Genomic DNA, 112,037 nt, shown 5'->3' with positions numbered 1-112,037 from the left:
CAGTCGTCCCGCCGGTTCATCGCGGCGCGCACGTGGGCGTGCACGAGCCGGACCCGCAACGCGGAGGCGTAGCCCTTGCCGCCGTGCGCGAGGGCACCGGGGGTGGTGACGTCGATCCACCAGGTGGCGGTCTCGACGAGCCGCCGCGGCGCCTTGTACTCGATCTCCCCGGTCCCGACCAGGGCTTTCGTGGCGCGGGAGGCGAGGTAGCCGCCCATGAGCGACATGTCACCGAGCGGGAAGAGGCCCAGCAACCCGGCCCGGGTGATGGCCCGCGCCCCGCGGTCGAGCCGCTCGTCGTCGACCCAGTAGGGCTTGGCGTTCACCTGCTCGAAGAAGGCTTGAAGCGGCCCCGGCGCGGCGACGCCGGTGTTCAGGGCTTGTTCGAAGAGCTCGCGCCCCCGGCCTTTCGGCTGCTGCGCCATCCAGGCGACGACGTCGTCCGCGAGCTGGTCCTGGACCTGCGCGAACTCCCGGAGCCGGGCGACCTGCCGCTCGTCACCCCGGATGTCACCCTCGATGAAGAGGCGTTGGGCCAGCCGGAATCCGCCTTGCCGGAACAGCTCGGGCTCGTCCATGAGCGCTCACCTCCGAAGTCGACAACAAGTGTTGTCACTTGAGGCGCGGACGTCAAGGAGGAGGGGTCTGGACAAGGGGATCACGCCGCCGTGTATGCTGACGACGCACTGCGGATGTAGTTCAATGGTAGAACATCAGCTTCCCAAGCTGAATACGCGGGTTCGATTCCCGTCATCCGCTCTCACCGAAACCCCGGGCATTTCGCCCGGGGTTTTCGTTATTCCATTCTGTTGCGCAAATGCGCCAAGTGCGGCGCCGGAAGTCCCGTTTCCTCCGCACGGGCCAAAGCCCCGAGAGCCGACGGCGAACCCAAGCGGTGCAACAACTCCGCCCGCGACGCGTGCCACCACGGGTAATCCGCCAGCCCCGGCAACGCGTCCACCAACGCCAGTCCCGCGGCCGGGCCGTCGCGTTCTGCCACCGCCGCCGCTCGGTTCAGACGGACCACCGGGGTGTCCTGGACCGTCAACAGCACGTCGTACCAGGAAATCACCGCGTCCCAGTTCGTCTCCGCGTACGTCGGGGCCAGGTCGTGGCAGGCCGCGATCGCCGCCTGGACCACGTACGGGTTCGGCTTCGACGGGGTGCGGCGCAGGCCGCGGCCGACCAGCTCGACGCCCTCCTTGATCAGCGCGAAGTCCCACCGCGAACGGTCCTGCTCGGCCAGCAGCACCGGCAACCCCGACGAGAACCGGGCCGCGCGGCGGGCGTCCTGCAGCAGCACCAACGCCAGCAACCCCAGCGCTGTCGGCTCATCCGGCATCAGCGAAACCAGCAACCGGGCCAGGCGGACTCCCTCGGACAGCAGCGAGTCACGGCCCGTGTAGCCCTCGTTGAAGATCAGGTACACCGTCGACGCCACCCCGGCCAGCCGCGCGGGCAGTTCCTCCGCCGACGGCACCCGGTACGGGATCCGTGCCTGGGCGATCTTCTGCTTCGCGCGCGTCAGGCGCTTCGCCATCGTCGCCTCGGGGACCAGCAGGCCGCGGGCGACCTCCGCGGTCGACAAACCGCCCAAGGTCCGGAGCGCCAAGGCGACTTGGGCGTCCAGCGACAACGCCGGGTGGCAGCACGTGAACACCAGGCGCAGCAGGTCGTCGCGGACGGAGACCGGGTCCGGGTGCGGGTGCGGGTCGACCGCCGGCATCGCGTCCGCCTCCTTCCCGAGCCTCTTCGCCTCGCGGCGGACCACGTCCACGGCGCGGCGGCGGGCCGCCACCAGCAGCCAGCCACGCGGGTTGTCCGGGACGCCGTCGCGCGGCCACGTCTCCAACGCGCGCACGACGGCGTCCTGGACCGCGTCCTCGGCCAGGTCGACGCTGCCGGTGACGCGGACCAGCGTGGCCAGTACCCGGGTGCCCTCGTCCCGGACCAGCCGCGCGACCGCGTCCCCGGCGCCGGTCACTTGCCGAAGTCGACGACCGGCCGGACCTCGATCGCGCCGTCCCACGCGCCCGGGATGCGCGACGCGACCTTGACGGCTTCGTCGAGGTCGGCGCACTCCAGCAGGTAGAAGCCGGTCAGCGCTTCCTTCGTCTCCGCGTACGGGCCGTCGGTGGTGACGACGTCGCCGCCCTTGCCGCCGGTGACGCGGACCGTGGTCGCGGTCGCCGTCGGGTACAGCGCCGCGCCGCCGCGGATGACCGCGTGCGCGCCCGCGCCGAACTCGTCGTAGTCCTTCATCATGTCCGCCGCTTCGGGCTGCGTCGGGTCGACGTCGGAGGCGTAGATGATCGCGGCGTACTTGGGCATGGCTGCTCCTCACAGGTCCCGGCCGGCGCCGATCGCCGGCTCTCACTGTAAGGACGAACGGCTCCGGCGTCCCGAGGACAACCGCGCCGAAACTTTTCTCAGCCTTCGACGAGCTCCCACTCGGAGTCCGGCGTCGCGCGGTCGTACACCTGGCCGGGCGCGGCCTTCAGCACCGTGCGGACGTCCGGGTACAGGTTCGCGACGTGCTCCAGCTCCAAGCCCTCGACCTCGAAGTCCTCCGCCTCGGGGACCTCGAAGCCGACGAACAGCCAGGTGCCGTCCTGCTCGCGGACGACCTGCCGGACCGCGCGCACCGGCTGCTCGGGGCCGGTCGGGATTTCGGTGAGGCCGCTGCTGATCTGCGCTTCGTCGTCCGGGGAGCCTTCGAACTCCCACGCCGCGCGCCGCTGGGTGAGCAGCCGGATGTCCTCGTCTTCGTCGTCGGAGCCGGTCACCGACGACAGCAGCCACGTGCGGCGCTCGGGATCCCAGTCGGCGGCCATGCCCGTCGGCAGGTCCTTCAGCGCGGCCAGCTGCGGCAGCAGCTCGACGGCCTCGCGCAGCGACATCTTCCGGAAGCTTTCGCGGTTGACCAGCACGTCGTCGGACAGCTCGGTGCCGTCGCTGATGAACCAGTCGTCCTCGTCGTCCAGGACCACGAACCCCAGCGAGTCGGGGTCGGAAACCAGCGCGTACGCGATGATGACCGGCGCTTCCGGGTCCTGGCGCAGCGGCCATGCGGTCGACATGCGCCATATCCCACCATCGGGTCAACCCGCGGCGGGAGCCGGGGTCACCGCTCGAATAATTCATCGAGCGTTGATATTATCCGCCGATGGTGCTCCCCAAGCGGGTCGCCCGCTTCAACCGCGTGGCGACCAACCAGGTCCTGAAGCACATCGCCGGCTGGGCCCCCGGCTTCGCCATGGTCGTCCACAAGGGACGGAAGTCCGGCCGCGAGTTCCGCACGCCGGTCAACGTCTTCCGCCGGCCGGACGGCTTCGTCGTCGCGCTGACCTACGGGCCGGACGCCGACTGGGTCAAGAACGTGCTGGCCGCCGACGGCTGCACGCTCGTCAGCCGCGGGAAAAACATCGAGGTGCGCGGCGCCGAGCTCGTGCATGATGAGTCGCGGCAGGCCATGCCGGTACCGATCCGGCAGGCGCTCGGCCTGCTGAACGTCCACGACTTCCTGCTGCTCAAGCGGGAGTAGGGAGAGCGATGCTGCTCCAGGGGGAGCTCGTCCGGCTGCGCGCGCTCGAGCCGGAGGACGCGGAGAAGCTCTACGAATGGGTGCACGACCCCGAGGTCGGGCGCTGGATGACCAACGGCCACCCGCGGTCGCTCGCGCAGCTGCGCAAGCGCGCCGAGGAACGCCCGGTCAACACCTACGACTCGGTCGTCCTCGGGATCGAAGCCCGTGGCCAGCGGCTCATCGGCGTCGTCGACCTGCGCGACGCCGAGCCCGAGATCGGCGAGGCCGAGCTCGACATCTACATCGGCGACCCCGAGTTCCGCAACGGCGGCGGCTACGGCACCGAGGCGCTGCGCCTGATGTGCCGCTACGGCTTCAACAACATGCGGCTGCACCAGATCACGCTGTGGGTGGTCGCGGAGAACGAGGTCGCGCGGCACGTCTACCGCAAGGTCGGGTTCGTCGAGGAGGGCCGCCACCGCGAGGCCTTCGTCGCGCAGGACGGAACGCGCCACGACATGATCCTGATGAGCATGCTCAAGGGCGAGCTGAAGTGGTGAGCCGCTTCGGCGCCTTCCGCCGCCACGCCTCTTCGAGCAGCTCACGCAGCTGACCGACGTCGACGCGCTCGAGGTCGACGATGATCGAGCCGTGGCCGTCGTAGTGCGGGGTCGTGAAGAAGGCCGCGTCGCCGGAGTCCAGCAACGCGGCCTTCTCGTCGAGGCCGCACATCACCACCAGGCCACCCTCGGCCTCGGTGCGCAGCCGCGCGAACCCCTTGCCCGCCACCTTCAGCGCGGGCGTGCGGTACCAGGTCGACGCCTCGACCTCCGGTAACCCGGAGGCCAGGCGCACGACGTCTTCCCAGGTCGTCATGGGTCCATTGTCGACCCGGCGTCTTGCAAAAACGGGAACTACGGCAGGCGGGTGATCCGGTCCGCCGCGGGCGGGGCCAGGTTCGGGTGGGCGCCCAGGTACGCGATGAACGCGTCCAGGTCGACCGGCCCGCCCGCCAGGTCCGTGCCCTTCGTGAACTCGGTGAAGCCGTCCCCGCCGGCGGCGAGGAAGTTGTTCACCGACACGCGGTACGACGCGGCCGGGTCGACCGGCGTGCCGTTGATCGTGATGTTCGAGATCCGCGAGCCCTGCGGCGCGGACGCCGAGTAGCTGTAGTGCAGCGAGCTCGAGATCTGCAGGATGCGCGTGGTCGTGCCCTGCCACTGCTGCTCCAGCACGTTCTTCAGGTTCGCGCCGGTCAGCGTGATGGTCTGCATGATGTTCGCGAACGGCTGGACGGTGAACGCCTCGCCGTAGGTGACCACGCCGTCGCCCTCGCCGTTCGCCGAGGACTTGTACGTCAGGTCGGCGCGGATGCCACCCGGGTTGGTGATCGCGACGACCGCGTTGTTCGACTGCGTGCCCGCGAGCTGCGCGTCGGCGATGACGTCGCCGAGCGAGGACTCACCGGCCGCGTTGCCCGCCGCCGGCAGGTCCGCGGTGATGGTGCCGACCTGCTTGTTCGCGATCGGCGCGGCCTTCGTCTTGGCGTCGGCGACCAGCGCGGCCACGGCCGGGTCCGGCGTCACCGTGCGCGTGACGATCTCGTTGTGCGCCTTGGTCTGCGCCCGCACGACGTCGCGCGTCTTCAGGTCGATCTTCAGGTCCACCACGGACAGCAGGCGGCCGAACGACGAGCCCTGGATGACCGTGCGCGGCTGACCCGCCGGGTCGTTGATGACGCAGTTGTACTGCTGATGGCTGTGGCCGGTGAAGATCGCGTCGACCTTCGGGGTCACCGCCTTCGCGATGGCGGTGGCCGGGCCGGGCAGCGTCTTGCAGTCGTTCGGGCCGGTCGCCTCGGTGTTGTCGCCCTGGTGCAGCAGCACGACCTGGGACTTGACGCCGAAGAAGTCGAGCAGGTTCGCGGTGCGGTTGATCGCCTCGACCTCGTCCCCGAACTTCAGGCCCTTGATGGCCTCCGGCGTGACGACGGTCGGCAGGTCCTTCAGCGTGGCGCCGATGACGCCGATCGGGACCCCGCCGGAGAACTTCACGGTGAACGGCAACAACGCGGGCAGGCCGTTGGTGAAGTACACATTGGACCCGAGGAACGGGAAGTCCGCACCCTCGAACGTCTTCTCGAACTGGCAACCGTCGGTCGGGTGGCAGCCGCCGGACTGCATGCGCCGCAGTTCCTGGTACCCCTCGTCGAACTCGTGGTTGCCGACGACGGACGCGCTCACGCCGAGCTGGTTGAGGAAGTCGATGGTCGGCTCGTCGTGGAACAGCGCCGAGATCACCGGCGACGCGCCGACGTTGTCCCCGGCGGAGAAGAGGAGCGAGTTGCGCACCTGCGAACGCAGCTCCTTCACGTGCGTCGCCAGGTACGCGGCGCCGCCGGCGTCCACAGTGGTCCCGTCGGACTGCGTCACGCGACCGCTCGAACCGGACGGCGGCTCGAGGTTGCCGTGGAAGTCGTTGAACGTGATGATCCGGACGTCGGTGGTGGGGTCCGGACGCTGCCCGGCGAACGCGGGGGCGGTGGTCACCGCCGTCGTCGCCAGTGCGGCCGCGGCGCACACCGCGAGCCGGGTTGAAAGCCTCATGCGTGTTCTTCCTCCAGTTCGCGCCCAAGGTCCCCGAACGGGCGCACGGCGGAGGATTCTGCCTCGCGGACGAGTCAGCTGCCAGGGGCAAAAGACGGACGTGAACCGAATGTCACCTAACGGCTGCCGTCGAGCAGCACCCGCGCGACGAGCGCCGGGTCGTCGTTCATCGGCACGTGCCCGCAGCCGGGCAGCAGCCGGAACGTCCCGTCCGGCGCGACCTTCCGCAGGTCGGCCACGCGAGGCCGGGCGAGGATCCGGTCGTGCTCGGCCCACGCGATGGTCACCGGGACGCCGGTGACCGGGCCGGTGAACCGGAAGCCGCCGCGCGACTCGGCGGCGGTGGGCTCGAAGCCCGGCGCGGTCGCGAGCGCGTGGGCGTCCTCGACGACGTCGTCCACGGTCTGCAGGGCGGGCTTGCCGACGATCATCCCGGTCAGCGCCTTGCGCCCGGCGGCCGTCGCGGCGAGGCGGCGCACGACGTGCGGCGGCGTGCGCTGGGCGAGCGCGCGGTGCGCCTTGAGCATGGAGACGGCGTAGATCTTCTGGGTCCGGTTCCACAGCCCGGCCGGCGACAACGCCGTGACGCTGCGGACGAGCCCGGCCTGGCCGAGGGCCAGCGACAGCAGGCCGCCGAGCGAGTTGCCGGCGACGTGCGGCCGGTCGATCCCGAGATCGGTGAAGAGCTCCTTGAACATCACCAGCGCGGGCTCGATGCCGTAGCCGCGCGACGGCTCGGGCGACTCGCCGAAGCCGGGCAGGTCGACGGCGATGACGTCGCGGTGCGGCGTGAGCAGCGGCAACACCGGCGTCCACGCCTGGCGCCGGTGACCGATGCCGTGGATGAGCACCAGCGGCTCACCGGTGCCCGCGCGGTCGTAGACGACATCGTCCATTACCCGAGAGTAACAGTTACTCCCCGTCTGGGAGAATCCGCTTTCCGGTGTCGGCCGACCGCTGGACGGCGTCGAGCACCCGGTGCACCCGCAGGGCGTGCGCGAAGTCCGGCAGGTCGCCCTTGAGGTGCCGCGCGTAGGCGTGCGCGACGTTGTAAGACGGCTCGGCGCTGCGCCCAGCGAGCTGCGGCAGCTCGTAGCGCGCGGGCACGGTGAGCCGTTCGAGGGTGCCGGTCCGGCTGCCGCGCAGGGTCAGCTTCGCGATCCAGAACAGCGGATCCGCGGCGTTGACGACCAGGGTGCCTTCGGTGCCGTTGATCTCCCAGTGGAAGTCGGTCGCGGGCGACGTCCCACCGCGCAGGTGCAGCGACGCGACGGCGCCGCCGGTCAGGACCCCGGTGACGGCGATCTGGTCCGGCGCGGTCATCGCGACGGACTCGCCGCTGACCTCGTCCCGCACCCGCGACCGGACGGTCGCCATCGTCGCCGACAGCTCGGTGAAGCGGCCGAGAACCATGTCGAGCGCGTCGACGGTGTGCGCGAACGGGATGGTGAGCATGGTCGCGCCACCTTCGGGGTGCAGCTGGTAGTCGCGCCCGGCCCGCACGGACGGCCCCCAGTTCGCGCCCGAGGCGATCAGCGACGTCGACAGCACGCGGCCGACATAGCCGTCCTTGATGAGGTCACGCAGGTAGCGCAACGCGGGCGCCGACCGGCCTTGAAGGCCGACGGCGGTCTTGGTGCCCGCGGCGGCCGCGGTCAGCGCTTCGCTTTCGGCGAGGCTGACGCCGAGCGGCCACTCGCTCAGCACCTGCTTGCCCGCGGCCAGCGCGGGCTCGATCAGCGCCCGGTGCTCACTCACCTTCACGGCGACGACGACCAGGTCCACCTCGGGGTGCCGCGCGAGCTCACCCGCGTCGCCGAAGGTCAGCGGCACGCCGTACTTCTCCCCGGCCACCCGCGCCGACTCGGCGCTGCTCCCGCTCAGCGCGCGGAGCTCGTAGCCGTCCACCGCGGCCAGCGCGGGCACGTGCGCGGTGGCGGCCCAGCCGCCGTTCGCGCTGAGCCCGACGATGCCGACCCGGACCGGAGCCATGAGCGTTCCTTTCGTTGCCCTGCACAAGACTTCGACGTGCCGAGCGTCGTGGTCATTCCCGGGTCGGCGCAAGGCGCATCCGGTTACGCCTGCCCTTCCCGGCGATGATTTCCGACTCACCGGTGTGGACGAACCCGAGCCGCTCGTAGACCCGCCGGGCGCGGTCGTTCCCGTCGAAGACGTGCAGGCCGATGGCTTCGGCGCCCGATTCCGCCGCCGCGCCCCGCACGGCGTCGACGAGCCGCGCGGCCAGCCCGCGACCCCGCGCCTGTGGCGCAACCCACATCGAGAAGAGGAGCCATTCCGGCTCACCGGGCAGGCCGCAGACGAGCCCGACGGCGTCGTCCCCGTCGAACGCGGCGAACCAGGCGCGTTCCCGAAGCCACGCCCGCCACTCCTCGTCCGGCTTCGCGCCTTCGACGGCGACGAGCGAGCCGAAGTTCTCCGAGGTGTCCGCGAGCGCGCGAAGCCGGATTTCGCGCAGCACGGGGACGTCGTCGGGGGTCAACCGTCGCACGTGGACCATGTGCGCAGGTTCGCACGCGCGGCGGCTACGTAACACCTGTTAACGCGAGCGCGATAGGCGAACGATCGGCGACTGGGGGAAACATGGGCATCGAGGTCGTACTCGTGGTGCTGGCTGTCGTCGTCCTGCTGATCGGCGGGACCGTGTTCAGCGCCTGGCGAGCCGAGCGGTCCGAGGACAACGAGGACGACTGACCGATCGGCCCGCCCGGGGATCGGCCAAGTGGCCGAGGGGGCGCCCGCCGGTCCGGCTCTTCGACCGAAGCCGCACCCGGGTCAAGATCCATAACGTCGGTGGCATGACGAACGCACAGGTCACCGCCCTGCAGTACGGGTTCATCGCCTTCCTCGCGCTGTGGACGGTCGTGCTCGTCCCGCAGCTCATCACGCAGCTCGCCCGCCACGGCGAACTCCGGCTGCGGAGCATCGCCAGCACGGCGGCGGTGCTGCTCTACGGCTGCATGACCCTCGCGGTCGTCTTCCTGCCGCTGCCCGGGCCGGGCACCCGGCGGCTGAGCCAGACCGTGCAGCTGCACCCGTTCCAGTGGATCACCGACATCCACACGGAGATGCTCAAGCACGGGTCACAGTGGTTCATGACGCAGACGTTCCAGCAGGCGTGCCTGAACGTCCTGCTGTTCGTGCCGCTCGGGGTGTTCGCCCGGATGCTGTGGCGCCGCGGCCTGATCGGCACGACGCTGATCGGCTTCACGGCCTCGTTTTTGATCGAGTTCACCCAGGTCACGGCCAACTTCGGCACGGCGCCGTACGTCTACCGCATCTTCGACGTCGACGACCTCATGAACAACACGTTCGGCGCGGGCGTCGGCTGGGTGTTCGGCGCGCTGCTGCTGGCCCTCCTGCGTTCACCGGTCCACGTGCAGCCGGCTCGGCGCGAGCGGGTCCACCTCGCCCAGACGCGCTAACCGAGCTTTCCGCTGCAGGGCCGCCCGCTTGGCGGCCCGCCGGTCTTCGAGAACGACAACCAACGCGGCGACGGCGACAACCAGCGCGACGAGCCCGAGGACGATCGGAAGCTGCACGAAATCCTCCTCGGTACGGCGCTGTGCGGGAGATCACACAGGGTACGCAGGTCCGTGGCAGGTTCGCTACCCCCCGCGACGGGCTCGGGCGGCGAACCAGGACCGGTCAGCGGAAAGCCAGCCGTCGAAGATCAGGTCGTTCGAGGTCAGGACGTCGTCGAGGATCAGGCGGCGGCAGGTGAATTCTTGGGTCCACCGCCGTCCGCGGGCCGAATACCGCACGGTCGCCGACAGCAGATCCCCGTCCCGGACGACGTCGGCCAGTTCGACCGCCACCTCACCGAGCTGTCCGCCTTGGCCGGACGCGGCGGAATCGAACCACTCCGGCGGGTGCCACTCGACGACGAGCCGCCCGCCGGGCGCGAGGTGACGCCGCGCGGCGGCGAGCATCGCCCGGCGGTCGGGGTCTCGCGCGGTGTTGATCAGATGGCTGCCGAGCAGGACGGCGTCGAACGTCCGGCCGAGGTCCAGTTCCTCGATCCGCGCGCACACGGTCTCGGCGCGCACGTGCGCCAGCATCGCGGGCGAATCGTCCACGGCGACGACGTCGTGGCCCAGGTCCAGCAGCGGGTGCGTGACCCGGCCGGTGCCGCAGCCCAGCTCGAGGATCGACGCTCCTGGCGGGACGGCGGCGTGCACGATCTCCGGCTCCCCGGCGGGCGGCAGGAGCAGGTAGACCTCGACGGAACAACCGTCCGCGGTGACCTCCATGCTCCGAGCGTGCCGGAAACTGAACAGGTGAGCACCCGACCCACCAAGGACCAACTGGCCGCCGCGCACAACAAGACCATCGAGGACGTCATCGCTCCCGACCTCGACGTTCTCTTCTGCGGCATCAACCCCGGCCTCTACTCCGGCGCGCTCGGCCAGCACTTCGCCCGCCCCGGCAACCGTTTCTGGCCCGCCCTCCACGCCGGTGGCTTCACCCCGCGCCTCTACAAACCCAGCGAACAGGAAGACCTGCTCAAGCTCGGCCTGGGCATCACGAACGTCGTCCCCAGAACCACCGCCCGAGCCGACGAACTCACCGACGACGAACTACGCGAAGGCGGCAAACGGCTGGCCGCGAAGGTGCTCGAGTACCACCCGCGATGGCTGGCGGTCGTCGGGATCACCGCGTACCGCACCGCGTTCGGATTTCCGAAGGCCCAAGTCGGCCCTCAAGAACACAAGATCGGCGAGACCCGCGTCTGGGTCCTGCCGAACCCGAGCGGACTCAACGCCCACTGGACGCCAACCGCGCTCGGGCAGGAGTTCGCGAAGCTGCGAGCCGCATCCCGGAGTCGTCGAAATCGTTGAACAGACTGTGGGCCACCCTCAGTAGCGCCGAATGCCCCATCCGGTCTCCGCAGGCCCGGCCGAGCCGCAGCACCATGACCGTTTTCTACCCAGAGTTTGCTGTGACCGCCGGGTTGGGCCATGAGGGGGAATTGGCGTCATGAGCTGCGCAATCGCGACTCGTACCAAGCAGGAGGAGTCACTTTTGGCCGGTCCCGGCAGGGGGGACCGGGTGGTGCCGGACACGCGAACCGAGGGGACGCGCCCGGCGTCCCAAGAGCGACGGCGCAGAGACGGAGGCCCGCGATGCACGGCATCGAGCCCACCCGCAGGCCCGCGGGGCCGATCGGACCCGGCGGGCGCAGTCTCGGCGTGGCGGTCGTCGATCCGGTCCCGATCTACCGCGACGGCCTCGCCGCGCTCGTCCACCGCAGCCAGGGGCTGCACTGGGCCGGGCAGGCGGCCAGTCATCACGCCGCCTTGCAGCTGTGCGAGCAGGTCAAGCCGGACGTCGTCGTGCTCGACTCGGCGCTCGACCCGAACTGCCACCTGACGAAGCTGCTGAACGCGGGCGACCCGGCGCTGATCCTGGTCACGCTCATCCGTGACGCGAATCGCACGCAGCAGTACCTCGCCGCCGCGATCGCCGCCGGCGCGCACGCGATCGTGCCCCGGTCAATCGATTCGCGACGGCTCGCCGAAGCGATCCGGCGAGCCCACACCGAGCGCCGCTACATCGATCCCGCGCTCGCCGCGCTGACCGCCCGGCCGAAGCGGGCGACGGTGCCGAAGGGCGACCTCGCCCACGACAGCCCGCCAGCGCCGCGCGGCGCGATGCCGCTGTCCAGGCGCGAATACCAGGTGCTGCAGCTCGTCGCCGAAGGGCTCGAGAACTCGGCGATCGCGAAGCTGCTGTTCCTGTCCGTGGAGACCGTCCGGACGCACGTGAAGAGCATCCTGCGCAAGCTTTCCGCACGGGACCGGACGCACGCGGTGACGATCGCCTTCCGCGGCGGGATCCTGGTCGCCAGGGCCGAGGACGGCCACGTCCCGGTGACGGCCGACACAACGGCGATCCCGGGCCACCGCTGAGCCTCTTCCCCAGCGAGAACGCCACTTACGCGTGGATTTCCGATACTCGGAAGTGCGGATCCGCTTGCTCCAGTTACCCGCAGGTAATATCCTGAAGTTACCGGCGAGTAAGGCGAACATGTGCCCGGCCGGGGAGCCGAACACATTGGAGTGACGACATGGGCCACTACAAGAGCAACGTCCGAGACCTGGAGTTCAACCTCTTCGAGGTACTCGGCGTGCAGGAGCGCCTCGGCAAGGGCGTGCTCGCCGAATCCGACGAGGAAACCGCGCGTGGCGTGCTGTCCGAGCTGAACAAGCTGGCCGTCGGCCCGCTCGCCGACTCCTACGCCGACGCCGACCGCAACCCGCCGGTCTACGACCCGAAGACGTTCAGCGTCACCATCCCCGAGTCGTTCAAGAAGAGCTACCGCCAGCTCATGGAGGGCGAGTGGTGGCGCCTCGGCCTCACCAACGACCTCGGCGGCTTCGGTCTGCCCCCGACCGTGCAGTGGGCCGCGTCCGAGCTCATCCTCGGCGCCAACGCCCCGCTGTTCATGTACATGGCGGGCCCGAACTTCGCGATGATCGTCGACAAGAACGGCACCGAAGAGCAGAAGCGCTGGGCCCGGCTCATGATCGACAAGGGCTGGGGCGCCACCATGGTGCTCACCGAGCCGGACGCCGGTTCGGACGTCGGCGCCGGCCGCACCAAGGCCACCAAGCAGGAGGACGGCTCCTGGCACATCGATGGCGTGAAGCGGTTCATCACCTCGGCCGAGAACGACATGGTCGAGAACATCATGCACCTGGTGCTGGCCCGTCCCGAGGGTCCCGGCATCGAGACCAAGCCGGGCACCAAGGGCCTGTCGCTGTTCCTCGTGCCGAAGTTCCACTTCGACAGCGAGACCGGTGAGCTGGGCGAGCGCAACGGCGCCTACGTCACCAACGTCGAGCACAAGATGGGCATCAAGGCCTCGACGACGTGCGAGCTGACCTTCGGCCAGCACGGCACCCCGGCCAAGGGCTGGCTGCTCGGCGAGGTGCACGACGGCATCGCGCAGATGTTCCAGGTCATCGAGTACGCCCGGATGATGGTCGGCACGAAGGCCATCGCGACGCTGTCGACGGGTTACCTCAACGCGCTCGAGTACGCCAAGGAGCGCGTCCAGGGCGCCGACCTGCCGAACATGCTGAACAAGACCGCGCCGCGCGTCACCATCACGCACCACCCGGACGTCCGCCGCTCGCTGATGCTCCAGAAGGCCTACGCCGAGGGCCTCCGCGCGGTCTACCTGTACACGGCGTCGTTCCAGGACCAGCTGTGGACCGGCGAGGGCGACCAGAAGGTCGCGCACGGCGTGAACGACCTGCTGCTGCCGATCGTCAAGGGCGTCGGCTCCGAGCGCGCCACCGAGCAGCTCGTGCAGTCGCTGCAGACGCTCGGCGGGTCCGGCTTCCTGCAGGACTACCCGATCGAGCAGTACATCCGCGACGCCAAGATCGACTCGCTGTACGAGGGCACCACGGCGATCCAGTCCCTGGACTTCTTCTTCCGCAAGATCGTCCGCGACAAGGGCCAGTCGCTGGCCTTCGTGGCCGGCGAGATCACGAAGTTCATCGAGTCCGAGGCGGGCAACGGCCGGCTCAAGAACGAGCGCGCGCTGCTCAAGCAGGCCCTCGAGGACACCCAGGGCATGCTGGGCTCGCTGATCGGCTACCTGACCGCGTCGCAGGAGGACCCGCAGAGCATCAACAAGGTCGGCCAGCACACGGTCCGCCTGCTGATGTCGGTCGGCGACCTGCTCATCGGCTGGCAGCTGCTCAAGCACGCCGAGGTCGCCATCGGCAAGCTCGACGCGGGCGCGTCCGCCAAGGACAAGCCGTTCTACGAGGGCAAGATCGCCGTGGCCTCGTTCTTCGCGAAGCAGGTACTGCCGGAGCTGACCGCCCGCCGCGCCATCGTGGAGGCCGCCGACAACGCGCTCATGGAGCTGGACGAAGCCGCTTTCTGATAGGTCACGAAACGGGCTCTCCCCACCCGGGGAGGGCCCGTTTCGCGTTTCAGGGCCGCCCGGGGCGGGCATTCCGCTCACCGAGTCCGACGGACCCGAGTGGCCGGGTTCGCGGATCCTTGAGAGGAGAAGCGATGACTGTAGGCGGCATCATCAGCGCCATCGTCGTCGGGCTGATCATCGGCGTGCTGGGCCGGCTGGTCGCCCCCGGTAAACAGAGCATCCCGATCTGGCTGACGATCCTGATCGGTATCGTCGCCGCCTTCATCGGCACGGCCATCGCCCGCGGCATCGGCTACGCCGACACCGACGGCATCGACTGGCTGGAGATCCTGACCCAGGTCGTCCTGGCCGCCATCGGTGTCAGCATCGCCGCCGGCGCCTACGGACGCCGCGGCATAACGAGGTAGCTGCCTCAACCAGGCCGATCCGGTCCGGTTCGCTGTCGGGGGCGAACCGGGCCGGATCTTTTTCGCCCTCACCCCATCGGGGGTTCGGGCGGGCGGGCCGGCCGGATCGGTGTCACGGTGGCGCTTATTGGCCGATCCGAGGAGGCAGCCGTGCTCGGCGGACTTTGGGGCATCATCTCGACGATCATCGTGGGCCTGATCCTGGGCGTGCTCGGCAGGCTGTTCGCGCCGGGCGACCAGAAGATCCCGATCTGGCTGACCATCGTCGTCGGCATCGTGGCCGCGTTCATCGGCAACTGGCTGGCCGGCGTCTTCGGCGTCCGGCACACGTCCGGGATCGACTGGATCCGGCACATCTTCCAGGTCGTCGCGGCCGTCGTCGGCGTCATCGCGGCGTCGGCGATCTACGCCAAGATCAAGGGCGGCAGCCGCACTACCGCCTGAGCGCCAGGCCTGCGCCGCCGAGCAGCAGCACGGCGGCGCAGGTCATCGCCGTGGTGAGGGCGGTCGCCGACGACGTCACGGCCAGTGTCAGGAACAGGCTGCCGAACGTCGCCACGCCGACGACCTGGCCCAGCTGCAACGTCGTGGTCAGCAGTCCGCTGACGTCCGCCGCGCGCTCGAGCGGGACGTGCGTGAGCGCGTTGACCATCAGCGAGCCGAACGCGGGTCCCATCGACAGGCCGAACAGCACGAGCGCCGCGAAGAACAGCGGCCCGCCGTCGCGACCGAGCCCGAGCAGCGCGTAGGCGATCGCGGACCCCACGTACCCGATCGGCGTCAGCCAAGCGTGCACGCGCTGGGGCAGCCGGTTCCAGAAGAACCCGCACAGGCCGAAGACGACGCCGCCCGGCGCCATCGCCAGACCGGCGGCCATCGCCGTCTTGCCGAGACCCGACTGCAGGTGCAGCGCCACGCAGAAGAGGAACCCGCCGTAGGACGCGACGCCCGCCGCGAGCGTGGCCAGACCGGGCGCGACACCACGGATCTTGAGCACGGCCAGGTCGACGAGCGGGTCCGGCACCCGGCGTTCCACGACCACGAACAGCACGGCGAGCAGCCCGCCCGCGGCGATCGAGGCGAACGTCCACGCGGGCCAGCCGAGCTCGTGCCCGAGAACCAGCGGCAGCACGACGAGCACGACCGCCGCCACGGCGATCGCGAGCCCGGCGAGGTCGAGGCGCCGTCCGGCCTTCGCCACGCCACCCGGCACCAGCTTGACGGCGAGCACCGCCACGAGGACGCCGATCGGGACGTTCACCAGGAAGATCGGCCGCCAGCCCGTCCCGAACAGGTCCGCGCCGACGAGCACCCCGCCGAGCACCTGCCCGGCGACGAACGCGACCGAGATGACGGCGGTGTACGCGCTGAGCGCCTTCGCCCGCGCGGCGCCGGTGAACCGCGCCTGGATGAGGCTGATGACCTGCGGCATCATCAACGCGGCCCCGGCGCCCTGGGCGATCCGCGCGACGATCAGCGTCGTGGGGTTCGGGGCGAGCCCGCACAGCAGCGAGCAGACGGTGAAGGCGACTGTGCCGGTGATGAACAGCCTGCGGCGGCCGTACAGCTCGCCGAGGCGGGCGCCCGTGATCAAGAGCATCGCGTAACCCACGGTGTAGCCGGAGACGACGAGCTGCAGCGCGGCGCCGGACGTGTTCAGGTCGCCGCGGATGTCGGTCATGGCGACGTTCACGACGGTGACGTCGAGCAGCGCCATGAACTGGCCGAGCAGCAGGACGGCCAGCATGAACCACGGCCGCCGGTCCGGCCGGGCTTCCCGGTCCGTGGCCGGGGCAGGGGTGGTCAGAGTCATGGCTCCGACCTTGGGTCTCTTCGGTTTTCGGCGGAGAGAGCCTGGTAGTGCTGGTGCTGGGAGTACCTCCTTCGCCGAAAAATGTCGTACCCCTCGGGCACCATGTCCGCATGACCCAGGTCCACGCGAACCGCCGAGAGGAACTCGGCCTGTTCCTCAAGGCGTGCCGGGCGCGGATCGGCCCGGAAGAGGTCGGGCTCGCGCCCGGTCCCCGCCGTCGGCTGAGCGGGCTGCGGCGGGAGGAGGTCGCGCTGCTCGCCGGGGTCGGCGTCACCTGGTACACGTGGCTGGAGCAGGGCCGGCCGATCAACGCGAGCGCGCAGGTGCTCGACGCCGTGGCCCGCACGCTGCGGATGGACCACCCCGAGCGGGAGCACCTGTACCGGCTGGCGGAGCTGACGCCGTCGCGGCTGCCGTCGTCGGTCGAGGAGGTGCCGGACGCGGTGCGCGAGGTGCTGCGCGCGCTGGATCCGCTGCCCGCCACGGTGGTCAACGGCCGGTTCGACGTGCTGGCGTCGAACGCGGCGCAGGAGGAGCTGTTCTGGGAGTGGCACAGCATGCCCTGCCTGCACAAGAACCTGCTGTGGTGCTGCGTGACCGAGCCGAACGCGCGGCAGTTCCTGCTGAACTACGACGAGGAGGTCCCGCACATGGTCGCCAGGATGCGGGCCGAGTACGGCAGGCACCTCGGCGACGCGGCGTGGGAGGAGGACATCCGGCGGCTTTCGGCGCTGAGCCCGGAGTTCACCGAGCTGTGGGCGCGGCACGAGGTCGCCGAACCGCGCGCACGATTGCGGCGGCTGCACCACCCGCGGGCGGGCCGGATGAACTTCCGGCTCACCGAGCTGGCCGTTTCGGAGGTGCCGGGGCTGCGGATCCAGGTGTCCACTCCGGACGATCCCGCCACCTGGGCCCTGCTGCCTTCGACGCGGCGGTCGTCATGACGTCCATCGAGCTGAGTGGCCAGGGTCTGACGTCGGTGCCTTCGCTGCCTGGCGACGTCACGCACCTGGATCTCTACAAGAACGAACTCACGGCGGTGCCCGCGTCGCTGTGGTCGTTGACCGAGCTGCGGGTGCTCAACCTGGCGGCGAACCGGCTGACCTCCCTGCCGCCGGGGATTTCGGCGCTGACGTCGTTGCACACGCTCGACTTGGGGCACAACGAGTTCGACTCGCTGCCGGACGAGCTGGGTGACCTCGCCGGCCTCACCGAGTACCTGTACGTCAGCGACAACCGGCTGACGGAGTTCCCTCCGGCGTGGTGCCGGTTGGGGCGGTTGCGGTACTTGGGGTGCACGGACAACCGGATCACGGCGTTGCCCGCCGACCTTTCGGGTTTCGCGTCGCTGCGCGAGCTCCGGTTGTACCGCAACGGGTTGACCGCGCTGCCGGAGTCGATCGGTGCGCTCGGCGCGTTGCGGGAGCTGCACTTGCGGGGCAACGCGCTCACTGCGCTGCCGCCGTCGATCGGCTTGCTGAGTGAGCTGCGCCAGCTCGACCTGCGGGAGAACGCGTTGGAGACACTGCCCGCGTCGGTGGCTCAGCTGTCCAAACTGGACAAGCTGGACCTGCGGTGGAACAAGCACTTCCGGGAGCCGTCGTGGTTGCGCGAGTTCGAGGAGGCGGGGTGCATGGTCCTTCGCTGACAACTCAACACAGGATGGTCGGGCGAGGCCCGTACGTCGCGGTGTGCGATGTCCGGCGCACCTCGGCGCCGCTCGCGACGTCGTAGAGGACGCGAGTGTCGGTCACGCTGAAGCCGGGTGACCCGATCGACGGCTGGCACGGCCCGGAGCCACCGGACCCGAACTGGACCGGCGGGGCGGCGCCGGGGGTTTGGGCGCTGGTCTGGCCCTCGACGCGGTAGTGGCGGGTGCCCCAGATCCGCACGGTGACGGAGTCACCGGAAACGGTGGCCTGGATGGCGATCCCGGTCGGCGAGTCGTTGGTCAGCTTCAGCTTCGACGGGGCTGCCGTCGGCGTTGACGGCCTTGGCGTCGCGGCCGGCGGGGTAGCGGTCGAGGTAGTGGTCGTGCTCGAGGTGGCCGCCGTCGGTGAGGCCGGCGAGGTAGCCCGCGTTGTACAAAGTGGACGCGAGCTGCGAGACGCCGCCGCCGACCACGGTGGCGCCGGTGCCGTCTTCGTCGACCGGGGCGGGCACGTAGCCGTTGTCGGTCGTGCGCGGGCCGGAGCGGCCGCCGAGGCTGAAGGTCTCGCCGGGTTTGACGATGGTGCCCGAGACGCGGTCGGCGAGCGTCCGGTTGTTCGTCGCGGCCGGTCCGGCGAGGCCCCCGGTGGTGAACTCGCCGACGACCTCCTTGATGCCGAGCGCCCCGGCGGCTTCGGTCGTCACGGCGGGCTTCGAGGCGTTGTAGACGACGGGCAGGTCGCGGCCGTCGGTCTTCTTGAGGACGTCGATGAGCGGCAGGAAGGTCTTCTCCCAGTCGACCTTCCTGGCGTCTTCGGAGGGTTGGACGGCGGGCTGGTCGCCGGTGAAGACGACTTGGGCGTCCTTGCCGTCGGTCTCGGTGCTGGCGAGCTCGTCCTTGAGCGCGGCCTGCAGCTTGCCTTGGTCGATCCGGACCTCGACGGCCCCGCCTTCGACGGCGGCGAACTGGAACGAGGCGGCGATGGCGACGGGCTTGAGCGGAACGTCCTTGCCCTGTCCGTGCACCAGAACGGGCTTGGCGACGGCGGGCGCGACGATCTGCTGAAGCGCGGCCTGCACCCCGGCGGCGGTGGCTTTCACGGGCGTGATGGCCATGGCGAGCTTGACGCCGCCGGGGTCCAGCCAGTGGTCGGTGACGGCGTGGACGGCCGCGTCGACGTCGGTGAGCTGCTGGCCTTGGCGGGGCAGGACGGGGTAGGGGGTGACACCGCCGTCGCTGCCCGCGACGGGCACGAAGCCGACCGCGCCTTCGGTGGCCGGGTGGTCGAGCTTGCCCGCGGCCAGCTCACGCAGGGCCTGGGAGACCTGCTGGGTGTCGGTCCGCGTGGCGACGCCGACTTCGCGGCTGGTGAAGAAGGACATGATCCGCGTGATCGGACTGAGCGGCTGGTGCCCGGCGAGGCCGAGGGTGCCGGGCCAGTCGAGCCCGAGCCCGGAGCGCGCCGGGACGAGCTGGGCTTGGACATCACCGCCGTGGACGACGACGGGCCGGGTGAGCCGGGGTTCGAGTTCGTGCCGCAGCTTGGCTTCGGCCTCGGCATGGGTGAGGCCACCGACCTCGACACCGGCGACGGTCACCCCGCGCGGAACATCCCCGGCGCTGGCGATGAGGTCGATGGCGTAGAGGATGACGAAGAGCCCGAGCGCGATGCCGATGGCCATCATGGTGCGCGCGACACCCCGGCGCATGCGCTTGGCGGGCGTTTCCGGCGCCGGGGGCGGAGCGGGAGTTTCGAGCAGCTCACCGAGGAGGTCATCGGCGAAGAGATCGGTGGGAGCGGAGTCGGCGGGCGCGGGCGGCGGTTCAGGATCGGCGGCGGGCCAGAGCGGCGGCTCGGGGTCGATTGCGGACTCGGCCGCAGCAGGCGGCTCCTCGGCCGCCGCGCCATCCGCGGGCGCGAGCGGCACGCCGGGCTGCGGCTCCTGCGCCGGGTCTGCAGGCTCGGCCGCGGACTCCTCCGGCGCTTCGGCATCAAACCCGACCGGCGGCTCGGCGGCGAGGTCGCGCCGGTCGGCGGGCTCGTCCGCCTTGTCGTCTGCCACGCGCCGTCCTCCGCGGGTTCTCTACAGGTAGAGCCCCGTTCCGTGCTCCGTGCGCTCCGTTGCCACCGCGTGGATGTCGCGCTCGCGCATCACCAGGTGCCCCTCGCCCTGGATCTCGACCTCGAGCTGGTCCTCCGGGTTGAAGAGCACACGGTCGCCCGTCTTGACGTTGCGCACGCTGTTGCCGACGCCCAGTACATCACCCCAGGCGAGCCTGCGCGCGACCTGCGCCGTCGCGGGGATCACGATGCCGCCGCTGCTGCGGCGCTCGCCCTCTTCCGGGGACAGCCGCACGAGCACCCGGTCGTGCAGCATCTGGATCTCGAGTTTCGGCCCGTCAGACACGGCGTGCATGTTACCCGTCGGTCCGCGGCGCACCCGCCATGACCAGGCTCAGCTCCCGCGCCCCGCCCGGCTCGAGCCGCACCGGGACGCCCCAGTCCTGGCGGGTGATCCGGCACGCCGGGTGCTCGCCGCCGTCGTCGCAGCTCGCGGCCTGGGCCACGACCTGCAGCACACCTTCCGTCACGCCCGGCGCGAGGCGGATCTTGCGCTTCAGGTCCGTGCCGGTGCCGACGCCGTCGACCAGCAGCGACGGCGGCGACGCGCTGATCTCCAGCCGCGTCGACGGGCCGAACCGGTCGTCCAGCTTCTCGCCCGGCGGCGCCGTGAACACCACGGAAAAGTCGATCTCGCCCGGCGCCAGCACGGTCGGCGGGCGGCGGACCGCGTGCGCGTCGCCGGTGACGACCTCCGGCTCGGCCGACGGCAGCGGGCCGACCCGGTTGCCCGCCGACTCGACGACCAGCAGGTCGCCCTCGTGCAGCAGCAGCCCCTGCGGTTCGGCGAGGCCCGTCGCGATCGTCGTCACTTCGCGGGTGAAGACGTCGAAACGGCGGACGGCGCCGTTGTAGGTGTCCGCGATCGCGATCTTGTCGCCCGGCAGCACGGCCAGGCCGAGCGGGTGCTGCAGCAGCGCCTCGTCGGCCGGGCCGTCGGTGTGGCCGAAGGAAAAGAGGTCGACGCCGATCGCCGTGTGGACGGTGAACGACTCGCCGTCGGGCTCGATCCAGCGCAGCGCCGACGTCTCCGCGTCGGCGAGCCACAGCTTGTCGCCGTCCACGGCGAGGCCGGACGTCTGCGCGAAGAACGCTTCGGTGACGTCGCCGTCCCGGAGGCCTTCGACGGTCGTCCCGGCGAAGCAGCGGATGGTGCCGGACACCGGGTCGAACACGCTCAGCGTGTGGTTGCCCGCCATCGCGACGACGATCCCGCCGGCCGGGCCGTACCAGGCGACGTCCCACGGGCTCGTCAGGTCGACCTCGACGCCCTTGCCGGAGTCCGGGCCGCTGCGCCACTGCGCGCCGGTGCCCGCGACGGTGGTCACGTCGCCGGTGATGAGGTCGAGGCCGCGCAGCCGGTGGCCGGCGGTGTCGGCGACGACGGCGTGGTAGCCGGCGCGCTCGGCGACGTCGTACGGCAACAGCGCGATGCCCGACGGCTCGGCGAAGGTCGCGACGTCGAAAGGCCCGTCCTGACCGCCGCGCTCGCCGCTGCCGAAGCGGCGGATGACCGTTTCACCGTCCGAGGCGAACTCGACGATCGCGTGGTGCCCGGTGTCGGCGACGAGGATGCGTCCCTCGGCGGTGGCGACGGCCTTGCTCGGGAAGCGCAGCTCGCTCTGCTGCTCCTCGACCGGCACGTACGGGCTGCCGCCGCGGCGGAGCGTCCCCTTCGCTTCGTGCTTCGTGACGAGGTCGGCGATGACGCGGCGAAGCGCCTCTTCGTGCCCTTCGCCTGCGGCGACGTGCACGACGTAGCCCTCGGGGTCGACGACCACGAGCGTCGGCCACGCGCGCACGGCGTACTGCGACCACAGCTCCATCTTCGGGTCGTTGACCACCGGGTGGTGCACCTCGTACCGGCGCACCGCGGCCTCGATGGACGCGCGCTCGCCCTCGTGCAGAAACTTCGGCGAGTGGACGCCGATCGTGACCAGCACGTCCGCGAACTCGGCTTCCAGCGGGCGCAGCTCGTCGAGGACGTGGAGGCAGTTGATGCAGCCGCTGGTCCAGAAGTCCAGCAGGACGATCCGCCCCCGCAGCTCGGCGAGGGTGAGCGGGCGGCCGCCGGTGTTCAGCCAGACGTCGCCGCGCAGCTCGGGGGCGCGCACGCGGCTCTGCGGTCGTGGGGAAGTCACGGCAAGAGTGAACTACACGCGATCACGCTGTGTTCCACGGCTCAGCCGATGAGAGAACAAACTCACCCCGCGGGGGTCCCCCAGGTCGGCACGAAAAAGGACGCGCGGGCGGGTGAGCCGCCGCTTAGGCTCGGGTCATGACCCCCGTCCAGCCGGCCGGCGCCCTCACCTTGGAGGAGGCGCGGCACCTGCAGGAGAACCTCCGGGAACCCGTGCGTCCCGGGTTGAGCGAAGCCGAGCTCGACGACGTCGAGCGCCGGTTCGGGTTCCGCTTCGCCGCGGACCACCGGACGTTCCTGGCCGCCGGCGTGCCCATCGGCGACCGCTGGCCGGACTGGCGCTGCGGCAACTCCGAGCAGCTGCGCAAACGTTTGGCATGGCCGGTCGACGGGGTGCTGTACGACATCGAGCACAACGGTTTCTGGCTGCCCGACTGGGGCACGCGGCCGGTCGGCCCGGAGGACGCGGTGCGCGAGGCGCGCCGGCGGCTGGCCGACGTGCCGCAACTGGTGCCGGTGTGCGGCCACCGCTACCTGCCGGGCCTCCCGGGCACGGCGGGCTACCCCGTGCTGTCGGTGTACCAGACGGACATCATCGTGTACGGCTGTGACCTGCGCGATTACCTGAACCGCGAGTTCGCGACGGGCGGCATCAGCACGGCCCCGCCGGACGGGCCGCGCTACATCCCGTTCTGGTCCCGCTTCATCGACTAGCTTCGACGGCCCGCTTCAGCCGGGCGAGGGTGGTCGCGATGTTGGCGGCGTTGGCCTCGTCGCGGTTCCAGACCCCGGTGACGGTCGAGGTCGGCACCCGGAACCACGCGGGCCGCCGTTCCCACATGCTTTCGACGACGACGCAGCCGTCCCCGGCGGGCTCGAAGTCGTACTGCCAGCGCGAGACGGGCAGGCCCGCCACCGAGGTCACCTCGAAGCCGAACCGCCGCCCGGGCTCGGCGTCGGTGATCGTGGAGAGGGTGCTCCAGCGCCGGAAGCCCCGCCGGTTGCGGCCTTTGAACTTCGCGCCGACGGCGGGCCCGGACGCCCCGCCGACCCGGCCTGTGGACGCCTTTCGGGTGATGTGGACAAGTCGACCCCGCGCGGCCTTCAGGGCCGGCTTCGTCGCCTGCCGCCGATAGACTGGACTGGGGACGCCCCCCGGGAAGGGAGGGGGCTGGCTGGGGAGTCCGGCCGGGGCAATAGGCGGATCTGGGGCTGTATTGCATCAGCGCTAGAAAGCGCGATAAGTCCTTAGCTCTCCCGCCGCAGCATGCGGCTGACGCCCGCCGCCACCGTTGTCGCCAGGATCCAGCCCGATGCCGTGAAGCCCGCCGCTACCCAGTTGTCCGGGCCATGCATGTACCAGCGCGACTTGTTGCCGAAGTCGACGATCGGGACCAGCAGGTCCGCCGTGTAGATCACCGGGTTCCACTGCAGCCCCGTGTCCTGCTGGTTCACCACGCACCTCGGCCCGCTCGCGATGTAGCGGCCCGTCTTGTCGTTGACGCAGTCGTCCGAGCCCAGGCCGAACCACAGGCTGCCCAGCACCAGCAGCGTGAACAGCCAGCCCAACGCTCGCACCGGGCGGTACCCGTAGCCGACCATCGACCGCTGCAGCCAGCTCCACAGCCGCACTCCGGGGCCGAAGAACTTGAACCCGCGGGCCAGCGCCTCGTAGCGGAACTGCTGTTTGCGCAACGCCACCGTCGACGCGTGCTCTTCGTTTCCCGCCGCGCGCAGCATGTGCGCCAGCTGGTCGTACGGGCCTGGCCGGTAGCCGCGCATCGCCTTGCGCAGCAGTTCTATTCGATGATCCAGCGCTTTGTCGTCGTCGAGGGGGATGCCCTTGCCCAGTGCGTCGTAGCGGAAGTCCTCCAGCTCGATGCCTTCGGACGCCGCCCAGAACGCTTCGTTGTCGGTCAGCGTTCCGCAGTGCGCCCGGCGCAGCACCACGCGGCCCGCCGGGGGGACGCTCGGTGTCAGCGTGAACTCGTCCGCCGCGACGTCGCCCGCGTCGAGCGCCACCACGAACGGGGGCAACGAGCCCAGCTGCGACCCACGCAGGTCCACGCGCCGGGCGACCTGAGCGCCGTCGAGGTTGACGCCGCCCTCCGCGACGAACGGGCGGCCGTTGTTGTCGCGCAACGTCAAGTCCCGGCCGACCCGGCCCGTGCGGACGTCGAGCGAAAAACTGCTCGTCGTGCGGCGGCCCGGGTCCGTGAGGCGCGTTCCGGCCAGGTTGATGCTGCCGCCGACCTCCACGCCCTGCAGGCGCAGCGTGCCGTGGATCGTCGCGTCCGTCAGCTGGAAGTTGCCCGCGATCTTCGACCGCCGCGCCGAGAACACGTCGCGGCCGGGGTGGCGGAACATCGAGTTCCACGCCAGGAAGTTGCCGCCCACCGTCACATCCGCCAGGCGCAGCTGGCCCGCCGGGACGCGCAGGCTCGTCGCCTCGATGTCGCCGCCCACCTCGGTTCCGTCCAGGTGCAGCGCGCGGTCGTAGTACGGCTGGGACTTGCCACGCTCGACCCGCAACTCCGCGCCGGCCAAGCGCAGTGAGCCGCCGATTCGCGCGTTGACCATGCGCAACGTGCCCAGCGCCTGGAGGCCGTCGGACAGCTCGACGTTCCCGTCGACGCGCATCCGGTCGGCGACCAGCGCGGGCCGCGGGTCGATGTACGGGTCGTTCGACTTCCACGCGTCGATCGCGATCGGACCCTGCTGCGAGACCGTCAGCTTCGCCTCGCGAAGGCTGATGTCGCTGTCCACCGACGCACTCGGCAGGTACATGATCCCGGTGGCGGAGAAGCGTTTGCGCTGGCTGGCCGGGCCGTAGTTGTCGACTTCGCAGAGCAGGCTGCCGCCGATGTGCAGGCCGTTGCCGTTCAGCGCGAAGCCGTCCGGGTTGTTCAGCGTGGCGCCGGAGAAGTTGACGTTACCGCCGGTCCGCAGCCCGGGCAGCCGGACTTCGCCGTTCGCGACCATCCGGTACGCCAGCAACGCGCCGGTCAGCACGAGCCGGTCCGCCTGGATCGCCTTGCCGTGCGGGTGCGAGATCACCGTGCGCGTGAGCACCATCGATCCCTCGATCACCGCGTCGGTCAGGTTGACCGCGGCGTTCGGCATCCCGCGTTCGCGGTCGTCGCCGCGCTGGACGGTCGTCTCCTCGATCTCGCGGTCGGCGCCGTCGACCTGGACGACGCTGCGGATCAGCCGGACGTCGTTGCGGCTGCGCATGTTGCGGGCCTTGAGCCCGGGCAGCCAGCACTTGCGGAAGACGAGCCCCAGCAGGTTCGCCTCGCGCACGTCCGGCGGCTGCTCGAACCGGCACCGCTCGAACCGGAAGAGGTACTTGAGGTCCGCGGCCCGCAGGTCCAGCGTCCCGGTGATGTAGGCGTCCTCGACGTAGACGATCGGGGCGTTCGTGGCCTGCCGGCGCCAGCGCAGCAATCCGCCGTCGCCGGGTTTCAGCAGGTCGGACGCCTTGACTTCGTAGTGGCGGTCGGGGATGCCCGCGAAGGGGTCGAGGGGTGGCAGCGCGCTTTCGGTCGTCACGGACTGCCCCTCCCTCTCCCTCCTTCAAACTAGCGAACGCGAACGGATTTCGTCAGGCGTTCGGGTTGAGAACCCGGGCGAGGAACGATTTCGTGCGGTCTTCCCGCGGATTCCCGATGACCTGGTCGGGCGGCCCTTCTTCGACGACGACGCCGCCGTCCATGAACAGGACCTTGTCCGCCACTTCGCGCGCGAACTGCATCTCGTGCGTGACGACGACCATCGTCATGCCGTCCTTCGCGAGCTGCTTCATCACGCCCAGCACGTCGCCGACGAGCTCCGGGTCCAGCGCGGACGTCGGCTCGTCGAACAGCATCAGCTTCGGTTTCATCGCCAGCGCCCGCGCGATGGCGACGCGCTGCTGCTGCCCGCCGGACAGCTGCGCCGGGTAGTTCTTCGCCTTGTCGCCGAGGCCGACGCGGTCCAGCAGCTCGAGCGCGCGCTGGCGCACCTGGGCCTTCGGCTCGCGGCGGACCTGGATCGGCGCCTCCATCACGTTTTCCAGCGCGGTCATGTGCGGGAACAGGTTGAACCGCTGGAACACCATGCCGATGTCCTTGCGCTGGAACGCGACCTCCTTCTCGCGCAGCTCGTGCAGCTTGTCGCCGCGCTCCTTGTAGCCGACGAGCACGCCGTCGACGTAGAGCCGGCCGGCGTCGATCTTCTCGAGGTGGTTGATGCAGCGCAGGAGGGTCGACTTGCCCGAGCCGGACGGCCCGATCAGGCAGAGCACCTCCCGCTCGTGCACCTCGAGGTCGATGCCCTTGAGGACGTCGACGCTGCCGAAGCTCTTGCAGATCTTCTGCGCGGACACCACGGGGGTCATGTGACGTTCCCTCCACCCCGGCTGAACATCCGCGACGCCCAGCCCTGCCGCTGGACCACGTCCCGCGACGTCCCGCGCGAGAAGCGCTTCTCGATCTGGATCTGGACCAGGGTCAGCACCGAGGTCATGAACAGGTACCAGGCCGCGGCCGTGATGAGCAGCGGCACGGTCTTGTAGTTCTGCGCGTAGATGGTCTGCACGGCGACCATCAGCTCGTAGTACCCGATGGCCACGACCAGCGACGTCGTCTTCAGCATGGAGATGGTCTCGTTGCCGGTCGGCGGGATGATCACCCGCATCGCCTGCGGCAGGATGATCCGCCGCAGGGTCTTCGTCCGGCTCATGCCGAGCGCGCTCGCCGCCTCCAGCTGGCCGGAGTCGACCGACTGGATGCCACCCCGGACGATCTCGGCCATGTACGCGGCTTCGTTGAGGCCGAGGCCCAGCAGCGACGCGGTGAACTGCGTGATCAGCTGGTTGGTGTCCCAGCTGACGAACTCCGGCCCGAACGGGATGCCCAGGCCGAGGCGCGGGTAGGCCAGCGCCAGGAAGTTCCAGATCACCAGCTGCGTGATCAGCGGCGTGCCGCGGAACAGCCAGATGTAGATGGCCGCCGCGCCCGAGGTCAGCGGGTTGGGCGACAGCCGCATCACGGCCAGCAGGATCCCGCCGACGATGCCGATCAGCATCGCGATCACGGTCAGGATCAGGGTGTTCTGCAGGCCGCGCAGCACCCGGGCGTCGAAGAGGTAGTCCCCGACGACCGGCCACTGCAGGGCGTCGTTCGTGATCACGCTGCGGATCACGATGAACGCCAGGAACAGGATGATCACGCCGGCGACCCAGCGCCCGTAGTGGCGCACCGGGACGGCCTTGATGCGCTCGGCGTCGATCGGCGCCTCGGTCGGAGGCGCTTCGGAGGAACTCACGAACTACGTCCTTAGCCTCAGGAAGCCGGGTTGATCTCCGACTTGGTGACCGCGCCGGCGGCGTTCAGGCCCCACTTGTCCAGGATCTTCTTGTACGCGCCGCTGTCGATCAGCTTCTGGATCGCGCCCTGGATCGCCTTGCCGTAGTCACCGCTGTTCTTCGGCAGCACGATGCCGTACGGCGCCGTGTCGTAGGGCGCGCCGACCGATTCCAGCTGCCCGTTGGTCTGCTTGACCGCGTAGTCGATGACCGGGGAGTCGGCCAGCTCGCCCTGCACGCGCTTGGCGGTGAGGGCCAGGTTGACGTCGGTCTGGGCCTGCAGCTGGGTGACCTCGATGGCGGGCTTGCCCGCGCTGGTGCAGGCGGCGTTCTTCTTGTCGAGGTCCTCGACCTGGGTGGTGCCCTTCTGCACGGCGACCTTCTTGCCGCACAGGTCGTCGACCTTCAGGCCGTCCGGGTTGCCCTTCAGCACGGCCAGCGAGGTGCCCGCGCTGTAGTAGGAGATCATGTCGACCGACTGCAGGCGCTCGGCGTTGATGCTGAACGACGACATCGCCAGCTCGTACTTCTTGGCGCCGATGCCGGGGATGATGCCGTCGAAGGCGGCGTTCTGGAAGTCCATCTGCAGGCCGAGCACCTGGCCGATGGCGGTGCCGAGGTCGACGTCGAACCCGGCGGGCTTGCCGCCGTCGACGAACTCGTTCGGCGGGTAGCTCTGGTCCTGGCCGACCGCGATCTTGCCGTCGGCCTTGACGTCGGCCGGCACCAGCGCGGCGAGCGCGTCGTCCTTGGCGACCGTGCCCACGTCACCCGATCCAGCGCCCGGCGCGGCCGAGCTGCTGGGGGCGACGTCGCCCGCGCCACTTCCTCCCGCACCACAGGCCACGGTCAGGCCGACCAGGGCAAACGCCGGCAGCAGGGCGAGCGCCTTGAGCTGGGTTCCTCGGGCCACGTCGTCACTCCTCGTAGTTCTCAGTTCGTGAGAGCACGCATATTGCCACTCATCCATACCAAAGCACAGCACCGTGAAGTTACGGCGATGTTTAGCTCGGCGCGCGTCGGCACGGCGGGTATCGCGTCAGGTGACGAGCGTGAGTAAGGATGTCGACCATGAACGCGACCCCGCCCCGGCTGCCCCCGTCCGGTCGACGTGCGCGGAAGGCGACGACCCGCCGGATCACGCGGCCGGGTGCCCGGTTCGAGGGGTACCTCTCGCCGGAGCGGCCGCACGCCGGCGCCTACGACGAGATGTTCGCCGCCGACGGCACGGTCCGCGGCCCGTACCGGGCGCTGTACGAGTCGATCGCCGCGCTCGACGCGCACGACCTGAACTCGCGGTCGCAGGCGCTGGACCGGGCGATGGTCGACCAGGGGATCACGTTCTCGCTGTCCGGGCAGGAGCGGCCGTTCCCGCTGGACCTGGTGCCGCGGGTGATCCAGGCGGCCGAGTGGACGAAGCTCGAGCGCGGCGTGGCCCAGCGCGTCCGGGCGCTCGAGGCGTTCCTCGCCGACATCTACGGCGACCGGCAGATCCTGCGCGACGGCGTGCTGCCGCGCCGGCTGATCACCTCGTGCGAGCACTTCCAGCGGGAGGCGTTCGGCATCAACCCGCCGAACGGCGTGCGCATCCACGTGTCCGGGGTGGACCTGGTGCGCGACGAGGAGGGGACGTTCCGGGTGCTGGAGGACAACCTCCGCAACCCGTCCGGGGTGTCGTACGTGATGGAGAACCGGCGCACGATGGCGCGGGTGTTCCCGGACCTGTTCGCCCAGCACCGGGTGCGCCCGGTCGGCGACTACGCGTCGCACCTGCTGCGTGCCCTGCGCGCGGCGGCCGCGGCGAACGTCGCCGACCCGATGGTCGTCGTGCTCACGCCGGGCGTCTACAACTCGGCGTACTTCGAGCACTCGCTGCTGGCCCGGCTGATGGGCGTGGAGCTGGTCGAGGGCCGGGACATGTTCTGCCGCGACAACGTCGTCTACCTGCGCACGACCGAGGGCGAGCGCCAGGTCGACGTCATCTACCGGCGCATCGACGACGAGTTCCTCGATCCCGTGCACTACCGGCCGGACTCCGTGCTCGGCGTCGCCGGGGTGCTCAACGCGGCGCGCGCGGGCAACGTCGTCGTCGCGAACGCCATCGGCAACGGCGTCGGCGACGACAAGCTCGTCTACACCTACGTACCCGAGATGGTGAAGTACTACCTGAACGAGAAGCCGCTGCTGCCCAACGTCGACACCTTCCGGTGCTGGCTGCCGGACGAGTTCGACCACGTCATGGCGCACCTCGACGAGCTCGTCGTGAAGCCGGTCGAGGGTTCCGGCGGCTACGGGATCGTCTTCGGGCCCGAGGCGTCGAAGAAGGAGCTCGACACGCTGCGGCGCAAGGTGCGCGCGAACCGGCGCGGCTGGATCGCGCAGCCGGTGGTCCAGCTGTCGACGGTGCCGGCCAAGGTGGACGACCGGCTCGCGCCGCGGCACGTCGACCTGCGACCCTTCGCGGTCAACGACGGCAAGGAGATCTTCGTGCTGCCCGGCGGGCTGACGCGGGTGGCGCTGCCGGAGGGCAGCCTGGTCGTGAACTCGTCGCAGGGCGGCGGGTCGAAGGACACGTGGGTGCTCGCGTCGCGGGCGTCCACCGTCGAACGCGAGCTGGAGCAGCCCGCGCTCGGCGCGATGTCCACTGTGGACGGCATGGTCGCCGAGCAGGGACCCGAGCTGTCGACGTCGCAGCAGCAACAGCAGCAACAGCAGAACTAGGGAGGTTCGAATGCTGGCACGCAACGCGGAGTCGCTGTACTGGATCGGCCGGTACGTCGAACGCGCCGACGACACCTCCCGCATCCTCAACGTCTCGGTCCACCAGCTGCTGGAGGACGCGACGGTCGACCCGGACCACGCGAGCCGCCAGCTGCTGGCGGTCCTGGGCATCGACACCCCCGACGGGGAGGCGCTCGACGTCTGGAAGCTGACGGAGCTGGTGGCGTACGCGAAGGACAACCCGGCTTCGATCGTCGGCTCGATCAACTCGGCGCGCGAAAACACGCGGGGTGCGCGCGAAGTCGTCTCGACCGAGCTGTGGGAATGCCTGAACGCGACGTGGAACGCGGTGCCCGACCGCCAGCGGTACGCGCGGCGCGCGGGCCCGCACGCGTTCCTGTCCTTTGTGGAGGAGCGCGCGGCGATGTTCGCGGGGTTGGCCGACTCGACGATGTCGCGCGACGACGGCTGGCTGTTCATGGTGCTGGGCCGCTCGATCGAACGCGCGGACATGGTGGTGCGGCTGCTCCTTTCGCGGGTCGCGGACCGCGCGTCGTCGCCGGGCTGGATCACGGTGCTGCGCTCGGCCGGCGCGCAGGACACCTACCTGCGGACGTATCGGGGCGCGCTGGACGCCGGGCGCGTCGTGCAGTTCCTGTTGCGGGACACGCTGTTCCCGCGGTCGGTGTTCCACGCGCTGCGCCAGGCGGAGGAGTGCCTGCAACGGCTCGACCCGGGCGGCGGCTCGCGCAGCAACGAGAAGTCGGAGGCCCTGCGCCAGCTCGGCCGCGCCCGCAGCGAGCTGGAGTTCCTGCGCCCGGCGGACCTGCTGACCGACCTGCCGCGGCGGCTCGGCGCGTTGCAGACGACGATCAAGGAGATCGGCGAAGCGGTGTCGGTGCAGTACTTCAGCACGTCGCCGTGGGTGGCGTGGAGCGGTGCGGAGGTTTCGCTGTGACGTGGCAGCTGCGGGTGGCCCACCGCACGGGGTACCGGTACGCGACACCGGCGACGCAGTCGTACAACGAGGCGCGCCTGACCCCGCGTTCGGACCGCCGCCAGACGACGGTGGCAACACGCATCGAGACGACCCCGGCGACCCGCGCGTACCGGTACACGGACTACTGGGGCACGGTGGTGACGTCGTTCGACCTCCACGCACCGCACACGGAGTTCACGGTCTTGGCGACGTCGGTGGTCGAGACGGCGGACGAGGCCGAGCCGATCCGCACGGCGTCGTGGAAGGACTTGCGGTCCGAGACAGTCATCGACCACCGCACGGAGTACCTGACGCCGACGCCGTACACACCGCGCGACGTCACGTTGGCGCGCGAGGCCCGCTCGTTGCGGCGCGGGCTCGACCCGGCGGACGCGGTGCTGGCCGTGTGCGAGTGGGTGCACCAGCAGCTCAAGTACCAGCCGGGGACCACCGGCGTTCATTCCACGGCGACTGATGCGTGGAAGGCGCGCGAAGGCGTTTGCCAGGACTTCGCGCACGTGACGCTGGTGATGCTGCGTGCGATCGGTGTTCCTGCGCGGTACGTGTCCGGGTATCTGCACACCAAGCCGGACGCGAAGCTCGGCGAGGTGGTCGAGGGCGAGTCCCACGCTTGGGTCGACGTCTGGACCGGCGGGTGGTGGGCTTACGACCCGACGAACGCGATCCCCGTCGGGCCGCGGCACGTTTGGGTGGCGATGGGGCGGGATTATGCCGATGTCGCGCCGTTGAAGGGGATCTTCACCGGGGGTGGGCAGTCCACATTGGACGTCTCGGTTCACCTGACCCGGCTGGCCTGAGCATCAGCTCGCGTGGGGAACGCCGCTCCGCTCGTCGAGCAGGGCCCGGAGGTGGTCGATCGTCGCGCGGACGTCGTTCTCCCACTGCTGCGCCCGCTCGTCCCCGGCCCGCGCCGCGTCGAGCTGGGCGAGCACCCAGGTCCGGATCAAGGCGGTCGGTTGCACGCCACGGTCGGCGGCGAGCCGTCGCAGCTCCTCGATGCGATCGACCGGGATCCGCACGCTGTAGACCGCGGTCGGGCTCTTCGACGGCTCCCGGTGCGGCACCCAATCGACTTCGGCGTCCGGATCGGCTTCGGCAGCCTCCGCGATCCGGCCGAGCAGTTCCTTGTCCGTCATCACCGCACCTCCCGCAGTCCTCGATACACCTGCCGTGTCGCCCCATGCCGGTCGAGTGACCGACCACCCGGATCGACTCACCCGTCCGCGACGAAGGGTCGCGGCCGATCAGCCGACGAGGATCGAACACGGCCTCCACCGCGTGCTCCGGCTCGATGTCCAGTGCGCCCGGGTAACGCAGTGACCGCCGGAGGTGCAGCGGATCGGGTACGTGCACCTCCTCGAACGGCAGGCGTTCCAGCGGGATGCCGTCGTACAGTTCGCCTTCCACGCGAGAACGTATTACAGCGTATTACGTTTACTCGATCGGGGCAATCCCACCGTTCTTCAGAACACGAAAGTCCCACCCGCCGCCTCTGCGACCTCCACGCCGAGGGCGGCCGCGGGGGTGTACGCCCCGGGCTTGCCCTCGCCGCGGGCCAAGCGCGCCGCAGTCTCGGCCGCGACCGCGTTGGTGAAGTCCATGCCGTCGCCCGCGCGCAGCCAGCCCTCCCGTGTCGTTCCGTCCGGCCAGGTGACGACCGCGTGGCCCCACGAGTGCGTGCGTGGGCGCGGGGCCGCCTTCGCCCGGACTCCCGCCAGCCGCTGGATCGCGAAACAGCGGATGGCCGGGACCGACAGCACCTTCCCGAGTAGGGGCAGGACCGCCCGGACCACGGGTGAGGTGGGCGCGAGTCCCGAATTCACCACGACGGACGGTGCGCCGCTCGCCCGCTGAGCAGCCACCAGCTCACCCGAGGGCACGCCCGCGGACTTCGCTGTCTCGCCGTCGGGGAGGGTCAGCGTCCGCGAGTCCGCGCCGAGCCGCGCGGGGACCAGGCGGCCGCCCTCGTAGCGGCGGCCGCCCGTGGTCAGGACGTCGATGATGCTCGCCGCCAACGCCATCCCCGCCCGTCCTTCCTCGATGGCAACCGACGACAGCGCGTCGACCCGCACCTCACGAGGCGTCGGACGGCCTTCGCACAGCCTGGCCACCACCGCCTCCGTCGCCAGGACGCCGAACCCCGCCCCGGTCACGAACGTGCTTCCTCCCGCCAGCGCCTCTTCGTGCAGGTCCAGCAGCCGCGGGACGGCGACCAGGTCTGCCGCCAAGTCGACATAGTGCCCGCCCGGCAGGCACGCCCGCGCGATCGTCGCCGCCGTCGTGGCGTACGAGCCGATCGTGTTGACGACCACCGCCGGGCGCCCGCGGTGGATCTCGGCCGCTATCGCCTCGACGCCGTCCGCGACGACGTACTTCGTGCCGGTCGCCGCGAGGCGTTCGCGGTCGCGGCCGACCAGGACGACCGGCAACCCCCGGGCCACCAGCTCGGCCGTGATCCCGCGACCCGTCCGGCCCAGCGCGCCCAGCACCCAGATCTCCATGCCTTCCTCCAGTGATGTCTCAGTGTGTCATCACTGACGCTAGCACGTGACGACACACTGAGACATCGCCAAGTAGGCTGGGACCGTGGCCAGATGGGATCCCGGAACCGCGGACCGGCTGCGCAAAGCCGCGCTGGAGCTGTACGCCGAGCACGGGTACGACGCCGTCACCGTGACGCAGATCGCCGAGCGCGCCGGGATCACCCGCCGCTCGTACTTCCGCTACTTCCCCGACAAGCGCGAAGTCCTCTTCGCCGGTTCCGAGCAGCTTCCCGCCGCCGTCGCCGAAGCCCTCGCCAACGCCGATGACGCCGGTTCTCCGCTGCGCACGGCCCTCGTCGCGCTCACGGACATCGGCACGCGCATCACGCGGCTCGTCGACCCGTCGCCCGAACGCCGGGCCGTGATCGCTTCGAGCGCCGAACTCCGCGAACGCGAACGCAGCAAGGCGGCCGGGATCACGACGGCGATCCGCGAGGGACTCGAACGCCGGGGCACCGCGCCCGAGCTGGCAAAACCGGCCGCGCAGGCCGCCACGAACATCTTCGGCAACGCCTTCGACCGGTGGATCGACTCCGGCGGCGCCCAGGACTTCCCGGCCTGCCTCGACGCGGCCGCGACGGCGTTCCGGGAGGCCTGCGGCTGAAGGGGACGTTCATCTCACCAGACGCGCTGAAGGGGACTTTCCTCGCATCCGATGCCAGGAAAGTCCCCTTCAGCCCAGGCGGGTCAGCCGCGGGCGTGCGCGTCCAGGATGTGCGCGACGGCCTCGGTGACCTGCTGCGCGTAGTCCAGGTGCAGCCACTCGTCCGGCACGTGGATGTTCGAGTCGGGCCCGACCGCGCCGGTGACCAGGAACTGCGCCTCCGGGTACTTCCGCGAGAGCAGGCCCATGAACGGGATCGAGCCGCCCATGCCGGTCGCGCGGTGCGGGCGGCCGAACACCTCGTCGCTGACCGTGCGCAGGGCCGTCGTCAGCCACGGCGCCTCGGTCGGCGCGTTCCAGCCGTTCTCCGCCTGCGGCGCGCCGAGGGTGACCTTCGCGCCGTACGGGACGTCGGTGGTCAGCGCCTTCTTCACGGCTTCGAGCGCCTTCTCGGCGTCGGCCGTCGGCGGGAGGCGGAAGCTCAGCGTCAACGTCGTGCTCTCGCGCAGGACGTTCCCGGCGTCGGCGGGCTTCGGGAAGCCGTCGGCGCCGATCACCGACAGCGTCGGGCGCCACGCGTTGTTGAGCATCAGCTCCAGCGCGTCTTCCGTCATCACGCGCCCGCCTTCGACCAGCGGGAACGCCTTCGAGAGCGCCTCGGGGAAGTCCTGCGAGACGGCCTCTAGCTCGGCCAGCCGGTCCGCCGGGACGTCGACCTTCAGCTCGTCCAGCAGCAGTTCGCCGGTCGCGCTGTCCTCGAGCCGTTCGATCAGGTGCCGCAGGATCCGGAACGAGCTGGCGACGACGCCGGACGCGACGCCGGAGTGCTGCGCCGAGCCGAGCAGCTGCACCGTGACGTCGAGGTGCAGCATCCCGCGCAGGCTCGTGACCAGCCACAACCGTTCGTAGTCGCTGCCGCCGGCGTCGAGGCAGACCACCAGCGAGACGTCGCCGATGCGGTCGGCCAGGTGCTCGACGTAGGCGGGCAGGTCGGGGCTGCCGGACTCTTCGCCGGTCTCCAGCAGCAGCACGACGCGGGCGTGCTCGCCGCCGGCCGCGTGGACGGCTTCGATCGCCGTCGTCGCCGCGTAGCCGGAGTAGCCGTCGTCGACGGACCCGCGGCCGTAGAGGCGGCCGTCGCGGATCACCGGGGTCCACGGGCCGAGGCCTTCGGACCAGCCGCCGACCGGGGGCTGCTTGTCGAGGTGGCCGTACATCAGAACGGTGCCCTTGTCCGCCGCGCCCGGGGTCGCCGGGACGTCGACGAGCAGCAAGGGGGTCCGGCCTTCGAGCCGCACGACTTCGAGGGTCGCGCCGGGCAGCTCGCGCCCGGCGATCCACTCGCGGACGTGGTCGACGGCGGCGTCGAGGTGGCCGCTCTTCGCCCACTCGGCGTCGAAGGCCGGCGACAGGGCGGGGATCGCCACCAAACCGGACAAACTCGGGGTGACGTCGTTGATCCAGGCGGAAACGACGGATTCACGGACGGATTTCTGCTCCACGAGCCCATCGTGCCACGCAGCCGACGGCGTGCGTCACATCACAAGGTCGCCTACCCGTCGTGAGTGTTCAGGGCGGTTCTAACCGCCCTGAACACTCACGACCCTGGTGAGCGCTGCGACCGGCGACCGACCCTCGCAGGTCCGATGCTCGGGCTTCCTAACGTTTCCCCTGTTCAGGGCCCCTTTCTCAGCAACAAATCAGCATCCGTGACTCACCAAAGCGCGGGCCTTCGTGCCAGGATGTCCGCGTGAACCGTCAACGCCGACGGTGACTGAGCGCTTCGGAGACCCGATGCGCTGGTCCCCGCCGGTGCAGTCGCTGTGGTCGCCACAAGCGGCCGCCAGAGGCACCGACACCAAGGAGTACAGCGCATGCCGTCCGAACAGTGGACGCACCCGGAGCCTGGAGACGGCCCGGCCGCGGTCGCGGCCCAGCCCTCCCCCGAACAGGTGATCGCCGGATTGCGAGCAACCAGCGAAGGTGGCGCTGAGCTGACTCAGCTGCTCACCCCCGAGGGCGAACGGGTCCCCTCGCCCCAGTTCGACAAGTACGTCGAGGACATCGACGCCGAAGCGCTGCGCGGGTTGTACCGCGACATGGTGCTGGTGCGGCGGGCCGACCGCGAAGCGAACGCCATGCAGCGCCAGGGCCAGCTCGGCATCTGGGTCCCGCTGCTCGGCCAGGAAGCCGCGCAGATCGGCTCGGGCCGCGCCCTGAAGCCTAACGACATGGCGTTCCCCAGCTACCGCGAGCACGGCGTCGCGTACGCGCGCGGGGTCGACATGAAGGACCTGCTGGGCATCTTCCGGTGCACCGACCACAGCGGCTGGGACTACCAGCGCCACGGCTTCCACCCGTACACCATCGTGATCGGCAACCAGGTGCTCAACGCCGCCGGCTACGCGATGGGCCAGAAGTTCGAGGGCAAGGTCGGCGACGACGACGGCGAAGCGACGATCTGCTACTTCGGTGACGGCGCGACCTCGCAGGGCGACGTCCACGAAGGATTCGTCTGGGCCGCCGTCTACGACGCGCCGCTCGTCTTCTTCTGCCAGAACAACCAGTGGGCGATCTCCGAGCCGACCGAGCGCCAGTCGCGCCTGCCGCTGTACCAGCGCGCCCGCGGCTACGGCTTCCCCGGCATCCGCGTCGACGGCAATGACGTCCTCGCCTGCCTCGCGGTGTCCCGCTGGGCGCTCGACGAGTGCCGCCACGGCAACGGGCCCGTCCTGATCGAGGCGTTCACCTACCGGATGGACGCGCACACGACGACCGACGACCCCACCCGCTACCGGCTCTCCGACGAGCTGGAGGAGTGGAAGCTCAAGGACCCGATCGAGCGCGTCCGCGCGTTCCTCGCCCGCGGTGGCTACGCCGACCAGGCGTACTTCGACAGCGTCCAGGCCGACGCCGACGCGTTCGCCGCCGACCTGCGCGAGTACACGTTCAACATGCCGGAGCCGCCGCCGGACCGGATCTTTTCGAACGTCTACGCCGAGGGTAATCCCGTGTTGGAGGCGCAGCGCGAAGAGTTCCTGTCCTACCTCGACGGCTTCGTATCGGCGGGTGAGCACTGATGAGCGACATCCAGAAACTCACCATCGGCAAGGCGCTCAACCTCGGCCTGCGCCGCGCGATGGAAGAGGACCCGAAGGTCCTGATCATGGGCGAGGACGTCGGCAAGCTCGGCGGCGTCTTCCGGATCACCGACGGCCTGCAGAAGGACTTCGGCGAGCAGCGCGTGCTGGACACGCCGCTCGCGGAGTCCGGCATCATCGGCACCGCGGTCGGCCTGGCCGTGCGCGGGTTCCGGCCGGTGTGTGAAATCCAGTTCGAGGGCTTCATCTTCCCCGGCTTCGACCAGATCTCGTCGCAGCTGGCGAAACTGCACTACCGGACGCAGGGCAAGATCAAGATGCCGGTCGTGATCCGCGTGCCGTTCGGCGGCGGGATCGGCGCGGTCGAGCACCACTCGGAGTCGCCGGAGTCGCTGTTCGCGCACATCCCCGGCCTCAAGGTCGTGTCGATCTCGAACGCCGCCGACGCCTACTGGGGCATCCAGCAGGCGGTCAAGTCCGACGACCCGGTGCTGTTCTTCGAGCCGAAGCGGCTGTACCACTCGGGTGCGCTGCGCGCGGAGATCGACACGGACGCCTCGGCGCCGCAGGTGTTCTCCTCGCAGGTCGTGCGCGAAGGCACGACGGCGACGGTCGTCGCGTACGGCCCGTCGGTGAAGGTCGCGCTCGACGCGGCCGCCGCGGCCGAGGACGAGGGCCACTCGCTGGAGGTCATCGACCTGCGCACGCTCTCGCCGCTGGACCTCGGCCCGGTGTTCGAGTCGGTGCGCAAGACCGGACGGCTGATCGCGCTGTCGGAGGCGCCGTCCGAGTCGTCGCTGACGTCGGAGATCGCCGCGCGCGTCCAGCAGGAGTGCTTCTACTCGCTGGAAGCCCCCGTCCTCCGGGTGACCGGGTTCGACACGCCGTACCCGCCGGCCAAGCTCGAGGAGCACTACCTCCCCGACCTGGACCGGGTGCTGCACGCCGTCGACCGCTCGCTCGCCTGGTAAGGGGGATCTCCGCGCAATGCCTACGTACAAGCAATTCCCCTTGGCCGACACGGCGGAGGGGCTGACCGAAGCCGACATCCTGTCCTGGCACGTGAAGCCGGGCGACACGGTGGCGGTCAACCAGATCGTGGTCGAGATCGAGACCGCGAAGGCCGCTGTCGAGCTACCGATCCCGTGGGCCGGAGTGGTCACGGAGCTGCACGTCGAGCCGGGGCAGACGGTGGAGGTCGGCACGCCGATCCTCACCATCGACGTCGACCCGGACGGCGCCGCGGCGCCCGCTCCCGCCGCCACGCCCGCGCCTGCTTCCTCGGCTCCCGCCGAGGAAGAGGAGATGAAGCCGCTGGTCGGCTACGGCTCCAAGGCCGTCGTCACGCAGCGGCGGGCCCGGAAGGGCGCGGCTCCGGCTCCCGCTCCGGCCGCCGCTGTCGCCGCTCCTCCGGCTCCTGCTCCGGCTCCGGCCGCCCCGCGTGGTGGGTACGTCCCGCTGGCGAAGCCGCCGGTGCGGAAGCTGGCGAAGGACCTCGGCGTCGATCTGCACGCGCTCACCGGAACCGCGGACGGCGGCGTCATCACGCGTGAAGACGTCGAGCGCGCCGCCAACGGGACCCCGGTCGCCGCGCCCACTGTGGACAGTGGCACGCGCGAGCGGCGCGTGCCGATCAAGGGCGTCCGCAAGATGACCGCGGCGGCGATGGTGCAGAGCGCGTACACCGCTCCGCACGTCACGGAGTTCCTGACCATCGACGTCACGCCGATGATGGAGTTCCGCGAGAAGCTGAAGAAGTCGCGGGAGTTCGCCGGGATCAAGGTGACGCCGCTGACGTTCGCGGCGAAGGCCGTGTGCCTGGCGGCGAAGCGCACCCCGGACATCAACGCCGTCTGGGACGAAGAGGCGCAGGAGATCGTCTACAAGGACTACGTGCACCTCGGGATCGCCGCGGCGACGCCGCGCGGGCTGATCGTGCCGAAGATCCGCGACGCCGACTCGATGTCGCTGAAGGAGCTGGCGGAGTCGCTGACGCAGCTCACGGAGACGGCCCGGGCGGGCAAGACGACCCCGGCCGACATGGCCAACGGCACCTTCACGATCAGCAACATCGGGGTGTTCGGCATCGACACGGGCACGCCGATCATCAACCCGGGCGAGTCGGCGATCCTGGCCCTCGGCTCGATCCGCGACACGCCGTGGGTGGTGGACGGCGAGCTGCGGGTCCGCAAGGTGATGCAGCTGTCGCTGAGCTTCGACCACCGGGTGATCGACGGCCAGCAGGGTTCGGAGTTCCTGGCCGACGTCGGCGCCCTCCTGGCCGACCCGGCGATGGCGATGACGTACTGAGTTTTGCCAGGTGAGGGCCGCTTTCGGGCGGCCCTCACTTTTACCCGCTTGACGGAGTGAGTGCTCACTCCGCACACTGGACGGCATGACACCAGCACCCGAAACCCGGCGGAGAGCGCCGGGCATGAGCGTCGAAGCCCGGCGCGCCATGATCGTGCACGCGGTGCTGCCGCTCCTCATGGAGCACGGCGCGAACGTGACCACGAGTCAGATCGCCCGCGCCGCCGGCATCGGCGAGGGCACCATCTTCCGCGCGTTCAAGGACAAGGACGAGCTGTTCGACGCCTGCACGGCCGAGGCACTGCGGCCCGACCACGTGCTCGACGCGATCGCCGAAATCCCGATCGACCAGCCGCTGGAAGACCGGCTCGTCGAGGCCGCCGAGGCGCTCGGCGCGCACCTCGAGCGGATGGGGGCGCTGATGGGCGCCCTGCACGCGTCCGGCAGGCACAAGCACCGCGGCGACCCCGAGCAGCGCCTGAAGGATCAGCGCGGCACCTGGAAGGGCGGCCGCCGCGAGTCGATGGCGGCCATGCGCGGGGCGATCGTCGAGCTGTTCGTCCCCGAGAAGGACCGGCTGCGCCTGCCGCCCGAGCAGCTGGCGGCGCTCTTCCTCACGATGCTGTTCGGCGGACGGCGGCTCGCGCCGGACGTCGACGCGCCGACCACGCGCCAGGTGGTCGACGTCTTCCTGCACGGCGCCGTGGAGGCCGGATGATCCCGGGCGGTGGGGGCGGCATGGAGTTCATGCTGGCCCGGCGCGGGCGGCGGCGGCACGCCGTCACGGTGCCCGAAAGCGGGCTCACGGGACCGGTCGACATCCCCGAGCCGAAGCAGGACGACCAGCCCAAAGACCTGCGCTCGCGGCTGAAGCGCGCGAAGACGTCCGTCGCCGGGACGGTCCGCGGCCTGCCGAAGGTCGTGAAGCTGACGTGGCAGGCCAGCCCGGTCCTGACGATCCTGTTGGCCCTGATCACGCTGTTGTCGGGGCTCTTGCCGACGGTGACCGCGTACGTCGCGAAGCTGCTGCTGGACTCGGTCGTCGCGGCGATCCAGGGCAAGGGGACGACCGGCGACATCGTGAACGTCGCGCTGTTCCAGTTCGGCGTGCTCGCGGCGACGGCGATCAGCAGCGCGTTGACGTCGATCGCGCAGTCGCTGCTGCAGGAACGCATGACGCTGACGATCCGCCACCAGGTGATGGCGCACGCGAGTGAGCTGCACCTGGCGTACTTCGAGGGTTCGACGTCGTACGACATGCTGCGCCAGGCGGCGCAGGAGGCCCCGACGCGCCCGCTGTCGATGATGAACTCGGCGTTGGGCCTGGTGCGGACGCTGATCACGTTCGGCAGCATGATCGCGCTGCTCGTCGCGATCAGCCCGCTGCTGGCGCTGGTCGCGCTGGTGGCACCGATCCCGGCGTTCATCTCGCAGTCGAAGTACGGCTCGCGCGCGTTCTGGCTGACGTTCCTGATGTCGCCGATCAAGCGGCGGATGGACTATCTGTCCTCTTTGGTCACGACGGACACGTACGCCAAGGAGACGAAGCTGTTCGGGCTGGGCCCGTACTTCGTCGACCGGTTCCGGCGGCTGGGCACCGTGTCCTACGAGCGGCAGCGGAAGCTGACGATCAACCGCAACATCAGCTCGACGTCTTGGGGGCTGCTGAGCACGTTCGCGGGGTCGGCGATCGCGCTGTACATCGCGCTGCAGGCGGTCGGTGGCCGGCTCACGCTCGGCGACCTGGCGCTGTACACGGCCGCGGCGACGTCGGTGCAGACGTCCGTGTCGGGGCTGTTCACGGCGTTCTCGGGGATGTACGAGAACAACCTGTACCTGGACACGTTGTACCGGTTCCTGGGCACGAAGCCGGAGATCACGGCACCCGCGTCGCCACGCGCGTTCCCGTCCACGGTGGAGGGACACATCGAGTTCGACGCGGTGACGTTCAGCTACCCGGGCTCGGACGAGCCCGCGCTGGACAACGTCAGCTTCGAGATTCGCCCCGGCGAGACGGTGGCGGTGGTGGGCCGCAACGGAGCGGGCAAGTCGACGCTGTTCAAGCTCCTGTGCCGGTTGTACGACCCGACAGGCGGCCGCATCCGCCTCGACGGCGTCGACATCCGCGAGTACGACCCGGTGGAGCTGCGGAAGCGGATCAGCGCGATGTTCCAGGACTACGTGACGTACCAGGGAACGGCGGCGGAGAACATCGGCTTGGGCGACCTGTCCCGCCTGGAGGACCGGCCGCACATCGAGAATTCGGCCCGCCGAGCGGGCGCGGACGAGCGCATCGAGCGGCTGCCACAGGGCTACGACAGCCCGTTGGGAAGGTGGTTCGACCAGGGCGTTTCGCTGTCCGGCGGCGAGTGGCAGAAGATCGCTTTGGCGCGGGCGTTCCAGCGCGAGGCACCGATCTTGATACTGGACGAGCCGACATCGGCGTTGGACGCGCAGGCCGAGCACGACCTGTTCTCGCGGCTGCGCTCATTGTCCGAAGGCCGGACGACGTTGTACATCTCGCACCGGTTCTCGACCGTGCGGCAGGCCGAGCGGATCCTGTTGCTGGACCATGGGAAGGTCGCCGAGTACGGGACGCACGAGGAGCTGATGGCCGCGAAGGCCGGGTACGCGGAGCTGTTCACGCTGCAGGCTCAGGCGTACCTGGACGAGGTGCCCGGCTAAGCAGCGAGGTGCCGCCGCGCAGCTCGTTGCCCGGCCACTGCACTTCCTCGGCCGGACCGGCGACGGTCACGGTGTCGAGCACGCAATCCGCGAGCTTGACGCCGTGCCCGCCCCGGCTCAGGTCGATCCGGCACCGTTCGAACCGGCAGTTCTCCACGAGCACCGGCACCAGGGAAGACGGCTGGTCGTCGAGACCGATCGAGAGGTCGAGCTCGAGGTCGGCGAAGTCGCACCGGTCGAACACCAGCCGGCCGAAGGCGAAGTCCAGGTTCGAGAAGTCGACCCGGGGCGCCGCGAACCGGCAGCGGAAGAAGGCCACCGACGAGGACTGCAGGTATCCGTCGGCGAAGTCCACCTTGTCGCCGGTGAACTCGGCGCCGACGAACTCGGCTTTGCCGCCGGTGACGGTCATGCCGCCAAAGGTCGTTTCGGCCGCGGAGAACCGGGTGCCGTGAAAGCTCAGCTTCCCGAACTCGGCGCCGGCGAACGAAGCGATCCCACCGACGAACTCCGCGCCGTCGAACAGGACCTCACCGCTGAATTCGCGGCGCGCGAAGTCGGCGTTCTCGATCGTCACGCCGGTGAAGTCGAAGTCGAGCGCGGACCAGGACAGTTTCCCGCTCCGGCGGGTGCGGTCGCGGATCACGCGCAGGATCGCCTCTCGCACTTCGGCCTCACCGTCGGCTTCGCGGGTGATCCGGAGGTAGCCGCACAGGACGTCGACGCAGACCTGGCGCTTGTCGGCCCAGTCGTCGGCCAGGCCGGCCATCGCGTAGACGCCGGCGAGCCGGACGGCGGCGTTGTCGTTGGCGAGCTGCTCGGCCGCGCTGCCGAACCGTTCGTTGAACTTCTGGACCGCTTCGCGTTCGGCGCGCTGAACGGCCAGGTCATGCTCGTCTTCGGCGACCCGCTGCTTCCGGTAGTTCACGGCGAGCAGCACGACACCACCGAACCCGGCGACGACGGAGAGGGCGATCTTCAGCAGGTCGAGCACCTGGGAGACGTCGAACTGCCCGGCACTCGGCAGCCGCGGCCAGCCGAGGAACCAGAGCAGGCCACCCCCGGCCACCCCGGCGACGAGCAGGGCGACGACGAGCCAGCCGAGGACCGAGGCGACCATGCCGCGCCGCTTCGCCGTCCGCTGCGGAAGGGTCCAGGTGACCCCGGGAAACCCCCGCCGACGCCGCCCTCGCGTGACGATCAGCAGGGCTAAGACCAGGCACAACGCGATGAGCAGCCAGCGGAGCCAGTCGGACACGAGGGGTGAGACTAGCCGGTGCACCGAGGGCACGGGAGCAAATCGGACAGGTCGTTCGTTGTGCGGGTATGGCTGTCGCGTTCCTGCTTTACGTCTTCGCCGAGATCGCCGCGATCTGGGCGGTCGGTTCGGCGGTCGGCGTGCTCGGCACGCTGGGCCTCCTGCTGGCCGGCGCGTTCCTGGGGTCTTGGCTCGCCCGTCGCGAGGGCGGCAAGGCGATGCGGGCGTTCCTCTCGGCGGCCCGGGCCGGGCAGCCCGCGGAGAAGGAACTCACCGACGGGATGCTCGTCGGCCTTGGTGGGGTGTTGATCCTCGTGCCGGGGTTCGTCAGTGACGTCCTCGGGTTGCTGCTGATGCTGCCGCCGTCGCGGGCTGTGGTTCGTCGGTGGTGGTTGAAGCGGGTGGAGAAGCGAGCAATTCGGTTCGCCAACCAGCGTCGCGGGCCGGTGATGGTGGTGGACAGCGAGGTCGTCTCTTCGGACGAGCCTCAGCGGCGGGACCAGCCGACGGTGATCGAGGGACGCGTCATCGAGGGCTGAGCGGTTCACCTAGGCCGGGGCCACAATGAGCGCGTGGAGCGTCTGAAAACCACGTCCGCCGTGAGCCTCCGGATGAGCAAGCAGAAGTCTCGGAACACCGGGATCGAGATGGCCCTGCGCCAAGTCCTCCACCGCGCCGGGTTCCGCTACCGGGTGCACCGCAGGCCGATCAAAGGCGTGCGACGCGAGGCCGACCTGGTCTTCGGACCGGCCCGTGTGGCGGTCTTCGTGGACGGCTGCTTTTGGCACGGCTGTCCGGAGCACGCCACCTGGCCCAAGAACAACGCGGACTTCTGGCGGGACAAGATCGAAACGAACCGCAAACGCGACGCCGACACCGACGCCCGGCTTCAGGAGGCGGGCTGGCTTCCGCTCCGGATCTGGGAGCACGAGACCGTCGACGTGGCTGCGGACCGGGTCATCACCGCTGTCCGCGAACGCCGCTGACTAATCGCTCGTCGGCTTGGGGATGTCGAAGTAGCTGGAGAACCGCACCGCCGGGGCGTACTCGCCCTTCACCTTCACCCGGCCCGTCACGAACATCGCCGCCACCGCCGCATTGCCCGTTGCCATGCGGATGAAGTCGTCCACCGACAACGTGATCGTTGTGTCCGGGCTGCGGGACAGGTCTGCCGAGGAAACGCACACGCCGTCCTCGATCACCGTCTGGAAACGGTCGTAGCCGTCCTCTCCGCTTCCTTCCGAAAAGCGCCAAGAAACCACGAAGTCCACGTGACGCGCCCGGTGCGGCACGAAATGCTCGGACATTCGGCGGAATATCTCGTCCAAGAACACCGCGCGCAACTCGGGGTGCTCCGCGATCGCCTTCAGCTGCTCGCGGGACGCCCGGCGCACCACGTCCACCAGCACGTCCGTCGACAGGGAGCTCAGCTCGATGCCCGCTCCCGCTTCGCCGAGCATGTGCAGGGTTTCCAGTACCTGGATGAACTGCGCCGGCGTCAGGTTGCCGATGACGAGCTTCTCCGCGAACGCGTTCACCACGTGGGTGCCGCGGACACTTCGGGGCCGGGAAAGGCGCCACTTCGCTTTTCGGGGCACACCGACGGACTATACGGGGTGCGGGAGGTCGAAGTAGCCGATCAAGCCCGCCGCGAACGCCAAATCACCCTTGACCTTGATTCTTCCCGTGACGAACAACACCGCCGGCGTGGCCTGGTGGGTGATCAACCGGAAGAAGTCCGCCGGGGCGATGGTGATCGTGACTCGCGGTGCCGCGTGCATCTCGCGGCTCACCGTGCACGATCCGTGGGAGATCACCGTCTCGTAGCGGTCGTAGCCGCCTTCGCCGATTCCGCCCGACAGGCGCCAGTGGACCACCGCGTGCAGGTCGCGGGCCCGGTCCGGCCGGATGTGCGCGCCCATGCGGGCGAAGATCTCGTCCAGTACCCGCTCGCGCAGGGGCCGCTCCGCGACGACGCTCTCCAGTTGGGCGCGCGATGCCGACGACACCAGGGACGCGAACCGTGCCGGGTCAACCTTGCTCAGGTCGAACGCCGGGGCGCGCGTGGCCAGCGTGAGCAGTGCCTTCAAGAAGCGGCGGAAGTCGTCCTTGCCGAGGTCGCGGGGGCTCACCGCGTCCGCGAGCGCGTTGACGTCGAGGGCGTGTGCCTCGGGGCTGAGCGGGTCGAGGCGCTCCAGCGCGTCGAGCAGCGCCGCCCCACGGAGGTCCGCGACCTGATCGGCGCTGGTCATCCCGGCGTTGTCGGCCATGGTCACCTTCTCTCCAGTTACTCAAGCGTAAGGCTACCCGCCAGTAGGTAAGGCGGCAAGCGTGCCGAAATCACCCTGCCGTGGTGGCGCCCGGTACCGTCTCCGGGCAGCAACAGGGAGGTCCAGCGTGTCAGAGGATGATCAGCGCCCGCCCGAGCGGGCCCGGCGGCTTCCGCGCGCCGTGCGCGAGCGGCAGATCCTGGACGCCGCCGTCCAGGTCTTCTCGCGCCACGGCTACCACGCGGCCTCGATGGACGAGATCTCCGACGTCGCCGGCGTCTCGAAGCCGATGATCTACACCTACCTCGGCTCGAAAGAAGACCTCTTCGGCGCCTGCATCCGCCGCGAGGCGACGCGGCTGCTCGAGGCCATCCAGGCCGGCGTGCAGCCCGACCTCCCGCCCGACATGCAGCTCTGGCACGGGCTCCGGTCCTTCTACCGCTTCGTCGCCGAGTACCGCGAGTCGTGGACGGTGCTGCACCGCCAGGCCCTCACCGTCGGCGGGGCGTTCGCCGCGGAGATCACCGACATGCGGGCGCGCGCGATCCAGCTCGTCGCCGCCCTCGTCGTGTCCGCCGGGACCCGCAAGGGCGTCGGCGAGCAGGCCGAGTTCTCCGGCGAAGGCCTGGCCGCGTCGCTGGTCGGGGCGGCCGAGTCGCTGGCCGACTGGGCCCTCGACCACCCCGACATCTCCGACGGCGTCCTCGCCTCCTGGCTGATGAACCTCGTCTGGCTCGGCTTCAACGACCTCATCGAGGGCGAGGTCTGGAAGCCGTCAGAGTGAGCTGATCGTCCCCTCGAGGTGGGGCTTCGGCTTGGACGCGTGCCACAGCTCGAAGGCCCAGCCGTCGCCGTCGGCCCACGACGTGAACGCCGCCTTGCCCGGCAGGAGCACCGGCTGCTTGAACTTCACGTCCACGGTGAACGCCTCCGGGAGCCGCCCTTCGAACGCCGCCAGCGCGTGGGCCTTCGTCCACATGCCGTGCGCGATCGCCTGCGGGAAGCCGAACAAGCGCGCCGTCAGCGCGTGCAGGTGGATCGGGTTGCGGTCGCCGGACACCTCCGCGTACCGGCGCCCGATGTCGCCCGGGACGCGCCAGATCGCGTCCGGCTTCGGCGGCGCGAGCTGCTCTCGCCGCGAAGGGGCCCCCGAGCCGGAGCCGCGACGCAGGTACGTGCTGACGTCCGTCCACACCGTCTCGTCGCCGACCTGGGCTTCGCTCACGACGTCGAACTGACGGCCCTTTTCGTGCGGGCGCAGGTTCTCCGCGCGCACCCGGACCGTCAGCGCCTCGCCGAGGCGCAACGCGCGGTGCTGGGTGATCCGGTTCGCCACGTGCACCATGCCGAGCAGCGGGAACGGGAAGCCCGGCTCGGTCATCAACGCCATCTGCAGCGGGAACGCCAGCATGTGCGGGTAGGTCGCGGGCAGCTCGTCGCTCAGCCGGAAGCCGCACACCGTGTTGTACGCGGCGAGGTGCGCCGGGTCGACGGTGACGCCCGTGCGCACCAGCTCCGTGTCCGGCAGCGCGCCACCGGACGGCTTGTGCAGCACGCCGCCGAGCAGCGCCTTCGGGTACAAAGTGGACAGACTGGGCGTGCTGTCCAGTTCGCGGATCGCCATCGTCACGCTCCCAGCAGGGCCTGGCCGCAGACGCGGACCACGTTGCCGTTCACCGCGGCCGACGCCGGGTTCGCGTACCAGGCGATCGTCTCGGCGACATCGACTGGCAGCCCGCCCTGGCCGAGGCTGGACAGCCGCCGCCCGGCTTCGCGGATGAACAGCGGGACCGCGGCCGTCATCTTGGTCTCGATGAACCCGGGCGCGACGGCGTTGATCGTGCCGCCGTACGCCGCGAGCTGCGGCGCGCCGACGTTCACCATGCCGATCACGCCCGCCTTCGAGGTCGCGTAGTTCGTCTGGCCGACGTTGCCCGCGATGCCCGCGATCGACGAGACGCCGATGATCCGGCCGTTCTCGTTCAACACGCGATCGGCGAGCAGCTTGTCGTTCACGGCGAGCTGCGAGGCGAGGTTCACCGCGATCACGGAGTCCCACGCGCTCTCGCTCATGTTGCCCAGCGTCTTGTCGCGGGTAATCCCGGCGTTGTGGACAACGACGTCGACGCCGCCGTGACGCTCCTTCAGGTACTCCGCGAGCTTCGCGGGCGCGCTCGGCGAAGTGATGTCGAGCTGCAGCGCGGACCCGTTGATCTTGTTGGCCACCTTCGACAGGTCACCGCCCTGGGCCGGGATGTCGAGGGCGACGACGTGGGCGCCGTCGCGGGCCAGCACCTCGGCGATCGCCGCGCCGATGCCGCGGGACGCGCCGGTGACCAGCGCGACCTTCCCTTCGAGGGGCTTCTCCCAGTTCGACGGCGCGGTCGCCGTCTTGCCTTCGGTGCCGATCCGGATCACCTGCGCGTCGACGAACGCCGACTTCGCCGAGAGCAGGAAGCGCACCGTCGACTCCGTCGCCTCTTCGGCGCCGTCGGCGACGTACACGAGCTGGGCGGTCGCGCCGCGCTTCAGCTCCTTGCCCACCGAACGCACGAAGCCCTCGAGCGCGCGCTGCGCGATCCGCTCGCGGCCCTCGACCTGCTCGGGCGGGGTGCCGAAGACGACGACCCGGCCGGACGGGCCGACGCTGCGGATCACCGGGTGGAAGAAGTCGTAGACCTCGCGCAGGCGGGCGGGGTCGGTGATGCCCGTGGCGTCGAAGACCAGGGCGGCGTGGCGGTCCGCGGCCGAGGTGACGACCTCGATGCCGGCGTCGGCCATCTGGTCCCGAAGGGTCTTCTCGAGCCGTCCACCAGGCGCGGCGCCGAGAAGTGCGGGACCCTCGAGGGCGGGTTGCCCGGGCTTGTACCGGCGCAGCGTGGCGGGATTGGGCAGGCCGAGCTTCGGCACCACGAACTTCCCCAGCGGGGTTTTCGTGAACTGCTGGTACCTGTCAGCCATCGGTTGCCTCCCGTGCAGTCTGCGTCACGTCGCAGTCTAACCTACTCCCGAGTAGGTTACAGTGTGAGAGACACGACCAGAGAGGTGGAGACATGCCCCCCAGGAAAACGCCCTCCGTGCGCAAGGTCGCCATCATCGGGGGCAACCGGATCCCCTTCGCGCGGTCGAACGGTCCGTACGCGAAGGCGTCGAACCAGGACATGTTCACCGCCGCGCTCGACGGCCTGGTCAGCCGGTTCTCGCTGCAGGGAGAGGTGATCGGCGAGGTCGCCGCGGGCGCCGTGCTCAAGCACTCGAAGGACTTCAACCTGGCCCGCGAGAGCGTGCTGGGCAGCAAGCTTTCGCCCGCCACCCCCGCGGCCGACGTCCAGATGGCGTGCGGCACCGGCCTGCAGGCCATCATCAACGTCGCCAACAAGATCGCGCTCGGTCAGATCGACTCGGCCATCGCCGGCGGCGTCGACACCACGAGCGACGCGCCGCTGGCCGTCAACGAGGACCTGCGGCAGATCCTCATCCAGCTCAACGCCGCGAAGTCGCTCGGCGACCGGCTCAAGCTCGTCGCGAAGATCCGGCCGGGACACATCGTGCCGGCGATCCCGCGCAACGAGGAGCCGCGCACCGGCCTCTCGATGGGCGAGCACGCGGCGCTCACCGCGAAGGTCTGGGAGATCACCCGCGAGGCGCAGGACGAGCTGGCCGCCGCCAGCCACCAGCACCTCGCCGCCGCCTACGAGCGCGGGTTCTTCGACGACCTCGTGACGCCGTTCCTCAAGCTCACGCGCGACCAGAACCTGCGGCCGGACTCGACCGCGGAGAAGCTCGCCAAGCTCAAGCCGGCCTTCGGCGGCCCCGACGGCACGATGACGGCGGGCAACTCGACGCCGCTGACCGACGGCGCGTCGACGGTCCTGCTCGCCACCGACGAGTGGGCGAAGGCGCACAAGCTGCCGGTGCTGGCGTACCTGACGTTCTCGCAGACCGCGGCCGTCGACTACGTCCACGGCGACGAGGGCCTGCTGATGGCGCCCGCGTACGCCGTGCCGCGGATGCTCGCGCGGGCTGGGCTTTCACTGCAGGACTTCGACTTCTACGAGATCCACGAGGCGTTCGCCTCGCAGGTGCTGGCCACGCTCAAAGCGTGGGAGGACCCGGCGTTCGCCAAGGAGAAGCTGGAGCTGGACGCGCCGCTCGGCGCGATCGACCGCTCGAAGCTGAACGTCAACGGCTCGTCGCTGGCGGCCGGGCACCCGTTCGCCGCGACCGGCGGCCGGATCGTCGCGACGCTGGCGAAGCTGCTGCACGAGAAGGGGTCCGGCCGCGGCCTGATCTCGATCTGCGCGGCGGGCGGCCAGGGCGTCACCGCGATCCTGGAGAAGTAACTTTCGTACCGAAAGTGCCGCCTCGGGGTCCCCGGGGCGGCACTTTCGGTATGAAAGTGGCGGTTAGTGGGGGAGAGCCTTCTCGGCGCGCCTCGCGAGCTTCTTCGCGCGCTTCTCGGCCTTGCGCCCCAGCTTCTCGGCGGTGTGGCCGACGTCCTTCGCGGCGTGCCGCGCGCGCCAGGCCGCCGACGGCTTCCCGGCCGTGTCGCTGACCGCGAGCAGCAGGCCACCGGCCACGCTCGCGTTCTTGAAGAACTGGATCTGCTGCTGCTGGCGCTCGCCCGGGTCCTTGATGGTCCAGAAGCTGTGCGCGGCGAGCGTCGTCGGCACGAGGCTGCCGAGCAGGAGCCCGGCCGCGAGCCGCGGCGCCTTGCCGGCCGCGAGCGCGAGCCCGGCGCCGATCTTCACGGCGGCGTCGATGCGGATGATCGTCACCGGGTCGCGCGGGACCTGCTCCGGGACGACGTCGCCGACCTTGTCGAACGCGCTGTTGAGAAAGGGCTCCGCCGCCTTCGCGTGCCCTTCGGCCTGCCTCAGCGCATTGATCCCGCCGGTCACGAAGATCGTGGCGAGCAGGGGACGTGCCACTCGACGGAGTATCACGGTCGTTGCCTTCCTCGTACGGGCCGCTGCCTGGTCGAACCTAGCGCTTGGATGCCCGCTCCGCCGCCGCTCGAACCCTCATCGGGGTTTCTCCGCGAATATTGTGATTTCTCTAGAGAGAACTAGAGAACGTTAGCGCTTGACCTTGACGTTGCGTCAACTTCTATGGTCGAAGCCATGGAGTGGTCGATCCAGGACATCGCCCGCTCGGCCGGGACGACGAGCCGGACGCTGCGCCACTACGGCGCGGTCGGCCTGCTCGAGCCCAGCCGGATCGGCAGCAACGGCTACCGCTACTACGACGAGCAGGCGCTCGTCCGGCTGCAGCGGATCCTGTTGCTGCGCGAGCTCGGCCTCGGGCTCCCGGCCATCGCGGAGGTGCTCGACGGGCAGCGCGACAGCGCGGCCGCGCTCGAAACCCACCTGGAGCTGCTCGAACAGGAGCGGCAGCGGATCGGACGGCAGATCGAGTCGGTCCGGACCACGTTGCGGAAACTGAAGGGAGGTGAACGACTGATGGCAGAAGAAGTCTTCGACGGCTTCGACCACACTCAGTACGAAGAGGAGGTCACGCGCCGCTGGGGCGCGGAGGCGTACCGGCGGGGTGACCAGTGGTGGAGCTCGCTGTCGGCCGAGGAGAAGAAGGCCCACCAGCAGGAGCAGGCGGACATCGCGGCGGCGTTCGGCGCAGCCCACGCTTCCGGATTGGCGCCGGACGCCGACGAGGTCCAGGCGATCGCGCGGCGGCTGCACGAGTGGCTGCGACCGGCGGTTTCGTCCGTGTCCGCGGGGTACTTCGCGGGGCTCGGGCAGCTTTACGTGGACGATCCGCGCTACGGGTTCGAGGGTCCGGGGGCGGAGTTCGTGCGGGATGCGATGAAGATCTACGCCGAACGGAACCTCAGCGACTAGAGCCTGTTTTGATGTGCTGACCAGCGGAGTTTCTGGCCGGCGTTGTGGGTGCGGCGTGTCTTGGATCAAATAGACGAGGTCTCCGGTAGACCGATCAACGACCAAGCTGATCAAGAACACCGGAGACCTCGTGCCCAGCGTAGCGGCGGCGGGGCGAGCCGATCTGACTGACGCGCAGTGGGCGATCCTGGAACCGCTGCTGCCCGTCGGTAAGAAGCCCGGCCGCCCGCCACTGTGGAGTAAACGCCAGCTCCTGGACGGCATCCGCTGGCGGGTCCGTGTCGGCTCGCCGTGGCGTGACGTCCCACCCGAGTATGGCTGCTGGCAAACCGTCTATGGCTTGTTCCGGCGCTGGCAGCGCGCCGGTGTGTGGGCGCTGATCCTGGCCGGGTTGCAGACCCGGGCCGACGCCGCCGGGCTGATCACCTGGGACGTGAGCGTGGATTCCACGATCAACCGGGCGCACCAGCACGCAGCAGGTGCCCGCATCGAGTGTGACCTGCAGAAAGAACCGCCAGGCGGTATCGGCGAGCCCGAACCAGCCGACCACGCGCTGGGCCGGTCGCGGGGAGGCTGGACGACCAAGCTGCACCTGGCCACCGAGCAAGGCCAGAAACCACTGTCGTTGCTGGTGACCGCCGGTCAACGCGGTGACTCGCCGCAGTTCGAGGCGGTGCTGGCAAGGGTCCGGGTCGCCCGGATTGGTGGTGGGCGAGCCCGGACCCGGCCGGATCGTGTCCTGGCGGACAAGGCCTACAGTTCCCGCGCCAACCGGGCCTATCTGCGGCGGCGCGGGATCGCGTGCACGATTCCCCAGCCTTCTGATCAGGTCCGGCATCGCCGCAACCGCGGCCGGGCCGGTGGGCGACCACCAGCATTTGACCCAGAGATCTACAAGCAACGGCATGCGGTCGAGTGCGGCATCAACCGGCTCAAACGCAACCGGGCGGTGGCCACACGGTTCGACAAACTCGCAGTCCGCTACGAGGCAACCGTCCACATCGCGGCGATCAACGAGTGGCTACGACATTGAAACAGGCTCTAGTGCTACGTCGTAGTGCGCGCTGGGGGTAGGGACGAGCAGGGCTGCAGACCTGTTCGTCTCTATGTACGGCCATCCGGTCGAACCTCGGCGACACGCGCTAGCCGTCTATGGCGGAATATCGGGCCCGCGCTAGATACGTCGATAGCGTGGCAGAGTGGACCCCATCCGCAACCCCTTCGCGCCGGGCGCCGGGCAACGGCCGCCTGAGCTGGCTGGGCGTGAGCGTGAGCTCAAGGCCTTCGAAGTGGTGCTGGAGCGTGTTGCGCGGGGGAGACCCGAACGCAGTCTCGTCCTCACCGGGCTTCGGGGGGTCGGTAAGACCGTGCTCCTCGGGGAGCTGCGGGCGATGGCCGTGCGGCACAAGTGGGGTGCCGGGAAGATCGAAGCGCGGCCCGACGCCGAACTGCGGCGGCCACTGTCCGCCGCGCTGCACCGGGCCATCCGGGACCTCGCCGTGCGGCACCGGGCTCCCGATCGGGTCGAAGAGGTGCTCGGGGTGCTCAAGGCCTTCGCGCTGCGGGCCAACAAGCCCGACGCCAAGCTCCGCGACCGGTGGCAGCCGGGCATCGACGTGCCCGCCGCGCAAGGGCGGGCCGACTCCGGGGACATCGAGATCGACCTCGTCGAACTCTTCACCGACGTCGCCGAGCTCGCCGCGGACGTCGGGACCGGCGTCGCGCTGCTCATCGACGAGATCCAGGACCTGCAGCCCGACGACGTCTCCGCGCTCTGCGCCGCCTGTCATGAGCTCTCGCAGTCCGGGGCGCCGCTCGTCGTCGTCGGCGCCGGGCTGCCGCACGTGCCCGCCGTGCTCTCGGCGTCGAAGTCCTACTCCGAGCGGCTCTTCCGGTACGCGCGGATCGACCGGCTCGACCGCGAGGACGCCGACTACGCCGTGATGGCACCCATCGAACGCGAGGACGCCGGCATCGAACCCGAAGCCCTCGACGCCCTCTTCGACGCCTCCGGTGGCTACCCCTACTTCATCCAGGCCTACGGCAAGGCGGCCTGGGACGCGGCGCCGTCCGACCCGATCACCGTCAAGGACGTCCAGGTCGCCGCGCCCGAAGCCGAGGCCGAGCTCGCCGTCGGGTTCTTCGGCTCGCGCTACGACCGGGCGACGCCCGCCGAGCGCGAGTACCTGCTCGCGATGGCCGAGCTGACCCAGGGCCGCGACGAGCCCGCAGGCACCGCCGACGTCGCCGTCTTCCTCGGGCGGAAGCCGTCTTCGCTGTCGCCCGCCCGCGACAGCCTGATGAAGAAGGGCCTCGTCTACTCCGCCGAGCGGGGGCAGATCGCCTTCACCGTGCCGCACTTCGGCCACTACCTGCTCGGCCGCGACTGATCCCTATCCGCGTTACTAAGGCTCTCTAGCTCACGGGCTAGAGAGCCTTATACATCTATAGCGGGTTGCCTCGTCGTGACCGCCACCACCTTAGCCTCTCCGGCCCATACCCAAATCTGCCGATGATTCATCGGCAAGTGCGCCACGTCACCGGATATTCGTTGGCATCCTTGTGAAAAAAGGTGCATACTAGAAGCACAAGCCACCGAGACCCTCCGAAGGGGATGCAGAAACCGATGAACAACATCGCCGCCAAGCTCCGTGCCCGTCGCGCCGAGGCTCGCACTCGCCGGGCGCTGAACCGGGCGATCGACACCGCCGCCACCGCGACGGTCCGTCAGGAACTCATCGCGATCGCGCAGGCTCGCTCGGGCTACATGCGCTGATCTCTCACCCCGTGGCGGTCGCCCATTCGAGTGACCTATGCCACATAGTGCTCATGGTGTAACGCGACGCGAAGTGGCGTCGATACCCCTTACGACCCCGTGATGCTGGCGGACCCCCGACCTGGCAGCATCGCGGGGTTTCCCATGTTCAGGGGCACTCCGAAATGACTTGCGGCCGCCGAGCCGTCGCGTAATCTTTGACTTCGTCAACGAACTTGTTGAGGTGGTCAATGAACGACGCACAGCTCGCCGACCGCGTCGCCGCGGTCCGCGCCTTCAACCGGCTCTACACGGGCGTCATCGGCGTCCTCGACGAAGGCCCGCCCGACGCCGAGTACTCGCTGCCCGAAGCCCGGGTCCTCTTCGAACTGGCCCACCAGGACCCGATGCCGGTCACCGACCTGCGCAAACGTCTCGACCTCGACGCCGGGTACGCCAGCAGGCTGCTCGCCCGCCTCGAGTCACGCGGGCTCATCGCGCGGGAACGGTCCGACGAGGACGCCCGCCGCCAGCTCGTGCGGCCGACGGCGGCGGGCCGGGACGCGTTCGCCGTGCTCAACCGGCGCTCCACCGAACAGATCGGCGGGCTGCTGAGCCGCTTCGCCGACGATGACCAGGAGCGGCTGCTCGCCGCGATGCGCACGATCGGCGACCTCGTCGGCGAACGCCGCCGGAACCCCGCCCTCGTGCTCCGCCCGCCACGACCGGGTGACCTCGGTTGGGTGGTGGAACGGCACGGCACGCTCTACGCCCGCGAGTACGGCTTCGGCCCCCGGTTCGAGGGGCTCGTCGCCCGGATCGTCGCCGACTTCGCCGACGAACACGACGACCCGAAGCAGGCGTTCTGGATCGCCGAGCTCGACGGCGAGCGCGTCGGCGGCATCGCGTGCACGCGCGGTCCGGCGGAAGACACCGCGAAGCTGCGGCTGTTGCTGCTCGAGCCGTCCGCGCGCGGCCACGGCGTCGGTAGGCGGCTGGTCACCGAGTGCGTGGAGTTCGCGAAGGCGCACGGCTACCGCGCGATGGAGCTGTCGACGGTCTCGATCCTGACGGCGGCGCGCTCGATCTACCGCGCGGCCGGGTTCGAGCTCGTCGCCGAGGAGGACTTCGACGACTGGGGTCCGAAGCTGACCGATGAGACCTGGCGCCTCGAGTTCTAACGCGGCACGCGGCCGAGCAGGTAGAACTCCGGGTTCGGCCGCAACGCCGTCAGGTGGGCGAGGCGGTTCGACATCGCGAACAACGCCGTGATCGCGCCGACGTCCCAGATCTCGTCGTCGGTGAGGCCGGCGTTGCGCGCGGCTTCAAGGTCGCCTTCGCCGAACAACGCGGAGTCCTGGGCGAGCGCCAAAGCGAGGTCGACGATCGCCCGGCCGCGCTCGTCCAGCTCCACCTGCCACGGGTTGCTCGACACGCGGTCGGCCAGCTCGGGGTCCTTCGCGCGGATGCGCAGGATGGCCCCGTGCGCGACGACGCAGTAGGTGCAGTGGTTGGCGCCGGACGTGGCGACGACGACCAGCTCGCGCTCGGCCTTGGTGAGTCCGTCGGGGCGTTCCATCAGCGCGTCGTGGTAGTCGAGGAACGCCCGCAGCTCGGCGGGGCGGTGGCCGAGGGCGCGGAAGATGTTCGGCACGAAGCCGGACTTCTCGGCGATCGCGCCGACGCGCTCGCGGAGGTCGTCGGGCAGGTCTTCGAGTTCCACCACCGGGAACCGGCTCACGTCGCTCATACCCCGCACGCTAGTCGTGGTTGGCTGGGTTCGTGACGGACTACGTCGACGGGTACTGCGAACGCGTCGCGCCCGGGCTCTGGGGTGAGCCGCTCAACGATCTCAGCAACCTCGCGTTCCTCGTCGCCGCCGTGCTGGTTTGGCGGCTGGCCAAGGAGGATCGGACCGGGCGGCTGCTCGCCGTGCTGATCGGATTGGTCTTCGTGGCGAGCAGCGTCTTCCACCTGATCGCGACGCGGTGGGCGGGCGCCGCGGACTCGGGGGCCATTCTCGCCTTCGTGCTGGTGTACGCCGTGGTGTTCGTGCGGACGTACTGGAGCAGGCGGTGGGCTTGGGTGGCCGCGCCGGGGTTTCTCGCGCTGACCGTGGTCACCGCGTTGCTGGGCGGCGGGCTTTACCTCTCCGCCTTGATCGGGCTGGGCGCCTTCGCCGCGGTGCTTGCCTTCCAGCGCGACTCCGCCTGGACGCACTTCGCCGTCGCGGGGGCGGTTTTCGCGCTCTCGCTGAGCTTGCGCACGCTCGACCGGGACGTATGCGCATACGTCCCGGTCGGCACGCACTTCCTCTGGCACCTGCTCAACGGCGTGGTGCTCTACCTCGTTTCGCGGGCGATCATCCGTCCTCAGTGGACTTAGTGGACGCCGATCGGGCGCAGGTCCTTGTCGTGCTCGTCGGCGTGGTAGTCCTCGGCGTTGGTGTCGTCCGTGCCGTTGAACACCTTCAGCTGCCGCGCGATCACCGTGACGATCGCGGCGACCACCAGGTTGGCGATCAGGGCGACGAAACCGACGTAGATCTGGACCTGGGAACCCGCGAACGGGTGCCAGCCGAAGATCGACATGTTGCCCAGCGCCAGCGCCGAGCCACCGAAGTGGAGCTTGCCGTTGGCCGGGTTGGGGATGCCGTACAGCATGATCAGGCCCCAGCCGATGCCGACGACCCAGCCCGCGATCAGGCCCCAGCGGTGGAACCAGCGCGTGTACAGCGCGAGCGCCACGGCCGGGAGCGTCTGCAGGATCAGGACGCCGCCGATCAGCTGCAGGTCGATCGAGAACTGCGGGTCGATCAGGATGATCACGGCCACCGCGCCGAGCTTCACGACCAGCGAAGCCAGCTTCGCCTGCTTCGCTTCTTCCTGCGGAGTCGCGTTCTTGCGGATGTACTCCTTGTAGATGTTGCGCGTCCACAGGTTGGCCGCGGCGATCGACATGATCGCGGCGGGCACCAGCGCGCCGATGCCGATCGCGGCGAACGCGATGCCCGCGAACCACGACGAGAACTGGTTGTCGAACAGCACCGGGACGATCGTGTTGCCGTCCGCCTTGCCGGTCGCCGCGTTCGTCAGCGGCTTGACTCCAGCGGTGATCGCCACGTAACCCAGCAGCGCCAGCAGGCCCAGCACCAGCGAGTACGCCGGCAGCGCGACCATGTTCCGCTTGATGACGTTGCGGCCGCGCGAAGCCAGCACGCTGGTCAGCGAGTGCGGGTACAGGAACAGCGCGAGCGCCGAACCCAGTGCCAGCGTCGCGTACTGCAGCTGGTTGTTGGCGGTCAGCAGGATCGAGCCGGACGGCTTGCCCGTCGTCGGGCTCGGCGTGCCGAGCTTCTTCGCCGCCGCGTCGAAGATGTGCGACCAGCCGCCCAGCTTCGAGGGCAGGTAGATGATCGCCACCAGGATCACGAGGTAGATCAGGATGTCCTTGACGAACGCGATCAGCGCGGGCGCCCGCAGGCCGGACTGGTAGGTGTAGAACGCCAGGATCACGAAGGCGACCAGCAACGGCAGGTGCCCGACGATGCCGGAGCCGTTGATGCCCATCGTCCGCAGCACGGCTTCGAGGCCGACCAGCTGCAGCGCGATGTACGGCATGGTCGCGACGATGCCGGTGATCGCCACCAGCAGCGCCAGGATCGGCGAACCGAAGCGGCCGCGCACGAAGTCGGCCGGGGTGACGTAACCGCGCACCCGCGAGACCGACCACATCCGCAGCGCCGGCAGCAGCACGATCGGGTAGACGACGATCGTGTACGGCAGCGCGTAGAGGCCGAGCGCGCCGGCGCTGAAGACCAACGCGGGCACCGCCACGAACGTGTACGCCGTGTAGAGGTCACCGCCGAGCAGGAACCAGGTGATCCACGAACCGAACTTGCGGCCGCCGAGACCCCATTCGTCCAGGTGGTCCAGCGTGCTGCCGCGCTGCCAGCGCGACGCCATGAAGCCGAGGACGGTGACCAGCGCGAACAGGATCGTGAAGATGATCAGTTCGGGCCACTGCAGGTTGCTCATCGAGCGTCCCCCTCGTCCAGGTCTTCGACGCTCAGCTTGTCCGGGGCGTCACCGGTCGGCTTGTCCCGCGTCATCAGGTAGACGATCCAGGTGCTGAGCACCCCGACCGCCACCATGAGGAACTGGAACCAGTAGAAGAACGGCATCCCGAACAGCCGCGGACCGTCCATGTTGAACAGTGGCGTGACCAGGACCAGCAGCGGGACGATCAGGAGCAGGTTCCACGGGCTGAACTGGAACCCGCGCACCTTTCCGTCGTGCTTCGCAGTCGACATCGGACCTCACCTAACACTCCTGTAACCGACCGCCTGACCTTAAGACCTCGGTGACAGCCAGTCACGTCTGTCCGATATCGATTTGATCGCCGGGACCGCCGATGCCGACCAACGTCGGTTGCCCTGCCCCCACCGGCCCTATATCAATAGCCGGTCTCCGCACGTGAAAAGCCAATAAGGGGGCAACCGTATGACACGACTCCGCTACGCGGTGGTGATCCCGGCGATCGCCGGCACCCTGCTGGCCGGGTTCACGCCTGCTTTCGCGGGCCAGGAGGTCGCGGCGGGCAAGCTGCCGTTGAACTCCACCAACATCCCGCCGCAGTACGCGAACCAGAAACTCGACTGGCACAAGTGCGCCGTTCCCGCCGAGCTGCCGACGGCTCCGCCCGCGGGCGCCGAGGACATGGAGTGCGCGACCTACAAGACGCCGCGCAACTGGTACCAGGCGAACGCCCAGATCGACCTGACCATCGCGGTCAGCCGCCTGAAGGCGACCAAGGACGCCACCGCCAGCGTCGTCACCAACCCCGGTGGCCCCGGCGCGCCCGGCCGCAACTTCCCGGCCCGCCTGCGCAACCAGCCGAAGCTGCGCGAGCACCAGGAGATCGTCGGGTTCGACCCGCGCGGCACCGGCAAGAGCACGAACATCACCTGCGGTGGCGCCATCGGCACCGGCTCGGACCTCGACCCGCGTGACCGCAGCAAGCAGAACCTGAACCTGATCCTCCAGGCGACGAAGTACGCGGCGCTGTCCTGCCAGCAGAAGTCCGGCGAGCTCGGCCCGCTGATCAACACCGACCAGACGGTCAAGGACATCGACCTGCTGCGCGTGCTGCTCGGCCGCGACAAGATCAACTGGGTCGGCTACTCGGCGGGCACCTGGATGGGCGCGCATTACGCGCAGGCGTACCCGGCGCGCACCGGCCGGTTCGTCCTCGACTCGGCCACCGAGTTCACCACGACGTGGCAGAAGTCGTTCGACTGGCAGCCGCTCGGCTTCGAGCGCCGCTGGCGGCAGGACTTCCTCCCGTGGATGGCGAAATACGACAACCTCTACCACTTCGGCACCAGCGGCGAGGCGGCCCGCCAGACCTACGAGCAGGTCCGCTACGCCCTGACCCAGGGCGCGGTCACCCTGCCCGACGGCTCGACCGTCTCGGCCAACGGGCTGGACTCGTTCATCGCCTCGAGCATCTACTCGAAGCGCGCGTTCCCGTCGCTGGCCGACTACCTGGTCAGCGTCCGCACGCTGACCCAGGGCACCGCTTCGGCGCAGGCCAAGACGTCGGCCGCGCAGAAGGTCAAGGCCGCCGACAAGAGCACCGAGACCTCCGGCGCGCAGCCGCTGATGGTCCCGACCGACGGTGACGCCTACGACGCGTCGTTCTGGACGATCCCCTGCAACGAGGGTCCGTGGACCGGCAGCACCGCCAGCGCGATCAAGCAGTCGCAGAAGCTGATCGACCAGCAGCTGCCCCTGCTCGGCGCGGGCTGGTTCATCCAGCCGTGCCTGTTCTGGAAGAAGCCGCCGTCCCCGCTGCCCGTCCTGGACGGCAAGGGTGTCCCGCCGGTGCTGATCGTCGAGTCCGAGCACGACCCGGCGACGCCGATCGAGGGCGCGCGGCGCGCGCACAAGGCGTTCGCGGGTTCGCGGATGCTGACGATCACCGGCGAGGGTGACCACGGCATCTACGCCGGCGGCAACGCGGGTGTGGACAAGGTCGTGGAGGCCTACCTGGTCGACGGCGTCGTGCCGAACGACCAGAGCCTGCCCGGCATGCCACTTCCGGTGCCCGCGGGCGCCTGAAGGCACTAGATGTGGTGGGGCCCCGCCGGACTTCGGTCCGGCGGGGCCTTTTCCACACCTGTGCACAGAGTTGTCCACAGGCAGTGGACAACTCGGGTGGTATTAGAATCACGGTCATGGTGCGGGTACCGCTGACGGATGAAGAGCGCGAACGAGGCGAACGCCTCGGCCAGGCCCTGCGCGTGGCGCGGGCCGGGCGGAGCATGGTCGACGTCGCCACCGAGGCGGGGATCTCCGTCGAGACGCTCCGGAAGATCGAGACCGGGCGCATTCCGACGCCCGCGTTCTTCACGGTCGCGGCCATCGCCGACGCCGTCGGGCTGCCGCTCGAGGAGCTGCGGGCGGCCGTCGCGCCGGCCGCGTCACCACCGCTTTCCGCGGCGAGCTAGGCCGGGCGCAGCTGCTGCAGGATGTGCTCGCGGTCGTTGAGGAACGCGCAGGCGGGTACCGGCAGGTCGTAGCTGTTGAGCAGCTTCTCGAAGTCGGAGAACTCGTCGGCCGAGAAGTCGAAGCCCACCTTCACCGCGTGGGCGGCCAAGACGTCCGCCAGCTCCTCCCACTCGCCGGACCACAGCAGGGTCCGGTAGTGCGTGTAGTCCTCCGGGGACAGGCGGTCGGCTAGGTGGGTCAGGATGCTGTCGCCGAAGAAGCTGATCCGGCTCTCCTTGACGTCGGCCACCGTCGGGTTCGCCGGGTCGCGGGCCGTGTCGGGGTTGCGGACCACGCCGGGGCCCGCCACCGGGTAGGCCGTGTGGACGTGGCCGTTCTCCTCGACCAGGACGATCAGGTGCACGTTGAACCGCTCGCCCGCACACCGCCAGCGGCCGTTCTGCTGCTGCCGCCGGGCTTCGCTGGGGTCGTTCGCGACGTCCTTGACCACGGAGATGATGTGCTCGTTCGTCCAGCCTGCCGGGAACTCGCTGGTGCCCCTGCGCCCGACTCCCGGTGCGTGTCCGCCTCCCACGGGCTGCTCCCTTCGTCGGAACGAGACTAGGTCAAATGCCGGAGGAGAGCACCACGATGCCGAAAACGAGCAGGTCCAGCCCGCGGAAGAGCTGCCGGACGAGGTTCGCGGGCATCGGGCCCATCGGGGTGTCCACGAACGCCGGGTTGCCGTAGTCCACCGCGCGGCGGGTGACCGTGCGGAGGATCGAGAGCACCGCCAGCGGCACGGCGAGCCACGCCGTCGCGGCGAACGACGTCCCGGCCGCCTCCGCGACGCCGAAGAGCAGCGCCGCCCACCCCAGGCCGACGACGGCCAGGACCAGGCCGTGCGTCAGCACCAGCTCGCGGTTCGGTGAGCCGAGCCAGCGGCGACGTCCCGGGTTGCGCCACAGCTCACCGAGCCCGGCGCCGAACGGTGTCAACGCGACGTACGCGCCGATGCCGGTCAGGACCGCGCCCGGCGCCGTCGGCATCGCGAGGTGCGCGGCGACCACCGCGAACGCCACCAGTGCCGCCGCGCCCGCGTACCGCGACCGGCCGAGCGTGCCCGCCACGGCCAGGCGCAGCGACGTCGGGCGGCGCAGCGAAAGCCGTCCGATCGGGGCCGACGGCGGGAGCAGCATCATCGGGTCGAGGAACGTGACGGCGACCGAGCGCAGCACCCGGCCGTCCCACCCGGCGAGCAGCGTCGCCCGGCCCGCGCGCGACACCGGCTCGCCGCCGAACGCCAGCGGCACGGCCGCCACCAGCACACCCGCGGCGACGAACTGCACGATCACCGGGCCGAGCCCGAACGCGGCGATCGCCAGCCCCGCCACCGCGAGCGCCAGCGGCCCGGCCGTGTCGAACCAGAGCGACGTCCGCCTCGCCGTGACGAACGCCGTCACGCCGGTCGCGGCCACCACGGCGACGGCCGCGCGCCACTGGTCGAGCCCCGCGCCGCCCACCGCCAGCAGCAACGCGGCCAGGTAGCCGGTCACCGCCAGGACGCCGGTCCACGCGCCGAGCAGCCGCAGCGTGACGACGCGGCCGCGGTCGACCGGGGCGAAGTCGAGCCACGTCAGCTCCGCCGGTTCGACCCAGGCGAAGCCGCGGCGCAGCAGGCCGCGCCAGCCGACCGCGCAGCACAGCGTCAGCAGCCCGAGCACGGCCGGGAAGTCCACATGGGACGAGCCGTAGAGCGCCGGTCGCCAGCCATCGACGTGGAAGAACGCGGTGAACAGGAACCCGAAGCCGAACAGGGAGACGAACGACGCCGTGTCGCCGCTGAAGATCCCGCCGAACCGCTTGCGGCCGGGGATCCGCATCCGGCGTGGAGCCAGGGTCACCACAGCTCGAGCGTGCTGTCGGCGGCTTCGAGCAGCGGCGGGTGGTGGGTGGCGACGACGACCGCCGCCCCGGCCGCCGTCGACCGGGCGATCAGCTCGACCAGCCACTCCTTGCCCGCCGTGTCGAGGGCGCGCTCGGGCTCGTCGAGCAGCAGGAGCCGGTGCGGCCGCGCGGTGACGCCGAGCAGCAGCAGGCGACGGCGCTGCCCCGCCGAGAAGTGCCCGGCCGTCACGCGCATGCGTTCGCCGAGGCCCGCGTCGCGCAGCAGCTCCTGGTGGTCGCCGAGGTCGGCGCCGAACGAGCCGGACAGCAGTTCGAGGTGCTGCAACGGCGTCAGCTCGGCGAAGAAGTCGGAGTCGTCGAACAGCACCGACACCTTGCGGCGGAACTCGACGTCCCGCTCGTCCGGCAGCTTGCCGTCGACGAGCACGCGGCCCCGCTGCGGCTTCTGCATGCCGTAAAAGCAGCGCATCAGGGTCGACTTGCCGACGCCGTTCGGCCCGACGATCGCGGCGCACTCGCCGGGGTCGACGGAGAAGTCCAGGTCGTCGAACAGCCAGTGCTCGCCCGCCCGGACGCCGAGGCCGCGCGCGTCGATCATCGGAGGTGTTCGAGCACCGGGGCGAACTGCTCCATGTTGTGCTCCAGGACGGTGTAGTACGTCAGGCCGAACCGCTCGCGGTGCGCGTGGAGCTGCTCGGCGACCTCGGCGGGCGAGCCGACCAGCGCGGTCGGGACCTCGGCGAGCTGGTCGACGCTCAGCACGCCCTGCGTCCGCTTCGCCAGCTCCTCGAGCGCACCCGCGCGATCTTCGGTGATGTGCACGAAGTGGCAGAGCAGGTTGAACTCGGCGTCGCGGTCGCCGAGCTTCGAGCGGACGAACTTCACGCGCTCTTCGATGTCCTCGGCGCTCGCCGGGACGAGGGTGGCGCCGTCCGGCGTCTTGGCCGTGCCGGTGAAGCCGATGATGTCGGCGTGCCGGGCGGCCAGGGTCAGGATGCGGTCGCCGCGGCCGGCGAGCAGCAGCGGTGGGCCTTCGGGCCGCGTCGGCGCGGGCTTATGCTCGGGGTCGGCGTACAGCCGCTCGAGCTCGGCGATCGTCCGCTCGAGGTGGTCGACGCGCTCCCGAGCGGACGGGAACGGCATCCCGGCCGCCTCGAACTCCGCCTTGACGTACCCCGCGCCGAGGCCCAGCTCCAGACGGCCGCCGGTGAACTGGTCGGTGCCCGTGACGTCGCGGGCGAGCAGCACCGGGTTGTAGAACGGCGTGTTCAGCACGAAGGTGTTCAGCTTGACGTGCGAGGTGACCTCGCCGGCGAGCACGAGCGCCGGGAACGGCGGTGCCATGCCGAGGTGGTCGGCCGCGGACAGGACGTCGTACCCGAGGTCCTCGGCCTTGCGGCACTTCTCGACCCAGGCGGCCCGGGTGTCCGGCACGACCATGTTGACACCGAAGCGGAAATCCCCAGTCATGCCGACCACCGTACTCAGTGGAGCTTTTCGATCACCGGGGCAAGGTTGGCCAGGTCGTCTTCGAGCACGGTGAAGTAGCTGACGCCGAGGGTTTCGCGGGTGCGCAGCAGCTGCTCGGCCGCGGCTTCCGCCGAACCGGCGACGACGGTGGCCAGCGAGCCGAGTTCCTCGACGTCGAGGTGCGGCACGAGCTGGTGGGCCGCGTCGAGGGCCGCCCGCCGGTCATCGGTGATCCGGACGAAGTGGACCATCAGGTTCAGCTCGGCGTCCCGGCCGTCGAGCACCCGCTTGACGAAGCCGGCGCGCTCGGCCAGCGCGGCGGGACCGGCCAGGGCCAGCCGCCCCTCGGCCGCGCCGGGGGCCGTGCCGGTGAGGGCGATGGTGTCGGCGTGCGCGGCGGCGAAGGTCAGCATCCGGTCGCCGCGGCCGCCGAGTAGCAGCGGTGGCCGCGGGCGGCCGGTGAACGCGCGCTCGACCTCGGTGACCAGGTCCGCGACCCGCCCGAACCGCTGCCCCGGCGTGCCCCAGTCGACCCCCGCGGCTTCGAACTCCGCGCGGACGTACCCCGCGCCGATCCCGATCTCCACGCGGCCGCCGGTGAACTCGTCGAGGGCGACGAGGTCGCGGGTCAGCAGCACGGGGTTGTGGAAGCTCGCGTTGAGGACGTAGGTGTTCAGCCGGACCCGCTCGGTGGCCTCGGCGGCGAGGAGCAGCGCGGGCACCGGCGCGGCCCGCCCGAGGTGGTCGACCACGCCGACGACGTCGTAACCGAGGTCCTCGGCCCGGCGGCACTTCGCCACCCACTCTTCCCGTGAGCCGGGCACGTACAACGCCACGCCGAAGCGAAACGGTCTCATGGCCGCGAAACTACCTGGAAATGGAAGAAGGAGACGCCTCCCGGATGCGGCCGGGAGGCGTCCCCTTCTGTCTCAGGGACTAGCTGAGGCGCTGGGCCAGCGCGTCGAGCTCGTCACGCAGCGACGTCGGAACCTTGTCGCCGATCTTCTCGAACCACTCCTGGATCAGCGGCAGCTCCTCGCGCCACTCCTCGGGCTTGACGTCGAGCGCGGCCTGGATGTCCTCGATCGGCTCGGTGAGGCCCTCGGTGTCGAGGTCCTCCGCCTTCGGCACGAAGCCGATCGGCGTCTCGGTCGCGTTGCCGCGGCCCTCGACGCGCTCGACGACCCACTTCAGGATGCGCGAGTTCTCGCCGAAGCCCGGCCACAGGAACCGGCCGTCGTCGCCGCGGCGGAACCAGTTGACGTAGAAGATCTTCGGCAGCTTGTTCGCGTCGGCGTTCTTGCCGAGGTTCAGCCAGTGCTTGAAGTAGTCACCGGCGTGGTAGCCGAGGAACGGCAGCATCGCCATCGGGTCGCGGCGGACGTTGCCGACCGCGCCGGCCGCCGCGGCGGTGGTCTCCGACGACATCGTCGCGCCCATGAAGACGCCGTGCTGCCAGTCGCGGGCCTCGTTCACCAGCGGCACCGTGGTCTTGCGGCGGCCGCCGAACAGGATCGCCGAGATCGGCACGCCCTTCGGGTCGTCCCACTCCGGCGCGAGGATCGGGCACTGCGACATCGGGGTGCAGTAGCGCGAGTTCGGGTGGGCCGCCTTCTCCTCGGAGTCCGGCGTCCAGTCCTGGTGCTTCCACGAGGTGGCGTGGGCGGGCTTGTTCTCCATGCCCTCCCACCAGATGTCGCCGTCGTCGGTCAGGGCGACGTTCGTGAAGACCGTGTTGCCCTTCTCGATCGTGCGCATCGCGTTCGGGTTGGTGTGCCAGTCGGTGCCCGGCGCGACGCCGAAGAAGCCGAACTCGGGGTTCACCGCGTACAGGCGGCCGTCCTCACCGAAGCGCATCCAGGCGATGTCGTCGCCCAGGGTCTCGGCGCGCCAGCCCGGGATGGTCGGCTGCAGCATGGCGAGGTTGGTCTTGCCGCAGGCGCTCGGGAACGCGGCCGCGACGTAGTGGACCTTGTCCTCGGGCGAGATCAGCTTGAGGATCAGCATGTGCTCGGCGAGCCAGCCCTCGTCGCGCGCCATCACCGAGGCGATGCGCAGCGAGTAGCACTTCTTGCCCAGCAACGAGTTTCCGCCGTAACCCGAACCGTAGCTCCAGATCGCGCGCTCTTCGGGGAAGTGCGAAATGTACTTCGTTTCGTTGCAGGGCCAGGAAACGTCCTTCTGGCCCGGCTCGAGCGGCGCGCCGACCGAGTGCAGCGCGGGCACGAATTCACGCTCGGTGCCATCGGGCGCGATGAACTTGTCGAGGGCCGCCTTGCCGGCGCGGGTCATCACGCGCATGGAAGCGACAACGTAGGCGAAATCGGTGATTTCGATACCCAGCTTGGGGTTCTCGTCCCCGAGCGGGCCCATGCAGAAGGGGATGACGTACATCGTCCGGCCGCGCATCGAGCCGCGGAACAGCTCGGTCATCGTGGCCTTCATCTCGGCCGGGTCCATCCAGTTGTTGGTCGGACCGGCGTCCTCTTCGCGCTCGGAACAGATGAAGGTCCGGTCCTCGACGCGGGCGACGTCGTTGGGGTCGGAAGTGGCCCAGAAGGAGTTCGGCTTCGACTTGAGCTGCACGAACGTGCCCGCGTCGACCAGCTCCTGGTTGATCCGGGCGGCTTCTTCGTCAGACCCGTCGACCCACACCACACGGTCCGGGGTGGTCAGCTCGGCGACCTCCCGGACGAAGGACAGCACGCCACTGTGCGTCGTCGGCGCGGTGTCCAGTCCGGGGATGGCGACTGCGGTCATCTCTACTCCTGACTTCCGACGACAAAAGAGCCCACACCGGAACGACCGTGTTCCGGAGCGGGCCTCATTGCCGGCGACCGAATGGCTTCGCACACCGGCTTGGCGAACCGGTGTGCGGTGTTTGGGATTCCCTGAGAGTAGCCGCATGACCGGCAGGTAACCGAGAGCTGGCGTGTAGGTTCTCTCACAAGAACGATAAGGGAATCGATTCAGTAGTCACCGGATCGGTGTATTCGGCGGAAATCTTCCGGTGGGCGGGGTCACACCCGTGACCAGGTCGTTTTCATTGAAGACATGAAGAAAGCCCGAGGCTGCGGCCCCGAGCTTTCAAACTATGACGTGGGTCACTTCAGTTCGGCGAAATCCACTGCCCCGTGCCGGAGTCGATGCGCGCGACGCCTTCGAGCGTCTGCGTGCCGGCGCCGCCCCATTCAGCGTCGCCCGCCGGGTCGCCCTCGCTCCCGGAGTCCATCAGTCCACTCGAGACTTCGGTCCACTGGCCCGGCCCGGAGTGCTCGAACGTCGTGGTCGTGCCGTCCGCTTCGGTCTGCACCGCGATGTCCGCTTCGCCGTCGCCGTCCTTGTCGGTGAAGGCGATGGTGCCGCCGCTCTTCGTCTCGACGATCGCGGTGTCGTTGTGGCCGTCGTGGTCGGTGTCGATGGTCGCGACGCCGGCGTCGACCTCGCCGTCGGGCAGGTCGGCGTGGATGTGGCCGCCGGAGCCGTCGTCGCGGCCGCCGGTGTCGGAGTCGTCGTGGCCGCCGGAGCCGTCCGCCTCGACCCACTGGCCGCTGGCCTCGTCGTAGACGGCCTGCTCGACGACGTGCCCGGTCTCGTCCAGCACGGCGTACTGGTCGGCTTCGCCGTCGTGGTTCGAGTCGATGAAGGCCTGGGCCGTGCCGTCGTCGTGTTCGATGATGGCGGTGTCGTTGACGCCGTCCTCGTTCACGTCGTAGTTGACCTCGGCCTGGTACTCCTGACCGTCGACGTGGACGGTCATCGCGTCCGGGCTGCTCGCGTCGGTGTCGCTGCCGCCACTCTCGTCGACCCACATGGGACTTCCCCCTTTTGCACCGGGTAACGCCGTCTCTGACCTGCTGTCGGAGGGTATGACTCACCGTATGCCGGTTCGGTTCCACGGCACAACCGGACCACCCGGCTGGTCAGGCGGTCTTGTCCCGGAGCGCGCGGATCCGGGTCAGGAAGGCCTCGGCGCGGTCCCGGCCGTCGCTGACCTCCTTGAGCCGCTTCGACACGATCGCGATCTTCTTGGCCCGCTCCTGCGCGCCCATCTTGATCGTCTTGTCGACTTCCTTCAGCTCGGCCTCGATGGCGTCGATGCGGCGGCCGAGCGCCTCGTCCAGCGCCATCGACAGCTGCTGCTCGGCCTCGATGAGCTGCTCGGCGACCAGCTGGTCGAGCGTCGAACGGGCGTCCGCGATGGCCTCGACCAGCCACTGCTTCATGTGCTGCTTGTCAGCCGCGTGCTTGCGCGTGCGGGCCATCCACCAGCCGGCGCCGAGACCGATGATGATCGTCGCGGGCAGCACGACCGGGTTGAGGATCGCGACGCCGGCCAGCGGCAACGCGGCGACCTTGCCCGCGCCGACGCCGCCGGAGATGCCCATGAAGACGAGCAGCTTGTCCTCGGCCGTCGGCGGCTTCTTGTCCGGCGGCCGCAGCACCACCGGCGGGCCGCCCGCCCGGGCGAACTGGGCGCGGATGACGTCGAGCTCTTCGGGCGAGAACAGCTCGGACAGCGAGACGTTGGTGACCTGGTTCAGCCGCTGCGAGAGCAGCATCGAGATCCGCTGCGACGTCGTCTGCAGCGCGATGTCGACCTGCTGCGGCAACGCGGCCAGCTCGTCGCGCTTGGCGGCGTCGATCAGCTGGCGGAAGTGGGTCTGCGCGTCCCGCATCTGCCTGCTGCTCTCGTGCCCGACCTCGACGCGGGTGCGCTGCACCTCGCCGCGCAGCTTCAGCTGCCAGCCGCGGGTCGACGTCCGGCGCTCGGCCTGCAGCTGGTCACGGCGTTCGCGCAGCTGCTCGGCCTCGGCCTCGCCCGCCGACAGGGCCCGGCTTTCGGCCTGCAGCTTCGCCTTGAGTTCGCCGAGCGCGCTGGACAGCGCACGCAGCGTGTTCGCCTCGCCGAGCATCGCCGACCGGCCGACGAGCAGCTCCTGCAGGGCCATCTGCACCGCGGCGACGCCGGACTTCTCGCGCAGCATCGCGGCCATCTGCTCGTTGGGCGCCTTCGCCGCCGTCTCGAACATCCGCGCCGACACCGGGTGGAACACCGCGTCGGCGAACCGGGGCGCGTGCTCGCGCAGCAACTGGCGGTCGGCCTCCATGACCTCGCGCCAGCCGCGGAACATGTCCACCTTGGTCAGCGCGAACACGACGGTCTCGACGCGCTCGCCGACGTCACGCAGGAACTGCAGCTCGGTCGAGGTGAACGGCGCCGAAGCGTCGACGACGAACAGCAGCGCGGTCGCGCCCGCCGCCGCCTCCTTGGCCAGCTCGCCGTGCATCGAATCGAGCCCGCCGACGCCGGGCGTGTCGACCAGCGAAAGGCGTTCGAGCAGCGGCACCGGCCCGGTGACCTCGACGTACCGCGGCGGGATCTGGCCCGGCGGCAGCTCGTGCGCGGCCGACACCCAGTTGATCAGCTGGCCGAGGTCGATCGGCACCGGCGCGAGCTGGCCGGGGTAGCAGGCCTGCGCGCCCCACGCGTCGGCGTGGTCGAAGACGAGGTAGGTCGCGGTCGCGACGTCGGCGTCCACAGGGGACAGTCCCGGCCGCGCGAGCAGCGCGTTGACCAGCGAACTCTTCCCGCGGTTCGTCTCGCCGACGACCACGACGGCGGGCTTCTTCGGCCGCGCCTTCCGGATGTCCTCGACCCACTTGGCGGCGTCGGGGTCGGCGTCGCGGACGACGGTCAGCAGCTGGTCTCGCGCCGCCGCGACCTGCGCGGGCAGGCTCGGCGCGGTGGGTGCGCTCACGGGGTCTTCTTCGCGTAGACGGTGACGACCGGGGCGCGGAGCAGGCGGTCGTGGTCGGCGAAGCCGGTGACCTCGGTTTCCGCGACGACGCCGTCGAGCGCCGGGTCGTCGGTCGGGACTGCGCCGCCTGCTTCGTGGCGGGCCGGGTCGAAGCGCTCGCCGTCGGGCCGCAGGGCCCGGACGCCGATCGCGGCGAGGCCTTCTTCGAGGCGTTCGACCACGCCGCCGCTGCGGGCCCTGTCCAGTGCGTACAAGCACATCTGGATCAGCGCCTGGCGGTCCGCCAGTGCCCGCTCGAGATCGCTGACCTGCTGCTGCAAGGGGTGCACATCGGTGTCCGACGCGGCGGCGCCGCGGTCGGTTCCGTCCTTGCGAAACCACGCCATGCGCACAGTCTGGCGGACTCAGCCGCCCGCCGGGTGCGAAACCGGGCGAAGGAACCGGATCAGGATCGTCCGGAGGATCGCCTGTTCGGCGGGCAGATCGAGGTCGGGGTCGAGGCTGGCCCGCGAGATCATCGCGTCGACCAGCCCGGCGACCCAGCCCGCCGCCGCGCGCGGGGTGACGCCGGGGTCGATCTGCCCGGCGTCCGCGGCCCGCTCGACCAGCACGGCCAGGCCGTCGCGCAGCGCGCCGTCGTTGCGCTTGATCAGCTCGGCGAACTCGTCGTCGCGGGCGGCCTGCGCGGCGGCCTCGAGGACGAGCCGGACGACGGCGGGGTGCGCGACCTGGCCCGCCAGCTCGGCGGTGACGTCGAGCAGCGCGGCCAGCGGGTCGTCCGCTTTCGCCGCGGCTTCGAGGCGTTCGGCCGTCTCGACGGCGTCGTCGGTGAAGATCGCCGTGAACACCGCGCGCTTGTTCGGGAAGTAGTGGAACAGGCTGCCGGAGCTGATGCCCGCGGCGCGGCAGATGTCCGCGGTCGTCGTCCGCTCGAAGCCCTTCTCGGCGAAGCACCCGGCCGCGGCGTCGACGATGGCGCGGCGCTTGGCCGCGTGTTTCGCGGGATCGACGGTCCTCATCGTTCGACGGGCGGTTCGTCCCGCCAGGGGTAGCCGTGCTCGGCGAACGCGGGCGCCAACTCACGGCCCGGGAGGTCCGTCTTCTCGCGGGCGATCTCGCGGCCGTCGGTCGTGCGCAGGACGAGTTCCTTGCCGTCGAGGTAGACGGCTTCGAGGTCGGCCTCGATGCGGCGCGTCTTGTCGCCGCGCACCAGCGTGACGCGGGTCGGCGACACCGTGACGACCAGGCGTTCGTGCGCCCAGATCACGGCGAACACCAGGCCGAGGACCAGCCCGCCGGCGACCGCGGCGAGCGTCGCCCACGGCTGGGGCAGCTTCGTGAGCACCTTGAACACGCCCTGGAACGGGAACGCGGGCAGGTCGCCGACCCAAGCGGCGATCGCCCACACGCCCACGCCCAGCGCACCCCCGGCGAGGGGACAGCCGATCCAGGACGCGGTGCGCAGCCACGACGGCTCGTCGACGGTCGTCTCCATGCGGTCCATTATTAGACCGCGTGCTCGGTTTATGAAAGCCGGGGGTCAGACCAGCTCGTCGATCACCTCGCGCAGCACGGCCTCGAGGCCCGGACCGTCCTCGGCGAGCCGGGACGAGACGAGCAGCTGGTCTTCGGCCGTACGCAGCCAAATCGATCCGGCGACGGAGATCTCGATGACGTTCAGCCGGAAGGGGTACGCCCGGCGCCCCAGCCGGACCTCGGCCTCGCGCACCAGCTGACCGAGCCGCTCCCCGGCGACGATCTGGCGCCGGTAGAAGCCGGGCGCCCACGGCGTTCCGTCCGCGGGCACGCCCGCGCCGCGCAGGGCGGGGCCACGGGCGTTGGCGAAGTGGCGCGCCGCGACGGGCGCGAAAAAGTCGACGGCCTTGCGCATCGCCGACTCCGGCGCGAGCGCGGGCCTGCCGTAGCGGTTGCGCGGGCTGCGCGGGTCGGGGTCTTCACGGTTGCGGAGGAAGGCGAGCAGGTCGACCCACCAGTCGGCCCACTGCGCCTGGACGGCCGCGCGGTCGATCTCGGCCGGGACGTGCACCGGGACCTGCGGCTCCACGGGCGGCAGCACCTGTCCTTCGGACACGGACAGGGCGAGGGCGTCACGGATGTACAGCGCGACGTCGATCTCGGTCTCGCTGCTCCAGCCCGCTCGCCAGGATGTCGTGTTTTCTAGGCGCACGTTTTCACAGTACGCGGGAAAGCTCGTGGTCAGAGCAAAGTCGGCAAGCCGGGACAAGTCAGCTTTGCGGTTCGCGGATCTGCTGCCAGATCAAGAAGTACGCGCGGTGCACGACGTGCGCGACGCGGCTCTGCGCGGGCGTCGCCCCGAAGGACGCGAACGACCGCCACCAGCCCGCACGCTCGAGCGCGTGCGCGGCCAGCTCCTGGCGCGGCGCGCCGGGTTTGCCGAGCTGGGCGCCGATGTCGGCGTTGCTGCCCACGCGCAGCACCTCTTCCGACAGGTCCTCGGGCATGTCGACCGCGCCGGACGCCACCAGCGTCAGCGCTTCGAGCAGCCGCAGCTGGTGGGCCTCGGGCTTGGCGAGCAGCACCTCGATGGCGTCGTGGACGCGCTGGCGCTCGGCCGGGTCGGCCGACGCGTGCGCGAGCGCGGTGACCGAGGCCAGCGCCGCGGCCGCCTTGATGCCATCGGCGCGGGCTGCGAACACGATCGACAGCCGCTGGCGCACGGCTTCGAGGCCGGACGCGTCGAGCAGCGACCGCCGCAGCGCGCCCGCCGTGATCTCCGGTTCCTGGCGGATGGCCTCGACGGCGTGCGAGATGCCGAACAGGTCGAGCTTCTCCAGCAACCGCAGCCGCGTCCCCGACGGGACGTCGCACTCCCAGCTGGTGAAGATGTCGGCCGAGATCAGCATGGTCTGCAGGATGTCGTCGTCGAGCGCGGCGAGCTGCCGCAGCGCCTCGGCGTCGGCCGAGGTGAAGCCGCCGGACTCGGCGGACTCGGCGATCAGCCCGATCACCGGCAGGACGTCGGCGACGCGCGGCTTCAACGTGCTCGCCTGTTTCTCGGCGAGGATCGTCGCGGCCTTCCAGACGTCGCCGTCCGCGCCGTCGACCGACTCCGGCGCGATGGTGTCGGCCTTGTTGAGCACGGCGATCGCGTTGACCGGCCCGGCTTCGCGGCTCGCGGTGGCCGCGGTGAACGCGGCGAGGGCCTGCTGGTCGTCCGCGCGCACGCCCTGCGTCACGACGTAGAGCACGGCTTCGGCGCCGGCGACGGCGTTGCGCGAAGTGTCGTCGAGCTCGTCCGAGCCCTCTTCGTCGTCCTCGTCCTTGCGGTGTTTCGCGGCGCCCAGGAGCTGCTCGGTGCGGGACACCGAAGCGGCGTCGAGCGAGCCGAGGCCGGGGGTGTCGATCACCGTCATGCCCTGGAGGACGGCGTTGGTCAGGTACGCCTCGATGTGCGACACCTGCTCGATGTCGACGCCCAGCTCAGCGGGGATCATCCCGTCGGCGGCGAAGGGGAGCACCTGCTTGCGGCCGTCGGTGAAGACGATCTCGACGCGGTCGACCGTGCCGTACTGGAACCGCGTCACCAGCCGCGTGCACTCGCCGATGTCCGTCGGCGCGACCCGGCGCCCGATCAGCGCGTTGACCAGCGTCGACTTCCCCGACTTGATCCGGCCCGCGACGGCCACCTGCAGCGGCGCGCCGAGCCGGCGCAGCACCTCCGCGAACCCGGCCGCGGTGCGCGCGGACACCTGCGACTGCAGGCGGTGACACAGGTTGGCCACCGACATCGACAGCGGACCCGCGAGCCGGCCCTGCTCCGGTGACGTCACGGCCCCCAGTCCTCCCCGTCGTAGGCGACAACCCCCGGTGAATCGTGCCATGTCCCTCATCCGCAGGTCGCACCGAAGGTGGTACCGGCGACCGACGCGGCGCGGCGGGCCCGGGACCTAGTGTTGTGTGGTGCGACGGCTGAGCCTCTGGATGCGTGCCCACCCCATGGCGGGCGACTCGGTGCTCGCCGTCCTGCTCGGCCTGTTCGACCTGCTGCTGTTCGCCGCCGACGGGCTGGCCGAGCTGCCGGAACTGCCGCCCTGGTACGTCGCGCTGCCGGTGAACATCGCGATGGTGGCGCCGCTGGTGTTCCGGCGGAAGTCGCCGCTGTGGTCGGCGTACGTCGTGCTGGTGATCAGCATCGTGCACGCGACCCTGATGCTCGGCATCGCCAGCATCGCGGGGCTCGCGATGAGCATCTACTCGGTGGTCGTCTACGCCGGGCGGCGGCAGGGACTGGTGTTCGTCGGCGCGGTGATCGTCGCCTCGGCCGTGCAGCTCGCCTTCGACCCGACGGACGAACTGCTCATCTCAGCGCTGTTCCTGGCGTTCGGCATCGCCCTGTGCTGGACCCTCGGCGAGTTCGTCGGGGCCCGGCGCGCCTACGACGTGGAAGTGGAGGCCCGGTTGCACCTGCTCGAGACCGAACGGGACCAGGCCACCCGGATCGCGGTGGCCGAGGAGCGCGGCCGGATCGCGCGCGAGCTGCACGACGTCGTCGCGCACGCGGTGAGCGTGATGGTCGTGCAGGCCGACGGCGCGTCGTATGCGCTCCAGAGCAACCCCGAGCTCGCCCAACGGGCCCTGCAAACGATTTCCGAGACCGGCCGCGGCGCCCTGGGAGAGTTGCGGCGGCTGCTGGACGTGCTGCGCAGCGACGACGCCGACGGCGAACCGCGGGTGCCGCAGCCGGACGCGCACGCGCTGGCCGACCTCGCCGAGCGGATGCGCGCGGCCGGGGTGCCGGTGGAACTGGAGCTGGGCGAACTCGGCGAGCTGCCCGCCGGGGTTTCGCTCGGCGTGTATCGGATCGTGCAGGAGTCGTTGACGAACACGCTCAAGCACGCGGGCCGCGGCGCGACGGCGTCGGTGCGGGTGCACCGCACCGGCGACCTGGTGGAGGTGCTGGTGTCGGACGACGGCGCGGGCCGCGTCCCGCAGCTGGCCGGTCCCGGGCCGGGGCGGTTGCCGGGCGGGAACGGGCTGATCGGCATGCGCGAACGCGCGCACGTCTACGGCGGAACGTTGGAAGTGGGCCCGGCTCCGGGCAGTGGGTGGCAGGTCCGCGCGGCACTGCCGGTTAGGTTGGACAAGTGATCCGGGTGGTGGTCGTCGACGACCAGGAACTGATGCGCGTCGGGTTCCGCATGGTGCTGGGCGCGCAGGCCGACATCGACGTGGTCGGCGAGGCGGGCGACGGCGCGCAGGCCATCGAGCTGGCTTCGCGACTGCGGCCGGACGTCGTGTTGATGGACGTCCGGATGCCGGTGCTCGACGGGGTGGAAGCGACCAAGCGGATCGTCGCGGCGGGCACCGCGCGCGTGCTGGTGATGACGACGTTCGACCTCGACGAGTACGTCTACGCGGCGCTGCAGGGCGGAGCGAGCGGGTTCCTGCTCAAGGACACCCAGCCCGACCACCTCGTGTCGGCGTTGCGGGCGGTCGCCTCGGGGGACGCGGTGGTCTCGCCGTCGGTGACCCGGCGGCTGCTCGACCGGTTCGTCGGTACCGGTGGCGCACCGATGCGGGACACCGCCGAGCTGGACGTGCTCACCGACCGCGAGCGTGAGGTGCTCGTGCTGATCGCGAAGGGCATGTCGAACCTGGAGATCGCCGAGGCGTTGTTCCTGTCGGAGGCGACGGTGAAGACGCACGTCGGGCGGATCCTGGCGAAGCTGGACCTGCGAGACCGGGTGCAGGCCGTGGTGCTGGCCTACGAAACCGGTCTCGCCCGCCCCGGCCTCGCTTAGCGGAAGTCGTCCGGTGGGGTGGTTGCCGGGTCCTTGCCCGCGTGGCGGACTTCCGTGAGCCAGCGGCCGAAGTCCGGGCGGTCTCCGTCGATGTCCGTGTAGTCGTACTCCTTCATCAACGTCCACGACGCCAGCGTTTGGCCGGCGAAGCGGGACACCGAGGGGTCCTGGGCCAGTGCCGCGACGCCGCGGGCCAGCAGGTACGGCGTCTCGGAAATCTTGAAGTCGACCGGCGCGAGCTTGCCCACCGCGTCTCGCCAGTTCTCCTCCGTGACCTCGAAGTGGTCCAGCATCGACTCCGAGCGCAGAAAGCCCGGCGTGACCGCCAACCCGACGCAGTCGTTCTTCTTCAGCTCTGCCCCCAATGCCCGGCCGAGTGCGCGGATGCCGCACTTGGCCAAGTAGTACGGCAGGCCCGCGCCGACGTAGTCGTCGTTGTCGCCGTCGGTCACCTCCAGCACCAGGCCGCGGCGGGCCACCACCAGCGGCAGCAGCTTGTGCAACGCGATCAGGTGCGTGTCCAGCGCATTGTGCGTCAGGTTCAGCGCGTCTTCCAGCGGCGTCTCCCAGAACGGCGCGTCGAAGTGGAAGTACATGTCGCCGCCCCAGACGTCGTCGACGAGGATGTCGATTCCGTCCACTTCGGACTCGATGCGCGCCTTCAGTGCGTCCACATCGGACTCCGACCGGAAGTCGCAGCGGACGACCACGGCCTTGCCGCCCGCCGCCTCCACCAGTTCGCCCGTCTCTTCGATCGTCTCCGGGCGCTTCATCGGCGACGTCGTTTCGCGCGTCGTGCGGCCGGTGACGTACACCGTCGCGCCCGCGCGGCCCAGCTCCACCGCGATCGCCCGGCCACAGCCCCTCGTCGCCCCGGTGACCACCGCGACCTTGCCCCGCAAACTCATGGTTCCTCCCGTCCCCGCCACGCGGACAGCACCGCGTCGACGTCCTCCGCCAGCCGGTCGGCCAGCCGCCCGTGCGGCCGGATCGACCAGTCGATCGACACCCCGTTGATCACGTCCAGCACGACCCGGGCCGCTCGCGGCACGCCCGGCGCGTGCGGCAACGCCGAAGCCGCCGCCCGCACCAGCCGTCGCAGTTCTTCCTCGACCGCCGTGAAGTGCTCGCCCAGCAGCGACCGCAGCACCGGGTCGCCGATGTCCACGCCGAGCTGGCCCAGGTGGTTCGCCGCCTCTTCGGCGTCGCCGAGCACCGCGTAGACCGAAACCGCCGCGGCGCGCAGGCCGTCGACCGGGTCGTCCGCCCGCTCGGCGCACTCCCGCATCTGCTCGACCGCCCGCCGCGTTGCCCGCCGGCTCATCGCCTGCAGCAGGCCGCTCTTCGAGCCGAACCGCTGCGCGACCGTGCCGACCGAAACCCCGGCCTCGGCAGCCACCTGCGCGAGCGTGAAACCGGGGCCGCAGCGGCCGATCACGGTCTCCGCCGCACCCAGCAGCCGCTCGTCGGTGATGCTCCTCGGCCGGGCCACCTCATTATTGAACCACAGTTCATTAATGACGTCGAATCAGAACCTTGTTCTGGTTAGGACGGCGCCACGGACCGCAGCTCGCCCACCTGCGGCGACGGTCGCGCCGGCCGACGGCTGAACAAGGTTCTCAGGGTCGCCTCAGGGTCATCACGGATCGCGCATCGGCCGAAGAGCCAGCAAGGTACTACTCAGGTAGGGGGAGCGGTTCGGCCTCCAGGGTGACGCGCGAACCACCCCCGACCCGCGACGATGAACGCGTCGTAAGCGAGGGGCGGAAGAGGAGCAGCCATGATCGAGGCAACCGGCCTCACCAAACGGTACGGAAAGACGCTGGCGGTGAACAACCTGTCGTTCTCCGTGTCCGCGGGTCAGGTCACCGGCTTCCTCGGCCCCAACGGGGCTGGCAAGTCCACCACCATGCGCATGATCCTGGGCCTGGACAACCCGACGAGCGGCCAGGTCACCATCGGGGGCAAGAAGTACCACGACCTCAAGGAGCCGCTGCGGACCGTCGGCGCCCTGCTCGACGCGAAGTGGGTGCACCCCAACCGCTCGGCGCGCGCCCATCTGCTGTGGATGGCGAAGTCCAACCGCATCCCGGCCGCCCGCGTCGACGAGGTCCTCGAGGTCGTCGGCCTGACGAGCGTCGCGAACAAACGCGCCGGCGGGTTCTCGCTCGGCATGTCGCAGCGGCTCGGCATCGCGGCCGCCCTGCTCGGCGACCCCGAGGTGCTGCTCTTCGACGAGCCGGTGAACGGCCTCGACCCCGAAGGCATCCTCTGGATCCGGAAGTTCATGCACCGCCTGGCCGACGAAGGCCGCACCGTTTTCGTGTCGAGCCACCTGCTTTCGGAGATGGCGCTGACCGCGAGCAACCTCGTCGTCATCGGCCGCGGCCAGCTCATCTCGCAGTCCTCGACGCAGGACTTCGTCGCCCGCGCCGCGGAGAACACGGTCAAGGTCCGCTCGCCGCAGCTGCCCGAGCTGCGCGACGCCCTGCAGCGCGCCAGCGCCGGCGTGACCGGCGACGAGACCGCTCTCGTGGTGTCCGGAATGGACAGCGACAAGATCGGCGAGATCGCCGCCGCCAACCGGATCGTGCTGCACGAGCTGAGCCCGCAGACCGGCTCGCTGGAGCAGGCCTTCATGCAGATCACCGGCGACTCCGTCGAGTACCACACCGGGCTCGACGCCGAGGCGCAGCACGTGCTCGAGTCCGCCAAGTAACCGGGGAAACCAAGACCATGAACCTGCTCGCAGTCGAACGCATCAAGCTGTTCAGCACGCGCTCGCCGTGGTGGTGCGCGCTCATCACCCTGGCCCTGGCCATCGGCTTCGCCGCCATCGTCGCCGGCGCGACGCCGTCCGACGCCCAGCTCACGCTGCCCGCCACCCAGTTCGGCGGCTCCCAGTTCGGCATCGCCGTCGTCATGGTGCTCGCCGCGCTCGCGGTGACCACCGAATACCGCTTCAACACCATCCGCACGACGTTCCAGGCGGTGCCGCACCGCTCGCCGGCGCTGGTCGCCAAGGCCATCGTCGTCGCGCTGGTCGCGCTCGTGCTCGGCGAGCTCGCCGCGTTCGGCGCGCTGGGCCTCGGCATGCTCATGCGGCCGGACGACGGCCTCGGCCTGCACACCTCGCAGGACTGGATGAACGTCGCCGGGCTCGGGCCGGTGTTCGCCATCAGCGCCGTGCTCGCGGTCGCCCTCGGGATCCTCATCCGCCACAGCGCCGGCGCCATCGCGCTGCTGCTCATCTACTACTTGGCCGTGGAGGAGCTGGTGCAGCTGATCCCGAAGATCGGTGCGCACATCCACGAATGGCTGCCGTTCAACGTGGCGAACAAGTTCCTCCGCGGTTCGGCGGTCGTGGACGGCCCGGCGCCGTCGGATTCGCCGCTGAGCCCTGGCTGGGCCCTGGCCTACTTCGCGGGGGTCGCCGTCGTGTTCCTGCTCGTCGCGCTCGGGGTCGCGAAGAAGCGGGACGCCTGAAAGGGGAAAAGGGGAGAACACCGGGTCCGGGTCGCGCTGTCGGGGGGCGACCCGGATCCGGTGTTTCGCAGTAGGCTCCCGGTGACGGGACGGGGGAGCGATGATCGAAGCCACCGCGCTGACCAAGAGGTACGGCGCCACCACCGCGGTCGACGAGCTGACCTTCACCGCGCACGCGGGACGCGTCACCGGCTTCCTCGGCCCGAACGGGGCGGGCAAGTCCACGACCATGCGGCTGGTCCTCGGCCTCGACACCCCCGACGCGGGCACGGTGCACGTCGACGGCGTCCCGTACCGGCAGCTGAAAGATCCACTTCGGACGGTCGGCGCGATGCTGGACGCCACCTGGCGCCACCCCGGCCGCAGCGGGCGCGACCACCTCCGCTGGCTGGCCGCCACCAACGGCATCCCCGACAAGCGCGTCGAAGAGGTGCTGACGCTCGTCGGGCTGACGAGCGTCGCGAAGACGCGGGTCCTGCAGTACTCGCTCGGCATGCAGCAGCGGCTGGGGATCGCCGCCGCGTTGCTGGGCGACCCGCGCGTGCTGCTGTTCGACGAGCCGGTGAACGGCCTCGACCCCGAGGGCATGGCCTGGATCCGGCAGCTGCTGCACGCGCTGGCCGCCGAGGGCCGGACGGTCTTCGTCTCCAGCCACCTGCTGCCCGAGATGGCGCAGACCGCGCAGGACCTCGTCGTGATCGGCCGGGGACGGCTGATCTACCAGGGCACCATGGCCGACTTCATCGCGAAGACGGCCGAACACGGCGTGCGTGTCCGGACCCCGCACGCCGACCAGCTGCGGGCCGCGCTCGCCGGGCAAGCCGAGTTCACCGAGGCCGACGGCGCCTTCGTGGTGTCCGGGCTGGACAGCGACCGGATCGGGCAGCTCGCCTTCGACGCCGGCGCGACCCTGCACGAGCTGAGCCCGATCACCGGGTCGCTCGAGCAGGCCTACCTCGACCTCACCCGCGAGGCCGTCGAATTCCCGGCCGCGTCCGTCTCGGAGGCAGCTCGATGACCACGACGACGAACCTCCTGCGCGCCGAGCGCATCAAGCTGTTCAGCACCCGGGCGCCGTGGTGGTGCCTCGGCATCGCCGTCGTCGCGCCGCTCGGCTTCACCGCGCTGTTCTTCGCGCTGGCCGGGCCGGAGATCCCGGCGACCGTCGGCAACACCCAGCTGGCGAGCGGCAACGGCCGGACCGTGCTGCTCGTGCTGGCCGTGCTCGCGACGGCGTCGGAGTTCAACTGGGGCACCATGCGGCTGACGTTCCAGGCGGTGCCGGCCCGGGTGCCCGCGCTGGTGGCGAAGGCGGTGATCGTCTGCGTGGTCGGTGCCGTGCTCGGGCTGGTCGTCGGCTTCGGCTCGTGGGGGCTCGCGGCGCTCGTGCAGCCGGACGCCGACCTCGCGCTGCACACCGCCGCGGACTGGCGCGCGGTTCTCGGGCAGAGCCTGACCTTCCTCGTCACCGCGCTCATCGGCGTCGGCGTCGCGCTGCTCCTGCGCAGTGTCGCCTTCGCGCTGACCGTGGTGCTCGTCTGGACGCAGGTGCTCGAGGGCGTGATCGTCTTCATCCCCGGCATCGGCAAGCACATCTACCAGTGGATGCCGTTCCACGCCGCCGACGAGTTCGCCGGGGCGGGCGGGTTCGCGGCGGGCCCGCTGCAGCTGCCGTCGGCCCCGCTCGGGCCGTGGGGCTACCTCGGTTACTTCGCGGCGATCGGCGTTGCACTGTTCGTGGCCGGGGTGTTCGGCACGGCACGGCGCGACGCCTGAGCGTGACCGCGGTCGCATTACCGCAAAAATCCGTGTTAAGAAAAGATGAAGTGGCTGTGGCTTCTCTCACAGCGACCGGACATAATGCTGTGACCAGGCAATATTCGTAAGAGAGCGCACCGGACCCGTCTCAGCTCCCCTGGAGGTGATCCTTGACGGTGGACACCGGTCAAGAATTGGGCAGCACCATTCCCCGAGCTCGCGTCGAAGACGACGCTCCCCGGCTCGAACCGATGTTGGACCTCGAATGGTCGCGGGCGATCGAGCTTCCCGCAGGCCGCGATGACCGCGACGACGCCGGCGGAACTCCGCCGGGCGTGGGTGCACCGCGCACCCGAAGACGGTGTCCTGGCCCTGTTCCGCGCCTCGGCCGGGATGGCGGGGCCGATCCCCGCGCCGTGGTGGCTGCGGGCGGTGGCGGACGGGAAACTCGATTCGCGGGAACAGGGTTTCCGCGTCGAAGATCGGATCGCACAACTGCTCGGCAGGCGCCCGGGCTGGGAATTCGTCCCGTGGGCCGCGGACGGCGAATCCGGGTACTGGGAGTTCATGCCGTCCGAACGCGGGAAATCGGGCCACGCGATTCCCACGACGGTGATGAACACCGACCGGCACCCCGGCTGGATCGACGTCCTCCCGGCGCACAGCGGGCGGACGCCGGACCCGATCCCGGTCGCCGGACTGGCGGGCTTGCGATCTCGTCTCGGGGAGTTCGAAGCGGTTCGTTAACCTCGCTGCGTGGAACAAGAGGACGGACGTCGGCTGCGCAGCGTGGTCAGTTACGTCAAGCGCGGTGGCCGGATGACCGTCGGGCAGCAGCGGGCGTGGGAAGAGCACTGGCCGCGGCTGGGCCGCACGGTCGGCGAGCTGCCCGCGGGACCGCTGGACTTCACCGAGTGGTTCGGCCGCGAAGCGCCGGTGATGCTGGAGATCGGCTCCGGCATGGGCGAAACGACGTCGCAGCTGGCCGCCGCGGCGCCGGAGCTGAACTACGTCGCGGTCGAGGTCTACGACCCCGGCCTCGGCCAGCTGATGCTGCGCGCCGAAAAGCTCGGCGTCGAGAACCTGCGGCTGCTGCATGGCGACGCCGTCGTGCTGCTGACCGAGCACGTCGAGCCGGACTCGCTGCACGGCGTCCGGCTGTTCTTCCCCGACCCGTGGCCGAAGAAGAAGCACCACAAGCGGCGGATCGTGTCGCCGTCGTTCGCCAAGCTCGTGGCGTCGCGGCTCGCGCCCGGCGGCACCTTCCACATGGCGACCGACTGGGAGAACTACGCCGAGCAGATGATGGAGGTCTGCTCGGCCGAGCCCGCGTTGAAGAACCGGTACGACGGCTGGGCGCCCCGGCCCGAATGGCGTCCGGTGACGAAGTTCGAGCAGCGTGCCGACGTCGAAGGCCGCGTCTCGCACGACCTCATCTTCGAAAAGCAGTCGTGAGTGCGTAACAGTGTTAGAACACTGTTACGCACTCACGACCTCCCTCTGTACCCCCGTTGCTCGCCCCTCCCCCGACAGAGGGGCGAACGTCCTATTCGTCGGCCAGCGGTTCGGCCTGGACCCGCTTCAGCGCGGGCGTGCAGACCGACGCGCCGAGCAGGGCCACCCCGATGCCCAGCACGACCGGCGCCAGCAGCCACGGGCTGAGCACGATGCCCCGCTCGTCGACCATGCTGAACAACCCAACACCGACGAGCACCCCGACGATTCCCGCGCCGATGGTGGCGACCAGCGCGGGCAGCGCGGCCTCCATCCGCAGCGCCCGGGCCAGCACCCGCACCGGCGTGCCGGCGGCCATCAGCGCCCCGAAGGTGCGGCGGCGGTCCATCACCGAGCCCGCGGTCGCGACCGCGGCACTGCAGCCCGCCAGGATCCCGGCGGCGACCAGCCCGATCACCGTGACGCGGCGCAGGTCGCCGAGCTCGGTCTGCTGGTTGACCAGGTACTGGTCCCGGCTGCCGACCTCCGCGCCCGCGGCCGGCGCGGCCAGCGCCGTGCGGACGATCTCGCGGTTGGCGTCGGTCGTCGGCGCGACGACGGTGACGTACTTCGGCGTGAAGCCGTCCGGCAGCGCGGCCGGGTCGACGATCCAGGTGCTGGACAGGTTCGAGTCGGGCAGGTTGACGGCTTCCGTCCGCGTCCCCGACTTGACGGCGAGGGCCTGCCCTTCCCACTCGGCGGTCACCTTGTACTGCGCCAGGTCGAGCGCCGACTCGCCGATGACGGCGGGTCCGCCCGTGCAGTTCTCCGCGGTCAGCCCGAACCGGGTCAGCTTGACGGCGTCGGCGCAGGGCATGACCAGTGCGCGGTGGCCGGTGCGATCCCGGCCCCCGCCCTGGACGAGGTAGACCTCGCCGACCGCGACGGCCTTCTCGGCCTGCCCGTACTTCCGCAGGGACCCGTTGGCCTGGTCGACGATCTTGCCCGCGTGCTGGGCGTCGGTGTCGACGTAGAGCACGGAGTCCTGGAAGGACCGCCCGCCGCCGGCCATCGACTCGAACGTCGGCAGCAGCGTCAGCGCCATCGACCCGGCGAACACCGCGAGCACGATCCCGGCGGAGGCGCGGTAGGCGCCCTTCGGGTCGTCCCGCAGGCGACGGCCGGCGAGCAGCGCGGACGGGCGCCGCCAAATCCGGACGAACGTGCCGCCGACCGCCGAGGTCACCCATGGCCCGACTATCGCGGCCGAGCCGACCAGCAGGAACAGGCCCGCCATGACCAGGCCGATGCCCCCGGCCTCTTTCGACGTCGACACGGCGACGAGGAAGAACAGCCCGGCCGCGGGCAGCGCGAGCAGGCGCCACCAGCGCAGCGGCTTCTTCGTGTGGCCGCCGGTGGCGAACAGCGGGTTCTTGAGCACGCGCCGCAGACCGAGGATCCCGGCCAGCACCACGAGCACCGGGATGGCCACGACGATGAACACCGTCAGGCCGATCGGCAGCGCGAAGTCGGACGCGAGCCAGGTGCCGCCCGCCCACGGCACGAACGACGCGAGGCCGTGCAGCGCCGGGCTGATCAGCAGGCCGAGCAGGGCGCCGATGCCCGCGGACAACGTCGTCTCGGCGGCCACCATGTTCGTGACCTGCCCCGGCGTCGCGCCGGCCAGCCGGATCGCGGCCAGCCGCCGTTCCCGCCGGGCCGCGGTCAGCCGCGCCGACGACGCGACCAGCACCAGGCTCGGCACCAGCAGCACGATGATGCCGACCCAGGACAGCAGCATGAGCAGGCCGTCCGGGCTCGCCTTCCCGCTCGGGAAGCTCGTCAGCGGGTAGGAGTTCTCGGGCATCGCGTCGGCGGTGTGCCCGGTGAGCGCGACGAGCTGTTCCGGGAACCGCAGGCCGTCCTCGCCGATGGCGCCGACCGGCTTGCCGAAGCGGTCGGCGAGGTGATCGGCCGGGTTGGCCTGCAGCAGCCGGCCCAGCGCGGGCGACACGACGGTCTCACCCGGCCCCGGCACCTGCGGCACCCCCGGCGGCAGCGCGATCGAGCCAGGCGTCGCCCCGCCGGTCAGCGCGACGTCGACGCGGATGATCTCCTTGCCGTCGAAGTAGTCCTTCGAGGAGTTGAGCAGCAGCTTGGCGGGGCCGTCGGTACGGCTGCTGTAGAGCTGCTCGCCCTGCCAGAGCGCACGCTGCTCGCGGTTCTGCGTGGCGAACGGCAGCGTCGCCAGCAGCAGCACCAGCCCGGTCGCGACGGCCACCCCGATCGCGGTGAGGATCGCCGACGTCCGGGTCCGGCGGTCGACCCTCAGCACCCGCAGGGCGATCTGGAGCGAGTTCATGCCGCGAGCCTCGTCGCGATCAGGCCGTCGCGGATCGAGACGGTCTTCGGCATCGACTCGGCCAGCTCGCGGTCGTGGGTCACCACGATCACCGCCGCGCCCGTCTCGCGGGCGGCGCCGAGCAGGGCGTCCATCGTGTCGCGGCCGGTGCGCGTGTCGAGGGCGCCGGTCGGCTCGTCGGCGAAGATCACCTTCGGCCGGTGGGTCAGCGCCCGCGCGATCGCGACGCGCTGGGCCTCGCCGCCGGACAGCTCACCGGGACGGCGCTTCTCCTTGCCGGCCAGGCCGAGCCGCGAAAGCCACTGGCGGCCGGCGTCGATGGCCTCCTTGCGGCCGAGCCCGGCCAGCAGCGACGGCAGCGCGACGTTCTCCTCGGCGGTCAGCTCCGCGACCAGCATCCCCGACTGGAAGACGAACCCGAACTCGGTGCGGCGCAGCTCGCTGCGCTTCTTTTCGCTGAGCTGGTCGATCCGCTGCCCGGCCAGGAAGATCTGCCCGTCGTCGGCGCGGAGGATGCCGGCCAGGACGTGCAGCAGCGACGTCTTGCCCGAGCCGGACGGCCCGACGATGGCGACGGCGTCCCCCGGCTGGATGTCGATGTCGATGCCGGCGAGGGCGTACTGCGCGCCGTAGCGCTTCACCAGCCCGCGGCCGGACAGCACCGGGCCGTTGGTCCACTGTGGAGTCTCCACGAGGTCTCTCCCTGTCGGTTCGGATCTTGCTGCGATGAGCTTCGCCGAGATCAGGGGGTGTCCACTTCGGGCAGACGGCCAGTCACGCGCGCACCCGCATCGGCCGATCGGCCGAGGGAGCGCGAGCCACTCGGCCAAGGTGCGAACGCGCGCGGATCCTCTAACGTCACGTTGTGACCGCCGCGCCTCCGCCGAAGACGCTCTACACCCGCGCCGCCGCCCTCGTGCGGCGCATCGGGGTGCCTTCGGCCGTCCTGTACGCCGCCCTGCTGTTCGACGTCGTCTACACGACGCAGGCGGCGCTCGACGACAACGGCCCGCGGTTCGTCGACTTCGGGCTGCTGCCCGGCTTCTTCGCGATCGTCGCCTGCGCGGTGTGGGCGCAGAAGCGGGCCGCGGTCGCGGGCGTCGCCGGGGGCGGCGTGCTGGTGTTCTCCACCCTCTTCATCCACGCGTTCCACATCCCGCCCTACTCCAGCGTGCTGCCGAAGGTGCCCATCACGGAGGTCGTGGCCGGGGTGCTGATGGTCTACTACGTGACCCGCCGGGCGCGGGCGGGCGTGGCGTTCTGCGTGGACAGCTTCCTGGTCGTCGCCGGGCTCGTCGCCGTGTTCGGCCGGTACGCCGGGGTCAGCGAGATCGACAGCGGCACGGGGTCGCAGGCCCTGCTGTTCGGCCTGCTGCTGCTCGCCGGCGCGGTCGCCCCCGCCATCACGGCCCGCGACCGCAGCCCGCGGGGCCGGCCGCGGACCCGCAAGCTGCGCCGGGTGAACGAGCTGGCGATGGGCCAGTGGCCGTTGATGGGCCTGCTCGGGTTCGCGCTGCTCTTCGAGTTCGGCTACACGTACGCGAGCAACGCGCGCGGCTTCCCGATCCTGTTCTGCTCGCTCGTCGCGGCCTTCATCTCGGTGCTCTCGCCGCGGCGGCCGGCGGACGCGGTCCTCGGCATCGCCGGGATCATGCTGGTCTCCACGGTCGTCACGCCGTTCCTGCACCTGCGCTACGACTACCCGATGCCGGGCGGCGTGCCGTTCGTGCAGATCGTCGCCGCGATGGGCGTGGTGGTGAACCTGACGCGCGCCCGCGGGCTGAGCTCGTCGTGGCCGCGGGTCGCGGTGCTCTCGAGCGTCGTCGCGCTCGCGGCGATCCTCAATTCGAACGGGCCGCGGGGCCTGCAGACCGACCCGCAGAACCTTTCCCTCCTGGCCTTCGCCGCGGCGCTGCTGCTCGGCATCTCGATCGCCGTCGGCCTGATGCTGCGGTCGCGGGACTCCGAGCGCACCACCGTCGTCCAGTCGGCGGTGGCCGACGCGCAGACCGCCGAGCGGATGGCACTGGCCCGCGAGTTGCACGACGTCGTCGCGCACCACGTCACCGGGATCGTCGTGCAGGCGCAGGCCGCGCGGATGATGGCCGAGCAGAAGCCGGAGGTCGCGGTCGAGGCGATGGCCCGGATCGAGAACGCGGGTGTCGAGGCGCTCGCGGCGATGCGGCGGCTGGTCCGCTCGATGCGCGGTGACGCGCCCGCCGGGTCGAGCGAGTTCAGTGAGCAGGCGACCACCGACCTCGGCGCCGACCTGCGGAAGCTCGTCGAGGGCGCCAACCACGGCGTGCCGACGTCGATGCACCTCGACCTGCCGCCGGACCTGCCGCACGAGGTCGGCCGCTCGGCGTTGCGACTGGTCCAGGAGTCGCTGACGAACGTCGGCAAGCACGCGTCCGGCGCGACCGAGGCGTTCGTCGTCGCCGAGGTGGCGGGCGGCGAACTGCACCTGCGGGTGACGGACAACGGACGCGAGACGGCGCACCGGCCGGCCGGCGGGTCGGGCGGTTACGGTCTGGTCGGCATGCGCGAACGCGTCGCGTTGCTCAAGGGCCGGCTGTCGGCCGGGCGCGGCCCGGACGGGGGCTGGCGGGTCGAAGCGTGGCTGCCGCTGGCCGCCGGGGAAGGGGACGAGTGATCCGGGTACTGATCGCCGACGACCAGGAGATGGTGCGGATGGGTTTCCGCATGATCCTGGACGCCCAGGACGACATCGAGGTCGTCGCCGACGTCGCGGACGGCGTCTCGGCGGTGTCGAAGGCCCGCGAGCTGCGCCCGGACGTCTGCCTGCTCGACATCCGCATGCCCGGCCTCGACGGCCTCGAGGTCACGCGGCAGCTGGCCGGCCCGGACGTGACCGACCCGCTGAAGGTCGTCGTGGTCACGACGTTCGACCTCGACGAGTACGTCCACACGGCGTTGCGCAACGGCGCGTCCGGCTTCCTGCTGAAGGACGCGGGCCCGGCGCTGCTGATCGAGGCGGTCCGCGCGGCCGACCGCGGCGACGCGCTGGTGTCCCCGCAGATCACCGTCCGGCTGCTCAAGCACTTCGACGGCGGCGCGGTGAAGTCGCAGGCGGCCCCGCCGTCGGAGCCGCTGACCGCGCGGGAGCTGGACGTGGTCAAGGCGGCCGCGCGCGGGCTGACGAACACCGAGATCGGGGCGGAGCTGTACCTGTCGCTGTCCACGGTGAAGACGCACCTGGCGTCGGTGCAGGGCAAGATCGGCGCGCGGAACCGGGTGGAAATCGCCGCGTGGGCGTGGCGGAGTGGAGTCGTTTCCTAGTCCGTGTCCCGACGCCACACGATCAGCAACGTCGCCATCAGCACGAAGACGAGGCCGACGAGGACCGCCGACACCCACGTCGGCCAGTGCAGCGACATCCCGGTCAAGGCGACACCGACTGCCGCCAGGATCGACATGCCGACGACGATCGCCGCCGCGCACGCGTAAGCGATGCGGCCTCCGGCGTCACCCGCGTCGACCTCTCCTTCCGCCTCCCCCGACAGCGGGCCGAGTGCGATCTTGAGGCGACCTCTGACCTTGACGCGCTCGACGCGCACCTCGGCACGCTCCGAAGGGTTCGGATCAGATTTGGACAGGTCCGTCTCGATCGCCTCGTCCACCGATCTCCCTCACCTTCCCTGACCGATGCTGGCGGAGCACCGGCGGCGGTCCCTCGTTGTTGGCCGACACCGTACCACCGATGCGGTGAACTGATGACCAAAGCGTGTACAGACAGTAATAGAAGATCAATACATATGTCGCGAGGCAGGCGTGAGCCGTCAGCTTTTTGTCAACTCTGGCAACCGTGATCCGCCACCGACGCCCCAGTCGACCCCCGCCGGCGATGACAACGTGGTCAGCGCCGCGCCAGCCTCCCACGGCTAGCGTCATCCAAAATGGACCTTGTAGCGTTTTGCCACCCACGAACGTTCAATTGTTAAAAGCTGGGCAGCGGACCACTCGACCACCTGGTTCACCGGATCTAGAGGACCCGTGACTACATACAGCTACCCATGGGTAGGATGGTGCAGTAACACGCATGTCAGATACATCTCTTGTGCATGCTTTAACTTGACAACGGCCAAGCGCGACCCGGATGATGGGAAACAACCTGGAGGGGCGGGACCTCTGGGTGGCGCACTTGTCCGCCGAGCGTCGCTTCTGACGAGCAGCAACTGCGGTGACGCAGCTGAGCTCGGCGAAGTGCTTCGAGGCCGGCCGTTGGGGGCTCCGGTCTCGCATACGAAAGGACGGTTGTCGTGACACCGAAAAGTGGGGCGCTGACGAACGAACTCGGTGAATCGAAAACCGTTCCCGGAAAACCTCCGCCCCGGGGCGGAGGTGGCGGAGGTGGCGGCCTGGAGCGGGTGACCGTGAACCTGGTACCCCGCGCATCGAGAGCACTCGACCGGATCGTCGAACTCACCGGGGACTCGAAGACCGACACGATAAACCGGGCCCTCCAGGTGTACGCCGTCCTGGAGGAAGCAGTGAGCAAAGGCGGGGAGCTGGTGATCCGGCACAGCTCGGGAGATCAGGAAGTGATCCGATTCGTCTGACTCGGACGAGGACCGTGAGCTGACGCGGCGGTGCGTAGTATCCAGAGATGCAACGCCGTTTCCACGCCCCTGTCGTTCTCCCCGCCGACCCGTCCTGTTCGCTTCTCCGTGACGCGGTCGTCGACGTCGACGCCGATGGGCGCATTTCCCACTGCGGACCGGCGGCCACCGCCCCCGAGTCCGCCGCACCGGTCACCACCCTGACCGGCATCCTGCTGCCCGGCCTGGTCAACACGCACGCGCACAGCCCGATGACGCTGCTGCGCGGCATGGGCGGCGACCTGCCGCTGTTGCCGTGGCTCAACGAGATCATCTGGCCGGCGGAGGCGAAGCTGCGGCCGGAGGACGTCCGCACCGGCATGCTGCTCGGCTCGGTCGAGATGCTGCGCCACGGCGTCACGACCAGCGCCGAGATGTACTTCGAAGGCGAGCAGCTGGTCGACGCCGTGCTCACGACGGGCGGCCGCGTGCTGGTGGCACCGCCGGTGATGGAGCTGCCGGGCCTCGACTGGCGAGCTCAGCTGGCGGCGATCGAGCGCTGGATCGACACGGACGGCCTCCGCTTCGGCCACGGCGACCGCGTCGAGCTGGGCTACGGGCCGCACTCGGCTTACATGCTCTCTTCGGAAGCGCTGCGCGCGACGGCGGAGTCGGCTCAGGCTCGCGGCGCGCTGGTGCAGATCCACGTCGCCGAGGCGGCGGCCGAGGACACGGCTGTTCGCGAGGCGCACGGCTCAGTGCCTGCTTTGCTTCAGAAGCTCGGCATGCTCGACGGGCGGGTTTTGGCGGCGCACGCCATTCACCTGTCGGATGCTGACATCGCTTTGTTCGCGGCCCACGGGGTCGGGATGGCGCACTGCCCTGGGTCGAACGCGAAGCTCGCTTCGGGGATCGCGCGGGTCGCGGACCTGCGGGCGGCGGGGGTCGCGGTTGGTCTCGGGACTGACGGTCCGGCTTCCAACGACGACATCGACCTGTGGGAAGAGTTGCAGCTCGCCGCTATGTTCGCGCGGCTGGCCACCGGGGACTCGACCGTGCTGACCGCGGCGGATGTGTTCCTGCTGGCCACCCGGGGTGGGGCTGCTGCGTTGGGCCGGGACGACATCGGGGCGCTCGAGCCGGGTCGCTGGGCCGACCTGGTGCACGTCGACCTCGACGACCCTGCGTTCGCCTGCGGCTTGGACGTGCCGGATGTGCAGCTGCTGTCCAACCTCGTGTGGGCGGCTGGGTCGCGGCGGGTTCGGGATGTGTGGGTCGCCGGGGAGCAGGTTGTCGCCGACGGCGAGTCCGTGAAGGTGGACCGCGCCAAGGTTCAGGCCGGGGTGGCTGAGACGTCGGCCCGGCTGCGGGCCTGATCCACAGGTCCGCGCCGATGTGGACAACTCCGCGCGGGAAGCCTTGGTGCGCCGGAGTTGTCGGCCACCGCCGATAGACTGGGCACGGGGCAGCCCCCCAGGGAAGGGCGGGGCCCCGGCCTGGTCAGCGTGGGCGGAGGATGACCTCCGTCGGGTGGGCGTCCGGGGTGGCTGACACCGCCGTCACCACCGCGGTCGCCACCGAGTCCGCCTTCAGCAGGTGCGAGGTGTCGTACTCGCGGCCCTCGCCCGCGAAGATCTCCTGCTGCATCTCCGTGTCCGTGCGGCCCGGGTAGACCGTGGTCACCCTGATCTGCGGCTCCTCCTCGCGCAGGGCGTCGGCGAACGCGCGGACCGCGAACTTGCTCGCCGCGTACGGGGACCAGCCCGGGCGGGCGTTCAACCCCGCTCCCGAGTTGATCACCACCACGTGGCCGCGGGCCGCGCGCAACGCCGGGAGCAGCAGGCGGGTCAGCTCGACCACCGCCAGCGTGTTGACCTCGAAGTTGTCCCGCCAAGCCGACGCCGACGCGTCCTCGACGCGGCCGAGGCGCGCGACGCCCGCCGAGTGGACCAGGACGTCGAGCGAATCGATCCCGGCCACGGCCTCGGCGAGCGACTCCGCGTTCGTCAGCTCGACCGGCCACGGCTTCGCTCCCGGCAGCTCCGCCGCCAGCGCGCCCAGCGCGTCCGCGTCCCGGCCGCCGAGGAGCAGGCGGTGGGCCGGGGCCAGCTGGTGGGCGACCGCCTTGCCGATTCCGCGGGAGGCGCCGGTCACGAGGGCGAGGGGAAGATCCGTCATGCCCCCACCGTAGCTACGCGAAGCCGACGTCGACCGTGCGGTCGTCGCGGTGGTCCGGGCCCAGCGGGCGCGGGTCCGCGCAGCCCGTCGCCGGGTCGGCGTCGGAGTCGCGCGCGTCGTCGCCCGCGTCCTTCGCCGTCGGTTTGCGGCCCTCCGCCGTGAAGCACACCTGGTAGGTGCCGTCCTCGAGGCCGGTGAACGCGTACGCGCCGTCCGGGCCGGTGACGACGCTCGCCACCTCGCCGCCGTTCTTCAGCACCGCCTTCACCCCGGCCAGGCCCGGCTCGCCCGCGTCCTGCAGGCCGTTGCCGTCCGTGTCGGTCCAGGCGAAGTCGCCGATCCGGTTCGTCGGCGGGGCCAGGCCGATGTCCACCGTGAAGTTCTCGCGGTCCGGGCCGCCCAGCGTGCGCGGTGCCGTGCAGCCGTCCGGGTCCGCGTCGGAATCGCGGTCGTCGGCGCCCGCGTCCTTGCGCGTCACCGTGAACTCGCCCGGGACGGCGAAGCACACCTGGTAGGTGCCGTCCTTCAGCTTCTCGAAGCCGTAGTGGCCCTTTTCGTCCGTGGTCGCGGTGCCGACCGTGCCGCCCGCGCCGTCCTTCAGGGTCACCTTGACGCCCGCGACGCCCGGCTCGTCCGGGTCCTGCAGCCCGTCGCGGTTGCGGTCGTTCCAGGCGAAGTCGCCGAGCTTCGCGATCGACGGCGGCGGCACGACGGTGATCGTCGCCGACGCCGTCTTGTCGCCCAGCGTGCCGCCCGGGTACTGGACCCCGGTTACCTTCGCCGTGTTGACGTGCCCCGTGTCGGCCACCGTGAGGTCCGGGTGGTCGCAGGTCAGCTGCCGGTTCGCGCCCGCCGCCAGCGCGAACGGCTCGAACGGCGCCGCGCACCACGGGTCCTGCACCGTGATCCCGGTCAGGTCCTGCGTGCCTTCGTTCGCCACCGTGATCCGGTAGTGCGCGGTCTCGCCCGCGGTCACGGTCGCGAACGGGCCCCACGCGCCGGTCGCCGGGTTCTGCACTTCCTTCTTCACCGAATACGCCGCGAGGCGCAGGTCGACGCAGTCCCAGCGCAGCCGCTCGGAGCTCGTGGTGGCGAAGAACTTCACCGTGGTCGCCTTGGCCGACGCCGTCGCCGCCGGGAAGTCCTGCTTCGCGAGGTGCCCGTCGCCCGCGTTGTGGTCGGCGACCAGCTTCGTCTCCTGCACCTGGGCGCCGGTCGCGTCGAAGAACCGCAGGCCGGTCGCCGGACCGCTGCCCGGGGCGTGCGAGGCCGTCGACACGCTCAGCGTGTACACGCCGCCGGGCACGAACTTCTCGGTCTGGTACGCCGTGCTGGCCTTGCCGTCCGGCGTCTGGATCACCGCCGAGCGCTGGCCGTCGACCGCGTACGCCTGCTCTGTCAGCAGCTTGGGCTGTTTCGCCGCCGGCGTCCCGGGCGGGACCGGCGCGGCCGGGGTGAAGACGTAGCCGTCGGGGGCGCCGTTGCGCGCCGTCTCCTCGACGCTCGGGTTCGCCGCGATCCCGCCGCACGCCGGGGGCGGGTCCGCGGCGGCCGCGGGTACGACCGTCCCCGAGAACGCCACCACCGCCACTGCCACCACGCGCGTCGAACGGACCATGCCTCGACTATGGCGCGGGGCGAGGGCCCGCACCGGGCGAGAACCGTCCACTTAAGAGTGAACCTCGGCCGGTGCGGGCCGCGTGCGTCAGCGCTCGCCGATGCGGCCGGGCAGCCCGAAGCGGCCCTTCTTCCACACCGAGACGATCGACGGCCGCGGCTGCGCGGTGCCGCCGTCGGGCCAGTGCGACGTCGGGTTCGCCGAGCTCGTCGCGTTCTCACCCGGGTGCTGCACCGCGACGAGCACCACGTTGTCGGTCACCACCGGGCCGCACGTCTCGGCGCCGACCGGCACCGAGAGGAACTGCTTGACGTGCCCGCGCTCCGGCCCGGTCACCGGCACCGAGAACAGCCCGTCGTTCGCGCCGAGCGCGTTGCCGTCGGTGGAGATCCACAGGTTGCCGTGCCGGTCGAAGGCCACGTTGTCCGGGCAGGAGATCGGGCTGACCTGGCTCTTGTCGAAGCCGCCGAAGTAGGTGTCGGCCGCGGTGGGGTCACCGCAGACGAGCAGCAGCCGCCAGGAGAACTTCGTCGACGCCGCGTCGCCGCGGGCCTCCTCCCACTCCAGGACGTGCCCGTTCTTGTTGCCGTTGCGCGGGTTCACCTCGTCGACGCCGGCCTTGCCGGCCGCGCCGCGGTCGGTGTTGTTGGTCAGCGCCGCGTAGATCCGGCCGTTGACCGGGTTCGGCTCGATGTCCTCCGGGCGGTCCATCTTCGTGGCGGCCACCTTGTCCGCGGCCTGGCGCGTGAAGACGTAGACCTCCTCGGCGGTGAAGCCGTCCACAAAGGACTTGTCGCCGCTGGCCAGCGGGATCCACTCGCCGGTGCCGTCGAACTCGCCGTCGGCGGGCAGCGTGCCCGTGCCGTCGATCTCCGCGGCCGGGCTGTCGCCGGTGAAGCGGGCGACGTACAGGGTGCCGTCGTCGAGCAGCGCCATGTTGTGGCGACGCGCGTGCGCGCTGTTGCCCGGCTTGTACTTGCCCTTCGAGACGTACTTGTAGATGTACTCGAAGCGGCTGTCGTCCCCGGAGTAGACGGCGACGTGGCCGTCGGCGGTGATCTTGACGTTCGCGGCCTCGTGCTTGAACCGGCCGAGCGCGGTGTGCTTGACCGGCGTCGACGTCGGGTCGTTCGGGTCGATCTCGACGACCCAGCCGAAGCGGTTCGGCTCGTTGGGCTCCTGCGAGACGTCCCAGCGCTTGTCGAACCGCTCCCACTTGCGGGTGCTGGCACCGGTGCCGACCGTGTAGCGCTTGAGCCGCGCCGCGACGACCGGGTCGGTGACCTTGTCGGAGTTGGCGAAGTACTGGTCGAAGTTCTCTTCGCCGGACAGGACCGTGCCCCACGGCGTCACGCCGCCGGAGCAGTTGTTCTGCGTGCCGCGGACCTTGCGCCCGGACGGGTCGGCCGACGTCTTCAGGTACTTCGAACCGGCGGCCGGGCCGCGGACCTCGAAGATCGTGTCGAGCGTGATCCGGCGGCCGTAGCGGCTCGGGACCACCTCGAGGCCGCCGCGCACCGGGTCGCGGCGGGTCAGCAGCACCGAAAGGCCGTGCGCGGCCCAGGCGATCTTGACCTGCTCCTCGGTCGGGTTCGCCGGGTCGTACTGGTCGGCCGGGAACATGTGGACCTCGGTCGTGTACTCGTGGTTGACCACGAGCAGGTTCGTCAGGCCCAGCGGATCCTGCGGGATCAGGCCGACGAAGTCGTTGTTGTAGCCGAACTGCTTGGCCTGCGCCGCCGCGGTCTGCCTGGTGAAGTCGAACTTCGGCGCGCCCGCGACGACCGGGTCGCCCCAGCGGACGACGACGCGCTGGGCGTAGCCGTCGGGGATGCTGACGGCGTCGAGCTTGTTCGGCGGGACGGCGTCGAAGTCGGTGCCGGGCACGGGACGCGACGGCCGGGGCTTCTGGAGCGGCGAGGCCGCGGCGGTACCGGAGAGCGCGGCGAACCCGCCCGCGGCGGCGGCCATCACGGCGCCCGCCTTGAACACCCGGCGGCGGGAGATGTCCTTGACGACGTCGCCGAAGTACTCGTTCCCGGACTCGTTCGCCTCGGGGTGGGCGCACGCGTTGCCGCAGCGGTACTCGCAGGTGATCGGGGAACGGCCGCCCGGATGAGCGGGGAACAGCGGGAGCAGGCGGTCGAGCACAGCGCCTCCATGGTGGGGATTCGGGAACGGACCGAACCTAAGCGCCGAAAACCAGCCTTTCCGGACTTCTGGGTGAACAACGGGTGTACAGCCGACAGCCCCGGGACGCGGGTCCCGGGGCTGTCACCGTGGGTGCGGAGGTCAGAACTCTTCGCCGACGAGCGCCGCTTCCTTCGGCACCGTGTGCGGGTCGGCTTTCTTCTCCCGCAGGGAAAGCAGGCCACCGGCGACGACGCACAACACGGCCGAGGCGACGAACGGCGCCTGCGGCGAGCCGAACCACTCGGCCACGTGCCCGACGAGCGTCGCGGCGACGGCGCCGCCCAGCCAGCGGCAGAAGTTGTAGCCCGCGCTGGCGACCGGACGCGGCGCGTCGCTGATCGACATCGCGGTGCCGGTGAACAACGTGTTCAGCAGCCCGGAAACCAGGCCGGAGACGATGATCCCGGCGACCAGCACCGGCTTGCTCGGCACGGCGAGCACCAGCATCAGCACGGCGTAGCCGAAGACGGCGGCCGCGGCCGCGTGCCGCTCGCCGAGCTTGGCGGCCAGCCGCGGCGCGAGGGCGACGCCGGCGACCGCGACGCACAGGCCCCAGCCGCAGAAGACCAGGCCGACGGCGATCGCGTTCCAGCCGAGGACGAACGGCGACCAGGCCAGCACCGCGAAGAACGCGGCGGTGTACAGCGCCGAGGCGACGGAGGTCCGCAGCAGGCCGGTGTGCTTGAGCGCGCGCAGCGGGTCGAGCAGCTTGATCGGCGCCCGCTTCTCGTGCTTGTCGCTCTTGAGGAAGACCGCGCACAGCACGAGCGCGCCGGCCATCAGGATCGCGGTGCCGAGGAACGGGCCGCGCCACGAGATGCTGCCGAGCAGCGCACCCAGCAGCGGGCCGACCGACAGGCCGACACCGAGGGCGGCTTCGTAGAGCAGGATCGCGCCCGCCTGGCCGCCGGTCGCGGCGCCGACGATCACCGAAAGCGCGGTCGCGATGAAGAACGCATTGCCGAGGCCCCAGACCGCGCGCAGCCCGACGAGTTGCTCGATCGAGCCCGCGGCCGCGCACAACGCGGTGGCGGCGACGATCAGCGTCAGCCCGACCAGCACGGTGCGCTTGGCCCCGAAGCGGGCGCTCGCCGCCCCGGTGACCAGCATCGCGATCACCTGGACGCCGAGGTAGGACGAGAAGAGCAGGGTGACCTGCGACGGCGTCGCGTTCAGGCCCTTGGCGATCGAGAGCAGGATCGGGTCGACCAGGCCGATGCCCATGAAGGCGATGACCGCGGCGAACGCGGTGATCCACACCTGCTTGGGCTGGCCCTTGACGGCGTCCAGCAGGCTCGAGTGGTGCTCAGCGCTCATCGCTGATCAGTTCCTCCTTCTTGGTGTCGACAAGCAATTTGGCGAGAGCCGGGAGGGCGGCTTCGATCGCGGCGCGGTCGGCGTCGTCCATGGCGATGAGCCGCTCGCGGAGGAACTCCTCCCGGGCGGCCACCGTCTCGGCGTAGAAGCGGCGGCCCTCGTCGGTGACGCGCACGAGCACCGCGCGGCGGTCGGCGGGGTCGGGCGTGCGGATGGCGAGGCCGAGCCGTTCGAGCCGGCTGACGACGTCGGTCATCGACGGCAGCTTGACCTGCTCGAACTCGGCCAGCGCGCTCATCCGGCGCGGCCCGCCGTTGACCAGCTCGCTCAGCACCGAGCCCTGGGTGAGGGTGAGGTTCAGCTGCGGGGTCTGGCGGCGCACCTGGTGGTACAACCGGAAGACCAGCGGCCGGAGCCGGTGGGCGAGGTCGGTGATCGCGGAAGTCACTTAGCTATGCTAACAAAATTTAGTAAGGGTGACTAAGTAACTCGGCTCACAGGTTAGGCTCTGGGGCATGGACGCGGTGATCTTCGACCTCGACGGTGTACTCGTCGACTCCGAACGCATCTGGGACGAGGTGCGGCGCGCGGTCGTCGCCGAGCACGGCGGGACCTGGCGCGAGGAAGCGACCCGGGCCCAGCAGGGGATGAGCACCCCCGAATGGGCCCGCTACCTGGTGGAGGAGCTGGGCGCACGGACGACCCCGGCCGAGATCGCGACGCTGGTGGTCAAGCGGATGGCGGCGCGGTACGCCGCCGAGCCGCCGCTGATCCCGGGCGCCGTGGACGTCGTGCGACAGGTGTCGGCGAAGTGGCCGGTGGCGATCGCCAGCTCGTCGCCGGTGATCCTGATCAAGGGCTTCCTCGACGTGACCGGCCTGCCGGTGGGCGCGGCGGTGTCGTCCGAGCAGGTCGGGGCCGGGAAACCGGCGCCGGACGTCTACCTGCGGGCGGCCGAGCTGCTGGGCGTCGCACCCGAGAACTGCGCGGCCGTCGAGGACTCGACGAACGGGCTGCGGGCGGCGCTGGCGGCGAAGATGACCGTCTACGCGGTGCCCAACCCGCACTTCCCGCCGGACCCCGAGGTGCTGAAGCAGGCCACGGTGACGGTCGAGAAGATCACCGACTTGCCGGGTGCGCTTCCTGGGCTGGGCTGATCTCGAACCGGACCGGCGGCGAACCGGGCTCGAAGTCGGCGAGGAACAGCCGCCACGCACCCAGCGGGCCGACCGGCCGGGCCTGCGTCAGGTCACCCGCGGCGTCGTAGAGGCGCAGCACCTGCACGGCCGGGCCGACCAGGAAGACCGCCTTGCCCGCGGGCAGCGGGCCGCCGTTCTTGCCGACGTACCCGGCGCGCACGGGGTCTCCCGAGACGGGGACGCACGAGGGCGATTCGATGCCGAAGTTCGACTGCGGCCCGCCGTGGGTCGCGCCCTTCGGCAACGCCTCGACGCAGAGCACGCCCTTTCCCGTGCTGTCGGTGGCTTCGACGGCGTACGAGGTCCACGTGTCGGTCTGCCCCACGAAGTCGGTGAGCGCCTTCGGCTCACCGTTGTGGCTCACGTTCGGCGAGATCAGCGGCTTGGCGATGACCAGCTCCTGGCCCGGCTTCGCGGGCATCACCGGCTCGGGTGCCGTGTTCACCTTGGTCGCCACCAGCACGCTGGTCAGCACGACCAGCACGGCGGCCAGCGGGGCGCCCCACACCGCCACCTTGCGACGCCGCGGTGGGCGCCGCTGGCGCCGCTGCTGCTCGGCCCACGCCGCGTCGAGGTTCGGCGTGACCGACCCGGCCTGGTCGCGCAGTGCTTCGGCCAGCTTGCGTTCGAGGTCGGTCATCGCTCACCTCCCAGGTCGTCCCCCAAGTGCTTGCGCAGGTTCTCCATCGCGTGGTGGGTCGTCGCCTTGACCGTGCCCGGCGAGATGCCGAGCGTCTCGGCGATACCCGCCGTGCTCAGGTCCAGCCAGTACCGCAGCACGAGGACCTCGCGCTGCCGTCCGGACAGCTTCTCGAGCACCCCGCGCAGGCGCTGGTGCTCCCAGTTGGCCACCGCTCTGACCTCGGCCGACAGCTCGTCCGGCGGCCGGTCCTGCGGGGTCCGCCGGACCACCCGCAGGTGCCGCGTCCGCGACCGCGACATGTTCACCACGGTCGTGCGCAGGTAGCCGACGACCCGGGTGTGGTCGGCCAGGGTGTCCCACCGCTGGTGGAGCTTGACGAAGGCCTCCTGCGCGACGTTCTCCGCGTCGTCCGCGCCGAGCAGGTGGGCCAGCCGCGTCATCTGGCCGAAGTACTCCCGGAACAGGTCGTGGAACGTCGGCGTGCCCAGGTCCCCCGGCACGCTTTCGCCCACGCTCGCACTCACACCTCGCCAACGCCCACCCCGCCCCACCGGTTTAGTGGAGCATGAGAAGAAGGCCGCCACCAGCGGTGACGGCCTTCTTCTCAGCGGAGGATCAGCGCTCGACCTCGCCGCGGATGAACTTCTCCACGGCGTCGCGGGCCGTCGCGTCGTCGTACTGCTCCGGCGGCGACTTCATGAAGTAGGAGGACGCCGACAGGATCGGGCCGCCGATGCCGCGGTCCTTCGCGATCTTCGCCGCGCGGACGGCGTCGATGATGATGCCCGCCGAGTTCGGCGAGTCCCACACCTCGAGCTTGTACTCCAGGTTCAGCGGCACGTCGCCGAACGCGCGGCCCTCGAGCCGGACGTAGGCCCACTTGCGGTCGTCGAGCCACTGCACGTAGTCCGACGGTCCGATGTGGACGTTGCCCTTGCCGAGCTCGCGGTCGACCTGCGACGTCACGGACTGGGTCTTGGAGATCTTCTTCGACTCGAGCCGCTCGAGCTCCTTCATGTTCAGGAAGTCCATGTTCCCGCCCACGTTGAGCTGCATCGTCCGGTCGAGCTGGACGCCGCGGTCCTCGAACAGCTTCGCCAGCACGCGGTGCGTGATGGTGGCGCCGACCTGGGACTTGATGTCGTCGCCGACGATCGGGACGCCCGCGTCCTCGAACTTCTTGGCCCACTCGGGGTCGGAGGCGATGAACACCGGCAGCGCGTTGACGAACGCCACGCCGGCGTCGATCGCGGCCTGCGCGTAGAACTTGTCGGCCACCTCGGAGCCCACCGGCAGGTACGACACGAGCACGTCGGCCTGCGCCTCGCGCAGCGCGGCGACGACGTCGACCGGGGTCTCGTCGGACTCCTCGATCGTCTCGCGGTAGAAGCGGCCCAGCCCGTCGTGGGTGTGGCCGCGCTGGACGGTGACGCCGAGCGGCGGCACGTCGGCGATCTTGATGGTGTTGTTCTCGGAGGCGAAGATCGCCTCGGACAGGTCGCGGCTGACCTTCTTGGCGTCCACGTCGAACGCGGCGACGAACTCGATGTCGCGGACGTGGTAGCCGCCGAAGTCGACGTGCATCAGACCGGGGACGCGGGTGGCCGGGTCCGCGTCGCGGTAGTACTGGACACCCTGGACCAGCGACGCCGCGCAGTTGCCGACGCCCACGATGGCCACCCGTACGCGGCGGTTCTCGCCCATGGGGTTTTCTCCTTCATCCGTGTCTGTTCAGTAGGTCTGGCGCCGCGACGCTGCGGCCCGGGCCGCGCGGGTCAGGTCTCCGGACCCTGCCGCTCGGCTTGTTCGTGCGCGATCAGCTCGTTGAGCCAGCGCACCTCCCGCTCGCTGGTCTCCAGCCCCAGCCGGTGCAGCTCGCGGGTGTAGCGATCGATCTTCTCCTCGGCCCTGGCCAGCGCCGCGCGCAAACCTTCGCGGCGTTCCTCCACGCGGCGGCGGCGGCCCTCGAGGATCCGCATCCGCACGTCGGCCGGGGTCCGCGAGAAGAACGCCAAGTGGACGCCGAAACCTTCGTCGTCCCAGGTCTGCGGCCCGGCGTCGCCGAGCAGCTCCCCGAAGCGCTCCTTGCCCTCCGCGGTGAGCTTGTAGACCCGCCGTCCGCGCCGCGACCAGGCCCGGTCGTCGGCTTCGTCCAGCTCCTCGACCAGGTACCCGGCCCGCAGCAGCTTCCGCAGGGTCGGGTACAGCGAGCCGTACGAGAACGTCCGGAACGTGCCGAGCGTCTCGTGCAGCCGCTTGCGCAGCACGTACCCGTGCATGGGCGCTTCGTGCAGAAGACCGAGGATCGCGAACTCCAGCACACCGCACCCCCTTTCGGGAACAAACCGAGACGACCGGCGTTGCTCCGAACGGACCGCCTCGATCCAACCTACTCAGCCACTATATCGCGCCGATACATCGAAGTGGCGAAGCCAACAAGCCACCTCACCGAAATTTCCCCGGCTCCGCCCCGGGCCGGGGCTCCGCCACCCGGACCCCCCTTGCCAGAGTGGGCGAAATTCACCGGAGAGTTATCGAACGTCCGGCGTGTCCCCGCCGGTCGGCGGCCTGGTCGCGCTAGGGGGCGTGGACCACACAGCAAGAGCCCGTACTCTGTCCTGGTGATTAACCAGCGGCAGGTCGTGGACTACGCGTTGCAGCGCCGTGCGCTGCTCGCCGAAGTCCGCTCCGGACGCGTCGGCACCTTCGAGGCCTGCGACGCCAGTCCGTACCTGCTGCGGGCGGCGAAGTTCCACGGCCGGGCCGGTGACCAGCCCTGCCCGATCTGCCGCCAGGAGCCGCTGACCCTGGTGTCCTGGGTCTACGGTGACGAACTCAAGCACGTCGCGGGCTCGGCGAGGACCCCCGAAGAGCTGGCCAGGATGGCCGGCCTGTTCGTCGAGTTCACCGTGTACGACGTCGAAGTGTGCCGGTCGTGCCACTGGAACCACCTGGTCCGGTCGTACGTCCTCGGCACGGGGGAACGTGCCGACGGTCCGCGAAGGACCGCAGGCCCGTGAGCTGGAACACAACCGCTGAAGAGCGCAGAACGGCGCGGCACCGGGCGCCGGTCTGGGAGGCCCATTCGTGAACGACGACCGCAACCGCTCCTGGCCCGGCCAGGAGCCAGATGCACCTCGCCGTGCCCAGTCAGGCCCGTGGCCGGGGGAAGACCCCGGACCGGCGTGGCCCGGCGAAGAAGCCCCCCGCCGCCCCCAGCGAGGCACCCCGCCGCGGGGCAACCCGCGCGGCGGGGCGCCCGAGTGGCCCGCCGGCGACGAAGGCGGCCCGCAGTGGCCGGGTGAAGAGCCGCCCCGGCGTCCGCAGCAGCCGCGCCAGGGCATGCCGGCCCGCCGCCCGGTCCCGCCGCCACCGGGACAGCGTCCGCAGCAGGGCCCGCCCGGGTCGCCGCCGCAGGGCTTCCGCCAGCCGCCGCCGGGCCGCCGTCCGGTGCCGCCGCCGGAGCGCGAACCGGACCTGATCACCCACCACGCCCACAACGGCACCGAAGACTCGTACGACCCGTACGACGACGGCTACGACGACGCGCGCTTCAACGAGTTCGCCGACGACGTCGAGCCCCAGCCCGAGCTGGACGAAGACGGCAAGCGGGTCCTGACACCCGCCCAGCGCAAGCGGCGCAAGTGGAAGATCGTCCGCCGGGTCGCCTACGCCTGCGTCGGGCTGTTCTTCGTGGTGCCGGCGATCGCGTTCGTCATCACCTACTTCCTGGTCGACGTGCCGACGCCGGAGAGCATCAAGTCGCTGCAGAACCAGCCGGTCACCTACTACGACGCCAGCGGCCAGGTGATGGGCCGCGAGCTGCCGCCGGGCGGTGACCGCCAGCTGCTCAAGCCGGGCGAGGTGCCCGAGGTCATCAAGCACGCGGTGTACGCGGCGGAGGACGCGACGTTCGAGACGAACTCGGGCTTCGACGTCACCGGCATCCTGCGCGCGGTGTGGAACCAGGTCTCCGGCGGCCAGGGCGGTGGTTCGACCATCTCCCAGCAGTACATCAAGAAGGCCACCGAAAACGACGCCCCGACCCTGACCCGCAAGTGGACCGAGCTGGCCAAGTCGTTCAAGATGAACAACCAGCAGTCCAAGGAGGAGATCATCACCTCCTACCTGAACATCGTCTACTTCGGACGCGGGGCGAACGGCATCCAGGCGGCCGCGAAGGCCTACTTCAACAAGGACGCCAAGGACCTCAACGCCTCCGAGGCGGCGCTGCTGGCCGGCCTGATCCAGGGCCCGAGCCGCTCGGAAAACCAGGCGTACGCGCAGAAGCGCTGGACGTACGTGCTCGACCAGATGGTCGCCAACAAGTGGCTGCGCCAGGACGAGCGCGCGACCTTCCAGTTCCCGACGCCGATCCCGAAGAACGCCAACAAGGAGGAGAACTCCGGCAAGCTCACCTACCAGCTCCAGGAGCGGATCAAGGACGAGCTGGCGGCGAAGGGCTACGACGAGAACAAGCTGTTCTCGACCGGCGCCAAGATCTACACGACGATCGACCCGGCCGCGCAGGCCGCCGCGGAACAGGCCTCCCAGGAAGGCATGAAGGGCCAGACCGACGAGAACCTGCTCAACGCGCTGGTCGCGGTCAACCCGAAGACCGGCGGCGTGATCGCCTACTACGGCGGGCCGGAGATCGTGAAGGACGCCAACGGCAAGGACGCGATCGGCCAGGACCGGGCGAACCAGGCGCGCAACCCGGGTTCGTCGGTGAAGGCGTTCGACCTCACGGCGTTCCTCAAGATGGGCAAGGGCCTCGGCGAGACGTTCGACGGCTCGAACAACCGGGTGCTCGGCGGCCGCACGGTCCGGAACGCGGGTGACAGCGCCAGCTGCGGCAAGGAGTGCACCGTCGCCAAGGCGATGGAGATCTCGGCGAACACCGTGTTCTACGACATGGTCCTGAACGTGACGAAGCCGTCGCGGGTCGCGGAAGCGGCGAAGGAAGCCGGGGTCAAGGTCGCGCCGGAGGGCAAGAGCGTCCTCTACACCGACGACAACAACATCTCGCTCGGTGGTGGTGGCACGGCCGTGACGCCGGAGGACATGGCGGCCGCGTACGCGTCGTTCGCCAGCGGCGGCACCTACCACGAGCAGCACTTCGTCTCGAAGCTGACGAACGCGCAGGACGAGGTGGAGTTCGACGAGAACAACATCAAGACCAACCCCGCGTTCGACGACGACGCGTCGAAGAGCCAGCAGATCGCGGGCAACGTCACCGAGGCGCTGAAGCCGGTCATCCCGCACTCGAACCTGAAGTGCCCGACCGGCCACGAGTGCGCCGGCAAGACCGGTACGCAGCAGTACACGGCGAAGGACGACGACCCCGCGTCGTACAAGGACCGCAACGCGCAGACGTGGATGGTGGGCTACACCCCGTCGGTGTCGGCCGCGGTCTGGGTCGGCGGCGACGGCAACAAGCCGCTGCACGACGCGCGGAACCGGCCGATCTTCGGTGCCACCATCGCCGGTCCGACGTGGCAGAACTTCATGAACCTCTACCTCAAGGGCAAACCGGCGGAGAAGTTCGACAAGGTCCAGCCGATCGGCAAGGACGTCAACGACGTGACGACGACGCAGTCGAAGCCGTCGGACACGCCGACCACGACGACGACGCCGACCACCCCGGAGACCACGGACAGCACCGAGCCGTCGGACACCGAGACGACCACGTCGAGGTCGCGGCCCCGGCCGACGATCCCGGGCACGACGTTCGACCCCGGCACGGGCAACACGTTCGGCGGAGGTGGTGGTGGCGGAGTCGCCGCCCCACCGGGTTCCGGACCCGGGTAGCCGTGCTCAGGGCCTTCCGCCACCCGGCGGAGGGCCCTGATCATTTCGGCAACCCACCGGGGCGCCGCGCGTCTCTTCCAAGAGGGGGTGGCGGTCGTCGCTGCCCTGCGCACACTGGAGGACTGCCCCGTGCCCGACGATCGATCCCGCTCCTGGCCAGGCCAGGGTCCCGATCCGCGCCGTCGCGCACCCCAGGGGCCGCCCGGCCAGGGCCGCCCGCAGCAGCCGTGGCAGCGGCAGCCGCACCAGCCGCAGCAGCCGCGCGGGTACCGGCCCGAGCCGCCGCCGATGAGCGGCGGTCCGGAGTTGATGACGCACCACGCGTACGAGGAGCCCGAGGGCTATGACGACGTCGAGCCCGAAGAGACCGGCGGCAAACGCGCCCTCACCCCGGCGCAGCGGAAGAAGCGGCGCTGGAAGATCATCCGCCGGGTCGCCTACGCCTTCGTCGGCGTGTTCTTCGTGCTGCCCGCCATCGCGTTCGTCATCACGTACTTCCTGGTCGACGTGCCCTCGCCGACCGAGGTCGCGCAGAACCAGAGCCAGGCCGTCACCTACCTCTTCGCCGACGGCTCGCCGATGGGCAAGGACGTCCCGCGCGGCGGCAACCGGGTGCTGCTGTCCCCGGAGCAGATCCCCGACGTCATGAAGCACGCGGCGATCGCGACCGAGGACGACTCGTTCGAGACGAACTCCGGCTTCGACGTCGGCGGCCTGTTGCGCGCGGTCTACAACCAGGCGACCGGCGGCACCGGCGGTGGTTCGACGATCTCCCAGCAGTACATCAAGAAGGCCACCGACAACGACGCGCCCACGCTGACGCGCAAGTGGACCGAGCTGGCCAAGTCCTTCAAGATGAACCAGACGTACGAGAAGAAGGACATCATCACCGCGTACCTGAACATCATCTACTTCGGGCGCGGGGCGTACGGGGTCGGCGCGGCGTCGCAGGCCTTCTTCCACAAGGAAGCCAAGGACCTCACCTTCTCGGAAGCCGCGCTGCTCGCCGGGCTGATCCAGCAGCCGGGCCGCTCGGAGAACGACAAGGTCGCGCACGACCGCTGGAACACCGCGCTCGACCGGATGGTGAAGAACAACTACATCACCGCGGCCGACCGCGCGGCGGCCCAGTTCCCGACGCCGATCCCCCTGGAGGACAGCAAGCAGCAGGCCGGCGCACCGCCCGCGTTCGTCATCCAGCAGGTCAAGGACGAGCTGGCCGCGCACGACATCCCGGAGGACCGCTACTACTCCGGCGGCTTCGTGGTGCAGACGACGATCGACCCGAAGGCGCAGCAGGCCGCCGAACAGGCCGCCACCGAAGCGCTCGAAAACCAGGTGGACGACAACCTGCTCGACGCGCTCGTCGCCGTCGACCCGAAGACCGGCGGCGTGCTCGCCTACTACGGCGGCAAGCCGATCGTGAAGGGCCCGAACGGTGAGGACCAGGCCGGGCGCGACTGGGCGGACACCCCGCAGAACCCGGGTTCGTCGATGAAGCCGTTCGACCTGACGGCCCTGCTCAAGAAGGGCGAAGGGCTCGACAAGACCTACGACGGCTCGAACAACCGGACCTTCGACGGCCGCGTCGTGCGCAACGCCGGCCCGGGCAGCTCCTGCTCGCAGCAGTGCACGGTCGCCGAAGCGATGATGCGCTCGGCGAACACGGTGTTCTACGACATGGTCCTCAACGACACCAAGCAGGGCCCGGTCAAGGAAGCCGCCAAGGAGGCCGGCGTCAAGGTCAAGGAGGACGGCGGCCAGTCGATCGTCTCGACCAAGGACAACAACATCTCCCTCGGCGGTGGCGAAACCCAGATCACGCCGCTGGACATGGCCTCGGCGTACGCGACCTTCGCGGCCAACGGCGAGCAGCGCGACCGGCACTTCGTGCAGAAGGTGACCAACGCGCAGAACGAGGTCGCGTACGAGGCCACGACCGACGCGAAGCCAGCGTTCGACAGCGACGCGGACAAGAGTCGCCAGATCGCCGGGAACGTCACCGAAGCGCTGAAGCCGGTCATCGGGTTCTCGCACCTGAAGTGCCCGAACGGCCACGAGTGCGCGGGCAAGACGGGGACGCAGCAGCACACGAAGGTCGCGGGCGAGCCGGCGTGGGCGGCGAACGCGAACTCGCAGACGTGGATGGTCGGGTACACGCCGTCGGTCTCGGTCGCGGCCTGGGTCGGCGGCGACGGCAACAAGCCGCTGCACGGCAAGAACAACTCGCCGATCTACGGCTCGACGATCGCCGGCCCGATGTGGCAGAAGTTCCTGTCGCTGTACCTGACCGGCAAGCCGGGCGAGAAGTTCGACAAGGTCGAGCGCATCGGCGGTGAGGTCGCACCGCCGCCGTCGACCGAGGTCGTGACGACGTCGGAGTCGACGCCGACGGAGGAGAACCCCGGCAACGACGGCGGTGACCACCCCGGCCGCGGCCACGAGAGCGAGACCCCGTCGTCGTCTTCGTCGAAGCACACGAAGCCGTCGACGACCTCGAAGGAGACGCCGACCGGCAGCCAGGACCCGCCGAGGTAGCCGTCCCGGGTGAACCACGGCGGGCCGCGGTCCGTGTTCCGCTGCAGAGGGACTGCGCCCGCAGCCACCGTGGTTCACCGGAGGACGGCCCGTGGACACCGACCGCACCCGCACCGAGCCGCCGACCGTGCCGATCCTGACGCGGCCCGCGCGGCCACGGCGACCGGTGCGCGCGGAGGACCAGCGCCGTCGCCGGTGGCGCCGGGTTCGCCGGGTTTGCTACGTCGCGTTCGGCCTGTTCTTCATCGTCCCCGGCATCGCCTTCCTGATCACCTACTTCGCCGTCGACGTCCCCTCGCCGGAGACCGTCGCGCAGGCGCAGGGCCAGGCCGTGACCTACCTGTTCGCCGACGGCACCGAGATGGGCAAGGACGTGCCGACCGGCGGCAACCGGCAGATCCTCGCGGCGAACCAGATCCCGGACGTCGTCAAGAAAGCCGTGATCGCCACCGAGGACGCGTCGTTCGAGACGAACTCCGGCTTCGACGTCGGCGGCATCCTCCGCGCGGCCTACAACCAGGTCACCGGCGGTTCCGGCGGCGGCTCGACGATTTCCCAGCAGTACATCAAGAACGCCTCCGGCGACGACGACCCGACGTTGAGCCGCAAGTGGGTCGAGGCTCGCGAAGGCGTTCAAGATGAACCAGACCTACGAGAAGGCGGACATCATCACCGCCTACCTCAACATCATCTACTTCGGCCGCGGCGCCTACGGGATCCAAGCCGCCGCGCAGGCGTACTTCGGCGAAGACGTCGGCGAGCTCGACTCCTCGCAGGCCGCGTTGCTGGCCGGGCTGATCCAGCAGCCGGGCCGCTCGGAGAACACGGCCGTCGCGATGAGCCGGTGGACCACCGCGCTGGACCGGATGCTGAAGAACGGCTACCTGACCCCGGCCCAGCGCGCCGCGGCCAAGTTCCCGACGCCGATCCCGCTGCGGGAAAGCAAGCAGGCCGGTGCGCTGAACCCGTTCATCAAGAAGCAGGTCAAGGCCGAGCTGGCCGCGCAGGGCATCGACGAAAAGCAGTACTACTCGGGCGGGTTCCAGGTGTTCACCACCATCGACCCGCAAGCACAGCAGGCGGCCGAAAAAGCCGTGACCGAGGGCATGGCCGAGCAGACCGACGACCGGATCCTCGACGCGCTCGTCGCCGTCGACCCGAAGTCCGGCGGCGTGCTCGCGTACTACGGTGGCGACGCGATCGTGAAGGGCCCGAACGGCGAAGACCAGGCCGGGCGCGACTGGGCCGACGAGCCGCACAACCCCGGGTCGTCGATGAAGCCGTTCGACCTCGCGGCGTTCCTCAAGCTCGGCCGCGGCCTCGACGCGCGGTTCGACGGCACGTCACCGCGCACGTTCCCCGGCGTCGACCTGCCGATCCGCAACGCCGGGGACAGCAGCAGCTGCTCCGAGCAGTGCACCGTCGCCGAAGCGATGCAGCGGTCCACGAACACCGTCTTCTACGACATGGTGCTCAACGTGACGAAGCCGTCCGGGGTGGCGGAAGCCGCGCAGGAAGCAGGCATCCGCACCGCGGAGAACGGCGGCCGCAGCAAGCTCTTCACCGGCGACAACAACATCTCCATCGGCGGGGGCGGCACCCAGATCACCGCGGCGGACATGGCGTCGGCGTACGCGACGTTCGCGGCGGGCGGCGTCCAGCGCGACCGCCACTTCGTGCAGAAGGTGACCAACGCGAACGGCGAAACCGCCTACGAAGCCAAGATCCGCTCCTCCGACGCCTTCGCGGACAACGACTCCGCGAAGAGCGCCCAGATCGCGGGCAACGTGACCGCCGCCCTCGCGCCGGTGATCCCGTTCTCCCGGCTGACCTGCCCGGCGGGCCACGAATGCGCGGGCAAGACCGGGACCCAGCAGCACACCCCGCAGAACGACGAACCCGCGTCGGCGGCGAACGCGAACTCGCAGACGTGGATGGTGGGCTACACACCTTCGGTGTCGGCGGCGGTCTGGGTGGGCGGCGACGGCGACAAGGCGTTGCGCGGCCCGGACGGCGCCCCGCTGTTCGGCTCGACGCTCGCCGGGCCCATCTGGAACCGGTTCATGCAGCTGTACCTGACGGGCAAACCGGCGGAACGCTTCGACCGCGTCGCCGCGATCAGCGCACCGCAGGACCGCGTGCAAGTCCAGCAGCCGCAACAGCAACCGCGGAACCCCGGGCAGTTCGGCAACGGCGGTAACCGGCAGCAGCTCGACCAGTTCCGCCAGTTCCAGCAGCGGCTGCAGGAGCTGCGGGACCAGCAGCGCGGCCGGAGGAGGCCGTGACCTCGGAGCTGGGGGTCACCGAGGTCACGGCCGGTCAGAGGGTGACCACCGTGCCGTCGACGCCGGAGCGGTGCGCGGCTTCGATCACCCGCAGGGCCTCGACCGAGGACGCGGGATCGACCGGGAAGTCGCCTTCGCCGCGCAGCGCGTCGCGCACCTGCGCGTAGAACTGCTCGTAGCGGCCGGTTTCGGTGGGCACGGTCTTGACGTCGTTGCCGACGCCGATCTTCCCGGCGTCCGACGCGGGCTCCACGCCCCAGCCGTCGTCTCCGGGGCGCAGGCCCGCCTTGATCTGCGGTTCCTGCACGTCGAGGCCGAACTTGGTGAAGGTCGCGCGGTCGCCGAGCACCCGGAACCGCGGGTTCTGCGTGCCCGCGAGCGCGGACGCCCACAGGTGCGACCGGACGCCGTTCGCGTGGTGCAGAGCGACGAAGACGTCGTCGTCGACCTGGACACCGGCCCGGCGGCGGTCGACCTCCGCGTAGACCCGCGTGACCGGGCCGAACAGCTGCAGCGCCTGGTCGACGATGTGCGCGCCGAGGTCGTAGAGCAGCCCGCCGGCCTCGGCCGGGTCGCCGAACTCGCGCCAGTTGTCCTTGGGCTTGGGCACCCAGCGGTCGTAGCGGGACTCGAAGCGGAAGACGTCGCCGAGGCGCCCGGACTCGAGGACCTTCCGCACGGTCAGGAAGTCCGAGTCGAGCCGCCGGTTCTGGAAGACGGTGAGGCCGACACCGGCCGCCTTCGCCGCGTCGACGATCCGCGCGGCCTCGGCGGCGGTGGGCGCGAACGGCTTGTCGACGACCACCGGCAGCCCGGCCTCGATCGCCCGCAGCGCGAGCGGCACGTGCGTGCGGTTCGGCGTGCTCACCACGACGAGGTCGAGCTCGCCCGCGTGCGCGAAGAACGCGTCGGCGTCGGGCACGACGACCGCGTCCGGGTGGTCGAGACGCGCCTGGGCGGCGTTGCTCGACGTCGTGAGCACGGCGGGCACCAGCCCGGGAGTCGCCGCCACCAGCGGGGCGTGGAACACGCGACCGCCGATGCCGTACCCGAGGATGCCCACGCGCAAGTCAGCCATGCGGCCCATTAAACAACACTGTTGCTTAATTGGCCAGGCGTGCGAAGATCCTGGCCATGGCGGACACCGGGGTGAACCTGCGCGACGTGCGCCAGCACAACCGCGCCCTGCTGCTCACGCACATCCTGCGCGCGGGCGGCCTCAGCCGCGTCGAGCTCGCCGAGCGCACCGGGCTCACCCAGCAGGCCGTCTCCAAGATCGTGCCCGAACTCCTCGACGCCGGCCTGCTGGACGAACAGCGCCAGCCCTCGTCGGGCGTGGGCAAGCCCCGGACCCGGCTGACCATCCGGCCCGGCGCCCGGCACGCGCTCGGCGCGCGCCTCGACCGCGACGAGTACCGCGTCCTGCGCACCAACCTCATCGGCGAGGTCGAGGAGACCGCGGGCGGGCCGCTCCCCGCCGGGTTCACGCCCGAGCAGGCCGTCGAAGCCATCGGCGCCACCGCGCTCGAGCTCGCCGACGGCTTCGACGTGCTCGGCCTCGGCCTCGGCGCGGTCGGGCCGCTGGACCACCACGCCGGCCTGGTCCGCGACGCGACCAACATGCCGGGCTGGCACGACGTCCCCCTGCGCGACCTGCTCGAAAAGCGCACCGGCCTGCCCGTGACGCTCGACAAGAACACGAACTCCGCGGCGTTCGCGCAGCTGTGGCCGCACGGCGAGCCGACGGCGACCGCGGTGGTGCTGGTCGGCACCGGAATAGGTGTCGGCCTGCTCATCGACGGGCGCCTCTACCGCGGCCCCCGGACCAACGCGGGTGAGTTCGGGCACACCACGATCGCCTTCGACGGCCCGCGCTGCGCCTGCGGGCGACGCGGCTGCGTCGAGATCATGGCCAAGCGCGCCCCCGACACGCGGACCGCCGCCGGCTTCCTCGGCATCGGCCTCGCCGACCTCGTCCAGGTGCTCGACCTGGAGCGGATCGTGCTGGCCGGGCGCGCGGTGCGGGACGAACCGGGCGCCTACCGCGACGCCGTCGCGGCCCGCCTCGAGGAGCTGCTGCCGCTGCCGCACTGGCAGCGCATCGAGGTCGTCGAGGACGCCTTCGGGGAGGAGATCGTCACGCGCGGCGCCGCCGCCGAGGTCCTGGCCTCGTACTACGCGAATCCGGCATGATCACCGGCTTCACCGCCGCGAACTCCGATCACCGATACCATCCGCCTCGTGCCAGACGAGACCACGCGCGAGCCGGACCCCGGCCCCGTGACGCTGACGCACGCGGAACGCGTCGTCCCGAGCTGGAACGAGCCCCTCGCGGCGGCGGTCACCAGACCGCTCGGCGGCCCGCTCGGTGAGCACGCGGCGGTCGGCAGGCACTGGTTCTGGTCGCCCCAGCGCGTCGGCCTGCTGCTGGCCACCCTCGCCCTGATGCTCTGCTGGTTCGGCAAGGCCTCCTGCATCCAGCAGTACCAGGACTCCAGCGGCGCCACCCAGCTCGACTGGCGAGCGGGCCGCCCGTTCGTCGCCATGTGCTACTCCGACATCGTGCCGCTCTACAGCTCCGAGCGGCTCGACCGGCCG

Annotated in this window: 109 protein-coding genes, 1 tRNA gene and 3 pseudogenes (2 of these 113 cut by a window edge); 53 read left to right on the top strand and 60 right to left on the bottom strand. The window is 70.3% G+C overall.

The features are described from left to right. Positions 1–578, bottom strand: partial view of an oxygenase MpaB family protein gene (locus tag QP939_RS14580; RefSeq protein ID WP_285457290.1) — the 5' end (the start) only. Its footprint begins 616 nt before the window's first position; the window shows 578 of its 1,194 coding nt (coding positions 1–578); its start codon is at positions 576–578; its stop codon lies off the left edge, out of view. Positions 579–688: 110 nt separating this feature from the next. On the opposite strand from QP939_RS14580, the gene QP939_RS14575 reads away from it, so the two are divergent. Beyond that, a tRNA-Gly gene (locus QP939_RS14575) sits at positions 689–759 on the top strand. A 37-nt stretch (positions 760–796) separates the two neighbouring features. Here the strand turns inward: QP939_RS14575 and QP939_RS14570 are convergent. The 3 genes from QP939_RS14570 to QP939_RS14560 all read right to left on the bottom strand — a co-directional run bounded on the left by QP939_RS14570 (position 797) and on the right by QP939_RS14560 (position 3,080). Then, positions 797–1,984 carry an RNA polymerase sigma factor gene (locus QP939_RS14570; RefSeq protein ID WP_285457289.1) on the bottom strand — a complete coding sequence of 396 codons (1,188 nt, stop codon included), beginning with the start codon at positions 1,982–1,984 and terminating at the stop codon, positions 797–799. Next, positions 1,981–2,331 (bottom strand): YciI family protein, encoded by a 351-nt coding sequence (locus QP939_RS14565; RefSeq protein ID WP_285457288.1) that lies wholly within the window; start codon positions 2,329–2,331, stop codon positions 1,981–1,983. The genes QP939_RS14570 and QP939_RS14565 overlap by 4 nt, the downstream gene beginning before the upstream one ends. Before the next feature lie 98 nt (positions 2,332–2,429). After that, positions 2,430–3,080 carry a hypothetical protein gene (locus QP939_RS14560; protein WP_285457287.1) on the bottom strand — a complete coding sequence of 217 codons (651 nt, stop codon included), beginning with the start codon at positions 3,078–3,080 and terminating at the stop codon, positions 2,430–2,432. 86 nt (positions 3,081–3,166) lie between these two features. On the opposite strand from QP939_RS14560, the gene QP939_RS14555 reads away from it, so the two are divergent. Both QP939_RS14555 and QP939_RS14550 read left to right on the top strand, forming a co-directional pair. Further along, positions 3,167–3,544, top strand: a complete 378-nt coding sequence (locus QP939_RS14555) for a nitroreductase family deazaflavin-dependent oxidoreductase (protein ID WP_285457286.1) — start codon at positions 3,167–3,169, stop codon at positions 3,542–3,544. A gap of 8 nt (positions 3,545–3,552) precedes the next feature. Continuing rightward, positions 3,553–4,086, top strand: a complete 534-nt coding sequence (locus tag QP939_RS14550) for a GNAT family N-acetyltransferase (protein ID WP_285457285.1) — start codon at positions 3,553–3,555, stop codon at positions 4,084–4,086. On the opposite strand, the gene QP939_RS14545 is transcribed toward QP939_RS14550, so the two are convergent. The 5 genes from QP939_RS14545 to QP939_RS14525 form a co-directional block, all read right to left on the bottom strand. Then, entirely contained in the window at positions 4,064–4,402 is a 339-nt protein-coding gene (locus QP939_RS14545; RefSeq protein ID WP_285457284.1) for an MmcQ/YjbR family DNA-binding protein, read from the bottom strand. The two genes, QP939_RS14550 and QP939_RS14545, sit on opposite strands and share 23 nt — an antisense overlap. A gap of 38 nt (positions 4,403–4,440) precedes the next feature. Beyond that, positions 4,441–6,132: a bifunctional metallophosphatase/5'-nucleotidase gene (locus QP939_RS14540; RefSeq protein ID WP_285457283.1), complete on the bottom strand. Its 1,692-nt coding sequence runs from the start codon at positions 6,130–6,132 to the stop codon at positions 4,441–4,443. Between the two features lie 116 nt (positions 6,133–6,248). Continuing rightward, positions 6,249–7,028 carry an alpha/beta fold hydrolase gene (locus tag QP939_RS14535; RefSeq protein ID WP_285457282.1) on the bottom strand — a complete coding sequence of 260 codons (780 nt, stop codon included), beginning with the start codon at positions 7,026–7,028 and terminating at the stop codon, positions 6,249–6,251. 16 nt (positions 7,029–7,044) lie between these two features. Continuing rightward, positions 7,045–8,124: a Gfo/Idh/MocA family protein gene (locus QP939_RS14530; protein ID WP_285457281.1), complete on the bottom strand. Its 1,080-nt coding sequence runs from the start codon at positions 8,122–8,124 to the stop codon at positions 7,045–7,047. 52 nt (positions 8,125–8,176) lie between these two features. Then, positions 8,177–8,650: a GNAT family N-acetyltransferase gene (locus QP939_RS14525; protein WP_285457280.1), complete on the bottom strand. Its 474-nt coding sequence runs from the start codon at positions 8,648–8,650 to the stop codon at positions 8,177–8,179. 298 nt (positions 8,651–8,948) lie between these two features. Here QP939_RS14525 and QP939_RS14520 point away from each other — a divergent pair, with 298 nt between their 5' ends. Beyond that, positions 8,949–9,575, top strand: a complete 627-nt coding sequence (locus QP939_RS14520; protein ID WP_285457279.1) for a VanZ family protein — start codon at positions 8,949–8,951, stop codon at positions 9,573–9,575. A gap of 183 nt (positions 9,576–9,758) precedes the next feature. Here the strand turns inward: QP939_RS14520 and QP939_RS14515 are convergent, their stop codons facing one another. After that, entirely contained in the window at positions 9,759–10,403 is a 645-nt protein-coding gene (locus QP939_RS14515) for a class I SAM-dependent methyltransferase (protein ID WP_285457278.1), read from the bottom strand. Between the two features lie 27 nt (positions 10,404–10,430). On the opposite strand from QP939_RS14515, the gene mug reads away from it, so the two are divergent. The 5 genes from mug (at position 10,431) to QP939_RS14490 (ending at position 14,910) form a co-directional block, all read left to right on the top strand. Next, positions 10,431–10,991 (top strand): G/U mismatch-specific DNA glycosylase, encoded by a 561-nt coding sequence (mug, locus tag QP939_RS14510; RefSeq protein WP_285457277.1) that lies wholly within the window; start codon positions 10,431–10,433, stop codon positions 10,989–10,991. A gap of 285 nt (positions 10,992–11,276) precedes the next feature. After that, positions 11,277–12,062 carry a response regulator transcription factor gene (locus QP939_RS14505; RefSeq protein ID WP_285457276.1) on the top strand — a complete coding sequence of 262 codons (786 nt, stop codon included), beginning with the start codon at positions 11,277–11,279 and terminating at the stop codon, positions 12,060–12,062. 158 nt (positions 12,063–12,220) lie between these two features. Next, a complete protein-coding gene (locus tag QP939_RS14500) occupies positions 12,221–14,056 on the top strand; it encodes an acyl-CoA dehydrogenase (RefSeq protein WP_285457275.1) in 1,836 nt (611 codons plus the stop codon). Between the two features lie 134 nt (positions 14,057–14,190). Beyond that, positions 14,191–14,466, top strand: coding sequence for a GlsB/YeaQ/YmgE family stress response membrane protein (locus tag QP939_RS14495; RefSeq protein ID WP_285457274.1), 276 nt, complete (start codon positions 14,191–14,193; stop codon positions 14,464–14,466). A gap of 150 nt (positions 14,467–14,616) precedes the next feature. Beyond that, positions 14,617–14,910, top strand: coding sequence for a GlsB/YeaQ/YmgE family stress response membrane protein (locus QP939_RS14490; protein ID WP_285457273.1), 294 nt, complete (start codon positions 14,617–14,619; stop codon positions 14,908–14,910). On the opposite strand, the gene QP939_RS14485 is transcribed toward QP939_RS14490, so the two are convergent. Beyond that, a complete protein-coding gene (locus QP939_RS14485) occupies positions 14,900–16,279 on the bottom strand; it encodes an MFS transporter (RefSeq protein WP_285457272.1) in 1,380 nt (459 codons plus the stop codon). The genes QP939_RS14490 and QP939_RS14485 overlap by 11 nt on opposite strands. A gap of 110 nt (positions 16,280–16,389) precedes the next feature. On the opposite strand from QP939_RS14485, the gene QP939_RS14480 reads away from it, so the two are divergent. Beyond that, entirely contained in the window at positions 16,390–17,223 is an 834-nt protein-coding gene (locus QP939_RS14480) for a helix-turn-helix transcriptional regulator (RefSeq protein ID WP_285457271.1), read from the top strand. After that, the gene (locus QP939_RS14475) at positions 17,220–17,927 is read left to right on the top strand and encodes a leucine-rich repeat domain-containing protein (protein WP_285457270.1); all 708 of its coding nucleotides are present in this window, start codon (positions 17,220–17,222) and stop codon (positions 17,925–17,927) included. Before QP939_RS14480 ends, QP939_RS14475 begins: the two co-directional genes overlap by 4 nt. 4 nt (positions 17,928–17,931) lie before the next feature. Here QP939_RS14475 and QP939_RS14470 read toward each other — a convergent pair. The 3 genes and pseudogenes from QP939_RS14470 to QP939_RS14460 all read right to left on the bottom strand — a co-directional run bounded on the left by QP939_RS14470 (position 17,932) and on the right by QP939_RS14460 (position 22,166). Beyond that, positions 17,932–19,993: pseudogene (locus tag QP939_RS14470) on the bottom strand (VanW family protein). Between the two features lie 21 nt (positions 19,994–20,014). Next, positions 20,015–20,347, bottom strand: a complete 333-nt coding sequence (locus QP939_RS14465; RefSeq protein ID WP_285457269.1) for a GroES family chaperonin — start codon at positions 20,345–20,347, stop codon at positions 20,015–20,017. 1 nt (position 20,348) lies between these two features. Next, a complete protein-coding gene (locus QP939_RS14460; RefSeq protein ID WP_285459749.1) occupies positions 20,349–22,166 on the bottom strand; it encodes an NHL domain-containing thioredoxin family protein in 1,818 nt (605 codons plus the stop codon). Positions 22,167–22,330: 164 nt separating this feature from the next. Here QP939_RS14460 and QP939_RS14455 point away from each other — a divergent pair, with 164 nt between their 5' ends. After that, on the top strand, positions 22,331–22,906 hold the full coding sequence (locus QP939_RS14455) for a hypothetical protein (protein WP_285457268.1): 576 nt from the start codon (positions 22,331–22,333) through the stop codon (positions 22,904–22,906). On the opposite strand, the gene QP939_RS14450 is transcribed toward QP939_RS14455, so the two are convergent. The 5 genes from QP939_RS14450 to QP939_RS14430 all read right to left on the bottom strand — a co-directional run bounded on the left by QP939_RS14450 (position 22,896) and on the right by QP939_RS14430 (position 28,452). Then, positions 22,896–23,300, bottom strand: a complete 405-nt coding sequence (locus tag QP939_RS14450) for an SRPBCC family protein (protein WP_434219676.1) — start codon at positions 23,298–23,300, stop codon at positions 22,896–22,898. The genes QP939_RS14455 and QP939_RS14450 overlap by 11 nt on opposite strands. Positions 23,301–23,440: 140 nt before the next feature. Beyond that, entirely contained in the window at positions 23,441–25,744 is a 2,304-nt protein-coding gene (locus QP939_RS14445) for an oxidoreductase (RefSeq protein WP_285457267.1), read from the bottom strand. Between the two features lie 52 nt (positions 25,745–25,796). Next, complete coding sequence (locus tag QP939_RS14440; RefSeq protein ID WP_285457266.1) at positions 25,797–26,570, bottom strand: amino acid ABC transporter ATP-binding protein; 774 nt, start codon at positions 26,568–26,570, stop codon at positions 25,797–25,799. Continuing rightward, the gene (locus QP939_RS14435; RefSeq protein ID WP_285457265.1) at positions 26,567–27,499 is read right to left on the bottom strand and encodes an amino acid ABC transporter permease; all 933 of its coding nucleotides are present in this window, start codon (positions 27,497–27,499) and stop codon (positions 26,567–26,569) included. The genes QP939_RS14440 and QP939_RS14435 overlap by 4 nt, the downstream gene beginning before the upstream one ends. Before the next feature lie 17 nt (positions 27,500–27,516). Continuing rightward, the gene (locus QP939_RS14430; protein WP_285457264.1) at positions 27,517–28,452 is read right to left on the bottom strand and encodes an ABC transporter substrate-binding protein; all 936 of its coding nucleotides are present in this window, start codon (positions 28,450–28,452) and stop codon (positions 27,517–27,519) included. A 149-nt stretch (positions 28,453–28,601) separates the two neighbouring features. Here QP939_RS14430 and QP939_RS14425 point away from each other — a divergent pair, with 149 nt between their 5' ends. Genes QP939_RS14425 through QP939_RS14415 form a run of 3 tightly spaced genes read left to right on the top strand, consistent with a single transcriptional unit; the run spans position 28,602 to position 32,057 of the window. Further along, the gene (locus QP939_RS14425; protein ID WP_285457263.1) at positions 28,602–30,260 is read left to right on the top strand and encodes a circularly permuted type 2 ATP-grasp protein; all 1,659 of its coding nucleotides are present in this window, start codon (positions 28,602–28,604) and stop codon (positions 30,258–30,260) included. A gap of 10 nt (positions 30,261–30,270) precedes the next feature. Next, the gene (locus QP939_RS14420; protein ID WP_285457262.1) at positions 30,271–31,218 is read left to right on the top strand and encodes an alpha-E domain-containing protein; all 948 of its coding nucleotides are present in this window, start codon (positions 30,271–30,273) and stop codon (positions 31,216–31,218) included. Continuing rightward, positions 31,215–32,057 carry a transglutaminase family protein gene (locus QP939_RS14415; RefSeq protein WP_285457261.1) on the top strand — a complete coding sequence of 281 codons (843 nt, stop codon included), beginning with the start codon at positions 31,215–31,217 and terminating at the stop codon, positions 32,055–32,057. Before QP939_RS14420 ends, QP939_RS14415 begins: the two co-directional genes overlap by 4 nt. Positions 32,058–32,060: 3 nt before the next feature. On the opposite strand, the gene QP939_RS14410 is transcribed toward QP939_RS14415, so the two are convergent. Beyond that, entirely contained in the window at positions 32,061–32,396 is a 336-nt protein-coding gene (locus QP939_RS14410; RefSeq protein WP_285457260.1) for a hypothetical protein, read from the bottom strand. A gap of 327 nt (positions 32,397–32,723) precedes the next feature. Further along, a complete protein-coding gene (locus tag QP939_RS14405; RefSeq protein WP_285457259.1) occupies positions 32,724–33,761 on the bottom strand; it encodes a saccharopine dehydrogenase family protein in 1,038 nt (345 codons plus the stop codon). A gap of 85 nt (positions 33,762–33,846) precedes the next feature. On the opposite strand from QP939_RS14405, the gene QP939_RS14400 reads away from it, so the two are divergent. Beyond that, the gene (locus tag QP939_RS14400; protein ID WP_285457258.1) at positions 33,847–34,407 is read left to right on the top strand and encodes a TetR/AcrR family transcriptional regulator; all 561 of its coding nucleotides are present in this window, start codon (positions 33,847–33,849) and stop codon (positions 34,405–34,407) included. Between the two features lie 83 nt (positions 34,408–34,490). Here QP939_RS14400 and QP939_RS14395 read toward each other — a convergent pair whose 3' ends face one another. Next, positions 34,491–35,909: a M20/M25/M40 family metallo-hydrolase gene (locus tag QP939_RS14395; protein WP_285457257.1), complete on the bottom strand. Its 1,419-nt coding sequence runs from the start codon at positions 35,907–35,909 to the stop codon at positions 34,491–34,493. 372 nt (positions 35,910–36,281) lie between these two features. Between QP939_RS14395 and pdhA the strand changes: the two genes are divergently transcribed. From pdhA to QP939_RS14370, 5 genes are all read left to right on the top strand, one after another. Further along, a complete protein-coding gene (gene pdhA / locus QP939_RS14390; RefSeq protein WP_285457256.1) occupies positions 36,282–37,487 on the top strand; it encodes a pyruvate dehydrogenase (acetyl-transferring) E1 component subunit alpha in 1,206 nt (401 codons plus the stop codon). Then, on the top strand, positions 37,487–38,479 hold the full coding sequence (locus QP939_RS14385) for an alpha-ketoacid dehydrogenase subunit beta (RefSeq protein ID WP_285457255.1): 993 nt from the start codon (positions 37,487–37,489) through the stop codon (positions 38,477–38,479). The genes pdhA and QP939_RS14385 overlap by 1 nt, the downstream gene beginning before the upstream one ends. A gap of 16 nt (positions 38,480–38,495) precedes the next feature. Then, positions 38,496–39,818 (top strand): dihydrolipoamide acetyltransferase family protein, encoded by a 1,323-nt coding sequence (locus QP939_RS14380; protein WP_285457254.1) that lies wholly within the window; start codon positions 38,496–38,498, stop codon positions 39,816–39,818. A 124-nt stretch (positions 39,819–39,942) separates the two neighbouring features. Next, on the top strand, positions 39,943–40,536 hold the full coding sequence (locus tag QP939_RS14375) for a TetR/AcrR family transcriptional regulator (protein WP_285459748.1): 594 nt from the start codon (positions 39,943–39,945) through the stop codon (positions 40,534–40,536). A gap of 20 nt (positions 40,537–40,556) precedes the next feature. After that, complete coding sequence (locus QP939_RS14370; protein WP_285459747.1) at positions 40,557–42,503, top strand: ABC transporter ATP-binding protein; 1,947 nt, start codon at positions 40,557–40,559, stop codon at positions 42,501–42,503. On the opposite strand, the gene QP939_RS14365 is transcribed toward QP939_RS14370, so the two are convergent. Next, the gene (locus QP939_RS14365) at positions 42,460–43,761 is read right to left on the bottom strand and encodes a hypothetical protein (RefSeq protein WP_285457253.1); all 1,302 of its coding nucleotides are present in this window, start codon (positions 43,759–43,761) and stop codon (positions 42,460–42,462) included. The two genes, QP939_RS14370 and QP939_RS14365, sit on opposite strands and share 44 nt — an antisense overlap. A 68-nt stretch (positions 43,762–43,829) precedes the next feature. On the opposite strand from QP939_RS14365, the gene QP939_RS14360 reads away from it, so the two are divergent. Continuing rightward, a complete protein-coding gene (locus QP939_RS14360) occupies positions 43,830–44,300 on the top strand; it encodes an FxsA family protein (protein ID WP_285457252.1) in 471 nt (156 codons plus the stop codon). Between the two features lie 72 nt (positions 44,301–44,372). Beyond that, the gene (locus QP939_RS14355; protein WP_285459746.1) at positions 44,373–44,747 is read left to right on the top strand and encodes a very short patch repair endonuclease; all 375 of its coding nucleotides are present in this window, start codon (positions 44,373–44,375) and stop codon (positions 44,745–44,747) included. Here the strand turns inward: QP939_RS14355 and QP939_RS14350 are convergent, their stop codons facing one another. Together QP939_RS14350 and QP939_RS14345 are read right to left on the bottom strand one after the other, a co-directional pair. Then, on the bottom strand, positions 44,748–45,299 hold the full coding sequence (locus QP939_RS14350; protein WP_285459745.1) for an SCP2 sterol-binding domain-containing protein: 552 nt from the start codon (positions 45,297–45,299) through the stop codon (positions 44,748–44,750). A gap of 69 nt (positions 45,300–45,368) precedes the next feature. Beyond that, positions 45,369–46,031 (bottom strand): SCP2 sterol-binding domain-containing protein, encoded by a 663-nt coding sequence (locus QP939_RS14345; protein ID WP_285457251.1) that lies wholly within the window; start codon positions 46,029–46,031, stop codon positions 45,369–45,371. A gap of 127 nt (positions 46,032–46,158) precedes the next feature. Here QP939_RS14345 and QP939_RS14340 point away from each other — a divergent pair, with 127 nt between their 5' ends. Beyond that, a complete protein-coding gene (locus QP939_RS14340) occupies positions 46,159–46,815 on the top strand; it encodes a TetR/AcrR family transcriptional regulator (RefSeq protein WP_285457250.1) in 657 nt (218 codons plus the stop codon). Here QP939_RS14340 and QP939_RS14335 read toward each other — a convergent pair. Both QP939_RS14335 and QP939_RS14330 read right to left on the bottom strand, forming a co-directional pair. After that, positions 46,807–47,655 (bottom strand): MaoC/PaaZ C-terminal domain-containing protein, encoded by an 849-nt coding sequence (locus QP939_RS14335; protein ID WP_285457249.1) that lies wholly within the window; start codon positions 47,653–47,655, stop codon positions 46,807–46,809. The genes QP939_RS14340 and QP939_RS14335 overlap by 9 nt on opposite strands. A gap of 2 nt (positions 47,656–47,657) precedes the next feature. Beyond that, complete coding sequence (locus tag QP939_RS14330) at positions 47,658–48,992, bottom strand: 3-oxoacyl-ACP reductase (RefSeq protein ID WP_285457248.1); 1,335 nt, start codon at positions 48,990–48,992, stop codon at positions 47,658–47,660. A gap of 92 nt (positions 48,993–49,084) precedes the next feature. On the opposite strand from QP939_RS14330, the gene QP939_RS14325 reads away from it, so the two are divergent. Continuing rightward, complete coding sequence (locus QP939_RS14325; protein ID WP_285457247.1) at positions 49,085–50,374, top strand: acetyl-CoA C-acetyltransferase; 1,290 nt, start codon at positions 49,085–49,087, stop codon at positions 50,372–50,374. 63 nt (positions 50,375–50,437) lie between these two features. On the opposite strand, the gene QP939_RS14320 is transcribed toward QP939_RS14325, so the two are convergent. Next, positions 50,438–50,977 (bottom strand): DoxX family membrane protein, encoded by a 540-nt coding sequence (locus tag QP939_RS14320; RefSeq protein ID WP_285457246.1) that lies wholly within the window; start codon positions 50,975–50,977, stop codon positions 50,438–50,440. A gap of 177 nt (positions 50,978–51,154) precedes the next feature. On the opposite strand from QP939_RS14320, the gene QP939_RS14315 reads away from it, so the two are divergent. From QP939_RS14315 to QP939_RS14295, 5 genes are all read left to right on the top strand, one after another. Continuing rightward, on the top strand, positions 51,155–51,889 hold the full coding sequence (locus tag QP939_RS14315) for a MerR family transcriptional regulator (RefSeq protein ID WP_285457245.1): 735 nt from the start codon (positions 51,155–51,157) through the stop codon (positions 51,887–51,889). Positions 51,890–52,019: 130 nt separating this feature from the next. Further along, positions 52,020–52,922, top strand: a complete 903-nt coding sequence (locus tag QP939_RS14310; protein WP_285449251.1) for an IS5 family transposase — start codon at positions 52,020–52,022, stop codon at positions 52,920–52,922. 166 nt (positions 52,923–53,088) lie between these two features. Beyond that, positions 53,089–54,279: an ATP-binding protein gene (locus QP939_RS14305; protein ID WP_285457243.1), complete on the top strand. Its 1,191-nt coding sequence runs from the start codon at positions 53,089–53,091 to the stop codon at positions 54,277–54,279. A gap of 236 nt (positions 54,280–54,515) precedes the next feature. Next, positions 54,516–54,665 (top strand): hypothetical protein, encoded by a 150-nt coding sequence (locus tag QP939_RS14300; protein WP_167344411.1) that lies wholly within the window; start codon positions 54,516–54,518, stop codon positions 54,663–54,665. A 230-nt stretch (positions 54,666–54,895) separates the two neighbouring features. Continuing rightward, positions 54,896–55,825: a bifunctional helix-turn-helix transcriptional regulator/GNAT family N-acetyltransferase gene (locus QP939_RS14295; RefSeq protein WP_285457242.1), complete on the top strand. Its 930-nt coding sequence runs from the start codon at positions 54,896–54,898 to the stop codon at positions 55,823–55,825. Here the strand turns inward: QP939_RS14295 and QP939_RS14290 are convergent. Beyond that, positions 55,822–56,394 carry a peroxidase-related enzyme gene (locus tag QP939_RS14290; RefSeq protein WP_285457241.1) on the bottom strand — a complete coding sequence of 191 codons (573 nt, stop codon included), beginning with the start codon at positions 56,392–56,394 and terminating at the stop codon, positions 55,822–55,824. The two genes, QP939_RS14295 and QP939_RS14290, sit on opposite strands and share 4 nt — an antisense overlap. A 32-nt stretch (positions 56,395–56,426) precedes the next feature. Between QP939_RS14290 and QP939_RS14285 the strand changes: the two genes are divergently transcribed. Continuing rightward, a complete protein-coding gene (locus QP939_RS14285) occupies positions 56,427–57,029 on the top strand; it encodes a hypothetical protein (RefSeq protein ID WP_285457240.1) in 603 nt (200 codons plus the stop codon). Here QP939_RS14285 and mctP read toward each other — a convergent pair. Further along, a complete protein-coding gene (mctP, locus tag QP939_RS14280; protein ID WP_285457239.1) occupies positions 57,026–58,681 on the bottom strand; it encodes a monocarboxylate uptake permease MctP in 1,656 nt (551 codons plus the stop codon). The genes QP939_RS14285 and mctP overlap by 4 nt on opposite strands. Next, positions 58,678–58,956, bottom strand: coding sequence for a DUF3311 domain-containing protein (locus QP939_RS14275; RefSeq protein ID WP_285457238.1), 279 nt, complete (start codon positions 58,954–58,956; stop codon positions 58,678–58,680). The genes mctP and QP939_RS14275 overlap by 4 nt, the downstream gene beginning before the upstream one ends. 190 nt (positions 58,957–59,146) lie before the next feature. On the opposite strand from QP939_RS14275, the gene QP939_RS14270 reads away from it, so the two are divergent. Continuing rightward, a complete protein-coding gene (locus QP939_RS14270; RefSeq protein WP_285457237.1) occupies positions 59,147–60,766 on the top strand; it encodes an alpha/beta hydrolase in 1,620 nt (539 codons plus the stop codon). A 116-nt stretch (positions 60,767–60,882) separates the two neighbouring features. Next, positions 60,883–61,155, top strand: a complete 273-nt coding sequence (locus QP939_RS14265) for a helix-turn-helix transcriptional regulator (protein ID WP_285457236.1) — start codon at positions 60,883–60,885, stop codon at positions 61,153–61,155. Here the strand turns inward: QP939_RS14265 and QP939_RS14260 are convergent. The 13 genes from QP939_RS14260 to QP939_RS14200 all read right to left on the bottom strand — a co-directional run bounded on the left by QP939_RS14260 (position 61,152) and on the right by QP939_RS14200 (position 74,045). Then, positions 61,152–61,730, bottom strand: coding sequence for an EndoU domain-containing protein (locus QP939_RS14260; protein WP_285457235.1), 579 nt, complete (start codon positions 61,728–61,730; stop codon positions 61,152–61,154). The genes QP939_RS14265 and QP939_RS14260 overlap by 4 nt on opposite strands. Before the next feature lie 31 nt (positions 61,731–61,761). Further along, positions 61,762–63,042, bottom strand: coding sequence for a DUF6297 family protein (locus QP939_RS14255; RefSeq protein WP_285457234.1), 1,281 nt, complete (start codon positions 63,040–63,042; stop codon positions 61,762–61,764). After that, positions 63,036–63,641, bottom strand: a complete 606-nt coding sequence (locus tag QP939_RS14250) for an ABC transporter ATP-binding protein (protein ID WP_285457233.1) — start codon at positions 63,639–63,641, stop codon at positions 63,036–63,038. Before QP939_RS14250 ends, QP939_RS14255 begins: the two co-directional genes overlap by 7 nt. Further along, a complete protein-coding gene (locus tag QP939_RS14245) occupies positions 63,638–64,513 on the bottom strand; it encodes an LLM class F420-dependent oxidoreductase (RefSeq protein WP_285457232.1) in 876 nt (291 codons plus the stop codon). Before QP939_RS14245 ends, QP939_RS14250 begins: the two co-directional genes overlap by 4 nt. A gap of 14 nt (positions 64,514–64,527) precedes the next feature. After that, positions 64,528–65,370 (bottom strand): TIGR03621 family F420-dependent LLM class oxidoreductase, encoded by an 843-nt coding sequence (locus QP939_RS14240; protein ID WP_285457231.1) that lies wholly within the window; start codon positions 65,368–65,370, stop codon positions 64,528–64,530. 79 nt (positions 65,371–65,449) lie between these two features. Continuing rightward, a complete protein-coding gene (locus QP939_RS14235; protein WP_285457230.1) occupies positions 65,450–67,273 on the bottom strand; it encodes a phosphoenolpyruvate carboxykinase (GTP) in 1,824 nt (607 codons plus the stop codon). A 349-nt stretch (positions 67,274–67,622) separates the two neighbouring features. Next, positions 67,623–68,327, bottom strand: a complete 705-nt coding sequence (locus QP939_RS14230) for a hypothetical protein (protein WP_285457229.1) — start codon at positions 68,325–68,327, stop codon at positions 67,623–67,625. 109 nt (positions 68,328–68,436) lie between these two features. Beyond that, a complete protein-coding gene (locus QP939_RS14225; RefSeq protein WP_285457228.1) occupies positions 68,437–70,275 on the bottom strand; it encodes a dynamin family protein in 1,839 nt (612 codons plus the stop codon). Then, the gene (locus QP939_RS14220; protein WP_285457227.1) at positions 70,272–70,661 is read right to left on the bottom strand and encodes a nucleotide exchange factor GrpE; all 390 of its coding nucleotides are present in this window, start codon (positions 70,659–70,661) and stop codon (positions 70,272–70,274) included. The genes QP939_RS14225 and QP939_RS14220 overlap by 4 nt, the downstream gene beginning before the upstream one ends. Before the next feature lie 18 nt (positions 70,662–70,679). Further along, on the bottom strand, positions 70,680–71,294 hold the full coding sequence (locus QP939_RS14215; RefSeq protein ID WP_285457226.1) for a TetR/AcrR family transcriptional regulator: 615 nt from the start codon (positions 71,292–71,294) through the stop codon (positions 70,680–70,682). Continuing rightward, the gene (locus tag QP939_RS14210; protein WP_285457225.1) at positions 71,291–71,770 is read right to left on the bottom strand and encodes a YqeB family protein; all 480 of its coding nucleotides are present in this window, start codon (positions 71,768–71,770) and stop codon (positions 71,291–71,293) included. The genes QP939_RS14215 and QP939_RS14210 overlap by 4 nt, the downstream gene beginning before the upstream one ends. Before the next feature lie 45 nt (positions 71,771–71,815). Next, entirely contained in the window at positions 71,816–72,463 is a 648-nt protein-coding gene (locus tag QP939_RS14205) for a hypothetical protein (RefSeq protein ID WP_285457224.1), read from the bottom strand. A gap of 58 nt (positions 72,464–72,521) precedes the next feature. Beyond that, entirely contained in the window at positions 72,522–74,045 is a 1,524-nt protein-coding gene (locus QP939_RS14200; RefSeq protein ID WP_285459744.1) for a dynamin family protein, read from the bottom strand. 193 nt (positions 74,046–74,238) lie between these two features. Between QP939_RS14200 and QP939_RS14195 the strand changes: the two genes are divergently transcribed. Both QP939_RS14195 and QP939_RS14190 read left to right on the top strand, forming a co-directional pair. Then, positions 74,239–75,405, top strand: a complete 1,167-nt coding sequence (locus tag QP939_RS14195) for a sensor histidine kinase (RefSeq protein WP_422653130.1) — start codon at positions 74,239–74,241, stop codon at positions 75,403–75,405. Beyond that, entirely contained in the window at positions 75,402–76,058 is a 657-nt protein-coding gene (locus QP939_RS14190; RefSeq protein WP_285457223.1) for a response regulator, read from the top strand. Before QP939_RS14195 ends, QP939_RS14190 begins: the two co-directional genes overlap by 4 nt. Here the strand turns inward: QP939_RS14190 and QP939_RS14185 are convergent. Continuing rightward, positions 76,055–76,966 (bottom strand): SDR family NAD(P)-dependent oxidoreductase, encoded by a 912-nt coding sequence (locus QP939_RS14185; RefSeq protein ID WP_285457222.1) that lies wholly within the window; start codon positions 76,964–76,966, stop codon positions 76,055–76,057. The two genes, QP939_RS14190 and QP939_RS14185, sit on opposite strands and share 4 nt — an antisense overlap. After that, the gene (locus QP939_RS14180; RefSeq protein WP_285457221.1) at positions 76,963–77,550 is read right to left on the bottom strand and encodes a TetR/AcrR family transcriptional regulator; all 588 of its coding nucleotides are present in this window, start codon (positions 77,548–77,550) and stop codon (positions 76,963–76,965) included. Before QP939_RS14180 ends, QP939_RS14185 begins: the two co-directional genes overlap by 4 nt. A 288-nt stretch (positions 77,551–77,838) precedes the next feature. Between QP939_RS14180 and QP939_RS14175 the strand changes: the two genes are divergently transcribed. The 6 genes and pseudogenes from QP939_RS14175 (at position 77,839) to trmB (ending at position 82,757) form a co-directional block, all read left to right on the top strand. Further along, positions 77,839–78,777 (top strand): ABC transporter ATP-binding protein, encoded by a 939-nt coding sequence (locus tag QP939_RS14175; RefSeq protein ID WP_285457220.1) that lies wholly within the window; start codon positions 77,839–77,841, stop codon positions 78,775–78,777. 17 nt (positions 78,778–78,794) lie between these two features. Continuing rightward, positions 78,795–79,544, top strand: a complete 750-nt coding sequence (locus tag QP939_RS14170) for an ABC transporter permease (protein ID WP_285457219.1) — start codon at positions 78,795–78,797, stop codon at positions 79,542–79,544. Between the two features lie 100 nt (positions 79,545–79,644). Then, complete coding sequence (locus QP939_RS14165) at positions 79,645–80,562, top strand: ABC transporter ATP-binding protein (protein ID WP_285457218.1); 918 nt, start codon at positions 79,645–79,647, stop codon at positions 80,560–80,562. Next, the gene (locus QP939_RS14160; RefSeq protein ID WP_285457217.1) at positions 80,559–81,320 is read left to right on the top strand and encodes a hypothetical protein; all 762 of its coding nucleotides are present in this window, start codon (positions 80,559–80,561) and stop codon (positions 81,318–81,320) included. Before QP939_RS14165 ends, QP939_RS14160 begins: the two co-directional genes overlap by 4 nt. A 176-nt stretch (positions 81,321–81,496) precedes the next feature. Continuing rightward, positions 81,497–82,049 (top strand): annotated as a pseudogene (locus tag QP939_RS14155) (hypothetical protein). A 72-nt stretch (positions 82,050–82,121) separates the two neighbouring features. Further along, positions 82,122–82,757 (top strand): tRNA (guanosine(46)-N7)-methyltransferase TrmB, encoded by a 636-nt coding sequence (trmB, locus tag QP939_RS14150; RefSeq protein ID WP_285459742.1) that lies wholly within the window; start codon positions 82,122–82,124, stop codon positions 82,755–82,757. Between the two features lie 91 nt (positions 82,758–82,848). Here trmB and QP939_RS14145 read toward each other — a convergent pair whose 3' ends face one another. Next, a complete protein-coding gene (locus tag QP939_RS14145) occupies positions 82,849–85,098 on the bottom strand; it encodes an ABC transporter permease (protein WP_285457216.1) in 2,250 nt (749 codons plus the stop codon). Then, positions 85,095–85,790 (bottom strand): ABC transporter ATP-binding protein, encoded by a 696-nt coding sequence (locus tag QP939_RS14140; protein WP_285457214.1) that lies wholly within the window; start codon positions 85,788–85,790, stop codon positions 85,095–85,097. Before QP939_RS14140 ends, QP939_RS14145 begins: the two co-directional genes overlap by 4 nt. A gap of 173 nt (positions 85,791–85,963) precedes the next feature. Between QP939_RS14140 and QP939_RS14135 the strand changes: the two genes are divergently transcribed. Further along, positions 85,964–87,751 carry a sensor histidine kinase gene (locus QP939_RS14135; protein ID WP_285457212.1) on the top strand — a complete coding sequence of 596 codons (1,788 nt, stop codon included), beginning with the start codon at positions 85,964–85,966 and terminating at the stop codon, positions 87,749–87,751. Continuing rightward, positions 87,748–88,398, top strand: a complete 651-nt coding sequence (locus QP939_RS14130; RefSeq protein WP_285457211.1) for a response regulator — start codon at positions 87,748–87,750, stop codon at positions 88,396–88,398. The genes QP939_RS14135 and QP939_RS14130 overlap by 4 nt, the downstream gene beginning before the upstream one ends. Here the strand turns inward: QP939_RS14130 and QP939_RS14125 are convergent. Next, positions 88,395–88,739, bottom strand: coding sequence for a hypothetical protein (locus tag QP939_RS14125; protein WP_285457209.1), 345 nt, complete (start codon positions 88,737–88,739; stop codon positions 88,395–88,397). The genes QP939_RS14130 and QP939_RS14125 overlap by 4 nt on opposite strands. A 747-nt stretch (positions 88,740–89,486) precedes the next feature. On the opposite strand from QP939_RS14125, the gene QP939_RS14120 reads away from it, so the two are divergent. Further along, positions 89,487–89,678, top strand: a complete 192-nt coding sequence (locus QP939_RS14120) for a hypothetical protein (RefSeq protein WP_285457208.1) — start codon at positions 89,487–89,489, stop codon at positions 89,676–89,678. 47 nt (positions 89,679–89,725) lie between these two features. Next, the gene (locus QP939_RS14115) at positions 89,726–91,033 is read left to right on the top strand and encodes an amidohydrolase family protein (RefSeq protein WP_285457207.1); all 1,308 of its coding nucleotides are present in this window, start codon (positions 89,726–89,728) and stop codon (positions 91,031–91,033) included. A gap of 124 nt (positions 91,034–91,157) precedes the next feature. On the opposite strand, the gene QP939_RS14110 is transcribed toward QP939_RS14115, so the two are convergent. The 5 genes from QP939_RS14110 to QP939_RS14090 all read right to left on the bottom strand — a co-directional run bounded on the left by QP939_RS14110 (position 91,158) and on the right by QP939_RS14090 (position 97,411). Beyond that, positions 91,158–91,835: an SDR family oxidoreductase gene (locus tag QP939_RS14110; protein ID WP_285457206.1), complete on the bottom strand. Its 678-nt coding sequence runs from the start codon at positions 91,833–91,835 to the stop codon at positions 91,158–91,160. Between the two features lie 13 nt (positions 91,836–91,848). Further along, a complete protein-coding gene (locus tag QP939_RS14105; RefSeq protein ID WP_285457205.1) occupies positions 91,849–93,453 on the bottom strand; it encodes a DUF7850 domain-containing protein in 1,605 nt (534 codons plus the stop codon). Positions 93,454–93,540: 87 nt separating this feature from the next. After that, a complete protein-coding gene (locus QP939_RS14100; RefSeq protein WP_285457204.1) occupies positions 93,541–95,604 on the bottom strand; it encodes a PhoX family protein in 2,064 nt (687 codons plus the stop codon). Positions 95,605–95,745: 141 nt separating this feature from the next. Next, positions 95,746–96,963, bottom strand: coding sequence for an MFS transporter (locus QP939_RS14095; protein ID WP_285457203.1), 1,218 nt, complete (start codon positions 96,961–96,963; stop codon positions 95,746–95,748). Then, positions 96,953–97,411 (bottom strand): MarR family winged helix-turn-helix transcriptional regulator, encoded by a 459-nt coding sequence (locus QP939_RS14090; RefSeq protein WP_285457202.1) that lies wholly within the window; start codon positions 97,409–97,411, stop codon positions 96,953–96,955. Before QP939_RS14090 ends, QP939_RS14095 begins: the two co-directional genes overlap by 11 nt. Before the next feature lie 67 nt (positions 97,412–97,478). On the opposite strand from QP939_RS14090, the gene QP939_RS14085 reads away from it, so the two are divergent. After that, entirely contained in the window at positions 97,479–98,120 is a 642-nt protein-coding gene (locus QP939_RS14085; RefSeq protein ID WP_285457201.1) for an HAD family hydrolase, read from the top strand. Here QP939_RS14085 and QP939_RS14080 read toward each other — a convergent pair. From QP939_RS14080 to QP939_RS14065, 4 genes are all read right to left on the bottom strand, one after another. Further along, positions 98,083–98,802 (bottom strand): hypothetical protein, encoded by a 720-nt coding sequence (locus tag QP939_RS14080; RefSeq protein WP_285457200.1) that lies wholly within the window; start codon positions 98,800–98,802, stop codon positions 98,083–98,085. The two genes, QP939_RS14085 and QP939_RS14080, sit on opposite strands and share 38 nt — an antisense overlap. Next, entirely contained in the window at positions 98,799–99,317 is a 519-nt protein-coding gene (locus tag QP939_RS14075; RefSeq protein WP_285457199.1) for an RNA polymerase sigma factor, read from the bottom strand. The genes QP939_RS14080 and QP939_RS14075 overlap by 4 nt, the downstream gene beginning before the upstream one ends. Positions 99,318–99,420: 103 nt before the next feature. Beyond that, positions 99,421–100,509 carry an inositol-3-phosphate synthase gene (locus tag QP939_RS14070; protein WP_285457198.1) on the bottom strand — a complete coding sequence of 363 codons (1,089 nt, stop codon included), beginning with the start codon at positions 100,507–100,509 and terminating at the stop codon, positions 99,421–99,423. 71 nt (positions 100,510–100,580) lie between these two features. Then, positions 100,581–101,126, bottom strand: coding sequence for a PadR family transcriptional regulator (locus QP939_RS14065; RefSeq protein WP_206784309.1), 546 nt, complete (start codon positions 101,124–101,126; stop codon positions 100,581–100,583). A 300-nt stretch (positions 101,127–101,426) separates the two neighbouring features. Between QP939_RS14065 and QP939_RS14060 the strand changes: the two genes are divergently transcribed. The 3 genes from QP939_RS14060 (at position 101,427) to QP939_RS14050 (ending at position 107,154) form a co-directional block, all read left to right on the top strand. After that, a complete protein-coding gene (locus QP939_RS14060; protein WP_285457197.1) occupies positions 101,427–101,825 on the top strand; it encodes a DUF5318 domain-containing protein in 399 nt (132 codons plus the stop codon). Between the two features lie 67 nt (positions 101,826–101,892). Then, positions 101,893–104,616: a transglycosylase domain-containing protein gene (locus tag QP939_RS14055; RefSeq protein WP_285457196.1), complete on the top strand. Its 2,724-nt coding sequence runs from the start codon at positions 101,893–101,895 to the stop codon at positions 104,614–104,616. Between the two features lie 288 nt (positions 104,617–104,904). Continuing rightward, a complete protein-coding gene (locus tag QP939_RS14050) occupies positions 104,905–107,154 on the top strand; it encodes a transglycosylase domain-containing protein (protein ID WP_285459741.1) in 2,250 nt (749 codons plus the stop codon). Between the two features lie 336 nt (positions 107,155–107,490). Here QP939_RS14050 and QP939_RS14045 read toward each other — a convergent pair whose 3' ends face one another. Beyond that, a complete protein-coding gene (locus QP939_RS14045) occupies positions 107,491–107,652 on the bottom strand; it encodes a hypothetical protein (protein WP_285457195.1) in 162 nt (53 codons plus the stop codon). Between QP939_RS14045 and QP939_RS14040 the strand changes: the two are divergent. Both QP939_RS14040 and QP939_RS14035 read left to right on the top strand, forming a co-directional pair. Continuing rightward, positions 107,594–107,728, top strand: a pseudogene (locus QP939_RS14040) (transglycosylase domain-containing protein); the annotation flags it as partial. The gene QP939_RS14045 and the pseudogene QP939_RS14040 sit on opposite strands and share 59 nt — an antisense overlap. A gap of 64 nt (positions 107,729–107,792) precedes the next feature. Further along, entirely contained in the window at positions 107,793–109,439 is a 1,647-nt protein-coding gene (locus QP939_RS14035; protein ID WP_285457194.1) for a transglycosylase domain-containing protein, read from the top strand. Between the two features lie 34 nt (positions 109,440–109,473). Here QP939_RS14035 and QP939_RS14030 read toward each other — a convergent pair whose 3' ends face one another. Next, positions 109,474–110,517: a Gfo/Idh/MocA family oxidoreductase gene (locus QP939_RS14030; protein WP_285457193.1), complete on the bottom strand. Its 1,044-nt coding sequence runs from the start codon at positions 110,515–110,517 to the stop codon at positions 109,474–109,476. A gap of 56 nt (positions 110,518–110,573) precedes the next feature. Between QP939_RS14030 and QP939_RS14025 the strand changes: the two genes are divergently transcribed. Together QP939_RS14025 and QP939_RS14020 are read left to right on the top strand one after the other, a co-directional pair. Then, complete coding sequence (locus QP939_RS14025; RefSeq protein WP_285459740.1) at positions 110,574–111,632, top strand: ROK family transcriptional regulator; 1,059 nt, start codon at positions 110,574–110,576, stop codon at positions 111,630–111,632. A gap of 48 nt (positions 111,633–111,680) precedes the next feature. Next, positions 111,681–112,037, top strand: the beginning of a protein-coding gene (locus QP939_RS14020; protein WP_285457192.1) for a glycosyltransferase family 87 protein. 1,194 nt of this gene lie beyond the right edge of the window; the window shows 357 of its 1,551 coding nt (coding positions 1–357); it begins with the start codon at positions 111,681–111,683; its stop codon lies beyond the right edge, outside the window.

The organism is Amycolatopsis nalaikhensis (assembly GCF_030264295.1).
Lineage (GTDB): Bacteria > Actinomycetota > Actinomycetes > Mycobacteriales > Pseudonocardiaceae > Amycolatopsis > Amycolatopsis nalaikhensis.
The sequence above is the reverse complement of the archived record's forward strand: the minus strand, read 5'-3'. Positions and strand labels throughout refer to the sequence as shown.

Coding starts and splice junctions, on each gene's coding strand:
- QP939_RS14405 (WP_285457259.1), bottom strand. CDS start 33,761: ATGGAGATCTGGGTGCTGGGCGCGCTGGGCCGGACGGGTCGCGGGATC.
- QP939_RS14440 (WP_285457266.1), bottom strand. CDS start 26,570: ATGACCCCCGTGGTGTCCGCGCAGAAGATCTGCAAGAGCTTCGGCAGC.
- QP939_RS14480 (WP_285457271.1), top strand. CDS start 16,390: ATGACCCAGGTCCACGCGAACCGCCGAGAGGAACTCGGCCTGTTCCTC.
- QP939_RS14420 (WP_285457262.1), top strand. CDS start 30,271: ATGCTGGCACGCAACGCGGAGTCGCTGTACTGGATCGGCCGGTACGTC.
- QP939_RS14235 (WP_285457230.1), bottom strand. CDS start 67,273: ATGACCGCAGTCGCCATCCCCGGACTGGACACCGCGCCGACGACGCAC.
- QP939_RS14215 (WP_285457226.1), bottom strand. CDS start 71,294: ATGAGGACCGTCGATCCCGCGAAACACGCGGCCAAGCGCCGCGCCATC.
- QP939_RS14560 (WP_285457287.1), bottom strand. CDS start 3,080: ATGTCGACCGCATGGCCGCTGCGCCAGGACCCGGAAGCGCCGGTCATC.
- QP939_RS14265 (WP_285457236.1), top strand. CDS start 60,883: ATGGTGCGGGTACCGCTGACGGATGAAGAGCGCGAACGAGGCGAACGC.
- QP939_RS14380 (WP_285457254.1), top strand. CDS start 38,496: ATGCCTACGTACAAGCAATTCCCCTTGGCCGACACGGCGGAGGGGCTG.
- QP939_RS14345 (WP_285457251.1), bottom strand. CDS start 46,031: ATGGCCGACAACGCCGGGATGACCAGCGCCGATCAGGTCGCGGACCTC.
- QP939_RS14105 (WP_285457205.1), bottom strand. CDS start 93,453: ATGGTCCGTTCGACGCGCGTGGTGGCAGTGGCGGTGGTGGCGTTCTCG.
- QP939_RS14540 (WP_285457283.1), bottom strand. CDS start 6,132: ATGAGGCTTTCAACCCGGCTCGCGGTGTGCGCCGCGGCCGCACTGGCG.
- QP939_RS14160 (WP_285457217.1), top strand. CDS start 80,559: ATGACCACGACGACGAACCTCCTGCGCGCCGAGCGCATCAAGCTGTTC.
- QP939_RS14500 (WP_285457275.1), top strand. CDS start 12,221: ATGGGCCACTACAAGAGCAACGTCCGAGACCTGGAGTTCAACCTCTTC.
- QP939_RS14325 (WP_285457247.1), top strand. CDS start 49,085: ATGCCCCCCAGGAAAACGCCCTCCGTGCGCAAGGTCGCCATCATCGGG.
- QP939_RS14555 (WP_285457286.1), top strand. CDS start 3,167: ATGGTGCTCCCCAAGCGGGTCGCCCGCTTCAACCGCGTGGCGACCAAC.
- QP939_RS14565 (WP_285457288.1), bottom strand. CDS start 2,331: ATGCCCAAGTACGCCGCGATCATCTACGCCTCCGACGTCGACCCGACG.
- QP939_RS14535 (WP_285457282.1), bottom strand. CDS start 7,028: ATGGACGATGTCGTCTACGACCGCGCGGGCACCGGTGAGCCGCTGGTG.
- QP939_RS14240 (WP_285457231.1), bottom strand. CDS start 65,370: ATGAGACCGTTTCGCTTCGGCGTGGCGTTGTACGTGCCCGGCTCACGG.
- QP939_RS14175 (WP_285457220.1), top strand. CDS start 77,839: ATGATCGAGGCAACCGGCCTCACCAAACGGTACGGAAAGACGCTGGCG.
- QP939_RS14200 (WP_285459744.1), bottom strand. CDS start 74,045: ATGTCGGTGGCCAACCTGTGTCACCGCCTGCAGTCGCAGGTGTCCGCG.
- QP939_RS14295 (WP_285457242.1), top strand. CDS start 54,896: ATGAACGACGCACAGCTCGCCGACCGCGTCGCCGCGGTCCGCGCCTTC.
- QP939_RS14375 (WP_285459748.1), top strand. CDS start 39,943: ATGAGCGTCGAAGCCCGGCGCGCCATGATCGTGCACGCGGTGCTGCCG.
- pdhA (WP_285457256.1), top strand. CDS start 36,282: ATGCCGTCCGAACAGTGGACGCACCCGGAGCCTGGAGACGGCCCGGCC.
- QP939_RS14095 (WP_285457203.1), bottom strand. CDS start 96,963: ATGAGCGCTGAGCACCACTCGAGCCTGCTGGACGCCGTCAAGGGCCAG.
- QP939_RS14355 (WP_285459746.1), top strand. CDS start 44,373: ATGAGCAAGCAGAAGTCTCGGAACACCGGGATCGAGATGGCCCTGCGC.
- QP939_RS14475 (WP_285457270.1), top strand. CDS start 17,220: ATGACGTCCATCGAGCTGAGTGGCCAGGGTCTGACGTCGGTGCCTTCG.
- QP939_RS14050 (WP_285459741.1), top strand. CDS start 104,905: ATGAGCGGCGGTCCGGAGTTGATGACGCACCACGCGTACGAGGAGCCC.
- QP939_RS14370 (WP_285459747.1), top strand. CDS start 40,557: ATGGAGTTCATGCTGGCCCGGCGCGGGCGGCGGCGGCACGCCGTCACG.
- QP939_RS14195 (WP_422653130.1), top strand. CDS start 74,239: ATGCGTGCCCACCCCATGGCGGGCGACTCGGTGCTCGCCGTCCTGCTC.
- QP939_RS14165 (WP_285457218.1), top strand. CDS start 79,645: ATGATCGAAGCCACCGCGCTGACCAAGAGGTACGGCGCCACCACCGCG.
- trmB (WP_285459742.1), top strand. CDS start 82,122: ATGACCGTCGGGCAGCAGCGGGCGTGGGAAGAGCACTGGCCGCGGCTG.
- QP939_RS14410 (WP_285457260.1), bottom strand. CDS start 32,396: ATGACGGACAAGGAACTGCTCGGCCGGATCGCGGAGGCTGCCGAAGCC.
- QP939_RS14230 (WP_285457229.1), bottom strand. CDS start 68,327: ATGTGGGTCGACGAGAGTGGCGGCAGCGACACCGACGCGAGCAGCCCG.
- QP939_RS14085 (WP_285457201.1), top strand. CDS start 97,479: ATGGACGCGGTGATCTTCGACCTCGACGGTGTACTCGTCGACTCCGAA.
- QP939_RS14070 (WP_285457198.1), bottom strand. CDS start 100,509: ATGGGCGAGAACCGCCGCGTACGGGTGGCCATCGTGGGCGTCGGCAAC.
- QP939_RS14275 (WP_285457238.1), bottom strand. CDS start 58,956: ATGTCGACTGCGAAGCACGACGGAAAGGTGCGCGGGTTCCAGTTCAGC.
- QP939_RS14360 (WP_285457252.1), top strand. CDS start 43,830: ATGGCTGTCGCGTTCCTGCTTTACGTCTTCGCCGAGATCGCCGCGATC.
- QP939_RS14505 (WP_285457276.1), top strand. CDS start 11,277: ATGCACGGCATCGAGCCCACCCGCAGGCCCGCGGGGCCGATCGGACCC.
- QP939_RS14530 (WP_285457281.1), bottom strand. CDS start 8,124: ATGGCTCCGGTCCGGGTCGGCATCGTCGGGCTCAGCGCGAACGGCGGC.
- QP939_RS14245 (WP_285457232.1), bottom strand. CDS start 64,513: ATGACTGGGGATTTCCGCTTCGGTGTCAACATGGTCGTGCCGGACACC.
- QP939_RS14185 (WP_285457222.1), bottom strand. CDS start 76,966: ATGAGTTTGCGGGGCAAGGTCGCGGTGGTCACCGGGGCGACGAGGGGC.
- QP939_RS14220 (WP_285457227.1), bottom strand. CDS start 70,661: ATGGCGTGGTTTCGCAAGGACGGAACCGACCGCGGCGCCGCCGCGTCG.
- QP939_RS14035 (WP_285457194.1), top strand. CDS start 107,793: ATGAACCAGACCTACGAGAAGGCGGACATCATCACCGCCTACCTCAAC.
- QP939_RS14250 (WP_285457233.1), bottom strand. CDS start 63,641: ATGATCGACGCGCGCGGCCTCGGCGTCCGGGCGGGCGAGCACTGGCTG.
- QP939_RS14315 (WP_285457245.1), top strand. CDS start 51,155: ATGGAGTGGTCGATCCAGGACATCGCCCGCTCGGCCGGGACGACGAGC.
- QP939_RS14485 (WP_285457272.1), bottom strand. CDS start 16,279: ATGACTCTGACCACCCCTGCCCCGGCCACGGACCGGGAAGCCCGGCCG.
- QP939_RS14335 (WP_285457249.1), bottom strand. CDS start 47,655: ATGGCGATCCGCGAACTGGACAGCACGCCCAGTCTGTCCACTTTGTAC.
- QP939_RS14495 (WP_285457274.1), top strand. CDS start 14,191: ATGACTGTAGGCGGCATCATCAGCGCCATCGTCGTCGGGCTGATCATC.
- QP939_RS14145 (WP_285457216.1), bottom strand. CDS start 85,098: ATGAACTCGCTCCAGATCGCCCTGCGGGTGCTGAGGGTCGACCGCCGG.
- QP939_RS14465 (WP_285457269.1), bottom strand. CDS start 20,347: ATGCACGCCGTGTCTGACGGGCCGAAACTCGAGATCCAGATGCTGCAC.
- QP939_RS14525 (WP_285457280.1), bottom strand. CDS start 8,650: ATGGTCCACGTGCGACGGTTGACCCCCGACGACGTCCCCGTGCTGCGC.
- QP939_RS14270 (WP_285457237.1), top strand. CDS start 59,147: ATGACACGACTCCGCTACGCGGTGGTGATCCCGGCGATCGCCGGCACC.
- QP939_RS14025 (WP_285459740.1), top strand. CDS start 110,574: ATGGCGGACACCGGGGTGAACCTGCGCGACGTGCGCCAGCACAACCGC.
- QP939_RS14550 (WP_285457285.1), top strand. CDS start 3,553: ATGCTGCTCCAGGGGGAGCTCGTCCGGCTGCGCGCGCTCGAGCCGGAG.
- mctP (WP_285457239.1), bottom strand. CDS start 58,681: ATGAGCAACCTGCAGTGGCCCGAACTGATCATCTTCACGATCCTGTTC.
- QP939_RS14385 (WP_285457255.1), top strand. CDS start 37,487: ATGAGCGACATCCAGAAACTCACCATCGGCAAGGCGCTCAACCTCGGC.
- QP939_RS14520 (WP_285457279.1), top strand. CDS start 8,949: ATGACGAACGCACAGGTCACCGCCCTGCAGTACGGGTTCATCGCCTTC.
- QP939_RS14210 (WP_285457225.1), bottom strand. CDS start 71,770: ATGGAGACGACCGTCGACGAGCCGTCGTGGCTGCGCACCGCGTCCTGG.
- QP939_RS14290 (WP_285457241.1), bottom strand. CDS start 56,394: ATGAGCGACGTGAGCCGGTTCCCGGTGGTGGAACTCGAAGACCTGCCC.
- QP939_RS14455 (WP_285457268.1), top strand. CDS start 22,331: ATGACCCCCGTCCAGCCGGCCGGCGCCCTCACCTTGGAGGAGGCGCGG.
- QP939_RS14080 (WP_285457200.1), bottom strand. CDS start 98,802: ATGACCGACCTCGAACGCAAGCTGGCCGAAGCACTGCGCGACCAGGCC.
- QP939_RS14045 (WP_285457195.1), bottom strand. CDS start 107,652: ATGCCGCCGACGTCGAAGCCGGAGTTCGTCTCGAACGACGCGTCCTCG.
- QP939_RS14170 (WP_285457219.1), top strand. CDS start 78,795: ATGAACCTGCTCGCAGTCGAACGCATCAAGCTGTTCAGCACGCGCTCG.
- QP939_RS14545 (WP_285457284.1), bottom strand. CDS start 4,402: ATGACGACCTGGGAAGACGTCGTGCGCCTGGCCTCCGGGTTACCGGAG.
- QP939_RS14425 (WP_285457263.1), top strand. CDS start 28,602: ATGTCGACCATGAACGCGACCCCGCCCCGGCTGCCCCCGTCCGGTCGA.
- QP939_RS14515 (WP_285457278.1), bottom strand. CDS start 10,403: ATGGAGGTCACCGCGGACGGTTGTTCCGTCGAGGTCTACCTGCTCCTG.
- QP939_RS14115 (WP_285457207.1), top strand. CDS start 89,726: ATGCAACGCCGTTTCCACGCCCCTGTCGTTCTCCCCGCCGACCCGTCC.
- QP939_RS14110 (WP_285457206.1), bottom strand. CDS start 91,835: ATGACGGATCTTCCCCTCGCCCTCGTGACCGGCGCCTCCCGCGGAATC.
- QP939_RS14330 (WP_285457248.1), bottom strand. CDS start 48,992: ATGGCTGACAGGTACCAGCAGTTCACGAAAACCCCGCTGGGGAAGTTC.
- QP939_RS14300 (WP_167344411.1), top strand. CDS start 54,516: ATGAACAACATCGCCGCCAAGCTCCGTGCCCGTCGCGCCGAGGCTCGC.
- QP939_RS14030 (WP_285457193.1), bottom strand. CDS start 110,517: ATGGCTGACTTGCGCGTGGGCATCCTCGGGTACGGCATCGGCGGTCGC.